The sequence below is a fragment of the Clostridium sp. 'deep sea' genome, from assembly GCF_014931565.1.
Classification (GTDB): Bacteria; Bacillota; UBA994; order PWPR01; family PWPR01.
Genome location: NZ_CP063353.1, coordinates 2,191,514 through 2,306,856, shown reverse-complemented (window position 1 = coordinate 2,306,856; position 115,343 = coordinate 2,191,514). Strand labels below are relative to the sequence as shown.

121 protein-coding genes, 7 tRNA genes, 2 pseudogenes and 3 other annotated features (2 of these 133 running past the window's edge) are annotated in these 115,343 nt (G+C 31.8%); of the genes and pseudogenes, 91 read left to right on the top strand and 39 right to left on the bottom strand.

Going from position 1 to position 115,343, the window contains the following annotated elements; genetic code table 11:
* Positions 1 to 340: the 5' portion of an Mrp/NBP35 family ATP-binding protein gene (locus IMX26_RS10785; RefSeq protein WP_243259098.1), read on the bottom strand. Its footprint begins 449 nt before the window's first position; 340 of the gene's 789 nt are visible here — the first part of the coding sequence; it begins with the start codon at positions 338 to 340; the stop codon falls past the left edge of the window.
* 287 nt (positions 341 to 627) lie between these two features.
* On the opposite strand from IMX26_RS10785, the gene IMX26_RS10780 reads away from it, so the two are divergent.
* The 3 genes from IMX26_RS10780 to IMX26_RS10770 all read left to right on the top strand — a co-directional run bounded on the left by IMX26_RS10780 (position 628) and on the right by IMX26_RS10770 (position 3,177).
* Entirely contained in the window at positions 628 to 1,860 is a 1,233-nt protein-coding gene (locus IMX26_RS10780) for an MFS transporter (protein ID WP_195158394.1), read from the top strand.
* Between the two features lie 121 nt (positions 1,861 to 1,981).
* A complete protein-coding gene (locus tag IMX26_RS10775) occupies positions 1,982 to 2,782 on the top strand; it encodes a hypothetical protein (protein WP_195158393.1) in 801 nt (266 codons plus the stop codon).
* Positions 2,783 to 2,790: 8 nt separating this feature from the next.
* Complete coding sequence (locus tag IMX26_RS10770; RefSeq protein WP_195158392.1) at positions 2,791 to 3,177, top strand: Rid family detoxifying hydrolase; 387 nt, start codon at positions 2,791 to 2,793, stop codon at positions 3,175 to 3,177.
* Between the two features lie 76 nt (positions 3,178 to 3,253).
* Here IMX26_RS10770 and IMX26_RS10765 read toward each other — a convergent pair whose 3' ends face one another.
* The gene (locus IMX26_RS10765; RefSeq protein ID WP_195158391.1) at positions 3,254 to 4,267 is read right to left on the bottom strand and encodes a hypothetical protein; all 1,014 of its coding nucleotides are present in this window, start codon (positions 4,265 to 4,267) and stop codon (positions 3,254 to 3,256) included.
* 100 nt (positions 4,268 to 4,367) lie between these two features.
* On the opposite strand from IMX26_RS10765, the gene IMX26_RS10760 reads away from it, so the two are divergent.
* From IMX26_RS10760 to abc-f, 3 genes are all read left to right on the top strand, one after another.
* The gene (locus tag IMX26_RS10760; RefSeq protein WP_195158390.1) at positions 4,368 to 5,189 is read left to right on the top strand and encodes an aminotransferase class IV; all 822 of its coding nucleotides are present in this window, start codon (positions 4,368 to 4,370) and stop codon (positions 5,187 to 5,189) included.
* A 63-nt stretch (positions 5,190 to 5,252) separates the two neighbouring features.
* Positions 5,253 to 5,834, top strand: a complete 582-nt coding sequence (locus IMX26_RS10755) for a hypothetical protein (protein ID WP_195158389.1) — start codon at positions 5,253 to 5,255, stop codon at positions 5,832 to 5,834.
* Between the two features lie 20 nt (positions 5,835 to 5,854).
* The gene (abc-f, locus tag IMX26_RS10750; RefSeq protein ID WP_195158388.1) at positions 5,855 to 7,774 is read left to right on the top strand and encodes a ribosomal protection-like ABC-F family protein; all 1,920 of its coding nucleotides are present in this window, start codon (positions 5,855 to 5,857) and stop codon (positions 7,772 to 7,774) included.
* Between the two features lie 73 nt (positions 7,775 to 7,847).
* On the opposite strand, the gene pepV is transcribed toward abc-f, so the two are convergent.
* Positions 7,848 to 9,257 (bottom strand): dipeptidase PepV, encoded by a 1,410-nt coding sequence (pepV, locus tag IMX26_RS10745; RefSeq protein ID WP_195158387.1) that lies wholly within the window; start codon positions 9,255 to 9,257, stop codon positions 7,848 to 7,850.
* Between the two features lie 203 nt (positions 9,258 to 9,460).
* Between pepV and IMX26_RS10740 the strand changes: the two genes are divergently transcribed.
* The 7 genes and pseudogenes from IMX26_RS10740 (at position 9,461) to IMX26_RS10710 (ending at position 16,387) form a co-directional block, all read left to right on the top strand.
* A complete protein-coding gene (locus IMX26_RS10740; RefSeq protein ID WP_195158386.1) occupies positions 9,461 to 10,450 on the top strand; it encodes an ABC transporter substrate-binding protein in 990 nt (329 codons plus the stop codon).
* Between the two features lie 53 nt (positions 10,451 to 10,503).
* A pseudogene (locus IMX26_RS18300) lies at positions 10,504 to 11,265 on the top strand (ABC transporter transmembrane domain-containing protein).
* Between the two features lie 143 nt (positions 11,266 to 11,408).
* On the top strand, positions 11,409 to 12,188 hold the full coding sequence (locus IMX26_RS18295) for an ATP-binding cassette domain-containing protein (RefSeq protein ID WP_243259355.1): 780 nt from the start codon (positions 11,409 to 11,411) through the stop codon (positions 12,186 to 12,188).
* Entirely contained in the window at positions 12,175 to 13,899 is a 1,725-nt protein-coding gene (locus IMX26_RS10725; protein ID WP_195158383.1) for an ABC transporter ATP-binding protein, read from the top strand. Before IMX26_RS18295 ends, IMX26_RS10725 begins: the two co-directional genes overlap by 14 nt.
* Positions 13,900 to 13,903: 4 nt before the next feature.
* On the top strand, positions 13,904 to 14,938 hold the full coding sequence (locus IMX26_RS10720) for an iron ABC transporter permease (protein WP_195158382.1): 1,035 nt from the start codon (positions 13,904 to 13,906) through the stop codon (positions 14,936 to 14,938).
* Position 14,939: 1 nt separating this feature from the next.
* Positions 14,940 to 15,701 (top strand): ABC transporter ATP-binding protein, encoded by a 762-nt coding sequence (locus IMX26_RS10715; RefSeq protein ID WP_195158381.1) that lies wholly within the window; start codon positions 14,940 to 14,942, stop codon positions 15,699 to 15,701.
* Between the two features lie 107 nt (positions 15,702 to 15,808).
* On the top strand, positions 15,809 to 16,387 hold the full coding sequence (locus tag IMX26_RS10710) for a ribonuclease H-like YkuK family protein (RefSeq protein ID WP_195158380.1): 579 nt from the start codon (positions 15,809 to 15,811) through the stop codon (positions 16,385 to 16,387).
* Here the strand turns inward: IMX26_RS10710 and IMX26_RS10705 are convergent.
* Both IMX26_RS10705 and IMX26_RS10700 read right to left on the bottom strand, forming a co-directional pair.
* Positions 16,358 to 17,128: a class I SAM-dependent methyltransferase gene (locus IMX26_RS10705; protein ID WP_195158379.1), complete on the bottom strand. Its 771-nt coding sequence runs from the start codon at positions 17,126 to 17,128 to the stop codon at positions 16,358 to 16,360. The genes IMX26_RS10710 and IMX26_RS10705 overlap by 30 nt on opposite strands.
* A 12-nt stretch (positions 17,129 to 17,140) precedes the next feature.
* Complete coding sequence (locus tag IMX26_RS10700; RefSeq protein ID WP_195158378.1) at positions 17,141 to 17,704, bottom strand: 3'-5' exonuclease; 564 nt, start codon at positions 17,702 to 17,704, stop codon at positions 17,141 to 17,143.
* Between the two features lie 284 nt (positions 17,705 to 17,988).
* Between IMX26_RS10700 and IMX26_RS10695 the strand changes: the two genes are divergently transcribed.
* From IMX26_RS10695 to IMX26_RS10670, 6 genes are all read left to right on the top strand, one after another.
* Complete coding sequence (locus IMX26_RS10695) at positions 17,989 to 19,089, top strand: hypothetical protein (protein ID WP_207729277.1); 1,101 nt, start codon at positions 17,989 to 17,991, stop codon at positions 19,087 to 19,089.
* Positions 19,090 to 19,298: 209 nt separating this feature from the next.
* Positions 19,299 to 19,829 (top strand): hypothetical protein, encoded by a 531-nt coding sequence (locus tag IMX26_RS10690; RefSeq protein ID WP_195158376.1) that lies wholly within the window; start codon positions 19,299 to 19,301, stop codon positions 19,827 to 19,829.
* A 15-nt stretch (positions 19,830 to 19,844) separates the two neighbouring features.
* Complete coding sequence (locus tag IMX26_RS10685; protein WP_195158375.1) at positions 19,845 to 20,303, top strand: hypothetical protein; 459 nt, start codon at positions 19,845 to 19,847, stop codon at positions 20,301 to 20,303.
* 135 nt (positions 20,304 to 20,438) lie between these two features.
* On the top strand, positions 20,439 to 20,954 hold the full coding sequence (locus IMX26_RS10680) for a hypothetical protein (RefSeq protein ID WP_195158374.1): 516 nt from the start codon (positions 20,439 to 20,441) through the stop codon (positions 20,952 to 20,954).
* A 279-nt stretch (positions 20,955 to 21,233) separates the two neighbouring features.
* On the top strand, positions 21,234 to 21,776 hold the full coding sequence (locus IMX26_RS10675) for an ImmA/IrrE family metallo-endopeptidase (RefSeq protein WP_195158373.1): 543 nt from the start codon (positions 21,234 to 21,236) through the stop codon (positions 21,774 to 21,776).
* Complete coding sequence (locus IMX26_RS10670) at positions 21,769 to 22,212, top strand: hypothetical protein (protein WP_195158372.1); 444 nt, start codon at positions 21,769 to 21,771, stop codon at positions 22,210 to 22,212. The genes IMX26_RS10675 and IMX26_RS10670 overlap by 8 nt, the downstream gene beginning before the upstream one ends.
* Before the next feature lie 110 nt (positions 22,213 to 22,322).
* On the opposite strand, the gene IMX26_RS10665 is transcribed toward IMX26_RS10670, so the two are convergent.
* Entirely contained in the window at positions 22,323 to 22,673 is a 351-nt protein-coding gene (locus tag IMX26_RS10665; protein WP_195158371.1) for an ImmA/IrrE family metallo-endopeptidase, read from the bottom strand.
* Positions 22,666 to 23,097: a helix-turn-helix transcriptional regulator gene (locus IMX26_RS10660; protein ID WP_195158370.1), complete on the bottom strand. Its 432-nt coding sequence runs from the start codon at positions 23,095 to 23,097 to the stop codon at positions 22,666 to 22,668. The genes IMX26_RS10665 and IMX26_RS10660 overlap by 8 nt, the downstream gene beginning before the upstream one ends.
* 546 nt (positions 23,098 to 23,643) lie before the next feature.
* On the opposite strand from IMX26_RS10660, the gene IMX26_RS10655 reads away from it, so the two are divergent.
* The 30 genes from IMX26_RS10655 to IMX26_RS10510 all read left to right on the top strand — a co-directional run bounded on the left by IMX26_RS10655 (position 23,644) and on the right by IMX26_RS10510 (position 45,188).
* Positions 23,644 to 24,246, top strand: coding sequence for a hypothetical protein (locus IMX26_RS10655; protein WP_195158369.1), 603 nt, complete (start codon positions 23,644 to 23,646; stop codon positions 24,244 to 24,246).
* 15 nt (positions 24,247 to 24,261) lie between these two features.
* Complete coding sequence (locus IMX26_RS10650; protein WP_195158368.1) at positions 24,262 to 24,705, top strand: sigma-70 family RNA polymerase sigma factor; 444 nt, start codon at positions 24,262 to 24,264, stop codon at positions 24,703 to 24,705.
* 315 nt (positions 24,706 to 25,020) lie between these two features.
* Positions 25,021 to 25,683 (top strand): N-acetylneuraminate synthase family protein, encoded by a 663-nt coding sequence (locus IMX26_RS10645; RefSeq protein WP_195158367.1) that lies wholly within the window; start codon positions 25,021 to 25,023, stop codon positions 25,681 to 25,683.
* Positions 25,684 to 25,838: 155 nt separating this feature from the next.
* On the top strand, positions 25,839 to 26,249 hold the full coding sequence (locus tag IMX26_RS10640) for a DUF6838 family protein (RefSeq protein WP_195158366.1): 411 nt from the start codon (positions 25,839 to 25,841) through the stop codon (positions 26,247 to 26,249).
* Between the two features lie 146 nt (positions 26,250 to 26,395).
* Positions 26,396 to 27,730 (top strand): phage tail sheath family protein, encoded by a 1,335-nt coding sequence (locus IMX26_RS10635; protein ID WP_195158365.1) that lies wholly within the window; start codon positions 26,396 to 26,398, stop codon positions 27,728 to 27,730.
* A 1-nt stretch (position 27,731) separates the two neighbouring features.
* A complete protein-coding gene (locus tag IMX26_RS10630) occupies positions 27,732 to 28,193 on the top strand; it encodes a phage tail tube protein (protein WP_195158364.1) in 462 nt (153 codons plus the stop codon).
* A 2-nt stretch (positions 28,194 to 28,195) separates the two neighbouring features.
* Positions 28,196 to 28,591, top strand: coding sequence for an XkdN-like protein (locus IMX26_RS10625; RefSeq protein ID WP_195158363.1), 396 nt, complete (start codon positions 28,196 to 28,198; stop codon positions 28,589 to 28,591).
* A gap of 17 nt (positions 28,592 to 28,608) precedes the next feature.
* The gene (locus IMX26_RS10620) at positions 28,609 to 28,767 is read left to right on the top strand and encodes a hypothetical protein (protein WP_195158362.1); all 159 of its coding nucleotides are present in this window, start codon (positions 28,609 to 28,611) and stop codon (positions 28,765 to 28,767) included.
* Between the two features lie 4 nt (positions 28,768 to 28,771).
* A complete protein-coding gene (locus IMX26_RS10615) occupies positions 28,772 to 30,319 on the top strand; it encodes a hypothetical protein (protein WP_195158361.1) in 1,548 nt (515 codons plus the stop codon).
* Positions 30,316 to 30,993, top strand: coding sequence for a LysM peptidoglycan-binding domain-containing protein (locus IMX26_RS10610; protein WP_195158360.1), 678 nt, complete (start codon positions 30,316 to 30,318; stop codon positions 30,991 to 30,993). Before IMX26_RS10615 ends, IMX26_RS10610 begins: the two co-directional genes overlap by 4 nt.
* Positions 30,990 to 31,946, top strand: coding sequence for a hypothetical protein (locus IMX26_RS10605; RefSeq protein ID WP_195158359.1), 957 nt, complete (start codon positions 30,990 to 30,992; stop codon positions 31,944 to 31,946). Before IMX26_RS10610 ends, IMX26_RS10605 begins: the two co-directional genes overlap by 4 nt.
* The gene (locus tag IMX26_RS10600; protein WP_195158358.1) at positions 31,947 to 32,330 is read left to right on the top strand and encodes a DUF2577 domain-containing protein; all 384 of its coding nucleotides are present in this window, start codon (positions 31,947 to 31,949) and stop codon (positions 32,328 to 32,330) included.
* A 2-nt stretch (positions 32,331 to 32,332) separates the two neighbouring features.
* Positions 32,333 to 32,740, top strand: coding sequence for a DUF2634 domain-containing protein (locus IMX26_RS10595; RefSeq protein WP_195158357.1), 408 nt, complete (start codon positions 32,333 to 32,335; stop codon positions 32,738 to 32,740).
* A complete protein-coding gene (locus IMX26_RS10590; RefSeq protein WP_195158356.1) occupies positions 32,733 to 33,785 on the top strand; it encodes a baseplate J/gp47 family protein in 1,053 nt (350 codons plus the stop codon). The genes IMX26_RS10595 and IMX26_RS10590 overlap by 8 nt, the downstream gene beginning before the upstream one ends.
* Positions 33,775 to 34,356, top strand: coding sequence for a putative phage tail protein (locus IMX26_RS10585; RefSeq protein ID WP_195158355.1), 582 nt, complete (start codon positions 33,775 to 33,777; stop codon positions 34,354 to 34,356). The genes IMX26_RS10590 and IMX26_RS10585 overlap by 11 nt, the downstream gene beginning before the upstream one ends.
* On the top strand, positions 34,349 to 34,630 hold the full coding sequence (locus IMX26_RS10580; RefSeq protein ID WP_195158354.1) for a hypothetical protein: 282 nt from the start codon (positions 34,349 to 34,351) through the stop codon (positions 34,628 to 34,630). The genes IMX26_RS10585 and IMX26_RS10580 overlap by 8 nt, the downstream gene beginning before the upstream one ends.
* Position 34,631: 1 nt before the next feature.
* A complete protein-coding gene (locus IMX26_RS10575) occupies positions 34,632 to 34,880 on the top strand; it encodes a hypothetical protein (RefSeq protein ID WP_195158353.1) in 249 nt (82 codons plus the stop codon).
* A gap of 16 nt (positions 34,881 to 34,896) precedes the next feature.
* Positions 34,897 to 35,799: a S8 family serine peptidase gene (locus tag IMX26_RS10570; RefSeq protein WP_195158352.1), complete on the top strand. Its 903-nt coding sequence runs from the start codon at positions 34,897 to 34,899 to the stop codon at positions 35,797 to 35,799.
* A gap of 9 nt (positions 35,800 to 35,808) precedes the next feature.
* Positions 35,809 to 36,780: a radical SAM protein gene (locus tag IMX26_RS10565; protein WP_195158351.1), complete on the top strand. Its 972-nt coding sequence runs from the start codon at positions 35,809 to 35,811 to the stop codon at positions 36,778 to 36,780.
* Positions 36,781 to 37,065, top strand: a complete 285-nt coding sequence (locus IMX26_RS10560; RefSeq protein ID WP_195158350.1) for a hypothetical protein — start codon at positions 36,781 to 36,783, stop codon at positions 37,063 to 37,065. It abuts the gene before it with no gap.
* Positions 37,066 to 37,076: 11 nt separating this feature from the next.
* Complete coding sequence (locus IMX26_RS10555; protein WP_195158349.1) at positions 37,077 to 38,225, top strand: hypothetical protein; 1,149 nt, start codon at positions 37,077 to 37,079, stop codon at positions 38,223 to 38,225.
* A 75-nt stretch (positions 38,226 to 38,300) separates the two neighbouring features.
* A complete protein-coding gene (locus tag IMX26_RS10550) occupies positions 38,301 to 39,431 on the top strand; it encodes a radical SAM protein (RefSeq protein WP_195158348.1) in 1,131 nt (376 codons plus the stop codon).
* Between the two features lie 35 nt (positions 39,432 to 39,466).
* Positions 39,467 to 39,670 carry a hypothetical protein gene (locus tag IMX26_RS10545; protein WP_195158347.1) on the top strand — a complete coding sequence of 68 codons (204 nt, stop codon included), beginning with the start codon at positions 39,467 to 39,469 and terminating at the stop codon, positions 39,668 to 39,670.
* Entirely contained in the window at positions 39,654 to 40,823 is a 1,170-nt protein-coding gene (locus IMX26_RS10540) for a radical SAM protein (protein WP_195158346.1), read from the top strand. The genes IMX26_RS10545 and IMX26_RS10540 overlap by 17 nt, the downstream gene beginning before the upstream one ends.
* Positions 40,820 to 41,854, top strand: a complete 1,035-nt coding sequence (locus IMX26_RS10535) for a radical SAM protein (protein WP_195158345.1) — start codon at positions 40,820 to 40,822, stop codon at positions 41,852 to 41,854. Before IMX26_RS10540 ends, IMX26_RS10535 begins: the two co-directional genes overlap by 4 nt.
* Positions 41,855 to 41,869: 15 nt before the next feature.
* The gene (locus IMX26_RS10530; RefSeq protein WP_195158344.1) at positions 41,870 to 42,295 is read left to right on the top strand and encodes a phage holin family protein; all 426 of its coding nucleotides are present in this window, start codon (positions 41,870 to 41,872) and stop codon (positions 42,293 to 42,295) included.
* A complete protein-coding gene (locus IMX26_RS10525; protein ID WP_195158343.1) occupies positions 42,279 to 43,019 on the top strand; it encodes an N-acetylmuramoyl-L-alanine amidase in 741 nt (246 codons plus the stop codon). Before IMX26_RS10530 ends, IMX26_RS10525 begins: the two co-directional genes overlap by 17 nt.
* 164 nt (positions 43,020 to 43,183) lie before the next feature.
* The gene (locus tag IMX26_RS10520; protein WP_195158342.1) at positions 43,184 to 43,807 is read left to right on the top strand and encodes a hypothetical protein; all 624 of its coding nucleotides are present in this window, start codon (positions 43,184 to 43,186) and stop codon (positions 43,805 to 43,807) included.
* Positions 43,800 to 44,453, top strand: a complete 654-nt coding sequence (locus IMX26_RS10515; RefSeq protein WP_195158341.1) for a hypothetical protein — start codon at positions 43,800 to 43,802, stop codon at positions 44,451 to 44,453. Before IMX26_RS10520 ends, IMX26_RS10515 begins: the two co-directional genes overlap by 8 nt.
* Positions 44,454 to 44,609: 156 nt before the next feature.
* Positions 44,610 to 45,188 (top strand): TetR/AcrR family transcriptional regulator, encoded by a 579-nt coding sequence (locus IMX26_RS10510; protein WP_195158340.1) that lies wholly within the window; start codon positions 44,610 to 44,612, stop codon positions 45,186 to 45,188.
* Positions 45,189 to 45,419: 231 nt separating this feature from the next.
* Here IMX26_RS10510 and IMX26_RS10505 read toward each other — a convergent pair whose 3' ends face one another.
* Positions 45,420 to 47,516, bottom strand: a complete 2,097-nt coding sequence (locus tag IMX26_RS10505; RefSeq protein WP_195158339.1) for a PBP1A family penicillin-binding protein — start codon at positions 47,514 to 47,516, stop codon at positions 45,420 to 45,422.
* A gap of 197 nt (positions 47,517 to 47,713) precedes the next feature.
* Here IMX26_RS10505 and IMX26_RS10500 point away from each other — a divergent pair, with 197 nt between their 5' ends.
* Complete coding sequence (locus tag IMX26_RS10500; protein ID WP_195158338.1) at positions 47,714 to 48,964, top strand: hypothetical protein; 1,251 nt, start codon at positions 47,714 to 47,716, stop codon at positions 48,962 to 48,964.
* A gap of 312 nt (positions 48,965 to 49,276) precedes the next feature.
* Here the strand turns inward: IMX26_RS10500 and IMX26_RS10495 are convergent, their stop codons facing one another.
* Positions 49,277 to 50,422 (bottom strand): pyridoxal phosphate-dependent aminotransferase, encoded by a 1,146-nt coding sequence (locus IMX26_RS10495; protein ID WP_195161384.1) that lies wholly within the window; start codon positions 50,420 to 50,422, stop codon positions 49,277 to 49,279.
* Between the two features lie 195 nt (positions 50,423 to 50,617).
* Positions 50,618 to 50,826 (top strand) — a binding site (T-box leader).
* Positions 50,827 to 50,886: 60 nt separating this feature from the next.
* On the opposite strand from IMX26_RS10495, the gene serS reads away from it, so the two are divergent.
* On the top strand, positions 50,887 to 52,164 hold the full coding sequence (serS, locus tag IMX26_RS10490; RefSeq protein ID WP_195158337.1) for a serine--tRNA ligase: 1,278 nt from the start codon (positions 50,887 to 50,889) through the stop codon (positions 52,162 to 52,164).
* A 71-nt stretch (positions 52,165 to 52,235) separates the two neighbouring features.
* On the opposite strand, the gene IMX26_RS10485 is transcribed toward serS, so the two are convergent.
* The 11 genes and pseudogenes from IMX26_RS10485 to IMX26_RS10435 form a co-directional block, all read right to left on the bottom strand.
* On the bottom strand, positions 52,236 to 52,901 hold the full coding sequence (locus tag IMX26_RS10485) for a DUF1361 domain-containing protein (RefSeq protein ID WP_195158336.1): 666 nt from the start codon (positions 52,899 to 52,901) through the stop codon (positions 52,236 to 52,238).
* An 18-nt stretch (positions 52,902 to 52,919) separates the two neighbouring features.
* Complete coding sequence (locus IMX26_RS10480) at positions 52,920 to 53,789, bottom strand: GNAT family N-acetyltransferase (RefSeq protein ID WP_195158335.1); 870 nt, start codon at positions 53,787 to 53,789, stop codon at positions 52,920 to 52,922.
* A gap of 392 nt (positions 53,790 to 54,181) precedes the next feature.
* Complete coding sequence (locus tag IMX26_RS10475) at positions 54,182 to 55,021, bottom strand: DegV family protein (protein WP_195158334.1); 840 nt, start codon at positions 55,019 to 55,021, stop codon at positions 54,182 to 54,184.
* A gap of 89 nt (positions 55,022 to 55,110) precedes the next feature.
* Positions 55,111 to 55,518: pseudogene (gene msrA, locus IMX26_RS10470) on the bottom strand (peptide-methionine (S)-S-oxide reductase MsrA); the annotation flags it as partial.
* 56 nt (positions 55,519 to 55,574) lie between these two features.
* Positions 55,575 to 56,909 carry a metallopeptidase TldD-related protein gene (locus IMX26_RS10465; protein WP_195158332.1) on the bottom strand — a complete coding sequence of 445 codons (1,335 nt, stop codon included), beginning with the start codon at positions 56,907 to 56,909 and terminating at the stop codon, positions 55,575 to 55,577.
* On the bottom strand, positions 56,899 to 58,344 hold the full coding sequence (locus IMX26_RS10460) for a TldD/PmbA family protein (protein WP_195158331.1): 1,446 nt from the start codon (positions 58,342 to 58,344) through the stop codon (positions 56,899 to 56,901). Before IMX26_RS10460 ends, IMX26_RS10465 begins: the two co-directional genes overlap by 11 nt.
* A 114-nt stretch (positions 58,345 to 58,458) precedes the next feature.
* Positions 58,459 to 58,647, bottom strand: coding sequence for a hypothetical protein (locus tag IMX26_RS10455; RefSeq protein ID WP_207729276.1), 189 nt, complete (start codon positions 58,645 to 58,647; stop codon positions 58,459 to 58,461).
* A 45-nt stretch (positions 58,648 to 58,692) separates the two neighbouring features.
* Positions 58,693 to 58,863 (bottom strand): hypothetical protein, encoded by a 171-nt coding sequence (locus IMX26_RS10450; protein WP_195158329.1) that lies wholly within the window; start codon positions 58,861 to 58,863, stop codon positions 58,693 to 58,695.
* Positions 58,864 to 59,140: 277 nt separating this feature from the next.
* On the bottom strand, positions 59,141 to 59,779 hold the full coding sequence (locus tag IMX26_RS10445) for a cyclase family protein (RefSeq protein WP_279324854.1): 639 nt from the start codon (positions 59,777 to 59,779) through the stop codon (positions 59,141 to 59,143).
* A 3-nt stretch (positions 59,780 to 59,782) separates the two neighbouring features.
* Positions 59,783 to 61,177: an asparagine--tRNA ligase gene (gene asnS, locus IMX26_RS10440; RefSeq protein WP_195158327.1), complete on the bottom strand. Its 1,395-nt coding sequence runs from the start codon at positions 61,175 to 61,177 to the stop codon at positions 59,783 to 59,785.
* Between the two features lie 46 nt (positions 61,178 to 61,223).
* Positions 61,224 to 61,463: a binding site (T-box leader), on the bottom strand.
* Between the two features lie 100 nt (positions 61,464 to 61,563).
* Positions 61,564 to 62,310, bottom strand: a complete 747-nt coding sequence (locus IMX26_RS10435) for an A24 family peptidase (protein WP_195158326.1) — start codon at positions 62,308 to 62,310, stop codon at positions 61,564 to 61,566.
* 304 nt (positions 62,311 to 62,614) lie between these two features.
* Here IMX26_RS10435 and IMX26_RS10430 point away from each other — a divergent pair, with 304 nt between their 5' ends.
* From IMX26_RS10430 to IMX26_RS10420, 3 genes are all read left to right on the top strand, one after another.
* Complete coding sequence (locus IMX26_RS10430) at positions 62,615 to 63,598, top strand: asparaginase (RefSeq protein WP_195158325.1); 984 nt, start codon at positions 62,615 to 62,617, stop codon at positions 63,596 to 63,598.
* Between the two features lie 104 nt (positions 63,599 to 63,702).
* Complete coding sequence (locus IMX26_RS10425; RefSeq protein WP_195158324.1) at positions 63,703 to 64,887, top strand: ParM/StbA family protein; 1,185 nt, start codon at positions 63,703 to 63,705, stop codon at positions 64,885 to 64,887.
* Positions 64,888 to 64,915: 28 nt separating this feature from the next.
* A complete protein-coding gene (locus IMX26_RS10420) occupies positions 64,916 to 65,530 on the top strand; it encodes a hypothetical protein (protein WP_195158323.1) in 615 nt (204 codons plus the stop codon).
* On the opposite strand, the gene IMX26_RS10415 is transcribed toward IMX26_RS10420, so the two are convergent.
* The 5 genes from IMX26_RS10415 to IMX26_RS10395 all read right to left on the bottom strand — a co-directional run bounded on the left by IMX26_RS10415 (position 65,511) and on the right by IMX26_RS10395 (position 70,235).
* Positions 65,511 to 66,131: an SOS response-associated peptidase gene (locus IMX26_RS10415; protein ID WP_195158322.1), complete on the bottom strand. Its 621-nt coding sequence runs from the start codon at positions 66,129 to 66,131 to the stop codon at positions 65,511 to 65,513. The two genes, IMX26_RS10420 and IMX26_RS10415, sit on opposite strands and share 20 nt — an antisense overlap.
* 14 nt (positions 66,132 to 66,145) lie before the next feature.
* Positions 66,146 to 67,564, bottom strand: coding sequence for a HAMP domain-containing sensor histidine kinase (locus tag IMX26_RS10410; RefSeq protein WP_195158321.1), 1,419 nt, complete (start codon positions 67,562 to 67,564; stop codon positions 66,146 to 66,148).
* A complete protein-coding gene (locus IMX26_RS10405) occupies positions 67,564 to 68,241 on the bottom strand; it encodes a response regulator transcription factor (RefSeq protein ID WP_195158320.1) in 678 nt (225 codons plus the stop codon). The genes IMX26_RS10410 and IMX26_RS10405 overlap by 1 nt, the downstream gene beginning before the upstream one ends.
* 151 nt (positions 68,242 to 68,392) lie before the next feature.
* Positions 68,393 to 69,508 carry a DUF2680 domain-containing protein gene (locus tag IMX26_RS10400; RefSeq protein ID WP_195158319.1) on the bottom strand — a complete coding sequence of 372 codons (1,116 nt, stop codon included), beginning with the start codon at positions 69,506 to 69,508 and terminating at the stop codon, positions 68,393 to 68,395.
* Positions 69,509 to 69,764: 256 nt separating this feature from the next.
* Complete coding sequence (locus IMX26_RS10395) at positions 69,765 to 70,235, bottom strand: hypothetical protein (RefSeq protein WP_195158318.1); 471 nt, start codon at positions 70,233 to 70,235, stop codon at positions 69,765 to 69,767.
* 240 nt (positions 70,236 to 70,475) lie between these two features.
* On the opposite strand from IMX26_RS10395, the gene IMX26_RS10390 reads away from it, so the two are divergent.
* The 8 genes from IMX26_RS10390 (at position 70,476) to IMX26_RS10355 (ending at position 81,328) form a co-directional block, all read left to right on the top strand.
* Positions 70,476 to 71,351 carry a DegV family protein gene (locus tag IMX26_RS10390; RefSeq protein WP_195158317.1) on the top strand — a complete coding sequence of 292 codons (876 nt, stop codon included), beginning with the start codon at positions 70,476 to 70,478 and terminating at the stop codon, positions 71,349 to 71,351.
* A 290-nt stretch (positions 71,352 to 71,641) separates the two neighbouring features.
* Positions 71,642 to 72,964 carry a hypothetical protein gene (locus IMX26_RS10385; RefSeq protein ID WP_195158316.1) on the top strand — a complete coding sequence of 441 codons (1,323 nt, stop codon included), beginning with the start codon at positions 71,642 to 71,644 and terminating at the stop codon, positions 72,962 to 72,964.
* A gap of 175 nt (positions 72,965 to 73,139) precedes the next feature.
* Positions 73,140 to 74,471, top strand: a complete 1,332-nt coding sequence (locus IMX26_RS10380; RefSeq protein WP_195158315.1) for a hypothetical protein — start codon at positions 73,140 to 73,142, stop codon at positions 74,469 to 74,471.
* A gap of 97 nt (positions 74,472 to 74,568) precedes the next feature.
* Positions 74,569 to 74,810: a binding site (T-box leader), on the top strand.
* A 121-nt stretch (positions 74,811 to 74,931) separates the two neighbouring features.
* Positions 74,932 to 76,554: a methionine--tRNA ligase gene (metG, locus tag IMX26_RS10375; RefSeq protein WP_195158314.1), complete on the top strand. Its 1,623-nt coding sequence runs from the start codon at positions 74,932 to 74,934 to the stop codon at positions 76,552 to 76,554.
* 374 nt (positions 76,555 to 76,928) lie between these two features.
* A complete protein-coding gene (locus IMX26_RS10370; protein WP_195158313.1) occupies positions 76,929 to 78,590 on the top strand; it encodes a GGDEF domain-containing protein in 1,662 nt (553 codons plus the stop codon).
* Between the two features lie 77 nt (positions 78,591 to 78,667).
* Entirely contained in the window at positions 78,668 to 79,129 is a 462-nt protein-coding gene (locus tag IMX26_RS10365) for a hypothetical protein (RefSeq protein ID WP_195158312.1), read from the top strand.
* A gap of 46 nt (positions 79,130 to 79,175) precedes the next feature.
* Positions 79,176 to 79,733 carry a hypothetical protein gene (locus IMX26_RS10360; protein WP_195158311.1) on the top strand — a complete coding sequence of 186 codons (558 nt, stop codon included), beginning with the start codon at positions 79,176 to 79,178 and terminating at the stop codon, positions 79,731 to 79,733.
* A 119-nt stretch (positions 79,734 to 79,852) separates the two neighbouring features.
* The gene (locus tag IMX26_RS10355; RefSeq protein WP_195158310.1) at positions 79,853 to 81,328 is read left to right on the top strand and encodes a leucyl aminopeptidase; all 1,476 of its coding nucleotides are present in this window, start codon (positions 79,853 to 79,855) and stop codon (positions 81,326 to 81,328) included.
* A gap of 47 nt (positions 81,329 to 81,375) precedes the next feature.
* Here IMX26_RS10355 and IMX26_RS10350 read toward each other — a convergent pair whose 3' ends face one another.
* From IMX26_RS10350 to IMX26_RS10340, 3 genes are read right to left on the bottom strand one after another with little or no spacing between them, the layout of a single operon-like run.
* Positions 81,376 to 81,555: a DUF4177 domain-containing protein gene (locus IMX26_RS10350; protein ID WP_195158309.1), complete on the bottom strand. Its 180-nt coding sequence runs from the start codon at positions 81,553 to 81,555 to the stop codon at positions 81,376 to 81,378.
* A gap of 13 nt (positions 81,556 to 81,568) precedes the next feature.
* Complete coding sequence (locus tag IMX26_RS10345; RefSeq protein WP_195158308.1) at positions 81,569 to 82,687, bottom strand: alanine racemase; 1,119 nt, start codon at positions 82,685 to 82,687, stop codon at positions 81,569 to 81,571.
* Positions 82,688 to 82,707: 20 nt separating this feature from the next.
* Entirely contained in the window at positions 82,708 to 83,400 is a 693-nt protein-coding gene (locus IMX26_RS10340; protein ID WP_195158307.1) for a tRNA threonylcarbamoyladenosine dehydratase, read from the bottom strand.
* 271 nt (positions 83,401 to 83,671) lie between these two features.
* Between IMX26_RS10340 and IMX26_RS10335 the strand changes: the two genes are divergently transcribed.
* Positions 83,672 to 84,517, top strand: coding sequence for an SDR family NAD(P)-dependent oxidoreductase (locus tag IMX26_RS10335; RefSeq protein ID WP_195158306.1), 846 nt, complete (start codon positions 83,672 to 83,674; stop codon positions 84,515 to 84,517).
* Positions 84,518 to 84,562: 45 nt separating this feature from the next.
* Here IMX26_RS10335 and IMX26_RS10330 read toward each other — a convergent pair whose 3' ends face one another.
* Genes IMX26_RS10330 through IMX26_RS10320 form a run of 3 tightly spaced genes read right to left on the bottom strand, consistent with a single transcriptional unit; the run spans position 84,563 to position 86,306 of the window.
* Positions 84,563 to 85,393 carry a DUF4097 family beta strand repeat-containing protein gene (locus IMX26_RS10330; protein WP_195158305.1) on the bottom strand — a complete coding sequence of 277 codons (831 nt, stop codon included), beginning with the start codon at positions 85,391 to 85,393 and terminating at the stop codon, positions 84,563 to 84,565.
* Positions 85,390 to 85,989, bottom strand: coding sequence for a DUF1700 domain-containing protein (locus IMX26_RS10325; RefSeq protein WP_195158304.1), 600 nt, complete (start codon positions 85,987 to 85,989; stop codon positions 85,390 to 85,392). The genes IMX26_RS10330 and IMX26_RS10325 overlap by 4 nt, the downstream gene beginning before the upstream one ends.
* The gene (locus tag IMX26_RS10320) at positions 85,986 to 86,306 is read right to left on the bottom strand and encodes a PadR family transcriptional regulator (RefSeq protein WP_195158303.1); all 321 of its coding nucleotides are present in this window, start codon (positions 86,304 to 86,306) and stop codon (positions 85,986 to 85,988) included. The genes IMX26_RS10325 and IMX26_RS10320 overlap by 4 nt, the downstream gene beginning before the upstream one ends.
* 155 nt (positions 86,307 to 86,461) lie before the next feature.
* On the opposite strand from IMX26_RS10320, the gene IMX26_RS10315 reads away from it, so the two are divergent.
* The 3 genes from IMX26_RS10315 to IMX26_RS10305 are packed head-to-tail and all read left to right on the top strand — an operon-like array spanning position 86,462 to position 88,697.
* Entirely contained in the window at positions 86,462 to 87,184 is a 723-nt protein-coding gene (locus IMX26_RS10315) for a hypothetical protein (RefSeq protein WP_195158302.1), read from the top strand.
* A 57-nt stretch (positions 87,185 to 87,241) separates the two neighbouring features.
* A complete protein-coding gene (locus tag IMX26_RS10310; RefSeq protein WP_195158301.1) occupies positions 87,242 to 87,940 on the top strand; it encodes a hypothetical protein in 699 nt (232 codons plus the stop codon).
* A 19-nt stretch (positions 87,941 to 87,959) separates the two neighbouring features.
* On the top strand, positions 87,960 to 88,697 hold the full coding sequence (locus tag IMX26_RS10305; RefSeq protein ID WP_195158300.1) for a hypothetical protein: 738 nt from the start codon (positions 87,960 to 87,962) through the stop codon (positions 88,695 to 88,697).
* Positions 88,698 to 89,232: 535 nt separating this feature from the next.
* Here the strand turns inward: IMX26_RS10305 and IMX26_RS10295 are convergent.
* Positions 89,233 to 89,739: a gamma carbonic anhydrase family protein gene (locus tag IMX26_RS10295; RefSeq protein WP_195158298.1), complete on the bottom strand. Its 507-nt coding sequence runs from the start codon at positions 89,737 to 89,739 to the stop codon at positions 89,233 to 89,235.
* Between the two features lie 229 nt (positions 89,740 to 89,968).
* On the opposite strand from IMX26_RS10295, the gene rpsF reads away from it, so the two are divergent.
* From rpsF to IMX26_RS10230, 13 genes are all read left to right on the top strand, one after another.
* Positions 89,969 to 90,256: a 30S ribosomal protein S6 gene (gene rpsF / locus IMX26_RS10290; protein ID WP_195158297.1), complete on the top strand. Its 288-nt coding sequence runs from the start codon at positions 89,969 to 89,971 to the stop codon at positions 90,254 to 90,256.
* Positions 90,257 to 90,267: 11 nt separating this feature from the next.
* Positions 90,268 to 90,765 (top strand): single-stranded DNA-binding protein, encoded by a 498-nt coding sequence (ssb, locus tag IMX26_RS10285; protein ID WP_195158296.1) that lies wholly within the window; start codon positions 90,268 to 90,270, stop codon positions 90,763 to 90,765.
* Between the two features lie 14 nt (positions 90,766 to 90,779).
* On the top strand, positions 90,780 to 91,013 hold the full coding sequence (rpsR, locus tag IMX26_RS10280) for a 30S ribosomal protein S18 (RefSeq protein ID WP_195158295.1): 234 nt from the start codon (positions 90,780 to 90,782) through the stop codon (positions 91,011 to 91,013).
* A gap of 406 nt (positions 91,014 to 91,419) precedes the next feature.
* Positions 91,420 to 91,740: a MazG-like family protein gene (locus IMX26_RS10275; RefSeq protein ID WP_195158294.1), complete on the top strand. Its 321-nt coding sequence runs from the start codon at positions 91,420 to 91,422 to the stop codon at positions 91,738 to 91,740.
* Between the two features lie 4 nt (positions 91,741 to 91,744).
* Positions 91,745 to 92,686, top strand: a complete 942-nt coding sequence (locus tag IMX26_RS10270; protein ID WP_195158293.1) for a DUF2232 domain-containing protein — start codon at positions 91,745 to 91,747, stop codon at positions 92,684 to 92,686.
* Positions 92,683 to 93,129: a 50S ribosomal protein L9 gene (gene rplI, locus IMX26_RS10265; RefSeq protein ID WP_195158292.1), complete on the top strand. Its 447-nt coding sequence runs from the start codon at positions 92,683 to 92,685 to the stop codon at positions 93,127 to 93,129. The genes IMX26_RS10270 and rplI overlap by 4 nt, the downstream gene beginning before the upstream one ends.
* Before the next feature lie 101 nt (positions 93,130 to 93,230).
* Positions 93,231 to 95,150 (top strand): Lon family ATP-dependent protease, encoded by a 1,920-nt coding sequence (gene lonC / locus IMX26_RS10260; protein ID WP_195158291.1) that lies wholly within the window; start codon positions 93,231 to 93,233, stop codon positions 95,148 to 95,150.
* Positions 95,151 to 95,153: 3 nt separating this feature from the next.
* Positions 95,154 to 96,485 carry a replicative DNA helicase gene (gene dnaB / locus IMX26_RS10255; protein WP_195158290.1) on the top strand — a complete coding sequence of 444 codons (1,332 nt, stop codon included), beginning with the start codon at positions 95,154 to 95,156 and terminating at the stop codon, positions 96,483 to 96,485.
* 100 nt (positions 96,486 to 96,585) lie between these two features.
* Entirely contained in the window at positions 96,586 to 97,962 is a 1,377-nt protein-coding gene (locus tag IMX26_RS10250) for an NAD(P)/FAD-dependent oxidoreductase (RefSeq protein WP_195158289.1), read from the top strand.
* A 336-nt stretch (positions 97,963 to 98,298) separates the two neighbouring features.
* Positions 98,299 to 98,374: transfer RNA gene (locus IMX26_RS10245), tRNA-Lys, on the top strand.
* 23 nt (positions 98,375 to 98,397) lie between these two features.
* Positions 98,398 to 98,472: transfer RNA gene (locus IMX26_RS10240), tRNA-Glu, on the top strand.
* A 3-nt stretch (positions 98,473 to 98,475) separates the two neighbouring features.
* Positions 98,476 to 98,551 (top strand) — tRNA-Val (locus IMX26_RS10235).
* Positions 98,552 to 98,558: 7 nt separating this feature from the next.
* A tRNA-Asp gene (locus IMX26_RS10230) sits at positions 98,559 to 98,636 on the top strand.
* A 274-nt stretch (positions 98,637 to 98,910) separates the two neighbouring features.
* Here the strand turns inward: IMX26_RS10230 and IMX26_RS10225 are convergent.
* Positions 98,911 to 99,354 (bottom strand): DUF134 domain-containing protein, encoded by a 444-nt coding sequence (locus IMX26_RS10225; RefSeq protein WP_195158288.1) that lies wholly within the window; start codon positions 99,352 to 99,354, stop codon positions 98,911 to 98,913.
* 213 nt (positions 99,355 to 99,567) lie between these two features.
* Between IMX26_RS10225 and IMX26_RS10220 the strand changes: the two genes are divergently transcribed.
* Genes IMX26_RS10220 through IMX26_RS10210 form a run of 3 tightly spaced genes read left to right on the top strand, consistent with a single transcriptional unit; the run spans position 99,568 to position 102,494 of the window.
* Complete coding sequence (locus IMX26_RS10220) at positions 99,568 to 100,446, top strand: RNA methyltransferase (RefSeq protein WP_195158287.1); 879 nt, start codon at positions 99,568 to 99,570, stop codon at positions 100,444 to 100,446.
* Positions 100,447 to 100,488: 42 nt separating this feature from the next.
* Positions 100,489 to 101,223 carry a LytTR family DNA-binding domain-containing protein gene (locus tag IMX26_RS10215; RefSeq protein WP_195158286.1) on the top strand — a complete coding sequence of 245 codons (735 nt, stop codon included), beginning with the start codon at positions 100,489 to 100,491 and terminating at the stop codon, positions 101,221 to 101,223.
* Positions 101,205 to 102,494 (top strand): GHKL domain-containing protein, encoded by a 1,290-nt coding sequence (locus tag IMX26_RS10210; protein WP_195158285.1) that lies wholly within the window; start codon positions 101,205 to 101,207, stop codon positions 102,492 to 102,494. Before IMX26_RS10215 ends, IMX26_RS10210 begins: the two co-directional genes overlap by 19 nt.
* 48 nt (positions 102,495 to 102,542) lie before the next feature.
* Here IMX26_RS10210 and IMX26_RS10205 read toward each other — a convergent pair whose 3' ends face one another.
* Complete coding sequence (locus IMX26_RS10205) at positions 102,543 to 102,686, bottom strand: hypothetical protein (RefSeq protein ID WP_195158284.1); 144 nt, start codon at positions 102,684 to 102,686, stop codon at positions 102,543 to 102,545.
* Positions 102,670 to 103,272: an accessory gene regulator B family protein gene (locus tag IMX26_RS10200; protein ID WP_195158283.1), complete on the bottom strand. Its 603-nt coding sequence runs from the start codon at positions 103,270 to 103,272 to the stop codon at positions 102,670 to 102,672. The genes IMX26_RS10205 and IMX26_RS10200 overlap by 17 nt, the downstream gene beginning before the upstream one ends.
* A 669-nt stretch (positions 103,273 to 103,941) precedes the next feature.
* On the opposite strand from IMX26_RS10200, the gene IMX26_RS10195 reads away from it, so the two are divergent.
* From IMX26_RS10195 to IMX26_RS10185, 3 genes are all read left to right on the top strand, one after another.
* Positions 103,942 to 104,030 (top strand) — tRNA-Ser (locus IMX26_RS10195).
* Positions 104,031 to 104,038: 8 nt separating this feature from the next.
* Positions 104,039 to 104,132 (top strand) — tRNA-Ser (locus IMX26_RS10190).
* 7 nt (positions 104,133 to 104,139) lie between these two features.
* Positions 104,140 to 104,217: transfer RNA gene (locus tag IMX26_RS10185), tRNA-Arg, on the top strand.
* A 741-nt stretch (positions 104,218 to 104,958) separates the two neighbouring features.
* Here IMX26_RS10185 and IMX26_RS10180 read toward each other — a convergent pair.
* Complete coding sequence (locus IMX26_RS10180; RefSeq protein WP_195158282.1) at positions 104,959 to 105,201, bottom strand: helix-turn-helix transcriptional regulator; 243 nt, start codon at positions 105,199 to 105,201, stop codon at positions 104,959 to 104,961.
* 312 nt (positions 105,202 to 105,513) lie between these two features.
* On the opposite strand from IMX26_RS10180, the gene IMX26_RS10175 reads away from it, so the two are divergent.
* The 4 genes from IMX26_RS10175 (at position 105,514) to IMX26_RS10160 (ending at position 109,071) form a co-directional block, all read left to right on the top strand.
* Positions 105,514 to 106,989, top strand: coding sequence for a kelch repeat-containing protein (locus IMX26_RS10175; RefSeq protein ID WP_195158281.1), 1,476 nt, complete (start codon positions 105,514 to 105,516; stop codon positions 106,987 to 106,989).
* A gap of 420 nt (positions 106,990 to 107,409) precedes the next feature.
* Entirely contained in the window at positions 107,410 to 107,571 is a 162-nt protein-coding gene (locus IMX26_RS10170; RefSeq protein WP_195158280.1) for a hypothetical protein, read from the top strand.
* A gap of 75 nt (positions 107,572 to 107,646) precedes the next feature.
* The gene (locus tag IMX26_RS10165) at positions 107,647 to 108,774 is read left to right on the top strand and encodes a DUF4238 domain-containing protein (RefSeq protein WP_195158279.1); all 1,128 of its coding nucleotides are present in this window, start codon (positions 107,647 to 107,649) and stop codon (positions 108,772 to 108,774) included.
* Between the two features lie 33 nt (positions 108,775 to 108,807).
* Positions 108,808 to 109,071 carry a hypothetical protein gene (locus IMX26_RS10160; protein ID WP_195158278.1) on the top strand — a complete coding sequence of 88 codons (264 nt, stop codon included), beginning with the start codon at positions 108,808 to 108,810 and terminating at the stop codon, positions 109,069 to 109,071.
* Positions 109,072 to 109,577: 506 nt separating this feature from the next.
* Here IMX26_RS10160 and IMX26_RS10155 read toward each other — a convergent pair.
* The 3 genes from IMX26_RS10155 to IMX26_RS10145 are packed head-to-tail and all read right to left on the bottom strand — an operon-like array spanning position 109,578 to position 113,813.
* Positions 109,578 to 112,031: an N-6 DNA methylase gene (locus IMX26_RS10155; protein ID WP_195158277.1), complete on the bottom strand. Its 2,454-nt coding sequence runs from the start codon at positions 112,029 to 112,031 to the stop codon at positions 109,578 to 109,580.
* A gap of 32 nt (positions 112,032 to 112,063) precedes the next feature.
* Positions 112,064 to 112,672 carry a hypothetical protein gene (locus IMX26_RS10150; protein ID WP_195158276.1) on the bottom strand — a complete coding sequence of 203 codons (609 nt, stop codon included), beginning with the start codon at positions 112,670 to 112,672 and terminating at the stop codon, positions 112,064 to 112,066.
* The gene (locus tag IMX26_RS10145; protein ID WP_195158275.1) at positions 112,665 to 113,813 is read right to left on the bottom strand and encodes a DUF262 domain-containing protein; all 1,149 of its coding nucleotides are present in this window, start codon (positions 113,811 to 113,813) and stop codon (positions 112,665 to 112,667) included. The genes IMX26_RS10150 and IMX26_RS10145 overlap by 8 nt, the downstream gene beginning before the upstream one ends.
* A gap of 316 nt (positions 113,814 to 114,129) precedes the next feature.
* On the opposite strand from IMX26_RS10145, the gene IMX26_RS10140 reads away from it, so the two are divergent.
* Both IMX26_RS10140 and IMX26_RS10130 read left to right on the top strand, forming a co-directional pair.
* Positions 114,130 to 114,333, top strand: coding sequence for a galactose oxidase (locus IMX26_RS10140; RefSeq protein WP_195158274.1), 204 nt, complete (start codon positions 114,130 to 114,132; stop codon positions 114,331 to 114,333).
* Positions 114,334 to 114,868: 535 nt separating this feature from the next.
* A protein-coding gene (locus IMX26_RS10130) for a hypothetical protein (RefSeq protein ID WP_195158273.1) crosses the window boundary here: on the top strand, positions 114,869 to 115,343 show its 5' portion. It continues 137 nt past the right edge of the window; the window shows 475 of its 612 coding nt (coding positions 1–475); it begins with the start codon at positions 114,869 to 114,871; the stop codon falls past the right edge of the window.

The window sequence follows — 115,343 nt, the reverse complement described above, 5'->3', positions numbered from 1 at the left end:
GTTTTACAGCATTGGCAACTAAAGGACCACGCCATACTACAGGAGCGTCTTCTTTATCTATTAATAAGTTTAATGAAATAACTTTAATACCTTTTTTAGTAGTAACAGGTTCAATAGATTCTCCGTCGCTCATAGCTCTCATAGTATTAACCCCAAAAATTTTAGGAATACTTGGTCCGGTAATATCTGCATCCATAATGCCAACTTTATAACCCTGTTCATTTAGCGTAGTGGCAATTAAAGATGTCATAGAAGATTTACCAACTCCACCTTTACCACTCATAACTGCAATTACTTTTTTTATATTGGAATTTCCATTGGTAGTTTCTTTTTGAATCATAGTTATTTTCTCCATTCAAAAAAGTTATAGACATATGTCAAATATGATTATACTCTTATTATAACATTAATCAATATATACATAAAAAAAATATTTAAATTAACATATTTAGCATACTTATTATTCCTTAAATTCCCTAAAATAATTATAATTAATAATTTTATTTGTGTATAAACAAGTTTATTTTTATTATCTTTTGTAATACTAAAATTTAGCTTGCCAAATTAATTTTAGGTGTATATTATGGTTGTATGCTTATAGGCTAATGGGGGAAGGAGCAATAGATTATGCCACTATGGAAAAGAAACCTTTATGTTCTTTGGTTAGGCTGTGTAATAGGCGGTATAGCGTTTTCATTGGTATCTCCATTTTTACCAATGTTATTACAAGAGGTTGGAACAACAGATAATATAGAGTTTTTGTCTGGGTTAGCATTTGGTGTAACCTTTATTACGGGAGCTATTATGGGACCTATATGGGGTACCCTAGCTGATAAGTATGGGAGAAAACCTCAAATTTTTAGAGCAGGATTAGGAATTGGCTTGGTTTATATTTTAATGGCGTTTTCTCAAAATGCGGTGCATATAATTTTGGCTCGTTTATTACTAGGGGTATTTAATGGTTTTATACCATCAGCAATTGCTATGGTAGCTACCAATACACCCGAAGAAGAGTTAGGTGGAGCTTTAGGAATAATAAATACAGGTTACTCATTTGGTGCAATAGCTGGTCCAATGGTGGGCGGTTATATGAGCCATTACTTTGGATTAAAGCAGACTTTAATTATTGCAGGGTTAGTACTTTTTGCCGCCACATTTGTAATAATATTTGGCACAAAAGAGGAAAATAAAGGAGATAGAACAGTACAGTTTAATGTAGTAAGAGATATAAAAGAAAGTTTTTCATATAAAATTTTAGCAATGATGTTTGTTGTAATGATGATTTATAACCTATCATTAATGATAGTTCAGCCAATACTGCCCTTAATGGTGCAAAAATTAGCAATATCAGGTAATAGTGATCCTAAAGTTATGACAGGCTTAATATTTTCTTTAGCAGGATTTGCTACCGTAATGGGCGCACCATATTGGGGTAAGTATGGGCAAAAACATGGCTATAAAAAGGCTATGACTATAGGATTAATAGGTGGTATAGTTATAAGTATAGCAATTGCATTTTCATTTAATATTGCTTATTTAGCAGTAACTAGATTTGCTTTTGGCTTGTTTTTGGCTGCTGTAGGTCCCTCTGCAACTGCTATTTTATCTAAATCTGTGCCAAATAACTTTAGGAGTAGAGTTTTAAGTATAAACTCTAGTTTTAGTCAATTAGGGGCAGCCATAGGACCTATGTTAGGCGGAGCAATTGCGGGTTTTTGGGGTTTAAATATAGTATTTATTTTTACCGCTGTAGGCTTACTTGCTGTGATTTTTTGGCTGAGAACTGTAACTATAGATTTAAGCAAACCACTACCTATAGGTCAAAAAGTAGCAGTATTGAAAGAAAATAAAAGTAGATAGAGTATAGCTAATTAAGGTGTAAAGTTAGTAGTAACTTACACCTTTTTTGACTTTAGGTTTTAATTGATTTATATTTTAATAGTAATAGAAAACTGCTAACTATAAAATAGAGGAGATAAATATGGCCAAAATTACAGTATTAACACCAACTGTCTGCGAATTAATGCAGGTAGTGACTCCAAAAACTACTCAAGCTCATGCTTTACCTCAAGTATTAGGAGAAGCTAAAAATCTATTTAAAGAAAACCCTGTAGAAAAGTGTTTAATTTATGCACCTGATGCGTTAGGTTCCTTTTTACTAAATAACTACACAGCTGAGTTTAATAAAGTAAAAGAAATTGCACCAATTACAGCAGATTTAGAGGCTGTAATGAAAACATATACACCAGTTTGTTTTGCCTCTATGTTTAGTGGAGCATTGCCAGAGACAACTGGAATTAAAAAATATGAAAAGCCTGTATTAACAGTAGAAACGATGTTTGATGTTTTAGCAAAGGCAGGTAAAAAAGTGGCCTTAGTTGCAGTTAAGGATTGCAGTATAGATATAATATTTAGAGGAAGAGATATTGAATACTATTCTGAGCCATACGATTTAGAGGTAACTAATAGAACAATAGAGTTGTTAAAACAAAATGAGCTAGATGTGATAGTTGCATATAATCAAGAGTACGATGACTTGTTACATAGAACTAAACCGTTTAGTACTGAATGTATTAATGCCATGCATAATCACTTAAAAACCTTTAACATTTTGGCACAAGCGTTTAATAAATACTGGGCTAAATATAATAGAGTTATTGCCTTTACTCCAGATCATGGAGCTCATTTAGATACAATTAAAAATAAAGGCAATCATGGTACAGATATGCCTGAAGATCTAAATGTAAGACACTACTGGGGTCTATATAAAAAACAAGAATAGGAGATATAATGCCTAAAAAAATAATTAAAACAAAAAATGCTCCCAGTGCTAATGGTTGTTATTCACAGGGTATTTTAGCTAATGGATTTTTATTTATTTCAGGACAACTACCCATTGAGCCTGAAAGTAAACATAAGTTAGTAAATAAAGATATAACAGACCAAACCCATAGGGTATTAAATAATATTAAGGCTATAGTTGAAGAGGCTGGTGGTAGCCTACAGGATATAGTTAAAGTAACTATTTATTTAAGTAATATTAATAATTGGAGTAAAGTAAATGCTGTTTACGAGCAATTCTTTAATTATGAACCACCAGCTAGATGTGTACTTGAAATAGCAAATATCCACTATGGGTTTAAAATAGAGGCAGAAGCTATTGCCTCTATTGAATAAACATAAGTAAAAATCATGATTGATTTTCAGCATAAAATTCATTTCACTAAGATGACACTCTGGGCATTATTAAATGTTAAATAAAGCGTGTTACTTGTTTACATTGGTTTGGTAAATCTCTTATAACATAATCAAACCATTTAGGTAATTGAGTATTAGTTGGAAATAAGCTTGCATAGCTTGCCATAACCCATACCATATACAAAGAAGATAATAACTCATTAATGGTTAATAATTGAGTAAGATTAAAAGAGCTAGTGTTTTTAAACTTAACTGCCTCTAAATACCGTAGTTGCAGGTCTTTCTTACTGTCTGCAAAGGCCTTATTACCAAAGGCATTTAACATGTTATTAAGAGAATTGCCCCAACCTATGGCTTGAAAATCAAATAATATAGCTTTGTCTATATTTAAGGATATAGCAATATTTCCAGGATAAAAATCGTTATAGCTTAATACAGGGCTAAGCTTTTTATATTCTTGGTATATCGTATTCAGCTTGTTAATTATAGAGTCTATATTTGGTTTAATATATGCTACTAACATTTTTGTAGGTTCCCAATTATCTAATTTGTGAACAGCCTCTACAATATCCACTGGAGTCACATGAGTAAATTCTGGTTTTGCTAAATATGAGGTATTAAGTTTTAAATGTTTAAGTTGTTTAGATAATGACTCGAGTTGCAGGTAAGTTTGAAAAATTACCCCTTGCTCAGCTTTGTTAAATATATGGTTAGGCTTAGGTAAATAATATTTATGCACTAAGTCTTCAATAATAAGTAAACTTTGTTTATTAACTTCATCAATTTCAAAATGATATAATTTGGCTGTATCTAGTACTTTAAGCTGAGAAGCCTGTTTATAAAAAAGCACCTCTCTCTTCCAACTATTTGTATCCAAAGATAGTATTGAACGTTTTTTTGGAATAAAGGTCTGTTTTATAATTACAGATTTAGGGATATTTTTACCCTTTAGCTCGGCTCTATATACATAACTACCACTATTACCTTCGTGCAGAGTAGTTAGCTTTATATCTTCTACATTCCAGTGTAATTTAGTATTCCAAAAGTCTATCTCTTGCCAGTATTTCATCTAAATCACTCCAATGCGTTATATTATAACGCATAGTTATTACCTTGTCGTTAGTTTATATGGTAAAATGCTAGTAGTTTCATAAAAGGAAGGCGAAAACATGAACAATGAAGCAATATTTCAATACTTAATACATGATGGTGAAGTTTATAGTACCGCTGATGAAAGTATTGTAAAGAGTATGAATAAGAAATCTGTTTATGAGGTAATTAGAGCTATAGATGCAGTGCCTTTGTTTTTTGAAGAACATATAGATAGATTATATAAGTCAGCAGAAATTATAAATATAAAATTATGTTTAACCAAACAAAAAATAAAACAACTAATGGCAAAGTTGATGAGTGTTAATAATGAGTTCAACAGTAATATAAAACTATTGTTTAGTGAAGATGGTGCAAGCTATTTTCTTTACTTTATGCACACTTTTTATCCCTCACAGGAGATGTATAAAAAAGGCATTCATACTGTTTTATATGATGTTGTTAGGTATAACCCTAATGCAAAAGTTAACGATTACCAACTACGTAAACATATCAAAGAATATAGACTAGAGCGAGCTGCGTTTGAGGCACTTTTAGTAAATAAACATAAAAACGTTACTGAGGGTAGTAGGTCAAATATTTTTTTTGTAAAAGATAAAACACTATATACGGCTCCAAATAGAAAAGTGTTAATTGGAATAACTAGAAATAAAGTAATAGAGCATGCCAAAAAACTCAATATTAAGGTAATAGAGAGAGATATAAGTACCAGAGAACTAATGAGTTTTGAGGGAGTATTTATGACCTCGACCTCTAATGACATTTTACCTATCACTAGTATTGATGATTTATTATTTGAGTCTGTACAAAACACCACAATAGAGTTATTGCAAAATGCCTATCTAAACGGTATTAAAGAATATGTTAAGGGTAATAAATAAGGTGTTTTAATAACTAAATTAAGTTATAATTATAGTATAAAAACCAAGCTATAGGAGCGTATTATGGTAGAAAAAAATAGTAATCACTTTTCACTAAAATCATTTTTTACTCTATGGAGATTTGTGTTATGCCTGTTATTAGGAGCTGTAAGTGTGAGGTTTTCAATGGCTCAAAATTATAATGAAATGGCAATAGCCTTAGCTGGAGCTTTATTTGGACCAGCTCAGTGGGTATATTTAAGAGATAAGTATAAAGAGAGTGAAGCAGAAGAGTTTGATGTTGTAAACGCAAATAGATGGTTAATTTTTGCACTGTGTTTAACAGGCTCAGCATTAGCTTATCTTTTTAACTCCTACCTAATAGCTTCATTAACCATTGTAGCAGGGCTTGGACAGTTTTGGTTTAAATTTGATGTAAACTCAGGTGAAAGAACGTGGCATGGTTTTACAGCTACATTATTAGCAATTATAGGCTACTTTAAATATCGCCCTTTAATGTATATCTGTTTACCACTTAGTGTTATGTTTTTAATTCATCAACTATACTTAGTGAAAAAAGAAAAAGCAGCCAGAAAAGCTGATAAAGAAAAAGATATAGCAAAAAAAAGAGGAACAAAGAAAAAGAAAAAGCGTAAAAAGAAATAAGCTAATTGAGGTATAAATAAATGGCATTATGTGCAGTTAGCAATTTAGCAAAATATTATGGAGCAGATTTAGTGTTTCAAAATATAACCTTTGAGATAGATAAGGGGCAAAGAATTGGCTTAATAGGTCCTAATGGAGTAGGTAAAACTACTCTACTTAAAATATTAATGGAGCAAGAGGATTATCAAGAAGGAACTATATTTAAACGTTCAAATATAAGGTTAGATTACTTAGATCAAATACCGGTTTATCCAGATAGCTTAAAAACCATAGATGTTTTATTTGAGGCATTTTCTAGTATTTTAAAAATTGAAAAACAACTAGAAAATATGCAACAAAAAATGTCTTTATGTAAGGGTGAAGAGTTAAACAAAATAGTTAAATTATATGGAGAATTAGAGCATAGCTATGAGCAAATGGGTGGCTATGACATGCATGAACGGTTAAACAGAATAGTAATAGGTTTAAACATTAATGAAAACATGCAACAACGAGCATTTGAAATGCTTAGTGGTGGAGAAAAATCACGAGTTATACTTGGTAAGATTCTGTTAGAAGAGCCAGATATATTGTTACTAGATGAGCCCTCAAACCACTTAGATTTAAGTTTTATGGCTTGGTTAGAGGCATATTTACAAGACTACAAAGGTGCTGTTGTAATAGTTTCTCATGACCGTTGGTTTTTAGATAGAGCTGTAAATAAAATTGTAGAAATAGAGCAGGATTGTGCTGAAATTTATAATGGAAATTATAGCTACTACCAAGTAGAAAGCCAAAGAAGACTAGAAGAGAAATTTAATATGTGGCAGGCAAAACAAAGGCAAGTAGACAAGCTAGAAGAACAGATTGAGCAATTCTTAATTTGGGGCAGAGCTCGTGATAGTGAAAAAATGTTTAAACGGGCTAAAGAGTTAAAAAAAAGGCTGGCTAAAATAGTTGTGCCTGATAAACCCCGTATGGAAAATAAAAAAATAAGAATCTTAAAAAACAATGTGACCAGAACAGCTAAAGAAGTACTTAGAGTAAAAAGTCTGGGTCATCAATTTGAAAATAAAAGGCTTTTTAGCAACTTTGATTTAACAGTTTTTTATCAAGAAAAAATAGGAATACTGGGCTCAAACGGTACTGGTAAATCTACTTTGCTCAAGATAATAATGGGATTAATTGAACCCAGTTATGGCAAAGTAGAAATCGGTTCAAGAGTAAAAATTGGCTATTTACCTCAAGAGGTTGAGTTTGACAACCCCAATAGTAATCTAATAGAGGTATTTCAAAGTCAGTATCAAATAACGGCTACAGAGGTAAGACATGAGCTTGCCAGAGTGTTATTTACAGGTGATGATGTATTTAAAAGTGTTAATACCTTATCGGGTGGGGAGCGTAGTAGATTAAAGCTTTGTTTATTGATGTATGGAGGAGCTAATGTACTAATACTTGATGAGCCTACTAATCATTTGGATATAGATTCACGTGAAGAGCTAGAGAACAGCTTGCAAAAGTATGAAGGTACAGTAATATTTGTATCACATGATAGATACTTTATAGACACTATGGCTGGTAAAATTTTAGAAATTAAAAATAGTAAAATAGATATATACAAAGGTAACTATCAGTACTACTTAAAACAACTTGAAAAAAAACAAGCTAAAACTGTAGGTAAAAGTGAGCATAATAAACTGTCACAAAGTAAACAAGATTATCAATCACATAAAGCTTTGCAAAGCGAAATGCGAAAACAAGACAAACAGCTTAAAAGCTATACACAGCAAATAAAAGAGGCTGAAAATAGATTATTAGAGATTGAGAACTTAATGAAAAGCAGTGTTAGTAATGTGCAGAAGTTACAAGAACTATATAAGAATCAAAATGAAACCGAAGAACTGTTAATGGATTTAATAGAGAAACATGAAGATCTTGAAAAGATAATAAAAAATAGATAAGTATAATAATACCATAGGTGGCTCCAAAATTGTTTTGGAGCCACCTATTTTTTAAACCTCTCAACCCTTTTACTTATTTATCTTGAGCTAACTTATATAATGCCTTAGCATAAATTTTTGTTGCTTTTATCATATCATCAATAATATATTGTTCATTTGGTTGATGAGCATTAGATTTTGCGCCCGGAAAACCAGGTCCAAAAGCAACAGCGTTAGGTAGCTTGCGAGCATATGTTCCGCCACCAATTACCTTTGGTTTAGCATCTAGGTCACCGGTCTGCTCCCTGTAAATACTCATTAAATTTACAACGAGGGGACTGTCTGGCTCTACATACATAGGCGCGCTATCGCTACCCCTAATTAAGGTTACAACAGTGTTCTCAATATTTTTTTCAATACTAGAGAAAACCTGCTCACCTGTAAATGTAACAGGATAACGAATATTAACCTTAACCTCAATACCCTCTGCAGTAATAGCAAAAATACCCGGGTTAAAGGCTAAATCACCAGACTTTTCGTCTTTAAAGAAACAGCCTATATCTTCACCATAGTGTTTAAAAGCAATACGATTATTATAAAGCTTAATAAATTCAGCTATAGGTGTATGAGAGTCTTTAGCAAACTCACCTAAAATATTAAACATATAACTAACTGCATTTCTGCCATTTTGAGGCAAACTTCCGTGGTAAGATACACCGTAAGTTGTTATGGAAATGTTGTCAGCTTGCTCTTCCCAAACAAAATCAAAATTAGGTTGCTCTTTAAACTCTTCTAAGAGCTTAATTAAATCCTGTTTCTCTTCTGTTTTAATCACTACTTTACAAATATCAGGAACAGAGTTTACTGCATTACCACCATTTCCTGATACAAGATAAGTACCTTTTTTTAGCTCGTGATTTTCACTTTTAGTTACTAATGTAAAGGTCATAATACCTTTTTCTCCATGAATTAATGGAAAACCAGCATCTGGGGTTATGGCCATGGTTGGCGCACCTTTTTTATCAACATAATATTTAACGTCTGTCATGCCAGACTCTTCATCTGTACCGAATATAACCTTTAACTCTTTAGCTATGGGTAGTTTAGAATCCATAATTGCTTTAATTGCATATAAACTCATTACCGCAGGTCCTTTATTATCACTAACACCCCTACCATAAATAACTCCATCATGAACCTCAGCAGCATATGGAGGGTAGGTCCAATCGTTTCCTTCAGGAACAACATCTAAATGTCCAAGCATAGCAATACTCTCATTACCCTCACCGTAACTAACCTCACCAGCATAATTATCAATGTTCTCTGTTTTAAATCCCATACGTTCGGCAATTTCTAAGGCCTTTTCAAGGCTTAATTGAATACCTTTACCAAATGGCATATCTCCTTGTGGAGCCTCTTTTACACTCTTTATTCTAACTAAAGATTGAATATCTTTTATCATAACATCTCTATAGCTATCAATAAGTTTATCAAAAATTTGCACTTATAAAACCTCCCTTTAAAACTCAATTCGGTACTTTGTAATAAAATCCTTCCATTACCGAAAAAAAATAATTAAAAATGACACCTTTAGTATTATCATATATAAGCTAAAAATAAGGTAAAGCAAATTGTATTGACATGAGTAAGACCGAATAGTATAATCTCAATGATATTAATAATCATTATCATAAAAGGAGGATTTAAATGAGTAATAAAAAGAAAATTATGTGTTTATTATTAATAAGTGTATTAACAATAAGCTTATTCGGCTGTAATAATGGGGCACAAGTAAACAATCAAAAAAATAACAATGAAGATAATAACCAATACGAGGTTACCATAAATAACTTTAATAAAGACACAATCTATAAAAAAGTACCAGAAAAAATAGTTACATTAAGCATTGGTGAATTAGAGATATGTTTAGAATTAGGCCTTGAGGATAAAATAGTGGGCATTGTAATAGCCGAGGGTTATGCTAAGGACTACGATGAAAAAATTCAAAAACTACCAGTATTGGCTGAGGGATATGGAACATCTTGTGTACCTACCCTAGAAACAATTATTGAAGTAGAGCCTGATTTTGTATATGGCACTGCCTTTGCGTTTAATGCTAATTATGGTATTGCATCACAAAAGGATTTTGATGAATTAAATATTAATACCTATGTAACAAAAGGTACCTATGAAACTGAAGTTACGATAGACGACGTATATGAAGACATAGAGAATATAGGAAAAATATTTAATAAAGAAGAAAAAGCTACTACAGTTATTGAAAAAATGAAAAATGAAATAACAAAATATAAAAAAGAATATGACCAACCAAAAACAGTATTTGTATATGATAATGGAACAGAAAAGCCAAGTACAGCAGGTAAATGTGCTTTAATAACCTCTTTAATAGAAACAGTTGGCGGAAAAAACATTTTTGATGATATCGATAAACAATTTACCCAAGTTAATTGGGAAGCAATAGCAGAAGCAAATCCATCTTACATAGTAATTAACGACTACGAGGGTACTACTGCTGAGCAAAAAATTGAGGTCTTAAAAAATCATGCAGCACTAAAAGAAGTAGATGCAGTTAAAGACAATAACTTTATTATAGTACCACTTGATTATTCATTTCCTGGAATGAAGAATATTGATGCAATTAAAATATTAAGTGAGGCAATTAATAAAGAAAAATAAAAATATGACGACTGTTAAGCAGAGTCCTAAAGCTGATTTAATAGAGGTGAAACATGTTAATAAATATAAAAATGCTGTATTTAGTATCGGGTAGTTATTACTATATTGCTAAAAAAACTTTGTTACAGTTTTTTATGTGGTTAGTAAACGCAGGTCAGTTTTTAGGAATAGCTTTTTTTCTCAACTCATTTTTTAACGATAATATTACTTACCAAAAAACTGCATATTATATTTTAGGTATATTTTTATTAATTATATTAAATGCCTTATTAACTAAACTAGATAATTATTACGATGCTAAAGTGGGTTCAATAGTAAAAACTAACTTGAGAGTAAAGCTGTTTAATAAAATTTATGCTATTGGACCTTCTTATTTTGATGATGGTAAAACAGGACATGTAGCAACAGTTTTGAGCTCCTATGTAGAGGCATTAGCTCCTTATTTTGCTACCTACCTGCCACACTTAATAGCAACAGTTTTGGGATCTTTATTGCTAATAATTTAGGAGTATTACTGTTACCAAATTTTTGGATGAAGCTAATGAAAAAAAGAGGAACTGATGATTGGAAAATGTTTTCGGAGCTATCTGCATACTTACTTGATGTTTTTCAGGGAATGGAAACAATTAAATCCTTTAACGCTACTGAAAATATCAAAAAAGAGGTGAAAAAGAAATCATATGACATTCATCGTGGTACTATGAAACACTTAGCGGTATCACAAGTTGAATCTGGATTTTTACAGTTTTCAGCAGCAATAGGAGCAAGCTTGGCAATTGCTGTAGCAGCCTATTTGGCTGGAAAAAGCATTATAAGTAGTGAATACCTATTTATAATTTTGTTTTTAGTTTCTAGCTGTTTTTCACCAATTTATACCCTAATAAATACCTGGCATTTAGGTTTTAGGGGTGTGTCTGCCTCAAACTTTTTATTAGAAATATTAAATGTACAAGAAAAAATGAATATCTTTAATAATAAAAAATCATTAAGCCAGGTAGAAAGCATTCAATTAAAAAACATCTCATTTTCTTATGGTAATGATAAGCAGGTCTTAAAAAATATTAACCTGAGTTTAAAATCAGGATCAATAACCGCCATTGTTGGTAAATCTGGCGAAGGTAAATCCACAATTGTTAATCTTATTTTAGGGTTTATTACTACACAATGTGGTGAGGTATTAATAAATAACATAGCTATAACAGATTTTGAAAAAGAATCTTATCGAAACAGTATTTCTGTAATGTGGCAAGATCCTTATATGTTTTATGGAACTATTTTAGAAAATATTATGGTAGGAAAACCTAGCGCCACAATAGCAGAAGTTGTGCAGGCTGCTAAAAGAGTTAATATACATGATTATATTATGAGTTTACCGCAGCAGTATAACTCTTTTGTGGGTGAAAGAGGAATGACATTATCTGGTGGACAAAAACAAAGAATTTCTTTAGCAAGATGTTTATTAAGAGATTCTCCTGTAATTATTTTGGATGAACCATCATCAGCTTTAGATGGAGAAAATGAAATTATTATTCAAAAAACTCTTAAAGAGTTAGCAAAAAGTAAAATTATCTTAATTATAAGTCACAGATTACAAACCATTAACTTTGCTGATAATATTGCAATATTAAAAAATGGAGTTATAAATACTCAAGGTAGTCATAATGAGCTACTTAAAAATAGCGAATTATATAACCAATTAATGAATATAAAAGAGAGTATAAACTATGAAAACAAGTAGTAGGTTGTATTATGTTATAAAATTATTAACATATATTAAAGAATTTATTTGGCAAATGATATTATACCTATTTTGTGGGGGAGTATTTAGAGTACTACCAATTGTAACTAGTGGACTAACAGCCTATATGGTTGGCCACGTTTTTGCAGGTGGTAAAATAGAAATATACCTAGTAGCTTTTATTATAGTTTTGGCCGCATTAAGAGGATTATTTAGCTACCTTGATTGCATAATATCGCATGATATAGCCTATAAAATTTTATCAAAATTTAGGGTTATGTTATATGAAGCAATAGCAAGGCTGTCACCCTCATATTTATCAACAAAAAGAACTGGTAAATTAATAAATACAGCTATGAATGATGTAGAGCTACTAGAGTGGTTTTATGCCCATGTAGTAGGGGTATTCTTATTGGCTATTATCATTCCAGGTACTACTTTTGTGGTACTTTACAATATAAATCCGCTTATTGCAGCTGTGATAGTTCCTTGGATTATAGCAGTGGTTAGTATTCCTCGTATATTTAAGAAACAGGCCAATGAGCAGGGCGCTAAAGTAAGAGAAAAAAATTCCACCATAATAGCAGTAGTTATAGATGGAATTCAAGGATTAAAAGATATTATATCTTATAATTGGCAAAAAAATTACATAAATAAATTTAAGCTTGTGGCAACAGATTATGAAAAAGCAAATATTCAATACTGTACCAGAAAAGGTACAGAATCTTTGTTAATAAAAGTCTTTATGTCTATGGCTATGTTATCGGTTGTATTGGTTTCTGCCTACCTTTATAAGAGCAATTTAATTACAATAGAATGGTATATGGTGGCTGTGGTGTTATCTGGTGCTATTTTTGCACCTATCTCTGAGATAATGAGTATGTCATCACAATTCGGAATGATTTTTTCAGCAGCTAAAAGGGTTTACGATATTCTTGAAGCAAAACCCTATGTAAATGATAATGGCCAACTACTAACAGCTGCTTTAGAACCAACTATAGAGTTTAAAAATGTATATTTTAAATACCCAAATGCAAAAAGAAATGCACTTAATAATGTTTCCTTTAAGATTAATGCGGGTGAGAAGATTGCCATTGTAGGCTCTTCGGGTGCTGGTAAAAGTACCTGTAGTAAATTACTAATGAAATTTTGGCAGCCAGATAAAGGTGAAATTTTGATTGGTGGTAAAGATATAGCCACTATTTCTGGTGATAGTATTAGAAAAAATATCTCTTTGGTATCTCAAGATGTTTATTTATTTAGCAGGAGTATAACTGAAAATATTAAGCTTTTGCATGACTATAGTGATACAGAAGTATATAACTCGGCAAAAAAAGCCTCTATTCATGATTTTATAATAAATTTACCTGAGGGTTATGACACAGAAGTTGGTGAACGTGGTGCTAAGCTTTCGGGCGGTGAAAAACAAAGAATATCAATTGCCAGAACTTTTATGAAAAACAGCTCAATACTTATACTAGATGAGTCTTCTTCTAATTTAGATTCCATTAATGAAGAAAAAATCAATGCTAGTTTAGAAGATTTAATGAAAAATAAAACAACAATTATTATAGCTCATAAATTATCAACTATTAAATTATGTGATAAAATTATTGTTTTAAACAATGGATGCCTTGACAATCAGGGAACCTTAACCGAATTAATGGATAGCTCACAAATGTTTAATAAGATAATAAATGAAGGAAGATAGAGTTATGTTTAAGAATACTAAATTATCATTAATTATTACAATTTTAATTGTACTTATAATAATATCTATACCACTATGTATTATACTAGGATCTGTACCCTTACCTGCGAATGAAACAATTAAAATAATAACTAGTAAAATATTTATGAAACCGATACCTCCAGAAATAAAGTTGGGTAGAGTACATATAGTTTGGAATTTAAGGCTACCACGTGTACTTTTAGCTATAGCAGTAGGTGGTGGACTTGCAGTTTGTGGAGTAGCAATACAAGCTCTTACAAGAAGCCCCCTAGCTAATCCCTATATACTTGGAGTTTCATCGGGGGCATCTACTGCAGCCACAATTATAATTATATTGGGTTTGAATTTTTTTGGTACCTATAGCTTAACAATAGGTGCTTTTATAGGAGCATTTTTATCATTGATTTTAGTCTATTCTATGTCCATAGTAAGAGGTAGAACGTCATCAACCCGCTTATTATTATCTGGTATAGCGGTATCTATGGTGTTATCTGCCTTAACTAATTTTGTTGTTATGTTGGCTCCTCAAAGTGAGTCGATTAGAACGGCAATGTTTTGGATGATGGGTGGTTTAGGATATGCCAGATGGCAGGTTATTATTGTACCTATAATAGTAGTTATTGCAGGAACAGCTTTAATATATATCCTCTCAAGAGTACTCAATGCTTTAAGTTTAGGGGATGAATCAGCAATAGTATTAGGCATTAATGTTCATAAAACCAGAAAAAGACTATTAATTATAGTTTCAGTTATAGCCGGAACACTTGTTGCTGTAAGTGGGTCAATTGGTTTTATTGGTTTAGTTATTCCTCATATGACTCGTATGATGTTTAACACTAATCATAAACGAGTAACACCTATCAGCTTCTTATTAGGGGCTCTATTTTTAATGTGGATGGATGTATTAGCCAGAATTTTATTAGCCCCTCGTGAAATACCCATAGGTATTCTTACTTCATTGTGTGGTGGTCCGTTTTTTATATATCTATTACGTAACAGCAAAGAAAAGGATTTTTAACATGAAATTACAGGTGGAAAATTTAAGCTACTCAATTAATGAACATCTAATTGTAGATGACGTTAGTTTTTGCATAAATAAAGGAGCTTTTGTAGGACTAGTGGGTCCTAATGGTAGTGGTAAAAGTACTTTGCTAAAAAATATTTACAGATTGTATAATCCGAATAAAGGAGATATCTTGCTAAATAATGTTTCACTTCATAGTATGAGTTATAAACAATCTGCTAAAGTTATGTCTGTTTTAGGACAAGAGTCATCAGGGGCATTTGATTTTTTAGTAAAAGAAATGGTTTTTATGGGTCGTTCGCCCCATAAAAAATTATTAGAACCAGATAGCAAAGCAGATGAAGAAATAGTTAATAATGCTTTACAACAGGTTGGTATGTATGACTATAAAGATAGAAAATTTTTAACACTGTCTGGTGGAGAAAAACAGAGAGTATTAATTGCACGTTCATTAGCTCAAAAAGCTAGAATACTAATTTTAGATGAGCCTACAAATCATTTAGATATATACTACAAACTACAAATAATGAATTTAGTAAAAACACTCAATATAACAGTTTTTTCAGCCATACATGACCTAAACATAGCTGCATTTTATTGTGACTATTTAATTATCATGAAAAAAGGAAAGGTGTATAATATAGGTAAAACAAAAGATGTATTAACACAGGAAATGTTTAAAGAAGTCTTTAATGTTAACGCTGTAGTTAAAGATAATTTAGAAACTGGGTATTTGGATATTTCTTATATACCATAACATGTACAAAAATATGATATATTTAAAACACATCACTCATAAACTTAAATGTATTCTAGTTAAACCATAAGGGGATAATTAAAATATGGTAAAGGAAAGGTGATACTGTGGAAGCTCAGAATATAAATAATTATAAAAAAAGATTTAGTAGCATTAATACTAGTAACCAAAGCTTTAAACAAGTAATTTCAAAAATAATAAAGTTTATTAATGAAGCCCCTGAGTATCACTACAAATTATCAATAGGATCAGACTCTCAATCACGTATGAATAAGTCGCTTTTAGTAACTGCAATTCACGTACACAGAATTGGTAAAGGCGCAATAGGTTTTATTACAAATCAAAAAATTAACAGAAACTTTAATAGCCTTAGAGAAAAAATATATCGAGAAACAATTGCCACCCTAGAGCTAGCTAATATGTTTACAGCTGAAGTAATGCAAGCATTACTAACCCCTTTTATAACAAGTATTAAGGGAGATATTAATTTTGAGTTTCATTTAGATATAGGTAAAAAAGGAGCAACAAGAAGCCTTATTAGTGAAATGATATCAATTGTTAAAGCAACTCCCTTTAAACCGACCATCAAACCAGATAGTTATACAGCGAGTGCCTATGCGAATAAACATACAAAGGGTAATTATAAAGCACCTAAATTAGAGTTTAAGCGCTCTAAACACAATTAAGGACTTTAAATAATCATCCATTAAATCTTCACCGTCAAAATCATCCTCGAATAAATTAGCTATAACAAAACCAACATCACATACACCACCTAGTTGTTGCTCAAGTGTATGACCAAACTCAAGGGGAATATTTTTCTTTTTATAATACTGTAACCTTTTAGGTGGTAAATCTCGCAAGTCGGAATAAGGCAATTTATTTCTAACAATAAAACGCCCCTTATCTAACTGCTCTTGGTCAAAAATATATAAAATAGGATTGGCTATGCCTGCTATCATAACCCCACCCTTTTTTAACACCCTATAGGCCTCAAGCCATAGAGGTCTTACATTATCAATAAATACGTTGGCAACAGGATGTATTATGTAGTCAAAATACTTATCGTTAAAACAACTAAGGTCTTTCATATCACCCTCAACAATTTTAATTTGTAAATCATGTTTACGGGCAATTTCAGCATCTTGAGCTAATTGCAAAGGGGAGCTATCAAAAACAGTAACAATAGCACCTGCAGCTGCCATAATTGGAGCCTGTAAACCTCCACCGGCTGCCAAACATAAAACTTGCTTGCCAGCAATATCAGCTAACCAACTTTTGGGTATGATTCTATTACCTGTTATGGTTAAAGGGATATAGCCATTACGGGCATCTTCTATTTCAGCCGGGGTAGCAGGCAGAGTAAAGTAATCTTTTCTCTCTACACTAGCGTCCCAAGCTCGCTTATTATAATTATACAAATCCATATAATCTATTCCTTACTTTTTTGGTTTAAGTGTGCCATATTTATGACCAATAGTTTTATAAAGCTCATCTAAGCTCTTAACATGCAGTGCTTTAGCTGCCTCAATCAGTATATAAGCAGATGCATAAGCGTCTTCTTTAGCATCATGGTGAGTAAAATCGAGCTTTAAAAAATTAGCTACATAATTAAGTTTATGTCGTTCAAGTTTGGGCCATACTTTACGAGATACTTTTAAAGAACAAGCATATTTAAAAGGTGGCGGTGTTATGCCATGTGTTTGTAAACTGCTCCTTAAAACACTCATGTCAAAAGAGGCGCTATGAGCTACTAATATACTGTCTTGTAAATATAAATAAACCTCTGGCCAAATTTCAGAAAATGTTGGAGCATCAAAAACATCTGCTGGTTTTATACCATGTATTAACATATTTCTTTCAGCAAACTCAAACGGCTCAGGCTTTATTAACCACGATACATTATCAACAATTTTTCCATTAGCAACAATAGCAAGCCCTAACGAACAAGCACTAGTATAGTTACTAGTAGCTGTTTCAAAATCTATAGCTATAAACTGCATTTTCATCCTCCACCCATCTCTAAGTATCTAAATCTCTAATTCTAATAAAGATTATACATCAAAAAGTAAAATAAAGTTATGTAATAAAATGTAAATTAAGCATTAAATTAAAATAAAAAACAATATAAAAAAAATAAAAAAATTAGGCATTACTTAAACATAAAGCACATATAACTTAAGATAGCTGTAAAAAAAGCTGTTTATTGATAATTATTATCAATAAACAGCACATATTCTTAGTTTTTGCATATATTTTTAAAGAGTAATAAATGGGAGGTTTTATAGTGGACGGTAGTATGATTAAATTATATCCAGGTGGAAACACATCACTCGGATTTTACTCTTTTTACGACTATATTATTAATGAACATGAAGCAAATAAAATCTATGTAATTAAAGGGGGACCAGGAACAGGTAAATCAACCTTTATGAAAAAAATTGCCTCAGATCTAATGGCAAAAGGTTACGATGTAGAGCTACATTACTGTTCCTCAGATAATAACTCACTAGACGGATTAGTTATACCTAAACTACGAGTAGCAATGTTAGATGGAACATCACCGCACGTAGTCGATCCTAAAAACCCTGGGGCTGTAGACACAATACTGCATATGGGTGACTACTGGAACGAAAAAGCCATGCGTAAAAACAGAGAAGATATTTTCTGTGCCACATTTGCTTACAAACGCTGCTTTAGAAGAGCATACGATTACTTTAAGGTAGCATCAGTATATTGGCATACCCTTAATGCTTATTATGCAGATTTTGAGGCAATTGACATAGTAACTTTAAGAAGACATGTAAACAAAATACTAGCTAAAGTATTTAATGATGTTAAGGTGCAAATGAATGTAAGTAAAGTAAGAAACCTGTTTGCTAGTGCGATTACCCCTAAAGGTTGTGTAAATGCCTTACCTATTATAGCTGAAAAAGTTAGCAATAGAATAGTAATAAATGAGCAAATTGCAATGGGTCAAAATATGCTTGTAAATCAAATGATTAATGAGCTACAAATGCGTGGTATAGATTATACAGCATTCCATTGTGCTTTACACCCCAATAAAATAGAACATTTATTAGTGCCAGCACTCAATTTAATGGTTATAACCAGCAATAGCTACCATACTTATCAGCCAGAAACAAACGACATAATCCTAGAAATGAAACGCTTTACTAACTTCGATTTATTAGGTGAGGTAGAAAGTGAGCGTGAAGAATTAGCTAAACTATTAAATAAAAGCATAGAAAAAGGGGCATCATTTATAGCTATGGCCAAGGTAAATCACGATATCTTAGAAGCAAGTTATGTTCCTCACATGGATTTTGATAAGATTGAAGAGCTAAGGCTTAAGGTTGTAGAAGAGATATTGAGTTTTGAGTATTAGAGATAAATAAAATATTAATTTATAAAAACCACCATTAATTTGGTGGTTTTGCTTTTAATTGAAGCTTAGGACTAGAAGAAACTCACTAATCAACAAACCCATATTTCAACCCTAAAGTAATTAATGCTATTGTTGAAATTTAAATAATTTTAATAGTACTATCCATTTTAGTGATATAATAGAAAAAAATCAATTGAAGCGAGGTATTTATGTCATTAAGAAGTCTTATAATTAGTAATCACAGATTTTTAATAATATCACTATCAGTACTTATTATGTTTAGTACACTAATATATATAAATCATAAAATTAATAGTCCAGCTTTTAGTAAAGTAATTGATGTTAAGGACATTAATAGTCAAGTTTATGAAGATTTAAAAAGAATAGATAATGAAACAGGTCTCCAGAGAAAGGTATACTTTTATGTTCACGGAAACAATAAAGATGAAGTAAGTTATGTAGTTTTTTGTGGTGGTAATAAGTATAAAAATGGCTATGATGTTGATATTATTAGTCTTAAAGATTCTAAAGTGATTGATATAGGTAGAAATAGTGTTTTAAAATTTGCCTTTGGAATTAAAGAATCAGATATAACCGATGTTAAATATTTAGAAGAATTTTCAAGTCCAATAGTTGTTTTTAAAGCTAAAAAAATCTATTATCAGGGTGGAGAACTAGTAAGGTATACAGTTAATCAAAAAGGTGAAGAGATAGAACGAGATTTAAGATGGGTATATTAATAGGGTTATATGCAGATGTCTAAGAAAAAAGAAATGTTAGTTAATTTAACGCTTTTTTTGTTGATTATTATTTTAATCTTTACATTTATAATTGAGAGAAGATATAAAAATAATTTAATAGATATTTACAATTTTTTTACGAATACCGATAAGATTGAAGCCATAGTTGTATATGACAATAAAAATGATAAAGAAGTTATCTATAATGATAAAGATAAAATACAAGATTTAGTAAACTCGTATAGGTTTGAATATCAGTTATGTTCAGCTAGGAGACTAGTGAAACATAAAGTAGAATTGTTGTATGATATTAAAGTTTATTTATCTCAAGATTGGGTAGAAAAAATGGAAGTTTATTATGTAGACAAGGAAATATATATTGATTCTTCAAAAGTATCTTTTAAGCTAAATAATAAAAATTGTGTACTGTTTTTTAGAGGTAATGTTTGTTATCTTGATGTGAATATTAATTAATCATTTTTGCAATACCATCCACTAATGATTGATAGTACATATGATAGTATTGCTTATAGAAAGTTTGCAACACAAATATTTGCATTTATTGAAAAATAATATTATATATTTTAATGACTCAGTAAGAGGTACTCTATGGCAAATAACTTTAAAATTAAGAACTATAAATTGTTAATATTTTTTACTGCTTTTTTTGTATTTTGTGTTTTATTAGGAGTAAATTATTATCTTAATACCCCTGCCTTTACCAAAGTTATAAAAACTCAAGATATTTCACCTCAGGTATATAAAGACTTAAAGCAAATAGATGAAGACGAAGGTTTACAGAGAATGGTATACTTCTTTGAACACGGTAATAAGAAAAATGAAGTTAGTTATGTAGCATTTTGTGGTGGAGAGTATTATAAAAAAGGTTATGATGTTAATATAGTAAGTCTAAAAGGCACAAAAGTGGATTACAAGGAGGTTTTGTTTTTTGTTTTTAATATTAAAGAATCCACTATATCTCAAGTTGAATATGTAAGTGAGTTTTCAAGGCCAATAGTTATTTTTAAAGCTAACAAAATATATAACAAAGTTGGTGAGCTTGTAAATATTACAATTAATCAAAATAATGAAGAGATAGAACGAGAGATAAGATGGGTATATTAATAAGATTATTAACCCTAACATAATTTTAATATTATTGGTCATTAATAAAAATACATATAAATTCAGATTTTAGTATGGTAAAAACTTAAAAAACAGAAAGAAGAACAGGGTGTGTAAAAATATGCCCTGTTCTTTTTACATAAAAAGACTTAATTAACACTAAAAATATGTGGAAAATCTCTTAAATCGGTAATTAAGCAAAAGTGTATATGTTTTTATATTTCTATAAATTTACAAATTGACTTTATTATACTATAATAAAAGAAAGGGAGGAGCAAAATGGTAAACATTAAAGATGATATAGAAACAGCTGCAAGTTCTATCCTAACTACATATGGTTTTGCAAATCAAATCCCTTTACAAATAGTAGCTTTAGCCGAATCAATTGGTTTAAGAGTTTTGTTTGCTTGCTTTAATAACAATAACATATTTGGGGCAATAACAACTAAACAATTTCCACCTACTATTTATGTAAACACTAATGATAATAGGCAAAGACAGCGTTTTACTGTGGCACATGAAATTGGCCATTATCTTTTACACATGAGAAATAAAAATATTCAGGAAATGGTTGATATGTACAGGGGTAATGAACATACCCGAATAGAGAGAGAAGCTAATATATTTGCTTCCGCTTTATTAATGGATGAGCATAAAATATCTTATGATTATCGGGTCTTTTCAGCTAGTCCTAACAATATTTTAGGCTTATGTGATATTTATGATAGGACTATAGTAGAATCTTTAGCTAATAAATATGATGTTTCCATATCTGCAATGCAAATAAGATTAGATGTATTGGGGTTGATACGAAGTGTCTAGCGAGCTTAATAGCAAAACTACTCATACTGCAGTTAAAATTGACTTTGATAACATACCTGTAGATAATGCAAAAGATCCTAAAGAACTAGATAAACAAACATTTAGTAAAGTTCATACAAATAAAGCTTTAACAAGTGCTATTCAAGAGTCCAGAGAAGAGCTAAATCTAAAGAAAAGCATAGCTAAATGGACTATTCGCATTATTATAGCTGAACTTATATTTTTTGCTATAATAACATTTGCAAGAGGACTAAATTATTTACAATATTCAGATGAATTTCTAAAAGTATATATAGTGAGTATAATTGGACAAGTCTTGGCTACATTTTATGTAATGGTTAAATACTTGTTTGACCCAAAAAGGCCAAGCACAATGATGATTGTACAAGACCTTATTTCACAAGATGAAGAAGAAGATAAAGGACTATATACCTAAAGAATAAAGTTTATCTTTAGTGTTCCTTTAGAGTTCTTTTTATTTTATTAATAATCAAAACAAGCCTAGTTCAAATGAGCTAGGCTTAAAATATGTATTATTTTATGTAGTTAATAATTATTATATTGACGTGCAGATAACTCATAAGCAGTTACAGCCTCATTATCTGCAACTAGTTCAGCTTGAGTATGTTTAATACTTAGTAAATAAGTGCTTTTAGGTGCATCTAATATAATATGAGCTAGTTCATGAAAAAAAACAAATCTTTGCTCAGCTTGTTCTAATATTTGATTAGCAATTATGTAGTAGGTTCCATTTGTCGACCGATATACCATACCCGCTAAGTTTTTACCTAGCGGGGCTATTCTTGTAATAATATTGTGTAATCGTAAAATTTCTTGGGCAGATTCAGGCTCACTCATAAGTTGTTTAAAAATAGTACTATCTATTATTTTAGTCATGCCTATTGCCAGCTTCCTCTTCGTCTTCAATAGCTTTAATTATTCGTATTACCCGTTTAATATCATCTTTATCTAAGCCACGTACTTGTTTAAACAACAAAAATAAATCTTCTCTTTCTTTAAGAGTATTCCAAAATTCTAGGAGTTCTTGATCATCGTTTTTTAGCATATCAGTAATTTGCTGTTTGCTATTGCTATTAGCATTTTCATAAGAATACAACTCGTTAGTTTTTCCAAACAAATAGTCAAGAGAAACGTTATACAAGTCAGCTAATCTACTTAAGGTGTTTGTGTCGGGTTCTGTTCTACCAACTTCCCAATTTGCCAATGTTGCTCGATTAATGCTAGTTTTAAGGGATACTTCATTTTGTGTTAATTTAGCATGTTTACGAGCCTGCTTCAATCTAACAGATAATGTGCTCATATACAACACTCCTCCTTATTATTATAACGAAAATGAAATATCAGTGCAAGAAAATGTTTAAATTTAACACATTGACCCTTGACTTTAAAAGAATTGATTAGTACAATAGTGCTATAAAAGCACTTTTTACATAATTTAGGTTTTAAATATTACTTTATTTGTTTATTTATACTATATTTTTTTGTTTTTTAATGTGCTTAATTAGCACATATAGAGGAGGTTAATTATGAAAGGAAAAAAATATGCAATTTAAAAAATAATTGCGAAATAAATTTAGTTAAAATAATTAAAGCTAGTTTACTAGATAACGATGTTGTAGCAATATGTGGATTACATCCATGGAAAGGTACTAAGTCTGTTTATAATGAAAAATTAGGTAATAATAATATTTTTATTCACAATAACTTATTACTATCTACCGATAGAATTCATAAAAATAGAAGAATAGCACACCTATTTGCCTTAAAAACAGGCAAAAAAACAAAAGGTGTATATAGCATAATTCAACACCGTAAATATCCATGGTTACATAGCCTTATTAATAGAGTGGTAGTAGCAGAAGATGCTTTTTTTGAGTATAAAGAGGTTAAACACTTTACCAGTAATGAAGATATTTTATCAGCTAGTCTACTATTGCAATTGCAGTACAAAATGCTTGTTAGTGGCTTAAGCTTTTGCTATTTTGCAATAGTTACAAACAATAAGATTATAGATATCATAAAAATTAATCAATCACAACAGATAAGAGATAATTTATTGATAAAGTGCAATAGCTTTTGGAATTGTGTAAAAAATAAAAGACTACCTTATCCAGATGGAAAAGCAGAAACAAGCCAGCTAATTAATAATTTATTTCCCATAGCAAGAGATAATGACCATAGAAATTTACCAAATTGTTATGAGTTACTTAAAGTTTATGATGAATTAGTTAAAGAAAAAAACAAACTAGAAGTAGAGCTAAGAGTAATAGAGCAAAAATTAAAGCTAATGTTAGGACAGGCTACCAGTGCTTATGTATGGAATCGTAAAATAGAATGGTCAAATGAATTAAGTTCAAGCTTTAACTACTTAGAATTTAAAAAGAAATATCCTAATATATATGAAAAATTTATTGAGTTAAGTAATACACGTATTTTTAAGATTTACTAAATTGAGGTGAGTGGCTTGACAGGATTTTTAACAAAAGAAGAGCGGATAGATAAGGCTATTAAAATAACAAAAAAATGGTTAAGAGAGTTGTTACAACTTGAGCAGGCTATTAAGTCTTTAGAGGAGCTGTATAACAATACAGATGGTATGCGAGCTGTTCAATACAAAGCCGTATCTGTTCCTACAACTAAAAACTCAGATATATCTTCGGCTGTAGCAATTGAAAGAGCTGAAATTGCAGAACGGTTAAAAATTACCAAAATTCGGGTAAAAATAATTAAGGCAGCTTTATTAACTTTGGACGATGTTGAATATCAATCGGTTTATAATAGGTATGTGTTAGGACTTTCATGGACAAAAGTAGCGGACAGATTATTCTTTAGTGAGAGATGGGTCAAGAAACTCTCGAGTAGAGGAGTTGAGAAAGTCGCTCGATCTATTTTTGGGTTACCAGTATAATATTAGTTCATTTATTGTTCATTGAATAACCTTAAAAAGCATGTTAATATCATATTATCTAAAAGTATCCTTAGTTTCCTATGAATCTAAAGGGTATTTTTTTAAAATAATATAAAATTAACTGTGTTATTAATGTTTACTACGCCATATACCTAAAAAATAGTGATAAAATGATGTCGTTCGAGGCAGTGAGAGACAACTTAAATAGAGTCTTTAAATTAAAAAAAGGGGGTAAAAAAACTATGTAATTTGAATGATTTTAAGATAAATTACATAGTGTTTGAAAAATTATTTAAACAAAAGGGAGCTAGGAATATGGTTTGTAATATTGAGGTTATAACAAATATTGATATCCAAGATACTTGTACAAATAATGAAATTGATTATTTAATTAAGACTTTTTCAAACATAAAACTTAATACTATTCTAATAAATAATATAAAAATAATGAATAGTATAAAAGACTTAAAATTCGAGAATGAAAATATAAAGTACATAACTGAAGTAGATAATTTAGATTCACTTCCGTTATGTTCAAAAGTAAATTCTCCTATAATTAAGATGTCGAAAGGTAGTTGTAGTAATAAGCTATTAACAGAGGCTTCGAATCTAAAAACATCAGTAATAATACCAATAGGCAGTGAGAGCTTAGGTAATATAAACAAGCTTATATCAATGTATAGTAGCAATATAAAAATCACTTTTATTTATTATGAAACAGCTCAAGATGTAAAAAGTGGTATTAGCTTTAAAAATCTAAAAAAGCTTAAACAAAGCTGTAAGTGTCGAGATAATACTTATGTAGGTTATAAAAGTGCTTTTAATAATTACCTATATTCAGTTATCGCAATAGCATTAGGGGCAACTACCATTGAATACAATATAGTTGTAGCTAATAAAGCGAATTTAACTAATGAAATAGATAAATATAAGAGACTACTTAATTACATAAATAAATTACCAAGTTGGCAAATCTAATAAATATTAGTGTTAGTAATGTGTTTAGAATGAACTTCACATTTAGTTCATTGTTTTTCTATAAATATGATGATACTATGTTAATGTAAATAAATAGCCTCAGACCAAACATAAAGGTCTGGGGCTTTACTTTTATAAAAATTAGGAGGTAAATTATGATAAATAATATTATTGAAAGAGTTAAAGAAATATTAAAAGAGTTATATCCAACTTTTAATATATATACTATGGAAGCTGCTGAAATAACTGAGCCTGCCTTTATTATTAAAATAACAGAATGCAAAAGAGATAAAAAATTAGGACGTAGAGGTATTATTACCATTAAAATTCAGATTGAATGTAAACAAGCTAGCACAAACCAATTAAGCTACTATGACATTGCAAATAATTTGGATAATAAATTTCAGATTATGAAAATAGGGAATGACAGCTTTTATAGTAACAATCAAAGCTCTACATATGAAAGCAATCTAAAATACACATTTTCAATAAAAATTCCTTATTTTAATGTTATTGAAGAGGTAGCGCTAATTAATAACTTAAGCAAAAAAATAAAACTAAGCTAATTTAGTTGTAAAACTCGCATATAGCGAGTTTTTTTATATTGGTAATCTATGAGGTAACGTTTTATCTTTAGTAGATTGCTTAATTATGCGAATCAAGCCTAAAGGCTTTGATTTATATATTAAATTTATTTAAGGAGCGTGAAGTAATGGGACAGAACTATGTACAACAAAGTGCAGTTCGACCAGGAGTTTATGTTAAGTTTTCACAACTTGCTGGTATTAAGAACAAGGATCAACGTGGTGAGGTAACAATGCCTTTAAACCTTGAGTGGGGTCCAGAACAGCGAGTTCTTGAAGTAACTAATGACATGAACTCAAGTGATTTTTTAGCATTATTTGGTGATGAGAAACAAAACATCACTGCAGTTAGTGAAGCTTTAAAAAGAGCTTCAAAACTGTATGTTTATCGATTAAATGGTGTTGCTGAAGGAGTAAAGGCTACTGCTACAAGTAATGAACTGACTGTTACAGCATTGTATACAGGTACTAAAGGTAATGATTTATCTTTTACAATTGAAACAAGTGATACTAAAAAGAAATTTACATTATTCTTAGGTACTCATATTGTTTTGGAGCAAGATCAAGTAGAAAAAATTGAAGATTTAAAAGAGAATGTTTGGGTTTCATTTGCTGGTACTTCCACAGCAGATTTAGTTGTAACAGGAACAACTGTTAAATTAGCAGGTGGTGTATCTGCAACAGCTACTACAGCAGACCATGAAACATACAGAACAACAATGGAAACCTATCAATGGAATGTTATGGGTTTATATAACATTGCTGATACAGCTATTAAAGAAACCTATAAAACTTACATTACTCGTTTAAGAGATGAAGAGGGGCTAAAACGTCAATTAGTAGTAGAAGCATATACCTCTGGTGGTGCGGATTATGAAGGCGTTATTGAGGTGCAAAATGGCGTTGTACTAAGTAATAACACCATAGTACCTGCTACAAAAGCAGTAGCTTGGGTTGCAGGTGCAACAGCTGCCTCATTAAGCACCGAGTCATTAACCTATAGTTACTATGATAATGCTGTAGATGTTGATGTTAAGTACACTAATAGTCAGATTGAAGGCTTTATTGAGGCTGGTAAATTTCTATTTACATCTACCAGTAATGGAGCACGTGTTGAATATGATATTAACAGTTTAACTACATTTACGTTAACAAAAGGTGATGTATTTAAAAAGAATCGTGTCATTAGAGTCTTAGATACAATTAATAATACTCTAATTCAAATTGGTGAAGCTTACTTTATTGGTAAAGTTAGTAATAACGATGATGGCAGAAACTTATTAAGAAGTGAAATTATTAAGTACCTACAAAGCTTGCAAAACAAAGGTGCAATTCAAAACTTAGATACAAGTGCAGATATTGAGGTTGTTGCAGGAGAAGCTACTGATGCAGTAGTTGTTAATGTTGCTGTTCAACCTGTAGACAGTATTGAAAAAATTTATATTGCAGTTGAGGTGAAGTAATATGGCAATTATTAAAGCTAATGATGTTGTTAGTGGTAAAGAAGGCATTGCATTTGTAGTTAAAGAAGGCAATGTCAGAGAGCTAGCTGAACTTCGTAATATTGAAGCTACAGTGGAATTAACAAAAGAAGATATTATGTTAATTGGTAATCGTGGTACAGGCAAAAAAATTGCTGGCTGGACAGGCTCTGGCTCAATGACAATTTATTATATGACAAGTTATTTTCGTAACATGGTTAAAGACTATATTAAAAAAGGTTCAGTACCTTATTTTGATATTCAAATTAAAAATGAAGACCCAGCAAGTAGCTCTGGTAAACAAACTATAGTACTTAAGAACTGCTTACCAGATTCAGTTATTATGGCAAAGCTAGATGGAGATGCTGGTTACTTAGAAGAAGAAGTACCATTTACTTTTGAAGATTTAGAGATTTTAGACCAATTTAATGAGGTAAGCAAATAATTATGAATTTACAACAGTTTTTAAATGCTCGTGATCTTAATGAAACTAAAAATATTGTTATATCTGAAAGAATAGTAATTGATGACAAACCTGCTGAATTCACTATAAAAGCATTAACCGAAAATGAAGCAGAAGATGTTTTACAGCGCTGTACAAAACGTAGTAAGAGTGGTACTAAATTAAACAACTCTCGCTACTTGCGTTTAGTTGCAGTTGCCGGAACTGTAAACCCTAACTTTAGTGATAGCAAAAGCTTAAGTGAGTTAGGGTGTCGTACTTCAGAGGAATATATTAAAAAAGTATTGCTTCCTGGTGAAATAGCTGTTTTAGCTGAGCAGATACTAGATATCTCTGGTTATAGTGATTTAGAAAATTTAAAGGAACAAGCAAAAAACTAATCAAGGAGGGCGATGGCATGGCAAATTATTGCCATTACGCCCTCCACAAACTCAAAATACTGCCTAGTCAGTTTATGAACTTATCACGTGCTGAACAAGCCTTTATTATGGCAAGCATAGATGAGTATTTAAGGGCAGAAAAAATAAGAGCGATGAAAATTCGCAGTAGGCGGTGATAGAATGAATAGAGATATTTTAGACTCTAATATTGGTACTATAAATAAGTTTGATAAATTCATACGTAACATCAATAATAAACTATCCTTAAGCCTTAAATTAAGTGGTCAGATTGAGAAAAACATTAATAAAACATATAACACTACTGAAAATATAACTAATAATATAACAAATAATTATAACTTTTCATTAGATGTGGAATCTGTTATTAGGCAATCTATAAGTGATTCTATTAGTAAAATTAAAGAAAAAGTAAAAGCAACAGAGAAAAAAGCACTTGGTAAAGTATCAATTAATAGATATCACAGACCAGGTAATTCTATTGGACCTGTAGGTAATTTTGTTTCAAGAATATTTAATACTGGAAAATCTGTAATAGGATCTGCAGCAAATGTGCTTTCTAAATTTAGCAAAGTAGTAGCAGTTGCAAAGTCAGTATTTGAGTTAGGTAAAAAAATCTGGAATGCAGTACTTTTACCTGCTGCTAAAACTCAAAAAGCTGAAAAACTAATAAGATATAAATCCGGAAATAAGGAAAATGAAATTGTTGAATCAATCTATAAGTCTGCATTTCACTCTACTTTTGAGCTAGAAGATTTTATGAAGGCAGGAGAAAGCCTAGCCCCTAAGCTTAGTGGCTCAGCTAATGCTGGTAATAATATGGAAAAGGTTTTAGCTATGTCAGAGAGATTAGCTATGGCTAGCTCAAGTGATGTATCTAGCGTAGCAAATGCTTTTAAGAGTGCCTTAAGTGGAGACTTTTCGGCTTTAATTAGTAGTGGTATATCAGAAGAATCAATTAACTCAGCTGGCTTAGCAGATTTAGCTAATGCTGGTAATGTTGATGGTGTGGTGCAAGGTTTAGATAAGGTGCTAACAGAATTGGGCTATACTGATAGATTTCTAACTGATATGGAAGATACCACTTTGGGTAAGGTGCAAATAATCCAAAACTCTTTGCGAAGTCTAAAGTCTACCTTTGGTACAGATTTATTGGCACCCATAAAACCAATCTTAGATGATGTAATTCAATTATTGGAGGGCCCTGTATTTCAGCTTTTCTTAAAAACACTAAAAGAATCTTTGGCATATATTATTCCAATAGTTTCTGTTATAATGAAAATTTTAATAATTGTAGGTAAGTTTATTATGTCAGTAGCTACTATAATACTACATTTAGTTAATTTTTTTGCTGATCTTGTTGCCAAGTTTGGTAGATGGCTTGGTATTAATAAAAAAACCAAAAAAATAGATGACCTTGCATCAACAACTGGGCTAAACGCTACTAATAATGCTGACAAACATATTAAAGTAGTAGAAGAGGTTGGAAAAATTAATAACGATGTTAATATTGCTGATGAAGATATTAAGCTTATGCGTGATGTTGCAGAACGAGAAGCTATTAAGAACTTTGTAACACTTACTCCAACAGTAAGCTTTGGCAGTACAACAATAAATGAAAATGCTGACGCTAATAAGTTATTAGGTGTAATAACAAGTGCTCTTGAAAAAGAGATAGCTAATTCAGCGAGAGGGGTGTATGCTGTATGACCTATCGTATGTATATAGGGTTAAAAGATAACTCCGAAGTTATCGAGCTACCTGTTTTACCTAAAAGCTTACCTATATCTCATGATGGTAACAGTAAAACACATAATATCGTAAACTTTGGCGAAATAATAGTTCCTGAAGACAGAAAGCTATTATCTCTTAGTATAGAAAGCTTTTTCCCAAAGTATGCTGGCCCATATGTAACAGCAGAGTCTCATTTCGAGCCAAAATACTATGTAGAAAAGCTATTGCAATGGAAAACAGCAAAAAAAATATTAAGAATAGTAATATGTGGTAGTGCTACTCCAATTAATATTTTATGTTTACTTGAACAGTTTGAGTTTGAGGAAAAAGCAGGCCAACCAGGCGATATTTTTTATAAAATGAATATCAAAGAATATCGTGAGTTTAGTGCTCAAGAGGTTTCGGTAATTTCTAGTAAAAAATCTAGTAAAGTAGTAATAAAGAATAAAGCTAAAAAAAGAACTCAAACCAAAGAAGTAGCCAAAAAATACATTGCCAAAAAAGGAGATACATTATTTTCTATTGCTAAAAAAGAGCTAAACGATGGTAACAAGGCTAAAAATATTCAAAAAGAAAACAATATTTATAGCTATACGGATATCTATGCCGGTCAAGTTATAAAGTTACCAGATGGAGATGTAAGAGGATGATAGAGCTTTATTTACAAAACTCCAAAAGCGGCAAGGTATATAATATCTCAAATATTGTTGAAGATATAAAATGGCAAACACTTCGAGTTGGCAAAGCAAGTACCCTAACTTTTTCAATGATAAGTGAAAATATTAGTTTGCTTGAAAACGGGAGTATTATAAGGTTTAAGTACAATAATAAAAATATTTTTTATGGGTACATTTTTAGTATACAGTACAATCAAGATAATAAGGCCTCTATAACAGCTTATGACCAAGTGAGATATCTTTTAAATAAAGAAACATATGTGTTTAAGGCAAAAAGAGCTGATCAAATAATAAAAAGAATAACATCAGATTTTCAACTTAAAGTTGGTAATTTAGCTAACACTAAGTACTTAATTCCTGCTATGGTTGAAGATAGCCAATCTCTAATAGATATTATTTATAAAGCCCTTGATTTAACCTTAATTAATACCGGAAAATTATTTGTTTTTTACGATGATTTTGGCAAGTTAGTTTTACGAGATATTGAAGATATGAGACTACCAGTTATTATAGGAGATAGCTCTTTAATGACAGGTTATAACTATGAGCAAAATATAGATAAAGATAGCTTTAATAAAATAAAACTAGTTAAAGATAACGAAAAAACCGGTAAAAGAGAGGCCTATATTGTTCAAGATAAATCAAATATTATAAGTTGGGGAACTCTACAGTACTACGAAAAGGTTTCAGAAAAGTTAAATGAAGCTCAAATTCAAGAGAGAGCAAAACAACTATTATCAAATAAAAATAGATCAGCTCTAAGCTTACAACTAGACGCTGTAGGAGACTTACGAATTAGAGCTGGTAATGCCATATATATTAACATAAAAGATCTTAATAGAAAGCAACTATTAATAACAGATGATTGTAGCCATAATTTTAATGGTGGACAACATACTATGAGTTTAACTTTGAAGGTGATATAAATGAGTGCAAGTAAATTAGTTAACATGATAAAAACAATAAACACGAATGTTTCTGAATCACAGCAAGGTATTGCTGTGATGTTTGGTTTAGTAATAGATGCTAATCCTTTACAAATAAAAGTTGATCAGAGATTCATTATAGACAAAGATTTCTTAATACTAACTCATAGATTACAATCAAAAAGTCTAAACCTTAATCATACCCATCAATACGAAGATAATGACGGTTCAAATTCAATTAATAAAGACACCGAACCACCAAAAGCTAATAGTAGTGATTTAAGTAATATAGAGGTTTCGAGTGCCTTAGCTGTAAATGATAGAGTTATTCTATTACGTATTCAAGGTGGACAAAAATATATTGTATTAGATAAGGTGGTGTGATTATGGCTTTAATACCAAGTAATAATGCATTAAGCGTAAATATAGATGATAGTAGATTCCCAAGCAAAACCTATAAACTAGATTTTAGTAATAAAAGAATAGTTGGCAATGTAGATGGAATTCATGCTATTAGTCAAACAGTTATAAAAATACTAAACACAGAAAGGTATCGTTTTTTAATTTACGATTGGGATTATGGTCACGAAATAAATAGCCTAGTAGGAAAAAATAGTGACTATATTAAAGCAGAGTTAAGAAGAATTATTAAAGATGCCCTAATAGTAGATGACAGGATTTTGGATGTAACTAACTTTGTTTTTAACGATAACTTAACTGGCAAAGTACCAATTAAATTTACAGTATTAAGTATTGAAGGCGATATAGATATGGAGGTGATTGTAAGTGTATGAGCATAAAACATATGAGTCTATTTTGCAATCAATGTTAAATGAAGTTCCTAGTAATATAGATAAACGCCAAGGCAGTATTATTTACGATGCCTTAGCACCTGCAGCTATAGAATTAACTGAGGCTTATTTAAACCTAGAGAATGTTTTACAACTAACCTTTGCGGATACTGCTAGTGGTAGTTATTTAACACGTCGTTGTGCAGAGTTTGGAGTTAATAGATTAGCTGCCACAAAGGCAAAACGAAAAGTAGTATTTGAGGGAGCCACTCCAGCTATTGGTGACAGATACAGTTTAAATGAACTTACTTATATTGTGGCAGATATTTCAGCAGGTCAAGATAATGTAATTGTTGAGTGTGAAATAAGTGGTGAGATTGGTAATAGAGATGTAGGTAAACTAATACCAATCACTGAGTTGCCAGATTTAGTTTCAGCTAATTTAACAGACATTGTTATACCTGGTGAAAATGAAGAAAGCGACGATGCTCTTTATCAGCGTTATTTGCGAATAATCAATGAACCCACTTATGGTGGTAATGTAAATCAATACCGTGATTGGGTTTTAAAAATTGATGGTGTTGGAGATGCAAAAATTTTTCCTTTATGGAACGGTGCTGGAACCGTAAAAGCTGTAATAGTTGACACTTTAATGGGTGTACCTAGTGCTGAATTAATTCAAAAAGTACAGAATGAACTTGATCCAGATAAAAACGGAAAAGGTTATGGATTAGTTCCAATAGGTCATGTATTTACAGCTGAACCAGTTACGGCAGCACAAATTAATATAGAGACAACCTTAGAACTAGCAGAGGGTTATTCTGAGGCAGATGTAAAACCTGAGGTAGAAAATGAAATAAAAAAATACTTTAAATCAATTTCTTTCAGTAAAACTACGGTAAGAGTTTCTTACGTTAATTCAGCCATATTAGGAATTAAAGGAATTAATGACATCACTAGTTTATTATTAAATAGTAATACTTCTAATCTAACTATAAGTGAAACTGAGGTTCCTGTATTAGGGACGGTGACTATCAATGTCTCATAAATTATTAAAATACTTACCAAACTACTATAAACAGTTTCCTGAAATTCAAGCATTAATGAATTCAGAGGGAAATGAAATAGATAAGCTAAAGACAGCATTAAAATGGATTTTAGATAACCAGTTTGTAGCTACCTCTACCGAAACTCTAAAAAAACGTGAGAATGAACTAGGGATAGATAGTTTAGGGGGAGAGAGTTTAGACTTTAGACGTTTACGTATAATTAACCGTTATAGCACTCGTCCTCCGTTTACTATGAAATTTTTAGAAGAGCAAATTAGTGCTATGGCCGAAGGTCGACAGGTAACAATTAAACCTGTAGTAGCAGAGTACAAAGTAAAGGTTAACATGCCAGCTAAAGATGCAGATATTATTAATGAAATGGATCGTACTGTTAATGTATATTTACCAGCTAATATGGTATGTGAAATTGGGGTGGCTGATGAAAATAGAATTTTATTTGATGAAAAAGCCATGATTAAAGAGTATGATCGATACACTAAGCTAGGCTTGTGGTCTTTAGGTAATTCAAAATTTGGTGAGTTAGTAAACGAGGTGACAATTATTGATTAATAGTATTTATTTAAATTCAGTTACTAATAGGTTGAATACAGATATGCACGATATACTACTGAATGACACTGAAGTCATCAGTAGTTTTTTGTATAAACAAGTAACTGAAAATGTTGTTGAACTTGAGTTAAAAATACCAAGTAGTATTAAAAATTTAACAAACTTTAAGTGTCGCTTAAGTGATGGAACTATAATATCAAACAACAATGTTAATATTCCTATTATTAGAGCAGAAACAACACTTATATACCGTATTACAGTGAGGGGTGAATAATATGCCACTTGACTATACTTCAAAAACTAATTGGCAAAAAAATGATATTGTTACAGAACATGATTTTAATAGAATTGAAAAAGGTGTATCTGATGTAGTAGGAATATTTAATAATCTAAGTCCTGTTTATGAGGGAGCAGTAGAGCCAGACACATCAATTTATAAAATGTGGATAGATACTTCAAACACACCTTATGTAAAGAAGTTTTGGGATGGATCAACATGGGTTGTAGAAGGTACCTATGCATAGAATGTAGGTGTAAGCTATGTCAGCAATTTATAAAAATATAAATAAACTTAATACTTTAAACGATTTAAAAAAATTTTACAAAGAATCATATGTTTATCCTTTAAACACTATTGCTAAAGGTGAGTTACTTAAAATAGCGATAATGGATTCTGGTGTTGACCATAAACATGCCAATTTGGTTAATAGATTAAATGGTACATTTAATGTACTAACTAATTCTCAAGTTAATACAGTTGATAGAGTAGGGCATGGCACATATATAGCTGGTTTAATAGCAGGAAAAGAAATTGGGGTATTGCAAAATGCAAATTTATACTCAGTAAAAATAACTGATGATGATGGTGTTATGTCACATGATACTGTTATTGATGGTATAAAATGGTGCATTAAAAATGAAATAGATATTGTTTGTATGGCTTTTGGCTCTACAGAGTATTCTATAGAGCTACATAAAATAATAAAGAATGCCGTAAATAAAGGAATTATTTTAGTAGCCTCTGCCGGAAATAACCCACAAGAAATAGAGTATCCTGCTAAATTAAAAGAGGTAATATGTGTTGGTGGAATAGATTATTCATTAAAAAGGGCAAAATTTAGTGCTACTGGTGATGAGCTAGATATCGTTTGTCCTAGTGTAAATATACCTTCACTATACTCATTCGGTAGATTTGCTATTTTAAGTGGATCTTCTCCAGCGACTGCTATAGCAGTTAATATTATAGGAGTACTTGTACACCTAAGGCTTAAATATTTTGGGACTAAGTATAATGTATTTCAATTAAGAAAATGGTTTACTAAAAATACAATAGACCTAGGCGAGATAGGTTTTGATAACGAATATGGTTTAGGTGTACCAACATTAAAGTATGTTTTTGAATCGTTAAAAGAAAGTAATTACAAACCAAAAATGGTATTTTAGGAGAGTATAATGAACATCTTACTTAATAATTATTGTAATTTAAACTGTAGTTATTGCTTTGCCAATGATGTTATGGGTAAACAAAAAATAAATATGAACAGAGAAAACTTCGAAGTAATAGTAAATTGGTTAAAGCAAGCTGGTGAAAATAATATTAGATTTATAGGTGGAGAGCCAACTTTGCATCCTAATTTTGCTTATTTTGTGTGCAAAATTGCGAACGATCCACATTTTAAAGCAATGCACATTTTCTCTAATGCAGTTTTTAATGAAAATATTCTGCAAACAATTTTGTTAGCATCTAGTTCTAAAAGAGTTACCTTATTGCCAAATTGTAATGAACAAGAGATTATTGGCAAAAAAAATTATAACACTTTACTTTACAATATAGAGAATTTAGCTAAAAAGAGAATAGTAGAAGTAGTAGGAATAAATATCTATAAGCCAAACATGAACTATAAATATATATTTGATATAGCCAATAGATTTAATATTCCTAGTATACGTTGGAGCATTGCTGTTCCTAATGTAGAAATAGCAAATGAGTTTGATATTAAAGAATACTATAAAAGCTTTATACCTCTACTAAAGAACTTCTTTAAAGATAGTGTAAAGTATAGAAAAAACATACGGTTAGATTGCAATAGTATTCCTTTATGTTTATTAGAAGATACAGATTTAAGAGAAATGGTATACTGTAGTGCTATAAATTTAGTAAATAGATCTTGTGGTACTGTACTAGATGTTTCTCCTAATTTAGATGTAGTAAGATGTTTTGGTCTCTCCAGAGAGTATTCTACTAAACTTACAAACTTTAAGAATGTACAAGAGTTATCAAATCATATGCACGATAAATTCAAAGATTTATATACAGTAAAGCTGTTTGAAGAATGCAAAGACTGCACAATTTACAAAAGAAATAATAACCAGAGTTGTGGATGTCATGCATATAAATTACACAAATATCAAGGAGTGAAATAAATGATTAAGCAAATAATCATAGATGATGTTTTACACAATTTTAAAGCTGAAGGATTGCACTTTAATTTTGATGGAGTTAATGCTGAAATTAACATAAATCAAAACTTTGAAGATATAGATTTTAATGCAGTGGAGCTATTTAAGAGCTCTAATAAGATTGTGTTTAAATTTACAGAAACTGAAATTATTACAGTAACAAATATCACAGATGCCAAATTAATGATTGATGACTCATCATCGGGAGCTAAAGGGACACTTACTATTACTGGAGATATCATTAGATAGAGGTGATACAAATGACTAATTCTAATGTTCAGTATTTAGATTCAACCCTAACAGAAAATAACATTGGAACAGACTCTTATAACCCTGTATTATCACCTAATACCTATGATGAGTATCGACTAAATAACCTTCATACAAATACAGGATATAGTAATCATTATAATTCAGGATATGATGATCACTATGATTGTGGTTATGATAATAGATCTTCTAATGGGTATGATAACCATTATTCTGAAGGTTGTAATAATTACAGTGAAAGTGGTTGTGATAATTACTATCAATATCATAATAATAATGCCAAGTATTGTAATTGTAGTGTAGGGTGTTATACTGCCCATGCAGATAAAAACTCTGGCTGCCATGATCATACAAACTCTGGTTGTAGTACTCATTCAGATACAGGCTGTAATACCCACTCTAATACTGGTTGTAATACGCATAGTGATAGTGGTTGTAATACTCATAGTAATTCTGGCTGTAGTACCCATACCAACTATACAGATAATTATAATCCTGTAATATCAGGGGTTATTAGTCCACCAGCTAATACCTTTAATACTTTAATTTCATTAGCTTGGCCTGTTGCAACAGATGCAGATAATAATACTATTTATTATGAATTACAGTATGCTTATCGACAGTCTGAGAGTGATATCTGGGAAAATTGGGTAATGTTAGTTAATACTTCAGCCAATCATACTAGTAATGAGTACGATTGGGATACAAGTAAGCTTACTGCTGGAGAGTATAAAGTACAGGTAAGAGCATGGGATAAAAAAGAGTTTAGCCCTGCTATTGAATCGGAAGTCCTTACTATATGTCATTATAAAGCGCCATCATGGGCTACTGTTATAGATGATAATGCAAAGAGATTACGTAAAGCAGATATAGATGAATTAAGAACAGAGTTAAACACTGCCATAACCTCTGCAAATCTAACTGCCCCAACCTGGGCAGAAGGACCAATAACAGCTAATGTAACCAAGATGAAAGTTGCACATATAACTGAGCTTAGAACCGAAGCTTTAAAGGCTCAGCAAGCGTTAAATGGTGAATCAACATATCCATTTAGCAGAGAAACATTACAGACAAATAACACAGGTGTTGCAGGAATTGATTTAAAAGAAATAAGAAATATATTAGATAATATAGGTTAAAAGAATATAAAGTGATAGGCATTGCCTATCACTTTTACTTTTAAACCAACTATATTTACAAAAAGAGGTATAGTAATGTTTGAAAAAAATCAAAACAAATACATAACTGTTATAGCTAAAGTAACTAACGACTGCAATCTACAATGCCCATACTGTTATAACAGAGATAAAAACATTAAAGATAATGTAACCGTAATGTCTCTGGAAATATTAGAAAAAATAATCTATAACGTTGCTAGGTACTACGAAGGGGGTTCAATAGTACTACATGGAGGTGAACCCTTGCTTGTAGGTGTTGAGTGGATTAAAGAATTAGGGCAGCTTTTAAGAGTATATAATTCTTCTTACAGATGTAATATTGAGGCAGCAATACAAACCAATGCAACATTATTAAGTGAAGAGATTTTAGAGGTTGCAAATACATATGGAATTTCATTTGGTTTTAGTTTTGATGGTTTAACTAACGAATTAACTAGGGGTTCTACTAAAAAAATCCTAAAGAATATGCAACTTACAAGAAAAAGCTCGGGTTCTTTAGGCTGTATATGCTTAGTTAGTAAAAATAATTATCAGCAGTTAATTAAAGAGTTTGAGTACTTTAATATGTTAAATATTAATGTTCAGTTTGCCCCTATGTTTAAAACAAAACATATGGATAAAGACTTATACGATGATATGAACATAAATCAATATATAAATTATATGTGTGAGTTATTTAATCACTATATTACAAAAATGGATTGTAGATCATCTATAACAAATTTTGATAGATTAATAAAACTTGCCATAGGTCAAAAAAAGGGCATGGTCTGTAATAATATGATCTGCAATTATAAATGGATTAGTGTAGATCCTAGGGGTAATTATTATCCATGTGGTAGAGATTGGACAGAAGAATACCAAATGGGTAATATTAATGAATTAACTTTTCAAGAAGCATTTCTAAGCACTAGTTATGAAAACTATGTAAACCAAGTTAGTAAAAAACTAACACGCTGCAGAGACGAGATAAAATGTAATCTCTTTCATATTTGTCACGGTGCTTGTCCAGCAACAGCTTTAAGTGATAATGGAGATGTAGCAAGCCATGCTACTAGAGATTGTACAATATTTAAAAAAACATTTACTCATGTATATAACTATATAAACAACACTAATAAACCAATTTTAAATCCTATAGTAAAAAAATTACTAAACAGAAGATAATTTTATTTTAAATACTCTTTAGTTGAGGTGAAGACATGAAAGATTATAAAGTAGCTAATTTTAATATAAATGAATTAAGGCTTTTTAAAAAATTTAATAATGTTGAAGAGCGAGGTTTCAGGCATACAGATGTTCATTTTGCTGCCAATAAAGCTGAAATAAACCAACAGAAACTTTTAGAAGATTCATATAAACAGTTAAAAATAATGAAAGGCTCTTATTATGCAACTCTTAGATAGAATAGGTATTATGGTTAAACCTACCCATAGATGTAATTTAAATTGTATTTACTGTTATGATAAAAAATATAGAGATGAAATAAAAAATGATATGTCATTAGATACGGTTGAGGAAATATCAAAAAAATTAGGCAACTTTGCTAAATCTGTTAATTGGATCTGGCATGGTGGCGAAGCCCTGTTAATGGGTAAAGAGTGGTTAACTGAGGCTTGTGAAATCGTAGAAAAATATATAGATACAGTAGATTTTAAACTACAAACAAATGGAACATTACTAGATGATGATATGATAGAAACTATGATTAAACTTAAAATAAATGTAGGAGTATCATATGATGGAACTGCTCATGATGTTTCGAGAGGCAGTGGTAACAAAGTATTTAGTAATTTTAAAAAATATTTTAATAAAACAGGAAACTGTGGATTAATAACAGTAATTGGCTACCATAATGTAGATAAATTAATAGACACATATAATTTATATAAAGAAAATGGTATAAAATCATTTTCTTATAATATAGCCACTCCTTATGATATGAACGGTACCATTGTTCGTCCTTTAGAAAACCCAGACGAGTTTTTAGATAAATATCTTAAGTTTTTTGATTATTGGTTAAGTGACAAAGATGGTGTGAGTGAAAGAACTTTTATGACTTTTATAGACCTTATTTTAGGTTCAAAAAGTTTACCCTGTTATTATGATACTTGCGTTGGTAAGTGGTTAGCATTTAACCCAAATGGGGATATTTATCCCTGTGACAGGTGGTATCCTTATAACTTAGGTAATATTAGTGACTATAAGAATATTGCTAATGTATTTTATCATAAAAATTTTTTAATGCTAAAACAGCAACAGGCAGATAAAAGGCTGAACTGTTTAAAAACCTGTGATTTTTCTGAATATTGCTTTGGAGGCTGTAACGGATCTTCACTTACTCTATATGGTGATGCGACTAAGCCAGATCCAAATTTTTGTTATATTTTTAAGGCAATGATTAAACATGTTTTTGTGAAAATCAAAGATTTAAGTATAGAAGAGTTAGACAATATTAATCCAGCTGTATCTAAAAAACTAAAAAAATCTGCATATAGAGGGCTTTCAACTATTAAACAAATTATTGATTATAACTGGGAAGGCAGGATAGGGCTATGAGAAATTTAAGTATCTTTTTAAAACTAACACACAGATGTAATTTAAAATGCAAGTATTGTTATGATGCCCAACTCATTAAAAAAACAGGACAAGACATAGATATTAACAATGTTAAGAAGATAATTAAATTAGCTAGTAAATATTTTAAAAATATTTCTCTTTTTTTTCATGGTGGAGAGCCTTTAATTATGCCAGTTTCTTTTTATGAAGAAATTAATCAATATGCTAAAAGCCTAAATATAGGAGTTAGGTATTCAATGACTTCTAATGGAACATTGGTTAATGAAGAATGGATAGATTTGATTAAAAGGCTTAAGCTAAGCTATGCTGTATCTTATGATGGACTTTCATCAGACCATTATAGGTGCGACCATGAAATAATAGCAGATAAAATAAAACTGTTATTAAGTAAAAACATTAATGTAGGGCTTGTTAGTGTTGGCAATGAAATCTTTTTAGATAATATAATAAATGAATACGAGCATATTAAATCTTTAGGAGTAAAACACTTTAGAATTAATGAACTGTTTGGTGATGGTATAGATAATGAATATACTCAAAAATATATAAAATCCATGTGTAAGCTATTTGATTATTGGATTAAAGATCAAAATAGAATAGAAATTTTTCAGTTTAAACAAATTTTAAAAATGTTAACAGGACAATCAGCCTCGGGTGCATTGTGTACCAATTGCCATGACCACTGGATAGGTATGGATAATGATGGTTTATTAGGATTATGTGATTTTGGTGCTTTCCCAAGAGAACTAAACTTTGGCTATTTAGATGATTATGATGATTTTGGAGATATATTATATTGCAAAGAAAGATTAGAATTGCTTAAACAAGTCTCTAAGAGATTAGAGCAATGTTATTTAAGCGGCTGTGAGTTAGCAGGTAAGTGCTCTGGCGGTTGTAATGCTCATTTTTATAGAGAGTTTAAATCATTAGATAAAATTAACGGACAGCATTGTGAGATATACAGAAAGCTTATAGTTTACATCTCTAATAAATTCCAAAAAAATAAATAAAAAGGAGCATATTACATGCAAACCTCAAATATTATAAAAGCCTCTTTGGCTTTTATTGCAGCAAAAATAGCTGCAGTGTTTGGTGGGTGGTCGGACCTACTCACTGTATTAGTAATTATAATCTCAATAGATATCATCACGGGAATATTGGCAGCCTTTGTTGAAAAACAATTATCTAGTAAAATAGGTAGAAGAGGCATAGCTGGCAAAGTGATGATTTTTTTGTTAGTGTCAGCAGGTCATTTTGGTGATGTAGCTTTGGGTACTGCCAAAACTAATTTAATCATGAACGCAGTTATATTTTTCTACTTAGGAACAGAATTATTATCCATAATAGAAAACGCAGGTAGAATTGGTTTACCAGTTCCTAATGCATTAAAACAGGCCATAAAAATTTTTCAAAATAAATCGGAGATGACTCAAGATGATAATCGCTCTTGATGCAGGTCACGGAATAGAAACGTACCCCTTAACCAAAAGTAAAGGGGTACCAGAAATGGCAGAGTTCGAGTTTAACTCTGCCGTAGCAGGTTACGCTAAAAAAAATCTGCAAGAAGCAGGATTTCAAGTAATTTTAACCCAGCCTTTGCAAGGTAATAGTAATAGTCTACAACAAAGATTAAAAATATCTAAAAATAATAAAGCAGATTTTTTAATAAGCATTCATGCCGATTATAATAGCGACCCCAAACCGAGAGGTTATTGGATATTTTATTGGCATGAAAATGAAACAGCCAAGCAATTTTGTGAACATTGGCTTAATCAAGCTCAAAAAAACTTTACGCATCCTTCAAGAGGAATGAGAGCCGGTAATCTTAATGAATGGTGTAATTTCTTTATGAACCGAGAGACCCATAAAGCTGGTATTCCTGCAGTTTTAATTGAGCATGGTTTTATGTCTAATAAAGCTGATCTAAAATTACTTAAAAGTGATAAGTTTAGAAAACAAGCTGCTCAGGTACTCACCGATTCTATCATAAAGATGTTTGGTAGGCCTAAGCCTGAATGGCGAACTGAAATTGGTAAACATGCTATAAATGAATTAACAAAAGCTGGTTACTTAAACAACCCCGAGCAGTGGAAAAAAGACTTACTAAAACCATTACCAGCTTGGGTTGTTTGGGAGATGTTTAGAAGAATACTTAAGAATAATAAAGTTGAGTAAAGGTATAAATAAGTATTCTAAAGTTAAGTCGGTTTAATAAAGTAAATAGTATTAAAAGAGCAGATTAATCTGCTCTTTTTTATATTTAAGTAGTATTTTTCTTATTACTTAGGTTGTTTATAACTGTACTGTTTTACAAAAAAATGAATTGGATAGGTGGAAAAATGAGTAGAAACTTTGTATCAAAAACAAATTGGGAAATGAATGATGTAGTAACAGAACATGATTTAAACCGTATTGAACAAGGTATTGCAGATTCTTATGTACATACCGATACAATGGTAACTGGTTCATTAACTGTTGATAATAGTTTAAAACTTACAAAAGAAAATAGAGATAATAATTCTTCTGGGGTTATTATTAATAACACTCAAGATACTATGCAACAGCGACTTATATTAAAAGATTCAAATGTAGAGGGTGAAGTAGGTTTATGTATGGACTATACTACAGATAATGGGTCAACCTGGAACCCTATTTTAGATGTAACAAAAGATAAAATAGAATGGAATGGTGGTTTATTATCACTTGATAGACTTAAGTTTGAGGTAACCGAAACAGACTCAAATGAAAACCCTATTACGGTAGAATATAAACGTAAAGATAACACCCTTTATTTACGTAAAACAGCCAGTAATCCAGATGATAATGGCTTTTATCAAACAATAACAGAGCAATACTTTAGAGTTGATGGAGTAAGCATAAGAAGAATAATAAAATTCAACCTGAAATACAACTCTAAGGGTTTAATAATATCTAGTGATGGGGGAGTTGAGATTAATGAGTAATTTTATAGATATGGGAATTGGTATGATTCAAAAAGCAACGAAATTAGATATTAATAATGGAAGTGATAATAATAAATACATGACCGCTTTAGGAGTTCAGCAAAGTATAAGTAATCTATCAACTGTAGCTGCCGAACCTAACAAAAATGTAAAAACAGATGAAAATGGTCATATTGTCACCAATAAAGTAATCAATTTTTTAAATGGTTATCTTAGACTTAATAATGGAAAACTAGAAATTAGCACAAATGGAATTAATTGGAGAGGAGTTGGGGATGTGCCAAGGTTAACAAAAATGGGTCAAATCTGTGGAACTACATCTGGAGGGTTTTCGTTTTGTAATGTTGGATCATTTAATGGGAAAGGTAAAATTAAAAGAATATCTATAGTTTACTATGATACTGGTACTTTAAGAGCAAACAATAAATGGGGAGATATATTATATACAATAGATAACAATCCTGAAAGAAGATTGCAGCGACCATCTATTGCTAATTCAGCAGTTGGATTTACGCACTTTGGTAATCAATCATATAACTCAGTTATAGATGTATTTCCTGATTTAGATTTCAACAGTAGATTTGCCATAAAGATAGAGCACAAAGGTATAATACTTCATTATGTAGTTCAATATTCGTACCAATAATAGTAAGAAATTAGTTTATACACACCCCCACATTGACCGCTAAGGTCAGTAAAACTAAACTATTTTGGGGTATTGACCTTTATGGTCAGCGATGATAAGCTAAAATTGTTTAATTAACCAATTTGGTTTGTTTTTAAAAAACTGAGGGTGATGTGTTTGCTACAGTCAAATTATACTAGGCTACATGATAAAAAAGATAGAATAATTACTGCCTGTATAAAGGAGTTTGCAACTAGAGGATATGATAAATGCTCAACCAGTTTAATTGCTGAAAAGGCAGGGGTCTCTAAGGCCTTAATTTTTCATTACTTTGGCAATAAGCAAAAGCTTTATTGGGCAGTTGTTAACCATGCAATTGTTTATTACATAAAAGAGATTGAAAAAAATGTTAAGTTAATACCCGGAGATATTATTCATAATTTACGGGAAACAGCCTTTCTAAAATCCCGAATTAATTATCAGTACCCGTTAATGACGGAGTTTATTATGAAGTGTTTTAAAGAAGAACGCCGTATTGCTGGTAAAAGATTTATAGAAGAAAACTATGAATATGCCAAAAAAATGTATGAAAGTGTATACGGCAATATTAATTTAAACATGTTTTTAAAGGGGCTAAACATAAAAATGGCGATAAAAGTAGTAAGCAATACCTTTGATGGTTATGGCTACAACTATGTATACAGCCAAGGAGAAAGCGAAACCCCCTACAACTGGAAAAAATCGCCACTGATTTAGACGAATTAGCCGACTTTTTTAGAAAAAGCTATTACAAAGATGAATTTCATAAAATAGCCCAAAATGAATAAGAAGCTAGCGCTCCGTGTGGTACTCTCTATAAGCATCGCTTAAAGTTACCGCGAAGCCCAATCCGCGAACACAGTGAGTCCACCCCGTATTTACACCGTAAATACCCAAACCGCAATGCGAAAGCGAGCCCAAACCAAAGGTCGCCTTTAAAGCGACCTTTTAATCTCCTGTATTACTCTTCTTATCTTTATTTTTATTAAACAACCAATCCCAAAAATTAAAATCATTTTGACCATCTCCATCGTTATCTACAATAGGTGGAAACAGGGTATCTGGGTGTAATTCACAGGTTTGAGTTGGCTCTGTTCCTGCAATAAATACTTCAGTATAAAAGTTTTCACATCTACTTGTTGCTAACTGACCACTTTCGGGGTCAATTACAGCAGTTCGCAGGTTATTAGTTGCAGGAAAATCTTTTACTGGTACATCTGCTAAACCATTTTTAACAAAGTAAGACCATGTGTAGCCCGAGGTTCTTCCACCACTGGCAATTTTTTTTGAGTTATCGTCGGCTCCCGACCATACTGCACAGGCTATTTCTGGAGTATATCCTACAAACCAAGCATCGAATTTGTTTTCACTTGTACCAGTTTTAGCGGCAGCAGGCCGACCTATTTTAGACTTTAAATAGCTAGCTGTGCCACCCGGTTCTAATACCGATTTCATCATGCTAGTCATTATGTAGGCTACATTTTCATCTAAAACTTTTTCTTTATAGGGACGGTTTTCAAATAAAATATTACCGTGTTTGTCCTCTATTCTTTTAATAAAATATGGTTCATTACGGTAACCGCCATTGGCAAAGGTAGCATAGGCATTAGCCATTTCTAAAGGCGAAACAGGGCTAACTCCCAGTGGTAAACTAAGCACTCTATCTAACTGAGACTTGATACCTAAACGTTTAGCTATATCAATTAAGTTGTCCGACCACGGCCCTTTAAACGGATCTGCAGTTAAGGCATAGTTAAGGGCTATGGCGGTAATATTGCTTGATTTTTGTATGGCCTTACGCATAGTTAAGTTACCGTAATATTCATCTCTGTTAGTTTCGTGAGGAATATAAGGCTCTTGATTATAAATTTCAAAGGTTAGTGGTTCGCTTGTTAAGATGCTTGCCGCTGTATACTGTTTGCTTTCAATTGCAGAGGCATATAAAAATGGTTTAAAGGTAGAGCCTGGAGGTCGTTTGGCAAATACTCTACTCCAAGTACTTTGGTTTAAATCTCTGCTACCTACCATGGCTTTAATTTCACCATTTTGGGGGTCTACTGCCACTAAAGCTGTTTGCAAACCATCGTGTTTTTCTTGGTCTCCCCAATTTTCCACAGCCTCTTCAGCGGCCTCTTGCATTTTGGTATTCATGGTGGTATAAATCTTTAAACCACCCTCTTTAAGTAACTCTTCGCCATTTATGCTACTAGGCATATTCGGTATATCATTGTTTAAAAACTTCATAACAGCATTGCGAAAATGGTCTATATTTTTTTTAGAGGTTTTTAAACCAATGGTTTTAATCTCTTGTTCTTTAGCTTCTTTATTCTCTGTCTCAGTAATGTAACCAAGCTCTAACATTCTATTTAGCACAATACTACGTCTTTTAGTGGCTTTTTCGAGTGACACATAGGGTGAGTTATAGCCCGGGCTTCTTACTATGCCAGCTAGGGTAGCGGCCTCACTTAGGTTTAAGTCTTTAGCCGATTTGCCAAAGTATAATTTAGAGGCAGATTCAATGCCATACACACCATGTCCCATATAAATTACATTACAATACATCTCTAGTATTTCATCTTTAGTGTAAATTGTCTCTAGTTTAATAGACACAATCATTTCTACTATTTTACGGGAGTATTTTTTTTCTTGTCCCAAAAACTCATAGGAGTTACGAGCCATTTGCTGAGTTATAGTGCTTCCACCGGGTCCATATAAAGTACCATTTCTTAGATTAGTATAAATAGCTCTGGCTATACCATATAAGTCAACACCATGGTGGCTATAAAAGCGGTGGTCTTCCATGGCCACTATTGCTTTTTGAAAGTTAACGGATATATCTTTAAGATTAACCTCAAAACGTTTAACCCCACCTAAAGTTGTAACCATGTTATCTTGGTCATCAAATATTTCACTAGCCGTTGTGACCTTGGGTGGGGGTAGAGGTTGCGAATAATAATATATAAATGTTATGGCGCCAAAAACAACCACGAATAAGGAAATTGAACCTATTGCAATTATTAAGGCTTTGCCGATTCGGCTTTTCATGCATTCGGCCTCCTCTTATATTTCTAATTATTAATATAGCCCAATAAAGTATGTTTTAAAAGCGAAATATGAAATATAAAATAAAGTTTACGATTAATCAATATATTAGCGTAACTTTTATTAATTATTTAAGTTGTTAAATATAGACAGCAAAATAAAAAAATGCTATTGTTGAAATATATGCAAAGGAGGTAAACATGAATAAAGGTAAAAGAGTTTTTGCTTTAGTAGCAATAATGTTACTGTCTTTGTTTTTTACATCATGTAAATTTAGTAAAGAACCAAGTAACATAGATACTCAGCCTGTTAAACAAGAGTATAATGAAATAAAAATTAGTAGTCCTGTAATACAAGCTGTAGCTGGTGAGGAATGTTCAATGGTTTTAACTGAAGCAAGTGAGATATATGCTTGGGGGTCAAGTAGTAGTGGATGTTTAGGTATAGGAGAAGAAGTGCCTAATATTAATCCATCTTTTATTGAAAGCAGTGAGTATTCCGATAGTAATTATTATTTAATTCCCCTAAAAGTTAAGCTGAATGAAAAAGTAGTTGAGATTGGTACAAAATCATATAGATCTTATGCACTACTAGACACTGGGGAACTGTATATGTGGGGTAATAATAGTAGAGGTCAATTAGGTATTGGTAATAATGATGATCAATATACACCTATAAAAATAGAGATTAATGAGGCCATTAAAAAGGTAGAGATGGGTAGTGCACATACCTTAGCTTTGTCAGTAAACAATAACTTATATGCTTGGGGAAGTAACAAGTATGGGGCTTTAGGTGACGGTACTACTGAGGATAAAAATAGACCTATTAAGATTGAGACTGCTGAGGCGATTATAGATATCTCTGCTGGTGGTGGTCATAATCTAGCTATAACAGAGTCCGGAAAACTGTTAGCTTGGGGAGATAACGATAATTGGCAAGTAGCAAATATAATGGATAATATTATTGAAAAGCCAGTGTATATTGACTTAAATGAAAATGCAATAGGTATAGAAGTTTCAAAAAGTTGCAGTTTTGTGATATTAGAGAGTGGAAAAGTTATGAGTTGGGGATCTTGTAGCTATGGAGAATTAGGTATTGCTAATACTGAACTATTAAAAGAACCAACTCATATACCTACATTAACAGATGTTAAACTAATTGAATCTGGCATGTCTCACATCGTAGCTATAGCTAATTCAGGGAATTTATGGTCATGGGGTTGGAATTTATTTGGTCAAACAGGGCGTAAAACTGAAGAAGAGTTTATTGATGAACCCTTATTATTAGAACATGACCAAGAGTTTAAACATATATCCTGTGGTAATGCCCACACCTTTGCTATAACAGTCTCTGGTGAAATCTATGGTTGGGGAGCCAATGGAGTAGCTCAGCTTAACTATTGGCCATCAAAAAATCAATATTCACCGGTTAAAATAGAGTTTATTTCCTAAATAAAAATAATAATGGAGAGAAAATATGTCGCTTTGCTTAGTAATTAATGTATAGTAGGGTGATTTTAAAGCACTAAAAAGAGACTATCATACAACAGTATAATAGTCTCCTTATATTATTTTTTATATAGCTACACGAAAAAGCTTATTTTCGGAAATTTTAAAAATTTCTTTAATTCCGCGCCAGCCCAAACCGTAACCCATAATTGGGTTACCCACACCGTAGTTGACTTGTCAGCTACCCACACCGCGATGCCAAAAGGCAAGTCCAAGCCCAAAATAAAGCTTAAATGTTAGCTCATTTATAAACTATTACTTAATAAAATCGGCAATTCTACGTAAACCCTCTGCAATATTTTCCATTGAGTTAGCATAGCTCATACGTACGTAACCTTCGGCACCAAAGGCTGAACCAGGAACTAAAGCTACGTATTTTTTCTCTAATAATGTTGTAGCAAAAGTCATGCTATCTTTAATTACTACACCATCAATTTCTTTACCAATAATATTTTTAATATTCATCATTACATAAAAAGCTCCGCCAGGCTTGTTGCAACTAATACCAGGAATATTATTAATTGTTTCTACCATAAAGTTACGACGCTTTTCAAACTCTTGACGCATAGCTTCAATTGACTCAGTTGGTCCTGTTAAAGCTTGAACAGCTGCCTTTTGTACAAATGATGTTGGGTTTGATGTACTGTGTCCTTGAATTTTATTCATGGCAGCAACAACTTGCTCTGGAGCAGCAGCATAACCCATACGCCAGCCGGTCATGGCATAGGCTTTAGAAACACCATTAATAACAACTGTACGTTTCTTTATTTCTTCACCAAATGAAGCAATAGAGGTATGTTTTCTTCCATCATAAACAAGCTTTTCATAAATTTCATCAGCTATTACATAAAAATCTTTTTCAACTGCTAAATCAGCAATAGCTTTCATTTCTTCTGCTGTATAAATAGCACCTGTAGGATTAACTGGGCTACTAAAAATAATTGCTTTTGTTTTATCTGTAACAGCAGCTCTTAAATCGTTAATATCTAATTTAAAATCATTTTCTTCCTTACATTCAACGTAAATTGGTGTAGCATCCGAAACCTTAACCATTTCGCTATAGCTAACCCAGTAAGGGGTAGGTACTATAACTTCGTCGCCAGCTTCACATAACGACAAAAAGGCATTAAATAAAGGCTGTTTTGCACCTGTACCAACGATAATGTTTTTATTTGTATAATCTAAACCATTATCTTGTTTTAATTTTTGGCAAATAGCTTCTTTAAGTTCAGGAATACCACTTGCTGGTGTATAGCGGGTAAAACCATCATTTATAGCTTTAATTGCAGCATCACATATATGTTGAGGAGTATTAAAATCTGGTTCACCAACACTAAAGTTAATAGCGTCTTTTCCTTCACGTACCATTGACTTAAACTTAGCACTTATAGCTAAAGTCATAGATGGTGATAAACGATTAGTTCTTGCAGATAATTTTTTCAAGGTAAGCACCTCCTGCTGATATTTACATTATTAGAGTATCACAAAAAAATCGAATTGTATACAGTATTCTTTATAAATATTAGCACTTAAAGCAAATTGCATAGTTTGCTTGCAAAATGGTAAAAATAGTCGTATAATACAAAAAAATATATTGTGAAAACTTTGATAGGAACATGACATAACAATAAATTTTAAGAGAGTCAGTGGTTGCTGTGAGCTGATAGTTAGGAACTTATGTTAGCCTCCTTGAGTTAATGGCAGAACTAAGTATGCTGTTACGGTACAGAGCCGTTATAATTTAAATTAAGCCGGGCTAAAAATTAGCCAAAAAGGGTGGTATCGCGGGTAATCTCGTCCCTTATATTTATTTGTTGGGGACTGAGTTTTTTGTTTTAAAAAATCTTTTAGTGAGGAGCTTTGTTATGTTAGATATTAAGTATATCAGAAATAATTTTCAAGAAGTTAAACGCCGTTTAGAAACCCGTCATGAAAACCTACAGCTTGATGATTTATTGCTTTTAGATAATAATCGTAGAGCAATTTTACAAAAAGTTGAACAACTTAAAAAGCTTCGCAATGAGGTATCTAAATCGGTTCCTCGTTTAAAAAAAGAGGGCAGAGAAACCAGTGAAGTGTTTATACAAATGCGTGAGGTAGGGCAACAAATACAGCAGTATGATATTGAGTTAAAAAATATTGACAATAGCATTCAAAATATCCTCTTAATGACTCCTAACTTACCAGATGACGATGTGCCAATTGGGCCAAATGAGGAACACAATGTCGAGATTAAAAAATGGGGAACCCCTCAAAACTTTAGCTTTAATCCTAAGGCTCATTGGGATATTGGTACTGATTTAGGTATTTTAGATTTCGAAACAGCTTCAAAAATAACTGGCTCCAGATTCACCTTTTTTTATGGTTTAGGTGCCCGTTTAGTAAGGGGCTTGGCCGCCATGATGATTGAGTTACATGTGCAAATGCACGGATATACCGAGGTTTTACCACCATACTTAGTTAATAGTGCCAGTATGACAGGAACTGGTCAACTACCTAAGTTTGCCGAAGATGCATTTAAAATTGAGGGGCAGGACTATTATTTAATACCAACTGCCGAGGTGCCTGTAACCAACAGGTTTAGAGATGAAATTTTAGATGTAAAGCAATTACCTATTAAGTACTGTGCTTATAGTGCTTGTTTTAGAGCCGAGGCTGGAGCAGCAGGAAGAGACACCCGTGGTTTAATTCGTCAACACCAGTTCGATAAAGTAGAAATGGTAAACTTTACAACTCCCGAGGATTCTCCCGAGGCCTTAAATCAAATGGTAAAAGCCGCTGGCAATGTGTTAGAGGCTTTAGAGTTACCCTATCGTATAATTGAAATGTGTACTGGAGACCTTGGTATAAGTGCCGCTAAAAAGTTTGATTTAGAGGTGTGGATGCCTAGCTATGGTAGGTATGTTGAAATATCTTCATGTAGTAACTGTAGAACTTACCAATCACGAAGAGCCAATGTAAAGTTTAAAAGAGGTAAAAAAGCCAAAACAGAGTATGTACATACCCTAAATGGCTCTGGCTTAGCTATAGGACGATGTATTGCAGCCTTGTTAGAGAATCACCAGCAAGCAGATGGTAGTGTAAAATTACCAGAGTCTTTGGCATATTACCTGAATGGAGCAACCCATATAATTAAAAGCTAAAAAATCAGGAGTCATGAAAGGGCTGTGTATTAACATACACAGCCCTTTATATACAAACAAACTGTTTGTTTTTATCTTCTCTCTAATGAGTACAACGTGTTATAAATAATATAAATCAATAAACCAAATAATAACACAAATTTTAAGGTTACCATATTAAATGAATTTATTATTACAGTATAAAGAATTGAAGGTTTTTTAATTATGTCCCAGCTATTTAAGCGAGGAAATCTACCTAAATAAATTCCATAACTGCTTAATAAACAAATAGCTAAACTAAAGGCATGTCCTATTATTATTCCCACTTGGTTACAAATAGCTTGATGAACAGGGTATAAAGCATGAAAAGCTAATAATATGCCAGTCCAAACACTAAGCAAAATTAAAACAATATCATACCAAGCTAAAATATTAACTGATAACGCTGAGTAAGATACCATAATAGCATTACGTGGTACATGAATTATATCAGTAATTAGGTAAGGGGCATTAGGATAAAAAAGAATCCATACTAACCACAATAAAATTGATATTAAAAGCCTAAAGCCGTTTTTACCTCGAATAGTTAATAAAAATAAAGCCAACAAGGGTATCCATGCTAAAAATATATTCCATCCTAAAAACATTAAAAATATACTGTTTAATTGAAAGTACTTGTAAATAATCATAGCAACACAAATAGCAGTTAATATAATAAGTCGAACAAGTTGATTATGTTTAGGAAGATATGCTCTCATAGTATATGGGCCTCTTAATTATTTTTTGAGTTCAAATGCAAAAACATTGTTGATCTCTTTGTTGTAACTATAAAAGTTATTATTAATAAATAACTCTCTCATATCTGGTATATCGGAACACATAGCTACAACTTTATTTACTTTTAAACCTGCAACCTTGTTTTTAGCAAAGTTCAAAAGGCTTTTTGCGTATTTTTCATTATTATATTGTAGGTAGTTAATACAATAATCTGTTTCTTTACAATGATCCGAAGACAATATCATTAGCCCTTGTAGTTTGTTATTATCATATACTCCATAAACACTATTGTTTTTTACTAGCGAACTCAGCAATTGATTAGTAAGGGGCTTAAATACCCAATCAAAACCTAAAAAGTTGTTGCTAACTAATAATTGTTGTTTGTTAAGGTAACTACTAACAGTTGTTATATCAGTAATAACTTTTACATCAAAATTTATGGGCAGGCTTTCTTTTACCTCTGCTTCATAAATTGTAAACCTTGCTTTTTCTTCAAAACCACGCTTTTTTATAATGTGTAATGAAGCGTAGTTTTCAATAAAACTACTTAACCTTACATTTTCAAAATTTTCACGTTGATCTATAAAATGCTTTTGCAGAGCTTTACCTATACCTAAACCCTGTTTTGTGTTATCTACCCGTAAACCCTCTAGCCAAGCGATATTTGGTTTAAGACAGGTTAATTTTGCACAGCCAACAGGCTTACCATTTAACTCAGCAATTACAAACTGACCCTCTTTGTCGTTAACCCATTTATCAAAAACTAAAGGTATATAATCAAATTCTCCATCGTTACTATTCCAGGATCTTTTACTAAAATCTATTACAATATCTTTATCTTTTAAGGTTGCTGGTCGTATCTTAAGCATTTTCTTCCTCCCCCAAAATGTTTTAAACACCTATATTTTATCATTATCAAACACTTAAAAACAGAGATAAACATAAAAAAAGCAAACTAATGTTTACTTAAATAGTGGCTTTTAAATATTTAAGGTAATAAGGGAATCAGAAAAGAATTCTAAGAACACAAAGATGATTCAACTAAATATTAATTAAGTTTTTTAAATGAGTATCTGTTTAAGTAAATTAAATGGTTTTGAATCAGTTAGTATCAACTTAATTCAAATCTATCTCTTTGTGTTCTTGGTATTTTTTGTGGTAATAAAATAGCAAAGATATAGTGTTTATCTATAAATTATCATTTTAAAACCATTAGGTGTGATACTTAAATCAATTATCTTTAATGCAACAGTTTCTTAATTTAATAGGATATAAGTATGCCTTTTATATTAGCAAAGGTACTAATAGTTGGTTTCATTTCAACTGTAAATGCATCTTTAAAGTTATATAAATCGGTAGCTTTTTGGGCAAAATGTTTGGCAATATTGGCTGCTTTACAATAAGCTACTGCTAAAATTCTATTTTCAAAATTAATATTTTTTGTTTCACCAATTTTAACTAACATTCTATCTAATGCTTTACGGTAGCCTCTAATTTTTTCTTTCATAACAATATCACCATCATCATCACCAAATAAAGGCTTTATATTTAAAATAGATGCTACCACACTAGATAAGTGGCTTAATCTACCTGATTTTTTTATATTACTTAAATCATCAATTACAAATAGCGTATTGAGATTTTGCACATGTTGTTTAGTTTGCTGAGCAGCTTCGGCTGCTGGTATATTAAGTTGTAAAAGATTATGTAAGTACTGAACAACAAGTGAGCCACCAACAGAGGCACTTTTAGTATCAATAACCTCAATAAATTTATCGGGGTTTGTTTCGTGATATAGCTTTTTAGCTAACAAAGCATTATTATAAGTTGAACTAATTTTACTTGAAATTGTAATAATAAAAATTTTATCGGCTTTATTAAAGTGCTGAATATATAATGCTGGAGATGGGGCTGAAGATTTTGGAGATGTAGGGCAGGCCTTCATCTCAGCTAAAAAACTATCTAAATCCATATTTCCGTCGTCTGTGTAATTTTTGTTTTGTAATGTTAAAGTTATTGGTACACGCACTACGGGTATGTTACATAAAATGTTTTCACTCATGTCACAACCACTATCATACATTATTAAATATTCTTTCATAATTTTTAATCACTTCTTTACAAAAATTTTAAGAACTAGGGTAGTTATAAAAATAACTACCCTAGTAATGTTAATAACAGCCTTATGCTTTACTGTTTTTCATAATACTGTTGATGATACTCTTCAGCTTTGTAAAATTTAGTTGCTTGTTTTACAACAGTAACAATTGGTTTAGCGTATTTTTTACCTGTTGAGAGTTGTTTTATATACTCTTTAGCTAAATCTTGTTGTTTAATATTGTGGTAAAAAATAACTGACCTATACTGCTCACCATCATCACTATTCTGAGAGTCCCACGAAGTAGGATCATGGATTTCAAAGAATCTTTTCAGTAACTCATTATAACAAATAACTTCCTCATCATAAGTTACTTGCACTACTTCAATATGTCCAGTAGTATTACTACAAACCTCTTCGTAAGTAGGGTTCTTTGTGTTACCACCCATATAGCCAACGGTAGTGTCTACGACACCATCTAACTGAGCAAATTTAGCCTCAGTATTCCAAAATCAGCCGCCTCCAAAAGTAGCCTTAAATTTCATATTTAATACTCCTAATTAGTTTTACCAGTAAAGTGATAGTTATTAATTTTAAGTGCAGGAACATAAATATTGCCAAAGAAAGCCGGAACACCTTTACGATCACTAGAAATTTCAGCAATATTATTAAAGGCATCTAACATGCTTTCTGTAAAGCGCATATTTTTAATAGCCGAAACAATTTTACCATTTTTAATTTCAAATACACCATCACGCGTTAAACCAGTTAATTGAGCAGTTCTGGGATTAACAACATTCATATAGTGAAAGCGAGTAACTAAAATTGCCTTATCGCTTTGCTTAATTATATCATCTAAACACTTTTCTCCACCAGCCATAACAATATTAATAGCTATACCACCGTAAGAAGGCATATTAACTGAGTGTCCAGTTGTTTCAGCACCTTCATTAAGGGCACTTAAAGTATCATGGCTAAGGTCTTTTGCTACCCCATTCTCAATGATATTAAGTTTTTTTCTGGGATAACCTTCAAAGTCAAATGGCATAGACATAGTATTTTCATTTTGCCAATCATCAATAATAGAAATACGCTCATCAAATACCTTTGTATTTAGTTTACCAGTTAAAAAGCTCATTTGATTTTGAACACTTTTAGCTGTAAAGCTAGTATATGAAAGATATGAAATAATGTCTGCAACTGCTGCTGGCTCTAGTATTACAGTATATGCACCTGGCTCAATTTGTTTGGCATTAACATTAAGTTTAGCTTTTTCATAAACCCTAGCAAAGCTTTTATTAAAATCAATGTTGGTTGGGTTTTGATGAGATTCATCAATAAAGCTTGATCCACCATTTTTATCGGCTACTAAAATAGTGTAGTTAATTTTATTACCTCTTACAAAACGTTTAACACCTTGGCTATTACCATAAACAAGTTGCATATCACTATAAACATAAGTACCATAAGCTAAGTAAGTCTCTGGTAAGGTATCTAAAGCTTCTTTTAATTCTTTTGCTCTACTAAAAACAGTATAAGATTCAGCCAATTTTTTATTGTAGCTATCCTCTTCAATTAAAACAGGCTCAGTTACAGGAGCGGGTTGCTGACCACTGTTTGGTAAAAACTCTAAATTTGCAATAGCCTCAGAAACAGCACTTTCTAAACCCTCATGGCTATAGTCTGTTGTAGATTGCTCACTTCTTTTTTTGCCATCAATAACTGTAATAGATACATTTGTTACATCCTCAAATACATTTTGATGAATCATAGAGTTTGCATATCTAATTAAACTCTCAGCCTGACTATTTATTAACACCCGGGTATCATAACCCTTTGATTTTTCAACAACAAAATCAATAATGTTATAAAGTTCTTGTTTATTTAACATCCGAAACACCTACCTTTACTTTACGGAATCTTGCAGGAGAGCAACCATGACCCACATGGGCAACCTGACCTGGTTCACCTTTACCACAGTTAGGTGTGCCATAAAATACCCATAAATCTTCATTGCCAACACCGTCACAAGAACCCCAAAATTCTGGTGTAATACCAGTATAAATAGGATTTTTATAAATCTTACCTGTAAGTTTGCCATTTTTAATTTCAAAAGCTATTTCAGTTGCAAACTGAAAATTAAGTCTTCTGTCGTCAATACTCCAACTTTTATTAGTTTTTAGGTATAAACCATTTTCGATTCCAGCAAACAACTCGTCTAAAGTTTTATCTCCTGGTAATAGATTTATATTTGTCATTCTTACAATAGGAATACGACCCCAGCTTGAGGCACGAGAGGTGCCATTAGAAACCTGATTGATAACAGGGGCTGTATCACGAGAAGATAAAAATCCCTTAAAAATACCCTTGGTAATAATAGGGGTACATTGAGCTTTTATGCCCTCATCATCATAACCAAATGTACCTAAACCACCTGGAACTGTAGCATCTGCCACTACGTTTACATGTTCAGAGCCGTATTTTAAATTATCAATCATACTAGGATCTAAAAAGCTTGTACCAGCATAACCAGCCTCATAACCCAAAACTCTATCTAGCTCAATTGGGTGACCAATACTTTCATGAATTTGAAGGTAGAGTTGGGTACCATCAATAACTAAATCATAAATACCACTAGGGCACTCCTCAGCAATTAACAATGCCTCGGCTTCTTTAGCGATTTTAGGTGCTGTTTCTACTAATTGTAACGATTCAACATATTCATAACCAGCGGTGCTAAAGTTACCTCTAAATGAATTAGGATAACTTCTCATTTGCATATCTTTACCATCAGCAGCTGCAGCCTCAATTCCACCACCCGACTCAAGTAAATTTTGAGTTATGTATGATCCATCGGTGTCAGCAAAAATTTTACTCTCTTTTCTAAATCCTAAAAATCCCTTAGTTTTAAACAACTTAGCATTGTCTTGCATGGCTTTTTCAGCATTTAAAAGTAAATCTATTTTTTTCTTTTTAGAAATTGAAAATGGATCAATTTTAAAAGGTGTATTGTATTCATCAACAACAACTGGTTTTTTATCCAGTTTTAAAGGCTCTTTTTGAGCTATAGCACTTGCTTTGGCAATTTCAATAGCTTGTAAAGCAACCTGCTCCATTTTGTCAAATTCCTGAGAGCCAGCAAATCCCAAAGCTCCGTTTAAAAATACCCTTATACCATATCCTTTAGAGCGGTCAGTTTGCAATGTTAAAACATTTAGGTTTTCAGTGGCAATATCTTCGGTAACTACTTCTTGAACTCGTATATCCGCATAGTCAACATTTTTTGATTTCAAAAAATTTAAGATTTGTTCGATTTTCTTTTGCATAGCTTAACTCCTTTCGATTTTGTATAAAATTAGACATTTTACTGTATGAATCCTGCTATAAAATAAAAATCCGTTTCATGAATGAAACGGATTTGCCATTTTTACAGAATAATTTTAGACCAGCGTTGGAATTAAGGTCCAAGCTCCATTAGCTATTAATGGAGCATTACTTATAGATTGATAATTTTTATTTAATAAATATAAAGAGTGAGTTACTCCGTTAACTTGAACTTCAGTTTGGTAGTTAATTACCCACTGGTAGTATGGAAAACCGCTACGAACCTCTTCTACAATATTAATCATCTTATCATTTTCGAGTTCCATTTTATCTACTAATAAAATCCTAGTTCAGGTTTCTGGGGTATTAAATCCTGAATTTGGCGCACCATAAAGCTCTATAGATTCTATTGTTACGCTTGGCTCTCCCATAAATAAGGAAATTAATAATCCAAAGGCAAATTCTCCAACACGAACTGGTGGGTCAACATAAATAGGTCCTGTTGTAAATGAAGTAGTCAACTCTTCACCTCCCCCTCATTCATTATATGGTATGTACATATCTGGACAAAGGTGACAAGCTAGTCTTAAAATAATAAACATTTTGTCATAAAAGCTATCAAAAATATTATAATATTAATAAACACTAAAAACATAATAAACTAATAATAACAGCATATTTTATTATATTATTCGTTTTAAATTTAGTGACTAATAATAAAAAAAAGCATTAAATTGTAGAGCAAATTTCCTATAATTTAATGCTTTTTACCATATAACTAACTATAAAGAGCTTTACTTAACTATTAATAACAGCTATTGCCCTCACTGGAGAACCATCACCATTTTTAATTTTTAGCGGTAAAGCATAAAATTCAAAACACTTATTTATTAATTGTTCTAAGTTTGTTAGGTTTTCTACAATAATCTTGTTACTACCTAGAACTTTTTTATGATTTCTATAGTTAGTGTTTTTAACTGGGTCAATAGAAACAAGGTCAACACCTATGCCTTTTAGTTTAGAGTCAGCAATATAATTAGCTAAGTCAGCACTAAATACTGAAAACTCACTGAAATAACATTCTTTACCCCAATTTTTGTCAAAACCAGTGTAAAATAAAACATAATCATAATCAGCTATAGCTACATCTTTTAATACTGCTAACTGTATTTCATTGTTAAAAGTATATTTAGTACAGTCAACTACTGTTGCTTTACCACAAAAGTTTGTTAAAGCAACATTGTGGGTATAAAGCTGTTTATCAGTAAGATGCGCTGGGCAGTCAATATGGGTACCGGTATGACAAGTAAACTCAAACTGAGTATAGTTGATACCGTTATCTTCATAGTTAAATAGTTTATTAAAAACTGGTTTACTAGTGCCAGGATAATAGGGCATTGTTGAACTTAAAGTGTGGCTTAAGTCGTATACCTGCATAGCCTAAAATTGAGCGTTTCTGGGGGTGCGTGGGTATGGCAAAACGTCTCTAATATTAGACATACCAGTTAAATACATAATAGCTCTCTCAAATCCTAATCCGTAACCAGAGTGACGTGTAGAACCATATTTACGTAAATCTAAATAGAATGAATAATCTTCTTCGTTTAAATCCATTTCTTTAATACGTCTTAACAATACATCGTATCTGTTTTCACGCTCACTACCACCAATAATTTCACCAATTCCTGGTACCAACAAGTCCATAGCACCAACGGTTTTATTATCGTCATTTAAACGCATATAAAAGGCCTTAATCTCTTTGGGATAATTAATTACATAAACAGGCTTTTTAAACACCTTTTCAGTAATATAACGCTCATGTTCAGACTGTAAATCAATACCCCATTTAACAGGAAACTCAAACTTAACAGGGGCCTTTTCTAACAGCTCAATTGCCTCTGTGTAGGTTATGCAAGCAAAATCTGAATTAACAATATTCTCTAGTCTACTTAATAACCCCTTATCAACAAACTTATTAAAAAACTGCATTTCTTCAGGACATTTATTTATAATATCGGTAATTAAAGACTTCATCATGGCTTCACCAACACGCATATTATCATTGATATCTGCAAAAGCCATTTCGGGCTCAATCATCCAAAACTCAGAGGCATGACGTGAGGTATTTGAGTTCTCAGATCTAAAAGTAGGACCAAAGGTATATACGTTTCTTAAAGACTGAGCAAAGCCTTCAACATTTAATTGTCCACTAACAGTTAAAAATGTTTCTTTACCAAAAAAGTCTTTATTATAATCCACTTTGCCTTGTTCATCTTTGGGTATATCACTTAGGTTTAAAGTTGTAACCCTAAACATTTCACCAGCACCCTCACAGTCACTACCTGTAATAATAGGGGTATGAACATATACAAAGCCTCTATCATTAAAAAACTTATGAAGAGCAAAGGCCGCCTCGGAGCGTACCCTGTTTACTGCAGCAAAGGTATTTGTTCTGGGTCTTAAATGAGCAATAGATCTTAAATACTCAAAACTATGGCGCTTTTTTTGTAGCGGAAAATCGGGAGTAGACTCACCTTCAACTATAATTTCACTGGCCTTTAGTTCAAAAGGCTGTTTGGCATTAGGAGTTAAAACTAATTTGCCTTTAATTATTAAAGCAGTACCAATGTTAAATTTACAGGCATCTTTAAAATTGCTTAGTTCTTCCTCATAAACAACTTGTAAGGCGTTAAAAAAACTTCCATCATTAATAGCTAAAAATCCAAATTTGTTAGAAGCCCTATTACTTCTTACCCAACCTGTTACAATAATTTCTTTGTCACTAAACGATTCTGAGTTTCTAAATAATTGTTTAATTAGAGTAAAGTCTTGCATAGTAAAACCTCCTTTAAAATATAAAAAATCCCTCAATCCCTAATCTAAAAGGGACGAAAGATTACTTTCCGCGGTACCACCCAAATTGTCTTATAAAGACCACTCTACCAGCACTAACATGCCGTGACACAAATAACGGTGTGTTACCGGTCAGTTCTACTCTCCAAAAAAGATTTCTTCTGACAACTCCAGGATGTTTTTCAGGATACCAATCGTACTGGTTTTTCACCATCGCCAGCTCTCTTTATCGATTAAGCAAACTTACTCTTCCTATCTGTGTAATAAATATTTACAGTATTATAATATAGTATGCTTAATAAATCAAGTATTTACAACAAAAATTTAAAAAACAATTAATTCATAATCCATTATAGAAAAATGAGTTTCTATAAACTAACTCCATACCAAGTTAAAATTTCAGCTCCATACCATAATACTATTAAACCAGCAATAACCAAAAACGGACCAAAGGCTACCATCTCTTTGCCCTTTTTCTTTTTAGTAGCTAACATAAATATGCTATAAATTCCACCGATAATAAAAGATATCATTAAAAGTGTTAAGGTGTACTTAAACCCCAAAAAGAGACCAAACATGCCCCCTAACATAACGTCTCCACCACCCATGCCACCAAATAAAGCAATTATTCCAGGAACGCCAAAGCCAATAATAAAACCTAAGGTAATAGAGGTCCAAGATAAACTACTACTATAAAGCTGCCAGCCTAAAGCAATAAACATACCAGTAATAGTTAAAGAATGGGGTATTATTAGGTGGTCTAAATCAATAAAAGCTATTATTATTAACAAAGAAACAAGTAAAAGGTGCACAACTAAATTTATGTTTAAACCTGTTCTATAGTAGGTAATACAAAACAGTACTGCTGTTAAAAGCTCTATTAAAGGATACCTTAGGCTTATTTTACTTTTACAATACCTACATTTACCACCTAAAAAAATATAGCTTAATACTGGCACCATATCTAAAGCACCAAGACTTTTGCCACAGCTAAAGCATTTTGAGCGAGAAATAAAAATATCTTCGTTTAAGGGAATTCTATAAATACATACATTAAAAAAAGAACCAAAAATTAAACCTAAAATAAAAATAAATACATACATAAATAACTCCATATAATAACTCCATATAATAATTCCTTATAAATACAACATGTACCATAACATTATATAATTATTGCTATTACTTAATAAGCCATATATAAACATTGATTTTAACACATTTATAGTTTAAATTAATATTAAATATATCATAACATAAATCAAAAATCATTATGTAGCTGATATTAAAAGCAGTAATTTTCATAAAACAATAAAATAAGTGGCATTAAATGATAAATAACTTAATAATATTACAGATATTAAGTAATACAAATATGTTAAAATAATTATGAATCATTTAATAGAATGAGGTGCTTATATGCCAAAGGTTGCAATAATATTTACAGGTGGAACAATATCAATGAAAATTGATAATAAAATGGGGGCAGCTGTACCAGCACTTAAAGGTCAGGACATCTTAAAAGGTGTATCAAATGCAGAAGACTTAACAGATGTTGAAGTATATAACTTTGGAATGTTTCCAGGGCCTCATATGACACCAAATTTAATGCTAAAACTGTATAAAATAATTTACAAATATACGCAGCAAAAAGATATAACTGGAGTAATAGTTACCCACGGCACCGATTCTCTTGAAGAAACAGCCAGTTTTTTAGATGGCATTTATGATGGGCCAAAGCCTATAGTAATTATAGGAGCAATGAAAAATAGCTCTGAAATGGCTTATGATGGTCACCATAATTTACACGATGCTTTAAGAGTTGCCATAAACAAAAAGTCTTGTGGTAAAGGTGTAGTATTAGTAATGGCTAATGAAATACATGCAGCTAGAGATGTTACTAAAACCCATACAAATAAGCTTAATACATTTAAAAGCCCGGGGCTAGGACCAATAGGCTTAGTAGATACAGATAAAATAATATACTATCGAAATATCTCTCGCTTGCCTGTAGTTAAACCACAGGCCATAACAGTTAAGGTTTCATTAATAAAATCTGGGGTGGGTATGACTGGGGATTTAATAGACTTTTGCATTAGTAAAAAATATCATGGCATAGTAATAGAGGCTATGGGTAGAGGAAATCTGCCACCAAAAATGGCTGAGGCAGCTATAAGAGCTATTTCCCAGGGAATAGTTGTGATAATTTGTTCACGTTGTTTTGAGGGCAGAGTTTTAGATAGTTACGGATATGAAGGTGCAGCGTGGCACTTAAAACAGGCGGGTGCAATTTTTGCCAATAAATTTAATGGCCAAAAGGCTCGTATTAGAGCAATATTAGCTTTAAGTGCAGGTCTAAACAGAGATGCTATTGAATCACTGTTTTTAGCCGACGAAGATTAAATAGTTAAGTAGCGATGGGGTTATTTAACTTGTTAATTAACCCCTATACTTAATGATTATGATTTACCAGAAATTACTTTAGAGTTTAAGGAGTGGAGTGTTCAATGAACAGCAAACTACATAACAAAGTAATAAACAATGTTGACCTTAATAACCTCATTACAGAAACCAACTCGATACCAATAGGTGTAGATTATGGTAATGAAATACTTAAGGTAAAAACTACAAATCATGAAATAGGTATTGCTAATTTAATAGCCGCTGGAAGAAATCGCCGAAAACTTACAGCAGATAAGGCTCACCCAATAAATTTGCTTGATGTTGACATTGTAAGTAAAGGAAAGAACTTAGGTAGATGGTTTGTGGGAGGAATGGCATTTAAATATAGTCATAGCCGTTTATTAAATAGAGAAGAGGGGGGTAATAAAGCCGATTATCCATACCTTATTCATTCAATACTAACAGCAATCGCCTATTGCTTATATAACCCCAATAACCCCCAAAGTAGTCATAATATTATACTAGGAACAGGCTTGTCTGCTGAGGAGTTTTGGCAGCGTGAAGAGCACCGTACACTTTTATATAACAGATTAGTTGGTGAGCATACTATTAAGTTTCACAACCCAATTTTCAACAATGCTCAAACAAAAATTCATATTAAAGATATAGTAGTAATGCCCGAAAGCTCGGCAGCCGCTCTAAACTACATAACCACCGATACTGGCAAACAAAACGACTTTGCCTATTCCGAAATAAAAAACTCTTTAAACGTAATTGTAGATATTGGTGGATTTACTACTGATGTAGCAGTTTTATATGATGGAGATTTTGAAGATAGCTTTGGCTTTGATTCAGGGGTTGCTGAACCAATGAATTTAATCGCAGAATCATTGCTAAAAGACTATAATATTGATGTTAATAGGCAACAGGTAGGTATAGCCATAAGGAAGAGTAAAGGGGTAATTAGAACCCGACAAGGTGATGTTGTAGACATAAACCAAATAGTAGATGAGTATCTGCAAGAGTTTACTATAAATATTACTAGCAAACTATTTAAAACCCTAAGAATAAATGATATAAAAAAGAACCAAATTAATAAAGTATATTTTGTAGGTGGAGGGGCCTTGTCCTTACAAAAATATCTTATCCAAAATATTACTGATTTAGATTTTCAAGTCCTTAACGAGCCTTTAATGGCCAATGTACGTGGTTACTATATTGCAGCTAGAGACAAAGGTATTCAAATAGAAAAGCCTGCAGTTTACGATGAAGACGATATTTATATGTAATCAAGAGGTAAATTAAAGGAATGATGTAATGCAAAAAGTAATGAAAGCAATTTTATCTACTATTATGTTAGTAGGTGCAGTCATAGTTTTTATAGCAATTATTAGTCAAAGAATTAGTTTAATAATTGGCTTACCTTTAGTTGTAGTGCCTATAGCTTTAGCCTTAGTTAATTTTTTTCCAAAGCTTATTACTAGTAAAAAGACAAGTCCCGTATCAATAGAAATAAGTCAACCCAAACATAATAATCAAAATGAAGCTCATAACCCAAAGCAAGAGCCAGATAAAACTATAGCAGCCAGCTGCAATGACAGATTTAATTATTACCTTTCTAGTATATTAAAAACAAGAGCATATAAAATAAATATAAAAGAGCAGCTCAATAGCCTCTTAGTTTATAACCACAAAGACCCTAATTTTAGTGAAATATTTAATGTTAATATAGACTATGTAATAAGAGATTCTAAAACAGAAAAAGTTTTATTGGTTATTAATATATATGAAGTTTTTGTGAGTGATAAACAAAAAAAGCAAATAGCAAAATTATTTTCTAAAACAAAAATACCACTCTTAGTGTTACATAGTAATCAGCTATATAGCCAAAGTGGTTTAACACAAACAATCTTTAGTTCATTAAAGAATTAAATAAATTTAAGCTCATTTGTTTTTTAGTTTGGGGCTCAATGCAAGTTGGGGAGTTATTTCTAACATTATTAACCGCTTTATTAACCTCAATTATTTTGAGATTTGGGTATAATACGGGCGTAATATTATTTTGTAAAAAATCATTAAATTGATTGTCACTAGTTAAAATAATAGGCATACGTGAGTGATAAGGTTTAACTTGTTCATTGGCTTTACTTGTAAGAATAGTAAAACCAGCGTTTTCACCTAGTTGATATAGGCCTGCAAACATAAACCAGGCTGTATTAGTTTTAAAATAATAGGGCTGTTTAATACCTTTTTCTTTTCGCCATTCATAATAACCGTCTGCAGGTATTAAACAACGTTGCCATGTTTTAAGCTTTCTAAAGCCACCTTCATTTCTTACATTAATAACATAATGTTTTTTATATTCACAACCCCATTTAAGCATATTTAGCTTTTTGTGCTGATTTATTATTGGCATAAGTTTAGTAGGGGCAACATTATATTGAGGATTATGACCGCGATCTTCATATAAATCAATCCCAAAATGTGTTAATATATCAACAATATCTGTAATTAAAGTATATCTTCCACACATAAAATAAACTCTCCTTAATTATTTTTTGATATCGTAAACCAAAACTTCACACCACTAGTAGTATTTTCAGCGCCAAATAAACAATTATGTTTTAAAAATATATTCTTCACAATAGACAAACCTAGTCCAGTGCCATCTGAGGTAGCCTCACCTTTATCTGTGGTATAAAAACTGTCCCATATATGAGGTAAGCTTTCTTCATCAATGTAAGATCCACTATTTTCGATATTTATTGTTATACTATTTCCACTTTGTTCAGCACTAATGTTTATAGAACCCTGTTGTTCAGTATGCCTTAAGGCATTTCTAAAAATGTTACTAATTGCCTGTTCTATTCTTCTTGCGTCACCATTAATAACAAAGCTATTATTTAGATTACTGGTAGTAATACTAATATCTTTATTTATCTTAAGTTGTTTTTCTATTAAGCTGTTAATGAGTTTAACAATGTCAAAATCCTCTTTATTAATAGAAAATTCTGGATTCTCTAAACGTGTTAGCTCTAACATATCTTGAACTAAGCTATTTAGTTTAATAGATTCATTTTTAATAATATTGTAGTAGCGCTGTTTTTCAATATCGTTTTCGGCAATATTATCTTGTAAAGCCTCTGTATAACCACTGATTACTGCTAGGGGAGTACGAAGTTCATGAGAGGCACGAGCCACAAATGCTCTTCTTACTTTTTCACTATCTCTTTCTTTAACCAACTCTTGTTTTAGTCTACTAATAGTTGTTTGTAAACGTTGAGCCATATTATTTATAGTATTACCTAATTGACCAATTTCATCTTTTCTTTTTATTTTTGATCTGCTGCTAAAGTTTAGCTCACTTAAATCCTTTGCAACCGAATTTAGTTCTAATAAAGGTCTTGAAATATTTTTTGCCACTAAAAATGATGCACCTATAGCAATAAAAAATGCAATTAAAGTTATATAATTAAAGATAGTGCTAATAGCTTTTAAGGAGTCATCAATAGATGGAACAGATATTCTAGATAACACAACGAGGTTATCTGTTTCCAACTTATATGCCACCCACTCTGAGTCATCACTACTTTTTGTGTAATAAAGAGATTTTGCTAAAGCTGAATTAAATCGTTTTAACATTGCCTGATTATTACCACCGTGTCTCATGGTAGCAGATATATTTAAATTACTGTACAAAGTATTGCCACTTTTATCTGCAACTAAAATAGTGCCCCCTAATACATTTGCTTTTCTATAAATATATTTATTAATAAGGTTTACATTAGCAGTGTCATTTATAAACTCCACAACCTCCATAGAGGTTTCTTTCATCTTTTGCTCTTTAATTTTATAATAAAATTCGTCTGCAAAGTAATGTATGCCAATCCTGCTAATCAATAAAATAATAGTTAGTGCCAATAAAACAGTAAAGAATACTCGCCGAGACAAAGAGCTTTTTAACATTAAGAAATCTCCTCCAACCTGTAACCAATACCTCTTACGGTTTCTATAGCTACATCTGCATCTACAAGCTTTTTTCTTAACCTTTTAATTCTGGTATCAACCGTTCTGATATCTCCATCATAATCAAATCCCCATATTCTATCAAGAATTTGTTCTCGAGTTAAAGTCATATTTTTGTTAAGAACTAGGTAATATACTAGTTGTAGTTCTCCGGGAGTTAAGTCAACTACTTTGTCGTTAACAAATACACAATTATTCTCTGTATTCAAAGTAAAATTACCATACATATATTTTGAGCTAGCTAAAAGCTTTTTACTTCTTTTTAAAAGGACTTTAATACGGGCAAGTAACTCTCTAGGACTAAAAGGTTTGGTCATATAGTCGTCTGCTCCACTATCAAAACCAGCCAGTTTATCTTCTTCTTCTGACCGAGCTGTTAACATAATTATAGGAACCTCACTGTAACTTCTAATGCGAGTACCAATTTTATAACCACTTATATCAGGTAACATTAAATCTAAAACCACTAAATCTATTTCGTTATTTTCAAAAATTTTTAAGGCATCATAACCATTACTTGCAGTAAATACTTGATAACGTTCACGTACGAGATACTTTTTTGTAAGCTGTTGTAAGTTTATTTCATCTTCAACAATTAAAATTTTTATGTTATGCATGGTTTGCCTCCTATAATTATTACATATGTTTATTATACTATTACATAGTTAATGAAAAAAGTGAGCATAGCCTTTATTAGGCTATGCTCAAATAATAGGGATAATTTTCTACTTAGTTTTAAATTATTATCATAGAGGTAACTACTTTAAGTTATAAAGTTTTACCTTGTTTTTTAGCTGTTTTTTTGGCAGCAAAATGTCCTTTATTAAAACCACGTAGGCCAGATTTTGAATTTTCAAGTTTATCTTCAAAATTACTAATCATTTCATCAGCTTTTTCTGAAGTTATTTTACCTGCATCAACAGCTTTTTGTATTCGCTCAGTAAAACTTTCAACAGTGATTTGCTGCCACTCGTCAAATAAACCTTGGTCTTTTAAATAATCAACTATAGTTTTGCCTTCTTCTTTTAGCTCAGCGCATAAATCTTTTAACTCTTCTTTGTCTAACCCAGTTATATCTAAAATATTTTTACTGGCATTAAAGCTGTTATCTTTTTTATTAAGCTTAAAGTTGCCTCTATGAACACCTAAATTAAGTGCCTTGCCATCTTCAATACGCTGTTCTAGTTTTTCTTTTAACTCAGCAGCACGTTCTGCTGTAATTCGCTCATTTTCCACAGCTAAATCTAATTTGTTTTCATACTCACTAATTAAATTAGCTTTCCACTCTTCATAAAGGCCTTGGTCTTTTAAATAATCAACTAAAGTTTTGCCTTCTGCTTTCAGATCTTTGCATACCTGCACCAATTCTTCTTTGCTTAATCCAGTTAGCTCTAAAATATTATCTTTCATATTTATAAAGCCAGAAGATTTTATTCCGCCAAATAGCTTAAATTCCTCATCGTTAATTTTAGTAGTAATACTAGCTAACTTTTCTGATAGCTGGTCTTCGTTTATACGGCCTTCTTCTACTAGTTTGTTAAGACGTTCTTCAGCATTGCTAATTAATTTGGCTTTAACATCTTCAAGGAGGTTTTGCTCTTCTAAATAAGTAACTAATGTTTTACCATCTTCTTTTAGGCTTGCACATAATTCTTTAACTTCCTCTACAGATTTACCAGTAACCTCAGCAACTACTTCTAGGCTATTCATTGCTAAAGATTTATATTTAGAAGCCATATTACTAAACTTACTAACCGACATAACCTTCATACGATCTATTTTTGCATTATTATTGTTTTCAGAGTTTCCATTATAGGCAAATGCACTACCTGCAACTAACATTGTAGCTACACCTGCTATTGCTAAAGTTTTTAGAATTTTCATTAATATTTATTCCTTTCATCTATAATAATTTTATTTTATGCTATTTATATGGCAGAACTGTGACAGTATAATTGTAAATAATTATTATATAGGGTATCCCTCCTAAGTTTATAGTATCTTTAAAGTAGCTAAGCTATGTGTCAAAACTGTGTCAAAACTTGTTTGTAATTAAAATGTAAAATAACGAGGTAAAATATTTTATTGCTATAATAAAAAGGCTTACGTAAACTAAACGTAAGCCCTTTTACTATATTAACTAATTACAGCGTCTTCCTCTTCCTCTATTTCCCATTCCTTTGCCAGCTCTTGTTTTGAGATTTAAGCCTGATTTAGTACCATTACAGAATGTTCCATTATCTATTTTGTCTTTAACCTGATTTAATAACTCGTCAGCTCTTTCTTGAGTTATATTACCATTCTCTACAGCGTTACTAAATTTTTCTTCAAAATTACTAAAGGTTTCAGTTTTAAATTCTTCATATAAATTCTGTTCTTTTAAATAGTCAACAATAGTTTTACCCTCGTCCTGTAATTCACTGCATAATTCACGGACTTCATCTACAGTTTTACCTGTTAACTCAGCAACTACATTTGCTTGAGGATTTCTGTAAGTGTTTCCAGCAGCTAGCTGTTGAGAGTTCCCTCCTGGACCTCCCCATGCTAAAGCACTGCCAGCTACCAATAAACACAATACTGCAACTAAAACTGTTAATTTTGTAAGTTTCATAAGTTCATTCTCCTTTATAAGTTCGTAATACTATCCTAATGCTTTAATGTGGCACTTCTGTGTCAAAAAGAATAGTATATTAACTTGTAAAATAGAGCATTATGTAACTAACGGAATTAATAGTGTGTCAAATATTAAGAGTTGTAACATTTTTCTTGCATATTTTAAAGAGATGATGTATATTAAGTTTGAATTTAAAACTATTTGAATATCAAAGTATTTATTTGGAAGGAGATTATTTTGGTAAAAAAATCAATGGCTTTAGTACTAGATAGTTGTGTTGATTTACCTACAGAATATGTTCAACATGACTTTGTAAGAGTTATTCCACTTAACATTACATTTAAAAGTGGCAGCACTATTCAGGATGGAATAGATATAACGACTGAGCAATTTTATAAAAAAATGAGTCAAGAAAAAAAATTACCAGTTACATCTCAGCCATCTCCGGAGCAGTTTTACACAGTTTATGAGCAGTTATTAAAGCAATATAAAACCGTAGTATCATTTCACTTAGCTTCAGCTTTAAGTGGAACCTATAACTCCGCAATGTTAGCAAAGCAAATGGTAGCTGAAAAAGATCAACATAGAATAATTTTAATAGATTCTAAAGCAGTTTCTTTGGTAGAAGGATTTATGGCTATAGAAATAATAAAGTGTATAAAAAGTAAAAAAAGCTTAGAGCATATTCAATCAGTAGTAGTAGAGTTGCAAAAAAAATATACTTGTTTGATAATACCAGATACACTTGAAAACCTTAAAAAAGGTGGCAGAATCAGCCATTTAGGAGCGTTGTTAGGAGGCTTATTACAGATTAAGCCTATTTTAATTGTTGGTAATAAAAAAGACGGATATATGGATATTTATACAAAGGCTAGAGGAAAAAAGAAGGCATTTGCTACTATGTTAAACACAGCAAAGAATGATGCTTTTAATATAGAAAATCAAACTATTGGTGTTGTGCATAGTTGTGTAGATAACAATGAAGAATTAAATGAAAAGCTAAATATAGTAAAAAAAGAGTTAAACCCAAAAGAAATAATCGTCTCTTTAGTTGGTGCTACTGTAGGTACTCACTTAGGTCTTAATGGTTTTGGCATAATCTATAAAGAATAAATTATGTTACATTTAAAATTTTAATATTGCATGTTTGTAAGATAGATTCCCTGATATTTAGCTAATCGCTATAGCTATTCTCCGTTAGTATAAAGCTAAATAATATTATTAACCTCAATAAATTAATATCTTACAAATATTGCAAGCTAAGTACTTGACTGTTGATAAAAATCACTTTGTGAATTGTATCAACAGTCTTTTTTTAGACAAATACCAATCCCCCTTTGGGGGATTGGTATTTGTGTTACAATAGGATACGTTGGTTTTAGGTAGAGAAAAGAGGAGAGTAAATGCTTAAAGATGAAAACCGTCTTACAGAAAGAGAACTAGTTAAGTTTTTCTTGCCTATTGTTGCCATGACTATGCTTTTAGTATTATCCCAAAATGTTATAAGCTCAGCTTTAGCACAAACCTTGGCTCCAGCTATTGCCTTATCTGCATTTTCGGTAGGTAGAGGGGTGGCCGGTATTGTTCAAGCTCCCTGTTGGGCTTTAATGAAACTTACAACAGCTTCAGCCCGTTATAAAAAATCTGCTAAAAACTTACTAAAAGTTGCTGTTAAAGGTGGGGCATTAGTAATTGCTGTTATGTTATTTATTTCTTATACCTCGCTAAATAGATTTATATTTATAGATTTAATAGGTATTAAAGAAAATATATTAACCGAAACCCTTCAGGTTTTTAAAACACTAATGCTAATGCCAGTTATTCTTGTACTAAGAATAACTCATCAATCTTTTGTAGCATTACGTAAAAAAACAATATGGCTAACAGTTGGCACTATGGCCCGAGTTGTTATAATGTTAGGTTTAGCTTATCTAATTAGTAAAACTAAATTCTTAACTGGTGGTAAAATAGGCTCAATAATTTTGCTTACAGGGTTTGCTATAGAAGCAATAGTTGCCTTTTTTAAAGGAAGACCATGGCTAAAAGAAGCACCGGAAGAGAGTGAAACTAATCAACAGGTTTTATCAACTAAAAATATATGGAGAATTTTTTATCCACTAATATTTGCCCAGTTAATAATTTCAAGTATTAACTCTGTAATAAGTGCTGGACTATCTAGAGCATTAAATCCAACAATTGCTATCTCATCGTATTTTGTAGCACATACATTAGCATGGATATTTATTGGCATGGGCTTTAGGGTACACCAACTAGTAATTGTATATGTTAAAGATCAAAATTCATATAAGGTAGTAAAAAAATTTGTTTATAAAATTGCCATAACTATGGTAGTTTTATTGGCCATTTTATCTTTTACACCTTTAGGTAGTTGGGTGTTAACAAACATGTTAAACATTAATGCTGAAATAACAGCTCAGGCTGCTAAGGTATTAAAGTATTTTGTAATTATACCGTTTGCCCTATTTGTATCTGAGTTTTATCAAGGACTAATGCTAAAAGAGCGTAGTTCAACAGGCATTACCATATGTAAAATAGTTAATTTAACCTCTTTAGCTGTAGTTTTAACAACTTTAGTGGTTCTTTTTCCTAATCTAGGTAGCTCTATAGGTGGTATTAGCATTGCATGTAGTTATATTGCTGAGGCAGTTACAGCCTTTTTATTGTCGAAAAAATACTTAAAGATTAAAAGCATAAACTTATACTAAACAACTGTCTAATACTATCAATCACATTCATAAGTAGAGAATGTGATTTTTTTATTCTCTATAAAAGAATATAATTAAGTATTTTATAATTATAGTATTTTACTGTAAATCCCTTTTGTACTCGAAATAATTCTGTGCTATTATGAAGAGGCATTGAGTGAGGAGAATTATATAAATGTACAAAGAACTCAAAATGAAAGACTTAATTATATTTTTTATGCCTATGGCAGCTATGTCAATGATTATGAAAGCTTCGCATAATATAATTAACTATGCCTTAGGGCAAACACCTAACACAGCAATAGCACTATCTGCGTATTCCGTAGCAATGAGTGTCTCTATGATGATTATGGCTCCAATTTGGGTGCTTAGTAAGGTAACAACAGCTGTTGCCCAAGGTCGAAAATCTGCAAAAAATAGTATAAATGTAGCACTTCAAGCAACAATGTTAGTAAGTGCAATAATGATTTTAATAGCTTATACACCTCTCAATAAACTTGTATTTAAAACATTAATGGGGGTTAGTACAGAAACCTTTCCTGATGTACTAAAGGCATTTAAAGTATTTATTTTCATGCCAATTTTAGGAGCAATTAGAGCAACCCATCAAAGCTTTATTGCACTAAGGCGCAAAACAATTTGGTTAACAATAGGTACTATAATAAGAATAATAAGCATGTTTATATTAACTAAAATTTTAATAACACTAAACTTAATAAGGGGTAGTTATATAGGGGCTTTAATCCTGGTTATTGGTTTTGGAATAGAAGGTTTAGTATGGTTCATTAAGGGTCGACCGTGGCTCAAAGAAGCCAATGCTGCTAACACAGCTAATGTTGATGAGAATAGTACCTCAAAAATATGGCTACTTTTGCTTCCCTTGGTTATAGCCCAGCTGATAAATGGTTTTGTTGATACTAGTATTAGTGCAGGCCTAAATAGAGTTACAAATCCTGAGCTATCTTTATCATCATACTTTTTAGCCCGTACAATAGCATGGATTTTTTTAGCAGTTAGTTATAGTGCAAGCCAAATGGTTTTGGTATTTGTAAAAAAGCAAACTGACTTTAAATTTGTAAAGAAATTTGTTTATATATTATCTGTAATAATGGTTATTTTAGTTGGTTTGGTAGCCTTTACTCCACTAGGAAAATTCATGTATGTCAATATTCTTAATGTGGAAGTAGGCTTAGCTAAACTAGCTTTAAAATCTTTAGCAGTTTTTGCTTTTGCACCTCCAGCAATGTTTATTGTGGAAATGTATCAGGGAGTTTTAATTAAAAAGAGACAGTCTAAAAAAATAACGATCTGTAAAGTAGTTAATATTACGGTTCTTATAGCTACAATCTTTACTTTGGTAAAACTAGCACCACAGCTAGGAGGAATGATTGGTAGTTTTAGCTTTACATTGGCCTATTATTGTGAAGCACTTGTAACCTATTTATTGTCTTGTAAACATGTAACATCTTTTAATGAAGAACAACAACTATTAAATCAGGTAGTTTAATAATACGCTAACTACTAATATTTAAATTAAACTATATGTAATTCTTGAAAAAATATAAGAAATATTGTTATAATAATCAAAATAAAATATATACTAATAAAAAGCTATGAAAAGAAAAGTAGGTAACACAAGTTTGCACAGAGAGCCTCGTTGCTGAGAAGAGGTGAATCAAAGGTTACTGAAAATGGTCTTGGAGCTGTGCACCGAAATTTAAAAAGTAGGCTGCAACGGGCTGGCTTCGTTAATAAGCCAAAGTGCTGCTAGGCACTTATTAAGGTTTTTACTGTGAAGTGAAAACAAACAGGAGTGGTACCACGAGATATCACCTTCGTCTCCTGAAAAAAGGAGCGGAGGTGTTTTTTGTTTTTAAATAAAAGTAAAGTAAACAGTAATTTGCTTATTATGAAGTCTATTTACTAGGCAAAAATTTTAGGTTATTAAGCTATAAGGAGGAATTAATATGTCTATTTTTATTGGTGGAGCTTGGCCTTATGCCAACGGTTCACTGCATATAGGGCATGTAGCTGGTTTAATTTCTGGCGATATCTTAGCCCGCTATTATCGTTTAAAAGGAGAAAAGGTGCTTTATGTGTCGGGTAGTGATTGTCATGGTACTCCTATTGCTATCAAGGCACGTTTAGAGGGCATAAACGCCCAACAAATTACTAACAAATATCACAATGAAATGTTAGCTTGTTTCAGTAAGTTGGGTTTTAGTTATGATAATTTTAGTAGAACAGATAATGAATTTCACAAACAAGAAGTTCAAAAAATATTCAAACAGATCTGGAAAAACGATTATCTTTACTCAAAAAAAAGTAAGCAGTGTTATTGTAATTCTTGTAAGCAGTTTTTGCCTGATCGTTATGTAGAGGGTAAATGTCCTCATTGTGGCAGAGCTGCAAGAGGAGACCAATGTGATAATTGCACAACACTGTTAAATACAGTTGAGTTACATGATAAAAAGTGTAAACTATGTGGTGCTGAGCCAGTGGTCAAAGAAACAGAGCATTTGTACTTTAAACTAAGTAGTTTTCAAAAACAGCTAAATCAGCTAATAAATACTGCTAAAGGTTGGAGAGAAAATGCATTAAAATACACAAAAAGATATCTTGCTAAAGGTTTGCAAGACAGAGCTGTAACTAGAGATATAGATTTAGGAATTTTCACCCCCGTTCCAGGCTTCGAAAATAAAAGAATTTATGTTTGGATGGAGGCTGTTTGTGGTTATTTAACAGCTAGCAAAGAATGGGCCTTAAAAACAGGGGAAAATTGGCATGATTTTTGGACTAGTGACAATATAATTGCTTATTATGTACATGGCAAAGATAATGTTCCTTTTCACTCATTAATATGGCCAGCGCTCTTATTAGCTTATGGTGGTCTTCATTTGCCAAATAAAATTATCTCTAGTGAATATCTTACCCTAGAGAGAAAAAAAATCTCTACAAGCCAAAATTGGGCTGTGTGGTTACCCGATATAGTAAATAACTATAATCCAGATGCCATACGCTATTTTTTAATTATTAACGGGCCCGAAAAAAGAGATGCTGATTTCTCTTGGAGAGAGTTTTATAATAGCAATAATAGCGAGTTATTAGGTGCATTTGGTAACTTTGTTAACAGAAACTTAGTATTTATTAAAAAATCATTTGAGAATAAGGTTCCTAATGGAACAATGAATGAAGACATTAAAAAGCAAACAAAAGAGCTATACCATAAACTAGGCAAATTAATTGAGGCTGGAGAATTTAAAACAGCTCTCGAAAAAATATTTGATTTTGTTCGTAGCTCAAACAAGTATTTTGATGAGCAACAGCCATGGATTCAAATTAAAAACAATATAGATGATTGTAAAAATACTCTGTACACATGTGTGCAAATTATAGCTAACTTAGCTAACTTACTTGAGCCATTCATTCCATTTGCAGCTCAAAAAATAAAATCATTTTTGCAGATAGAACAACTTAAATGGCAGTATAGTGACTTTAAACAGGGTATATTTTTAGGTAAATTTCAGGTATTATTTGAAAGATTAGATAAAAAAATTATTAAAAACGAAATAGCAAAACTAGGAAAATAAGTAGCTATAAACACACCTTAACTTAAATATTATTGGTTAAGGTGTGTTTTTTAGCATTTTTGCTTAAAAAAACACTGTTTTATCACCTAAATTTATAAAAAGTTTAAAATAAATATACGATTTTATATCAATTTATAATAAAATAGATACGGAGAGCCATATAATAGAATATCAGCCTGTAATATTTGATTTCAGATTTTTTTGCTACAATTACATAACAAAATTATAAAAAAAATAATAAAGGTAAAAGCTTTCTTGTCGATATAATAAATATAAGTTACTTTTACCTAGTTATATAATTATAAAAATTACTATATAAAAGATGTAGATAATTATTTAAATAATTATAATTCACTTTTAACTGGGAGAAACAAATGAAAAAAAAAGTTATTATTGCCATTAACTTAATACTTTTAATTACCATAGTTGGTTCCATTGCTGCATATTTTTCATCGATAGATTACTTAAACAACAGTAATAAGTTATTATCTATAAGTGCAAGTAAGTTTACAGATGGTACTTATACGCTAAAGAGTCGACCACTAACAAGAGAACAATTTGGTATTTACAATTATTCAACTACCTTTAATAAAAGTAATCTTCCACCAAGTAATAAAGAGTATTCTGTAATAGTAACAAGGCTATGTGGCCAAAGCTTTAAGGTTTATTTAAACGGAGTGTACTTAGGCTGTGCTGGTGATTATGAGGCTGTTAATAGTAGTGTTTGGAATGGTATGTATAACTTTCAGTTTGATAAGCGAGTGTTAAAATCAGAAAACACGCTCACTCTTCAAATCGTAGGACTATATGAAATAGGGTTAAATGATTACCCAGTTGTCATAACCGATTATCAAAAGGCCAACTATATTCAAGCACTGTATAGTTTGTCGCATAGTGTTAGCAAAACAATTGGCTTTGGTGTATTAATTTCATGTAGCTTTATCATGTTAATGTTTTATTTCATTTTTAAAAAAAGCCCACGAAGAAAAACATTTTTATATATGAGTATGGCATTAATATGTTCAATAGTGTATTTAATAGATTTATTTTCTCTACAGTACATACCAGTTAATTTCTTATTGTATAAAAAATTAACTATTACATTTTTATACCTTACCTTGTTTTTTATAATTTTAGGATATAAAGAGTACTACAAAGTGGCGAGACTACGTATATATGCTTATATTACATTAATAATAAGCATCTTTGCTGCAGTTTTTTCTAAAGATATAGTTCAGTTTAAAAAATGGTATGACATATATATAGTATTAGTTCCATTAAACATAATTGCCTTAAAACTTGAAATAGGATTCAAAAAAAATAGACCATTTTCAGGTAAACTAATTAACATCTGTACTACATATGCCTTAATAATGATTTTACCTGTGGTGGGTAACAGAATTTTTAAGGTGCAGAGTAATTTATTTTATAGCATCATTCCAGTATTTTTAATTCCAGTATGCATATCTATAATAGTAATTATTATGGCAGAGTTAAACAGACTACAGTTTATGGCTTCAAGTCAAAACAAAAGATATAAGTATTTTTACAATAAATCCATTACAGATGGTTTAACAGGTTTATATAACTATAGTTTTATGTTAGATTATCTCGAAAAAATAGAGCCAATTTATACTGTATTTATTTTTGATATTGATAATTTAAAGGATATAAATGATACTTTAGGGCATTTAGCTGGTAATAGTGCCATATTAATGATAACAAATACCCTAAAAAACTTGTTACCCAAAAATGCAGTAGCTGGACGTTTTGGTGGTGATGAATTTATGGTTATTATTTTTGGAGATGAATTAAACACCCAGCAAATACTTGAAAATGTTAGAGTAAAAATAGCTGACACAAAACTTAAATCAACAAATCTTAGAGTTACATTGTCTATAGGTATGTATAAAGTGACCGAAAAAGAGTCTGCAGAGAGCATCATAGAAAAAGCAGATAAAGCGATGTATTATGCCAAAAAATCAGGAAAAAACTGTTTAGTTGATTACCAAAACATAATTGCAAAAATATTCTGAACACTTGTAAAGGAATAAGAAGGAATTACATTTTATATAAAGAAATAATAAAGAGCAAAACTAAGGAGGTGTTGTTAGTGTTTAAGAGTTTTACATTACTAAATACCCAGCTAACCTCTTTAAAGATTATTGTAAACAGCCGTGAGGATATATTTGTTTGGTGCAAAATTTCTTATTTTGTTTTTGTAAGTGTTTTCTATTTAATAAAAGCTATTAACAGTTTAGTAGATAGCTTGCATTACTTTAGTGTGCATCAATACTGCTTTTTGTTAAAGGTATATGATTCCATAATAAAATCAAACTTATACCATACAATAAATATGCCTTTTACTAAAGCCTGTGAATTTAACCCTGCACAACATTTCCTCACACTAACTAATAAATCTCACAAATCATTTAATTTAGCTAAATATCTTTACAACTATTTATTCATTCATACAACTAAACTTCCTATTTTTCAAAAATCATATTACTTTAATCATTTTTATTACCCATTACCTAATACAACTAACCTAATAGTGAACGCCTTAAACCTTTAGATACTTTTGGTATCTTTCAAAATATATTATAGAGCGGGGTGTTATTATGCAACATTTCTTCACCTGTAGAATATCATTCTACCCAGATAATAGTGCAGAGCAACAAAAGCTAAACAATATTTTTGAGCAAAGTAAATTAAATGTACAGGATCGCTCTAGTATTGCATTTAGTAACAACACAATGTCTTTAGCAGGTTACGGCAATAACTGGAGATGTAATGTTTGTCATGCTATAAGAGCTGCCGCTAAACAAGAACACATATTATTTTTAAGTAGATGTCCTTTTGAAAAAGATGATAGCTTTAGTTGGAGAATACAGGTGGGTCAATCTTATTTTGATATAAGTATTTTATATAGGGTTGAGCACTACCAAAAAATGAAACTAGATGATCCTAATAACCTTTTAGTAAGAACCCATTTGGCTGTAATTAACGAATACTATGGAAACTATGCAGCTGCACTTCAGGAGTATGCTTTTATTACAAAAAGAGACCCTGCAGATTCTTTTGCAGCAAGGCGCCTAAGAGCAGTAAGCAAACTTTTGTTGAATGAAAGAAAAAAAGAAAAAGAAAAGGAAAAAGCTAAGCTAGTAAGAATCGGATGAAAAACGAATATATCCTAATGTTAGCTAGTTATGGTATTATATATACTTGAGAATGAATATAAATCAGGTAATAAAATTAAAACACAGCGAAATTAACTAAATGCAATAAAGGAGCTAAAATGGATATTAAATTAATTACCCATGAAACTATGCCTAAATCTGTTGATACAACAGCGTTATTTTGGTTTAAAGACCAAAAGATTGAAACTTTACAGCAATGCGAAGCTACCAAGGTAGCAAAATACTTAATAGAACAAGAACAGTTTAGTGGAAAAAGTGGCGAGATATGTGCAACAATTTTACCTAATACAGCTAACACTATTAATAAAATAATACTAGTAGGCTTAGGTGAAAAAGAAAAAGTAACTAGAGAAAAAGTTAGAACTGCTACAGGAAAAATAATAAAAAAAGCAAAAGAGTTAAAAACAAAAGAACTAATGCTTTGTATGTTGCCTGACATACTAGATATTGATGAGGCTAATACAATAAAATTAATAGCTGAAACAATTAGTTTAGCTACATATAAATTTACTAAATTTAAAACAAAAAAGCAGGAGCCAAAAATTCAATCCATTTACATTAATAGCTCAGATAGTAACTTTGAAACAGCCTTAAACGAGGGTTTAATTTTAGCTGAAACAACAAATATTGCACGTGACTTAACAGCAGATCCAGCCAATGTTTTAACACCAGTAGAGTTAGCAAAAAGGGCTGAAAAGTATGGTAAAGAGTATGGATTTAAAACTGAAATTTTTGAAGAAAAGAAAATACAAGAGCTTGGTATGCAAGCCTATTATGCAGTTGCTAAAGGCTCGGATGACCCTCCTCGTTTTATAATTATGAGATATAATGGCAACCCTGCTAATAGTGAGGATATTACTGCCTTAGTAGGTAAGGGTTTATGTTATGATAGTGGCGGACTCTCTTTAAAACAAACTAAGGGCATGGCAATGATGAAAACAGACATGGCTGGTAGTGCTGCCGTTATTGGAGCCATGTGTGCAATAGCTAAACAAAAGCTTAAGGTTAATGTAGTGGGTATTGTTGCAGCCTGTGAAAACATCTTATCAGCCAAAAGCTATAAACCTGGCGATATAATTAACTCACTTGGTGGTAAAACAATTCATATTGGTAATACAGATGCTGAAGGTCGTTTAACCTTAATAGATGCAGTATATTATGCGGTAACTGCTGAAAAGGCTACCAGAGTCTTAGATATAGCTACCCTAACTGGTGCATGTGTAGCTGCCTTAGGTAGCAGAGTAAGTGGGGTATTAGCCTCAGACGATGATTTTTATAATCGTTTAGCTAAAGCCTCTGAAATAACCGGAGAATTAATTTGGAGATTACCAACCTTCGATAAATACAAAAAAGCTATAGAGCACCCAGAAGCTGATTTAAATAATATTGGTGAGGGTGGAGCAGGAACTATAACAGCTGGATTATTTATTGGTGAGTTTACAGAGGGCAAACCCTGGATACACATGGATATAGCTGGAGATGCTTATGCAAAAGCAGACTTAGGTTATATTGCCAAAGGGCCAACAGGAGTTGGTGTAAGAAACCTTTACTACTTAGTTAAAAGCTATTGTTAAAATATTATGGGGTGTGGCGATATAACGCTACACCCCTTATATATTAGTTATTCTTCTATCTCAAACACTAAATCAAAGCTTTTAATTTTACCAGACCCTGTGGAGTAGGTAGGAATTGCTGTTACAAATCTATAACCTCTTTTACCATACTCTTCAATAATTTCTCGATGATTGGTATGGGTAAACAAATCTCCGCCTTTACTCTCTTCAAAAATATATTTATACATGTATTTTACCTTTTTATTGTACCTTTCCTCTAGCTGTTACTTTAACAGGTTTAAATTTATCTTGGCCATACCAAAAATAAACCTCTTCTGTTAAATTAATAACGGTGCAGGCATGATTAGGAATTATTTCTAAGCGGTCGCCTATATTAATATTGCTGTCTTCGCTACACTCTATTACTCCATGTTCTTCGGATAACCGTGTTAAGGTTGCTTTAGGGTGATTTAGAATAATTCCAAAACCATTAACTATATTATTACCATGAGCTCCTTTATCTAAAGCAAAAACTTTACTTCCAGCATCAATTACAACTCTATTTTTAGTTGGTTTACTAATTACTGTTGTTATTACCCTGAGTGAACATTCATCTATGGTGGCAGCCCCTAAACCAACCTGAATGGCGTCATTTAGAACATAGTTTCCTGGTCTTATTTCTGTTACGCCTTTAACGGTACCTCCTAGTTTTACAGTAGGGGTTGAGCCAATGCTTACTATTTCAACATCAATATTAGCTTTATGCAGCATATCTTTACAAGCCACCATTTGAGTGCCTTCACTTAGTGCTATTCCCTCAACTTTGGCTCTATTTGTTGCCCCATAAACATGACCAGCATGGGTTAAAATACCTTTAAGTTTTAGGGCTTTTAAACCCTTAATATATTTTGCAAGTTGCAGTAAATCAGCACCTGGGGTTACCCCTAAACGGTTTAAACCTGTGTCTATCTTAATATAAACCTCTACCACCATATCATTATCTAAGGCAGCTTCATTTAATTTGTCTGCAACATAAGTATTGTCTACAATGGTTGATAACTTTGCTCTTTTAGCTAGGGAGATAAACTTTTTTATTTTTAGCTTGCCCACAACAGGGTAAGCTAAAATAATATCTTTAATACCTGCATCTAACATAACCTCAACTTCTCCAAGTTTACTTGCTGTAATGCCTTGTGCTCCATTTTTAAGTTGCTCTAAGGCTATAATAGGCATTTTATGGGCTTTTATATGGGGTCTTAATAATAGACCGTATTTATCTGCAAAATTTTGCATCGTTATTATATTTTTTATACCCTGATTATAGTTAAAAATAACAGCGGGTGTGGAAATGTTTTCACTGAAGCTTAAAAGGTCTCTCATAGTTTTCTCCTTAAATTTCTTTATTTAATAAGGTCATTAACTACCTCTGCTGCAATTGTTAATCCGCACACAGCGGGAGCAAACATCATGCTTCCTGGTGCAGATTCAGCTGTATAAAAATTAGTTAAAGGTAAATTGGTATTAAAAACAGTTTTAACACCTTTTTTTATACCATCTTTACGTAGTCTAAGCCTCACAGTTCGAGCTAATGGACAATTATAAGTTTTACTAATGTCAGCAACAATAAAACCAGCAGGTAAAATTCTATTACCCGCTCCCATAGATGAAATAACCTTTATGCCTAACTTAACACATTTTTCAATTAAAGCAATTTTGCAAGATACTAAGTCAATTGCATCAACAACATAGTCAGGCTGACATTTTAAAATGTCTTCAATATTATTTTTATCTAATTTAAGGGCTAGTTCGTTAACTATAATATCCTTATTTATACTTAACAATCGTTCTTTTACAACACGAGTTTTAACACAGCCTACAGTTGTTATAAGAGCTGGCATTTGTCTGTTAATATTAGATTCATCGACGGTATCAAAATCTATAATAGTTAGCTGTCCAACTCCACTACGAGCTAAGGATTCGGCAACCCATGAGCCAACTCCTCCTAAACCAGCAATTAAAATATGACTGTTTTTTAACTTATTTAAACAATTATAGCCAATAATTTTTGCTGTTCTACTCTGCCAATAATCCATATATAAATCCTCCTAAGAGTTTTAAGTGTATAAGCATTTATATCTATTCTATAACATAAATATCTAAATATCCAAAACTTAAATTTTAACTTGCTATTATTCTTGAAAAAATATTTTTGTTTGGTGTATATAGAGTTATAGTGGTGGGAGATAGGTACGGATTAAAACTTTGTTTAGTTGAGAATAGAGGAATATTTAAGGATGATTTAGAAGTGTAACATAGTTCTTTTTTTAATTTAATTAATAAAAAACTACAGAAGTAGGTATGAACATGCAAAATATAACAGCACTAATAACGGGTGCAACTAGTGGCATTGGCAAAGCCTGTGCTATAAAATTGGCTGATTTAAGAATAAACCTTATTTTAGCTTGTCGTAACTTGCATAAGGCAGAATTGGTGAAAAAAACTTTGCAGCGTAGCTCAAATGTAAAAATAGATTTAGTACCTATTGATTTGGCTAACTTAAAAACTGTACGTGAAGCTGCCTTTTCTATCATTAATAATTATAGTGTACCTGATATAATTATTAATAATGCAGGTGTATTTAACTCAAGTCGTAAAGAAACTGTAGATGGTTTAGAGCATACTATGGCAGTAAACTATTTCTCACACTTTTTGCTAACTCATTTGTTATTACCTAGCTTAAAAAATGCTAATAAACCTGTTCGCATTATTAATGTTTCCTCAAAGGCTGGCTTACATAGTAACCTGCCTTTAGACAAATTAAATTTCCAAAAAAGATACCATAGCTTTAAGGCCTATGGAGCATCAAAATTAGCGCAGCTATATTTTACGCGAGAATTAGCTGAGAGACTTTTAAATACAAAAATAACTATTAATGCTGTGCATCCAGGCAATGTTAACACAAATATTTGGAGCATAAAGACCAATTTTATAACAAATATAATAAAGAAATTTTCTAAAACACCAGCCGAAGCAGCAGAGACAATAGTTTATTTAGCAACAGCTAATAAGTTTACAAAAATGAGTGGTAAGTTTTTTAATAATAACAATAAACTAATAACCTATAATAAAAACAGTAGTGATGCATTAAAACAGCAACAGTTATGGAATTATAGCATGAATGTGGTGGAAAAGTTTTTAAATGAAAAATAACATAAAAGGCTGTAGTTGCAATTTCAACTACAGCCTTTAGTATACTTACTTATTTATTTTAACAACTAAATCTCCGGAGGTTGTATTAACTGTAATAGTTTGAGTACTATTATCGCTACCATTTGTACCTAAATCAGACTTTAAATCACCAGAAATAGAATTGTATTTAATAACTGGTTTACTGTTTTCAGTAACATAAACAGATACCTTGCCAGATACCGATGTAGCTTTAATATTACTCCATTCATCTAGGGCGTATATTTTAGCATTGCCAGATATAGTTGTTGAGCTAAAAGAATTAAAGCTGAAGTCTGTTACTTCAATGCTTCCTGAAACAGTTTTTATTCTAACTTCTTTACTAACAATATTAGTTAGGTCTATGTTGCCTGAAACAGAATTAATAATTAAATTATCACTTTTTAATTTACCAAATTCAATCTCACCCGAAACAGAATTTAGTTTTAAATCCTTATAAAAATCTTTAGGCACATAAATTATTAAACTACCACTGCCAGTAGAAAAAACATTTAAGCCCTTAAAAGATTCTACAACATTTAACTCATCATTATTAGTATTTACACTAAATTTACCTTTACCCGTATACATAATTTTTACATCTGAGCGATCTTCAACAATGAATTCAGTGTTTGCAGATACCACATTTATGTTTAAAGTTTCAAAATCAATTATATTATATGCGTTTTCAAAACTAACATCATCTAAATCATTATAATCTGTTTTTTCACTCGACCAAAAGTGCAAAAACCTAAGCTCCCCTGTATTAACCCCATTCATTGTTAATACGATAGCAGATACTACAAAACAACCTATAGCTACAACAGCTAAAATTAAGGCTAATCTTTTAATAATAATCAACTCCCTGTAATTACAGACCTATTCCAGCTTATATATCTATTTGCCACTTTAATTAAAAATTTAGTTAAGTAAAATAATCCTATAAAAACTAATACACCTACAGCTATAGACCCTATTCCAGTTACTACTGCTAAAACAGGATGCCCTAAGAAAAAATAAGTAGCATTTTTAGGTATGGCAATAAAAAGAAATGGATTTAAATTAGCAATAATAGAAAGAGCTAAACCAGCACCTCCAAATACAAGACCTAAACCTAAACCCCCAAAGCCAATAAGTATTCCTATAACACCCATAGCAGGGCCTAAAACAAAAACTAAATTAAAAAAGATTAAGGCAATTGCTGCTAAAATATTTATACCCTTACTTCTTGAATCATACTGATAATTAGTACTTTCATCTTTAAACTCAGATAAATATTGACTAGCAATTGAACCCGGTGAACCTAGCTTATGAATAATTTCTAAATCCGTTAAACCCTCTTCTTGTCCTGACCTAAAATGTTCTGTGTAGTCTGCAATAATTTCACTTCTTTCGTATGGAGGTAATGACCTTAAACGATCATTTAACTCCAACAAAAAATTGTCTCTAGTCATCATAAATACCTCCCAGAAGATACAATTTCGTTTATATTCTTTGTAAAAAGATCCCACTCTAGTTTTAAATTTTTACAGCTATCTAAGCCAATACTTGTTAAGCGATAATATTTTCTTGGAGGACCTTCTGTGGACTCTTTTAAATAGGTATCACAGTACTTATCTTTTGTTAATCTTCTTAACAGCGGATAGATAGTACCTTCAGAAATAATCATATGTTCGGATATAGACTTAACAAGCTCATAACCATAATGATCTCTTTCTGATAGTAGGGAGAGAACACATAATTCTAATACACCTTTTTTGAACTGAATGTTCATAAAATCCCCTCCTAAAATATTTACTACTATATTATATACACTACTGTTTATTAAAAGATACTGAGATTATAAAGGTAATGAATAATCTTGTCAAGCAGGATAAGTAAGTTTTGTGTATAATAATGCTATATATTAATATATCAGGAGATAAACATATGCCATTTAATGTAGTTAACAAACAAGGTAGCCATTTGGGAATAATTTTAAAAAAGCAAAACTTTGATGAAGATAATATTAAAATAAAAGATAAAGACTACTATTTAGTAGCTTTAACAGATATTAAAGTAGCTGATTTATGTGATATTAACAGCATTAAAAAGATTTGGGCTAAAAGGTGTAATATACTTAACTCTAACGGTTTATATAGTGATAGTAACTTACAAGAATACATAATGAAACAATCTATAAGATTCTTTGATAAACATGTTAGTTATGAAGAGGCGCTTAGATTAATGCATTTAAAATTTGAGTGGGATTACTCAGCAAAAAAAATACAGCAAGAAAATATAAATATTAAAGGCTATACTATAATTAAGTCTCAGCAGTCTATAGTTAAAGACAATAAGATTATAATAGATTTACCAAATCAAGAACCCATTAAAAGTAAATTTGGTAATAGTTGCATTGCAACAATAATAGAAGAGCCCTTAATTAGTAAATATACAAAGTCAACTTTGAACTCTTTAGGTATGGACCATACTGAATATGTACTTAAGTGTGGAGAAGTAGAAATGAAGCTAACTCTACCTTATTTAATTGATAAAGCCGTTATAGGAGATAATGTTCACCTTATTTTTAAAGGCTTAATCTTAAATTCAGTTTTAATTAAAGGTATTTATTACGAATTAAAAAAGACCTCCTTAAATTTTTTTGGGTAATGATTAACTTTTCTACTTAAAGGGTAAATATAACTAATAACCATTAGGAGGGTAGCTATGGCTTTTAATGTAGTTGATAAACAAGGCAATCATATTGGTATAATTTTAGGCAAGTGTAAGTTCTCAATAATTAACGAAGACAAACAAGAAAACACTTGGATTTGTGCCCTAACAAATTATAAAGTAGAGGATTTTATTTACGAATTAAATGATATAAAAAAAATATGGGCAGATCGATGGAATCTTGACATAAAAAGAAGTGCCGATGATATAAAAGTATTTAGCAGAAAAATAGATCAGCTTAGTAAAATGTATCAAGTAGAGCATTTACAAGAAGAAGAAAAACTAAGGTATATGCATACAAAAAGTAAATGGTTAATAACGGTTAATGAAATAAAACAGAAGCTTAAGGCAAAAAGCTTGCTTCTGATAGACCCTTTAAAAGCTGAAATAAAGAATAATAAATTAATAATAGCTACAACAAACATATTCAATGAGCCAACATTCCCTGATTTAACTACTGTTTACGCAGAGTTAATAGCTCCAGTTCAATCAGTGTCTTATTATAAAGATAATAGTAGTATAGGTGGTCGATATGAAGTTACATTGCAACTTAAAAGTGGCAATGTAAATTTTAATTATAAATTTCCGTTCCCTATTACTAATGTTAAAGTAGGAGATAATGTTCAATTATTATATGATAATGGCTATTTAGTAGCATTGTATATAAAAGATATCTTATACAAATTACTGTAATTAAATAGGAGAATAATATATGGCTTTTAATATAGTAGATCAAAACGATAATCACAGAGGCATAGTATTAGGTAGGTTTAGTTTCGACAGTGACCTAGTAGAAAAAGACTGTAATATATTGTGGGTTGCTGGTTTAACAAAGTATCGAGTAGAAGATTTTGGCTTAGATTTATATCACTTAGAGCAAATTTGGGCTGAAAAGTGGAAGTTAAAAGATGATTATGGTATTAATAGTAAAAGATTTAGTGAACGTATTAAAAACATGACAAAGGTTCATAAACGTGAGGAACTAAACTATGAAGAACAGTTGAGGTTTTTACATACTTGGCACAGCTGGAAAAAAATGAAGGAAGATATTGAGCAAAAAATAGCTCCCTACGGATATATATTAATAAACCCCATGTTAGCCACCATAAAAGATAATAAAATGGTGGTGGATATGCCACATGAATACCCTGAGCCAGTTAAAGACAAAGGTATTAGTCCGGTATACTTAAAAATATCAGAACATCCTGTTTTAAAAGTTAGCCTAATATATAATGATAGAATGCGTGAAAAAATACCTATATATTCAACTAAAGTTACCTCTAAAAGTGGCAACTCAATGTTCAGTTTAAGCCTACCATTTGCTATTACTAATGCTAGAAAAGGTGACTTTATTCAGCTATTTTGGCATGAAAAAGAATTGTCAGCTGTTTTTGTAAATGGATTATTTTATGAAGTGGAGAATAAAGCATTTAACTTTTTTGGATTTTAGGCTCATTAATTAGCAAGTTTATACTAAAAAAAATAAAATACACTTTTACTTATGCTATTATTAGGTTAAAATAATACCGACCTCAATAATCGAGAGGGGGGAAAAGGATGAAAATTACAAAGGACATGACAATTCAACAGGTACTAGAAGTTGACAGAAGAGCAGCAGCAGTGTTTATGCGTCATGGTATGTTTTGTATTGGTTGACCTGGCGCTGCTAGTGAAAATTTAGAGCAAGCTGCCATGGGTCATGGCATAGAATTAAATGCTTTATTACAAGACTTAAACGCTTTATTAGAAACAGAAGCGTAGAAATACTTAAAAGCTCGCCTTGGCGAGCTTTTTATACTGTGAAAGTAAAAAGTAAATATGTTAATCAAAAATAATTTTTTCGTATTTTATATTCCTCCTAATATTAACCTAAAACCGCAAGCAAAGCGCAGCCTACCCCGTAGCCTATAGGCTACCCACCCCGTTGGCAAAGCCAACCCAAACCATACCCAAAAAACTCCCCTAAGGGAGTGCATTTTGGGTATCTACTTATAGTTTTGCTGCCATAGCTCTCGATAATTTATAGCGTGTTTAATTAAATCTTCTACCTCTTCTTTACTAACTGTTTTAATCACCTTACCAGGTACCCCTACTACTAATGAGTTTGCAGGTATAACTTTGCCCTGTGGTATTAAAGCATTGGCGCCAACTATGCTGCCTTCGCCAATAACAGCTCCGTTTAACACTGTAGCATTCATGCCAATTAAAACATTATCTTCTATAGTGCAACCATGTATAACAGCCGAGTGCCCTATAGTAACATTATTACCAATAGTTGTTTTAAAATTAGTTTCTGAATGAACCACACTACAGTCTTGAATATTACTATTTTTTCCAACATAAATACTATTAACATCGCCTCTTAAAACTGCATTATGCCAAACGCTACTTCCCTCTTCCATAATTACATGCCCAATAACTAAAGCTCCGGGTGCTATAAATGTATTATCGTTAACCTTAGGTAAAATATCTTTGAAAAGTAAAATACTCATTCAGAATCCTCCCTTTATATTTGCCGTCATTATAACATTAAAATATAGTGAACACTAATCATAAATATTGCTAATTAAAAGCAATAAGGGAATAATTAATAATTGTTAAAGTTATAGTAATAAATAATACTGTTATAGGTTGTGAAGTTTAAAACAGTATGATATAATTCAAATTTGTAGACCCTGCTCTGTACAGCAGAGCCACAGTCCATAGGGAGGAGGAAAAAGAATGCGCAAATTCGAAATTATGATGGTATTAAGGCCAGACCTTGATGATGAGCAAATTCGTGCAGTTGTTGAGCGTTTTGTTAACATCATTACCGATCATGATGGTGAAGTTACAGCGATTGAACCATGGGGTAAGCGTCGTTTAGCTTATGAAATTAATGATTATAAAGATGGTTTTTATGTTCTTATCAATTATGAAGCAGATGGTAGCTTTAACAATGAGTTAGAGCGTAACTTCCGTATTGTTGATACTGTAATTCGTCATATAATTGTTCGTCAGGAAGCTTAGGGGTGAAATAAATGCTAAATACAGTAGTATTAATTGGTCGATTAACTAGAGACCCAGAGTTGAGATATACATCACAAGGTACTGCAGTCACTAACTTTGGTATTGCAGTTGATCGAGGTTACAAAACTCAAGGGGATCAACAAACCGCTGATTTTTTTAATATTGTATGCTGGAACCGCTTAGCTGAAATAGTTGCTCAATATATGGTTAAGGGTCGTTTAGTGGCAGTTCAAGGCCGACTTCAAAGTCGTACAGTTGATCGTGATGGTCAAAGACGTACTTATGTTGAGGTTGTGGCTAGTACTGTACGCTTCTTAGAGCGACCAACACAGTCAAATTTTGATGAGGGACATCATTCAGATTTTGCTACTAGTGAGCCACCAGCGGGTTATGGTCAATTTCAACCAAACCCACCACAAAAAAAACAACAGCCTTCGGGCGCGGCTCCTGAGCAAAAGCATTATAAAGAAATGAATTTCGAAGTTGAAGATGATGACCTACCATTCTAAAAGGGAGTGAAAACATGGTTCGAAGACATCGTGGTAAGCGTTCTCGCCGTCGTGTTTGCAGTTTCTGCGTAGACGGAGTTAAAGCTATTGATTATAAAAATGTAGATAAATTACGTAGATATTTATCAGACCGCGGTAAGATTCTACCAAGAAGAGTTACAGGTACTTGTGCTCATCATCAGCGTATGATGACAAGCGCAATTAAACGAGCTCGCATGGTAGCATTATTACCATACGTTATTGATTGATATATAGAATTAAAGGGTTATCTCATAGCAAAAGCTAATGAGATAACCCTTTTTAGTGCAAAAAACTACTCTCATGCATTTAGTGGTTTATAACATAGTATTAAAATTAATAATTAGTTGCTTAATAATTATCAATATTGTTTACATAACATAATCTTTACGTTAAAATTAATTACTTATTGGAATTTAGCATAAAAAACATTGCACTTTAACACTTAAAATCATAGTTATTTGCCAAAATTTAATAATTAACAGTATAATGTAATACAAAGATACATAGTGTCGATAGATTATACATATTGACATTATAAGTCACCCCTAATACTAGCGTATTAATTACAGGCAGGATTAACAAACTGCTAATGCGAAAAGTTCACTTACACAATAAACTAGGGGTGGTTACTGAATGTTAGAGAGTAAAAAGAAAATAAACATAGTTCGTGGTTTAAAAACAATTGAGTGGTTAAAAAATCAAATTCTCAACAGTGTTGCATCTGTTTTTGTGTCGTTAGCTGAGGGCTGTATAGAAAGCTCTATTAACGCGATTGCAGATATAATAATAAGCTGTTATTTACTTGCTAAAAAACTAAACATAAACTTTAATCAGCTAGAGTCTGTAATTGAAGAAAAAGTGCGTTACGGCAGAGAACATAGACATAAAATGGAGCAAAACTATGGAGATATAAGCGAACTATTATACTACTTACGTTCTCGACAAAAGGAGTGATAACTTGCAAACCAAAGCCTTAACAGAATCATCACTATTAACAGCTTTATTTGTTATATTGGCGATGGCAACAGTTTATATACCAGCTTTATCAGCGATATCTTTATTGTTACTATCATTGCCACATGCCTTTATATCATATAAACATGGTGTAAAAACAGGTATAATATCTTTGGTTGTAAGTAGTTTTTTATTAGTACTACTAATGGATATAGTAACAGCATTTACAACTGTAACTATGTTTGCATCAGTGGGGGTAGCCCTAGGTGCAGGGGTTAAAAAACTCTCTGCCGGAAAAACAATAATGTTGGGTGCAGTTGTTGGTGGAATATCTTTTGCAATTTTAATTACTGTAGTAGCTTATTTTTTAAAAATAGATATCTACGGGGATACAATTAAAATCTATGAGCAGTCTTTAAAAGCAATATCCGAGAATGGTTGGTTAGCTAAGGCATTAAAAGGTGTAGACTATAGCCAAATAGAAAACATGTTGCAATTAGCAAAAGGAGTATTAAAACCTAGCTTGGTATTAGGTGTAGGCTTTATGGTATCCTACATCAACTATAAAATGTTTCAAATAGTTGGGGCTCGGTTTAAAATAAAAGTTCCTCGCATGAAATCATTATTTGAGTGGACCTTTCCTGTGTGGGTGGGGGTAGTTTTTGTGTTAGGCAATATTTTAGTATTGTTTGGTGCAAACAATAACCTGCTTTACAGTATAGGTTTAAACATTCACATAGTTTTTCAGTGGCCTGTTATATTGCAAGGAATGTCCTTAATGATAATGTTTTTTTCAAAGTATATTAGGTCAAAGATCTTTTTTATACTTTTAATAATTTTAGTGTTTATGAACCCGTTATTACTAAAAATAGTAAGCTTTGTAGGTTTATTCGATATGTTATTTAATTATCGTAGTTTTGTATTAGAGAAAGGAGACAAAAAATGAAAATAATTTTACTTAAAGACGTTAAAGGTTTAGGCAAAGCTGGTGAGGTTAAATCAGCCTCAGATGGTTACGTTAGAAACTTCTTATTTCCCAAAAATTTAGCTATGGAAGCTACAAAAGCAAACTTAAAAAACCTTAAACGCAAACAGGAAAACGTAATTAAAAAAGAAGAACAAAAACATAAAGAAGCTCTTGAGTTAGGAAAAAGCTTGGAGCAAGCAAACATTGTTATAGCTGTTAAAGCAGGTGAAAACGGCAGATTATTTGGCTCTGTAAATAGCAAGGACATTGCAGATGCCTTAAAGGAAAAAGGTATAATTGTAGATAAACGAAAAATAGAGTTAACTGATAGTATAAGGCAATTAGGAGAATACAAAATACCAGTAAGAATTTATAAGGAAACCCTGGCTTCTGTTACATTAACAGTAAAGAGTCAGAAATAACAGTATTTAAATGGTATTTATAGATTAAAGTATATATTTCTAAATTACTAAAAAAAGAATAAAATAAGTTTAGGGATATATGAGCAAATGGGGGAGTTAATATGCAAAATTTGCGTAATAAAGTGCTAAAAATTTTTAGTGCTCAACCAAACAAACAAAAAAATAAAGATAATTCAAAATTACAACATAGAATAAATGCGTTGTATGCAATACTAAAAAATCTTTATGGACCGGAGCAACTAGTAGCTAAAGCACATCAGCTTAAAGCAATAGATTTAGTTAATTCAAAAAACCCTACTGAGCAAATTTTAGGGTTAGAACGATTAATATATAATAATGTAAACTTTAACAAAAAACGTCAAGCAAGCGAATACGATAAAGTACTTGGGGAACTAGAACAGGCACTAGCTGAAATTGTTGCTTACCGAAAGGTAGAAGAAACCATAGAACGCAGAGTGCAAGAGGTATTACAGGAGCGTCAAAAAAAATACGTTCAGGACATACGAAAAAAAGTACTTGCAGAAAAAGATGGACCCGAAACCGAATACACACGTACGCGTTTAGAGCAATTAGAAAAGCTAGAAGAGCGTAAATTGGCAAGGTCTGCTACCGAAATAGTTAGACCCCAAGCTGTAGAAGAAATAGTTGGTCAAGAGGCAGCTGTTAAGGCCTTAATGTCACGTTTATCTTCTCCGTTTCCACAGCATATGATTTTATATGGCCCACCTGGAGTAGGTAAAACAACAGCGGCACGTTTAGCTTTAGAGGCTGCTAAAAAACTAGAAATAACACCATTTGGTCAAGAAGCCCCATTTTTAGAGATAGATGGCACTACTCTACGTTGGGATCCGCGTGGCATAACAAACCCACTCTTGGGTTCTGTTCATGACCCTGTTTACCAAGGTGCGCGTCGTGACTTAGCCGAGGTAGGAATACCTGAGCCAAAGCCAGGCTTAGTTACAGAGGCTAGTGGTGGGGTGTTGTTTATTGATGAAATTGGCGAAATGGACCCTGTATTGCAAAATAAATTGCTAAAAGTACTAGAAGATAAAAGGGTGTTTTTTGAGTCATCATACTTCGATTCGGAAAACCCTAAAGTCCCAGAGTATATTAAAAAGCTATTTAAAGAGGGCGCGCCAGCAGACTTTGTATTAATCTCTGCTACAACCAGACGCCCTCATGAAATAAACCCCGCAATAAGATCAAGGGCTGCCGAAATATTCTTTAGCCCATTAGATAAAACAGATATTTGTCAAATAGTAAAAGATGCAGCTGACCGATTACAGGTAAGCTTAGAGGCTGGGGTAGCCGAGCTTATTAGTGAGTATACAATAGAAGGACGTAGGGCAGTTAACCTCCTGATAGATGCCTATAGTATGGTTGCTTATCAGGCTGGTAGACAAGAAAACCTAATAGTCACAAAGCAGCATATGCAAGACATTTTGCAGGCTGGCAGACATACCCATTATGTAAGATTTAAGGCCAGTGACAAACCCCGAATTGGTCAGGCTATTGGTTTAGGTGTTTATGGATACCTCGGCTCTGCAATGGAGATTGAGTGCGCTGTATTTAAGGCTGCTACTGCTGGTAAAGGGCAGGTGCGTTTTAATGAAACAGCTGGAAGCATGGCCAAAGATAGTGTATATAATGCCGCAGCTGTATTACGAAAATTAAATAATATTGATTTAGCTAATTACGATGTGCATGTAAACGTAATAGGTGGCGGTAATATTGACGGCCCTTCGGCAGGTGTTGCTATTGCCCTAGCACTGTATAGTGCTTTAACTGGTCAACCACTACGCCAAGATGTAGCAGTTACAGGTGAAATCTCTATTCAAGGACATGTGAAGCCAGTAGGTGGAGTTCAAGAAAAAATATATGGTGCTCGTCAGGCCGGCATAAAAAAAGTACTAATACCTGCTGATAACGAAATGGAAGTACCCACTACCCCTAGTGATGTAGAGGTTATATTTGTAAGTGACTTTGCACAAGCATTACCCGAAATTGTGGTGGAGGGATAAAACATGGCAGAGCCTGTTCAACGTATACCACCCCAAAACAGCGAGGCAGAGCAATCAGTACTTGCTGCAATGTTAGTAGATAAAGAATCGCTTTTAACAGGCATAGAAAAACTATTGCCTGAGTATTTTTATAAAGACAATCATCGCCTTATATTTAAGGCGATGATTGAGCTTGAAGAAAACAATCAAGCTGTTGACATAATTACCCTAATTGAGCAGTTGCGTAAAAAAAAGCAGCTTGATGATGCTGGGGGTATTATCTACTTAACAGAAATGAGCTCCTTAGCTCCATTAGTAGGTAATGTAACCGAGTACTGCAGAATAGTGCACGAAAAAGCCATGCTTAGGCATCTTATAACCATAGCTCGTGAACTAGCAGACGAAAGTTTTTCTAATAACGAATTTGATGACATATTAGATAATGCCGAAAAAAAACTATTTGAAATAAGCCAGCAACGAGATACCCGTAGTTATCAAGAAATAAAAGACGTAATTAAAGAGACATTTGCCAGCATTGAAGAAAGCTTTAGAAATAAAGGTAAAATGACTGGTTTAAGAACAGGCTTTACCGACTTTGATGACATGACAAATGGGCTACAGAAAGCAGCACTAATTATAATAGCAGCTCGCCCATCTATGGGTAAATCTGCCCTCATGTTAAATATGGCTCAAAACATAGCACTACGTGAAAAGACTGGCGTAATGATATTTAGCTTAGAGATGCCTAACAACCAATTAGTGCATCGTATGTTATGCTCTGAGGCTAAAATAAACTCCATGAGGGTTCAAAAAGGCTTTATTGAGGAGAATGAATGGGGTAAACTTAGTAAAGCTGTTGCTATGCTTGGAGATTCTCCTATCTATTTTGATGATACCCCTGGTATCTCAATTTTGGAACTGCGAAGCAAAGCCCGTAGGCTAAAATCCGAAAAAGATATTGGCTTAATAATTGTTGACTATTTACAGCTTATTACAACCCCCAATAAAAACGAGAGCCGTCAGCAGGAAATAGCTTATATTACTCGTCAAATAAAAGAGCTAGCTCGGGAGTTAGATATACCTATAATTGCCCTTGCTCAGCTTAGTCGTGCTGTAGAATCACGCCAAGATAAACGGCCCATGTTAAGTGACCTGCGTGAATCAGGAGAGATTGAGCAGACAGCCGACATAGTATCATTTATTTATCGTGATGACTACTACGACCCGGATAGTGAAAACGCTAATATAGCCGAAATAATAATTGGCAAAAACCGAAACGGTCCTACTGGCAGAGTTGAATTAATGTTTGCTAAACACCTAGGAAGATTCGAAAATCTCTCTAAAAGAGATGACTAAGAGCAAAATATGCTATAATGATTGATGGTACTGTTAGGTACCATTTTTTTATTTTAAACAAGCTAAAACAATTAAGAAACTAAAAATGGGAGTGGCTCAAATGAAAGAATACGATGTAATAATAGTTGGAGCAGGTCCTGCTGGTATGTTTGCTGCCCTAGAACTAATTCGTAAAGACCCTAGTAAAAAAATAATCATGCTCGAAAAAGGCAACGATATAAATAAACGTGTTTGCCCTGTAGCAGAATACGATAAAACATGTGCAAATTGTAAAAACTGCTCTATCACGTCTGGTTTTGGCGGAGCAGGAGCTTTTAGTGATGGTAAACTCACTTTAACTACTCGCTTTGGTGGTATGTTAGGAGAATATATTGGCGATAAAGAGCTTTCACAGCTAATAGAGTATGTTGACCAAATATACCTAGAGTTTGGTGCAACAGATGAGGTTTTTGGTGATGAAAATGATCCTCGAATCGAAAACATAAAAAGACAAGCCGCCGCCGCAGAGCTTTTGCTAGTACCAGCCCGTATAAGACACCTTGGTACAGAAGAGTGTTATAAAATAATACAAAAAATAAGAGTATGGTTGGGCAAACATATAGAGATAATTACCAACTGCGAGGTTAAACATATACTCGTTGAAGATAATAATTTTAGGGGCGTAGAAACAACCGATGGTACAGTTTACAGCTCTAATAACGGAATTATAGTTCCTGGCCGTGATGGTGCTGATTGGTTTGCGGGTGAGGCTAAAAGACTAGGCTTAAAGAGCATCGTAAACCCTGTAGATATTGGTGTAAGAGTAGAGGTGCCTGCCGAGGTGTTTAGCCATATTACAGATATAGTTTATGAATCTAAGTTTATATTTTACAGCCGCCAGTTTGATGATCGCATAAGAACATTTTGCATGAATCCTTACGGAGCAGTGGTTGTAGAGAACAATGACGGGCTTATGATAGTAAATGGTCATAGCTATCAAGAAAAACGCACTGCAAACACAAATTTCGCCCTTTTAGTAAGCAAAACTTTTACAGAGCCATTTAAAGAACCTTTAACCTATGGTAAATACGTGGCTAAGTTAGCAAATATGCTAGGCGGTGGCGTAATAGTACAAAGACTAGGTGACTTACAAGATGGCAGAAGAAGTACCAAGGCCCGTATAAAGCGGGGTTTAGTTCAGCCAACCCTAAGCGATGCCACCCCAGGTGACTTAAGCCTAGTATTGCCACATCGCCATGTAGTAAGTTTACTAGAGATGTTAGAGGCTTTAGATAAGGTTGCTCCAGGTGTAAACTCAAGGCATACCCTACTCTATGGTGTAGAGGTTAAATTCTACTCTAATAGAATACAGCTCGATAGCGAACTAAGAACTCAAATTAAAGGCATGTGGGCAGCGGGTGATGGCGCAGGCATAACCAGAGGTCTTGCTCAAGCCTCAGCGGCTGGTATAGTAGCAGCGAGATCAGTGTTAAAGTAAAACTTAACTTAAAACTAAAATAGTTAATTAAAGGGCAGATATTATACTCTGTCCTTTTGTAATACCTTTAACACACTTTAAGATAAAGTACAGCATTAAAATAGCAATTTAAAACAGTAATATAAGTGTTAAGAATAGCCCCCTAAACACGCCCAATTATTTCTTTTTATAAAATTTTAATTTAACCCTTGACAATTTGCTATTTAGTCACTAAAATAACAAGTGCACTTTTGAAAAACAGCATAAATTGCAACACAAATTTAGAAATAATAAAAAAAATATTTCAAAAAAAATGTTGACAAATTTAACTGCATGCTGTATCATTAGTTCTCGCGTGGGTCATTAGCTCAGTCGGTAGAGCATCCGCCTTTTAAGCGGGGTGTCGTTGGTTCGAATCCAACATGACCCACCATTTTTATTATTAAAGCCTATAAAGGCCCCATAGTGAAGCGGTTAACACAACAGCCTTTCACGCTGTAGACACGGGTTCGAATCCCGTTGGGGTCACCATGGGGGCGAATAGCTCAGTTGGGAGAGCACCTGCCTTACAAGCAGGGGGTCACAGGTTCGAGCCCTGTTTCGCCCACCAAAAATGTGGAGTCGTGGTCTAGATGGTTTAGGATGCCGGCCTGTCACGCCGGAGGTCGCGGGTTCGAGTCCCGTCGGCTCCGCCAAATAAAAAATCAGCAACCTGAGGGTTGTTTTTTTGTGTTTAAATAAACTTAATAATGGGGGGTAACACCCTTGTAGTGAACGACCTCAGTGTCGTTCAAGTTAAACAGCAAACGTATTCATAAAATAAGTTATTAAGTTACCTTATATACTAAAATTATGGCGAACAATTACGCGAAGCTCACCACGCGAATAAAATGAGCACACTACGTGGTTTGTAAACAAACCACACTGCACACGAAGAGCCAGGCTCAAGTACACAACAAAGGAACGCCTTTAGCGTTCCTCTCTATTTTTAAACCTTCTGCCTTGTCTTCTCTGTCTTCTACGTGGTAAATCCGAGTTAATATCTTCACTTCCACAGCTGGGGCAGTTGTTTCTATTGCTTTCTTGCCAATTATCATGACAATGATTACACCTTTTGCGTTGGGGTTCATGGGTGTAGTTGCCACCACTAATTTTAATTGGTAAGCCAAAACAAATTGCCTCTGCCACTTTTCCTCGTGCTTCTTTAATAATACGCTGTAACGTACCACGTGAAACCCGCATAAAGTCAGCACACTCTATTTGATCTAACCCTTCATAGTCTGCAAGCCTTAGAGCCTCAACTTCTTCTAATGAAAGCTCTATATAACTATTATCTTCTTGTATATTTTTAGGAAAAAACTCCTTATTTTCAGGAATATATCCAATACGCCTTGGCTTAGTTGGTCGTGGCATATAATCACCTCATACCTATTTTACCTTATAATAAAAAAAAATCATAGTTGGTGTTCTGCTAATTTTGTTAAAAAATGTAAACTAAAATTGATAATATTATGAAAAAAATAATTATCTTTAGCCTATAAAAAACTTTAATTTACAACACTTTATATTTCAAAAATACAATAACTGTGTTACTATAGGCTTACTATTTAATGTGAGGTGTAAATCATGCAAGGTGATTGGTCTCAATACACTGACGAGCAACGTTATCAAGCAATATTAAATAAATACGAAAATAAAGCTCACTTAGCAGGAAAAACTCATGATTCTATAAAATTTGTAAGGGCTTTACGTAAAAACAAAAAACAAAGTTCACCAAATTACTACCATGTAATACTAGAGGGCTTAAGTGTTTTAGAGGCAGCTCTGCGTTACCAAATAGAGCTTACAAACTTGTTTATTTGCCCTACTGATATATATTCTTCTTATGCCCGTAACACCCTAGAGCAGGCAGCAAATAAAGCTTTGAACTCATTTATTGTAACCAAAAAAGTATTTCAATTAATTAGTGCCAAAGATAACTCTAATGGTTTATTGGCAATTGCCAAAATACCTAAAAACCAGTTAACAGATATCCTAAAAAATAAACCTCAAATAGTAGTAGTGCTTGATGGTTTAGAAACCCCAGGTAACATTGGCTCTATTATAAGAACAGCTGACGCCATAAATGCGCAGGCTATTATAATTACAAATCGCAAAGCAAAACTGTATCACCCTATGATGGTTCGTAGTAGTAGAGGGGCTTGCTTTAAATACCCCATAATCGACACAACTGTCGAGCAGGCTAGCGAGTTTTTATTAAGCCATAATTATGAGCTAGTATTAGCAGATACTGATGCTACTGAGTATCACTATGAGCATCAATATAGCCAGCGTGTAGCGCTTATTATGGGTAGTGAAAGGTTTGGCATAGCTAATGATTGGTACAAGCCTCAGCACAGTAAAATTGCTATTCCTATGTATGGAGATTGTGATTCACTTAACGTAAGTGTGGCTACCTCAATACTTCTATATGAAATCCGTTTAAAGCTGAATAAATTAAAGTAAGCAACAGATAAAAATAGTGCAGCTACAACTAGGAGCAGGATTTTGATAAACATTTGTCGAAATTTGTACGCAGTGGTTATAGAGTTGGTATCTCTTCATGAATATCCAGCCAAGGTGGTATTAGCTACCTCCGAAACAACCGAAATAAAAGCATTTTTAGCAAGCGATATAATACACCGTAAAAAAGGTGAGGCAACAGTATATTTACTAGATATAGATTTAAATCAACAAGACACAGGGCTTGATTTAGCCCATAAAATTAGAACAGATGACCCCAATGCTTACATAATATTTGTAACTATAATGCAAAAGCATATGAGAGACGCCTTTAAGTATAAGGCCTTTGATTTTGTCATTAAATCACATACCGAGAGCATGAAAGAAGATTTACACACAGTATTTCAGCGTTTAGTTCATGACTACCAACAATGGAATGAAGATGGACATAGACCTAAAAGACTTAAATTTACGAGTTTAAGTCGCAACATTTCCATAGCAGTGAGTGAATTTATTGGTATAAAAAAAGATGGCAAAACGTATTCCACCTATACTACACAGGGTGTGTTTCGTTATTTTAAAACACTAAAAACCGTAATGGAGCAACTAGAGAATTACCCTAACATCGTAAGATGTCACGAAAGTGCTATAGTCAACCTCGACCATGTTTTAAATATAGATAGAGATAAAAAAATAATATATTGCAGAAATGGATCAGAGTTTCCCGTAGCTAGGAGAAGAATGAATGAGGTGTTGAAGCGATGGCAGTCAGAGTTATAGAAGCATTATTTTCTTGTATACTAGCAATTTTATATTTTAAAATTATAAATGTTATAACAGGGATTGTGATTAAAAAATCTACATATTGGTACTCAGTTTTTCTTCTATGGTTAATTAGTATTGTTATTACTATATCTACTAATCAATTTACTTTATTGAGAATACCATTAATATTTATATCATATTTAATTGTTAGTAATATTATTTTTTATAAAGCGCTATTTTCTATACTGTTTTTTTGTACTCTTGTGCAGTTTATTCCAAGTATTCTAGTAGACAATATCATTTACTATATTGTAACAGGTCTTAACTTATCAGTTAATAAAACAAATGTTATCATATTTAAATTATTATCAAACCTAAGTTTAGTTGGGATAATTTATTTAGCTCTAAGAATAGCACGGTATTTAATTAATAAATATGGTGGAGTTAAGAGAGCAGAAAACTTAACATCGTGGAACAAATATCTTTTTATTACTTATATATTATTAGCTTCAAACATTTATATGATTTCAATGTATCAAATAGATAAAGCTCAAATAGAAAAGTATATATGGTTAATACCATTAACTTTTTTAATAGTTGTTTCATTTTCTGCATATTCTCAGTACTTGGTGAAGGCAAAAGAATACAAAAATAGCCAGTTGCATTATTATTTAAATACAATGTCGAAACTCTCAAATGACATAAAACAGTTTAAACACGATTTTAATAATGTATTAATAAGTTTATATGGCTTAGCCGAAAAAGAAGAGTGGCAGGATTTAAAAGAAAGATTACAAGAACTTCAAGGATCTAAAATTACCCAGTATTCAAGTGAGATTGAGGCAATGGTCAATATTCGTGAGCCAAGCTTAATTAGTTTATTGGCAGCAAAAATGTTTTATGCTAATAACCATAAAATTAGCTTTTTTATTGAGGCTCCACATATTATTAATAAAATGCCTATTAAGGGCACAGATTTTATAAGGATTGTAGGTATATTATTAGATAATGCTATAGAAGCTGCTAAGCAATGTAGCGAGCCAGAGGTTGGGGCAATATTTTTATCATATAATGATTATTTTGAGTTAATAATCACCAATAGCATTAGCAATAATAACCTAGAGGTAGCGGCTATTGATAAAGATGGATATTCAACAAAAGGAATAGGTAGGGGAACTGGGTTAAGTAGTTTGGCTTCAATGTTAGAGAATTACATGCCAGTAGAGTGGAATACAGTAGTTAAAAATAATAAATTTATGCAGTGTATTGGCTTTAAAAGAAAGTAAGTTGGAGCAAGCTCCAACTTAAATATAAGGATGAAAGCAACTTAATTACTATTCTTCAATAATTAGTGATTTAGGAATCTTTGGTTGATCCCAAACCGAAATTAGTGTAGCTGCACTAGAAGAGGCAGCAAAAAGCACACAAAGTGCTGTTAAAGCTGATATAATTAATGATTTTTTAAACAATTTCTTCATAATGTTCTCCTCCTAAGGTATTAGTTAGCTTATAAGCCAAAGGGGTAACCATTATGCTTTCTACAAAAATAGATAGTAAAATTGCATTCTGTAAAACAGGTCTCATAAAAAATGCTATTGTAGTAAACACAATTGCAAATATAACAGATAGTGTTTTTAACTTACGCTTATGTTTTATTCCCCGAATTGGCTTATTTGCAACATCGGCTGGTGCAAAAATAGCGATTAAAACTATTGCAAATACAGCCATACTGATAAGTATCATAAATGGTATGTGGATATGTATAGCAGCAAAAGATACTCCAAAATATATAGCTGTAGTAGTTACCAAACAGGCTAAAGACGATTCTGCGTGTATGCCTCCAGCAAAAGATCTTACAAACAAAAAGGTAATAATAACCGTAAGTATCTCTGGAGTCATTTTAAGTATAATCGAGAGTATAATGATGAAAGAGATTTTGGTTATAAAAGTATAAAAACAATGAAAACCATACTCTAATTCAGCTACCCTAGTTTCACTTAAATCGGTATTTTGTGTTTTAATTTGTGCTATAACCCACTTACAAAGGTTTTCTCTCAACTTCATTGGTTTCATCCTTTACTTAATTTTCTATAAATTAAGTATACCATGAAGTATTAAAACACATTTAAAATCTATAATAAAAATTTTTTTCCTAACACATTTGTGCATTAAATCTATATTCATTTTATATTAAAAACACTGTAAATACATAAATAATTGCTAATTGGTCATTATAAAAGCCTAATCGGTATCATATGTCGAATTATTGTACATAACGAATAATAATTTAAACTATAAGGTTCTATTAGTAGAGTGAATCTTAATTTTTAAAACAAGCAGACTCTGATTCAAATTTGAGATTTGGCCAGCCAATCACTAAAGGCAGTGAGAGCGAATCAGAGTCTTTCTAGCTATACTATAATATATTTTTGACCGTTTGTGTAAATTATTTTGTAATTGGTCGTTTTAAAGACTTAATCGGTAAATGGCAAAAAAAACAGCCAGCTAAGCGCCGGCTAAATAGGAAGAAAGGAGAATGAGCTAATAAGAATGAGTTCCTTTACTGACTTAATAGTAGCACACACTAGTTAAAAACAAAGTCGAAGCATGTTGTAATAGCCAAAAAAATTACAAATAATACATAAATTTTACTAATGTGAATATGAGCAAATATTTTAGTCATTTTGTTTGACAATACTTAAAATTCATGTTATATTATAGTCCGTCAGATTTGGAGAGGTGTCCGAGTGGTTTAAGGAGCCAGTCTTGAAAATTGGTGACTCCGTAAGGGGCCGTGGGTTCGAATCCCACCTTCTCCGCCACATGACATGGAGAGATGGCCGAGTAGGTCGAAGGCGGTCGCCTGCTAAGCGATTATACGGGCAAAACTCGTATCGCGGGTTCGAATCCCGCTCTCTCCGCCATTTACATGTGCTTGTAGCTCAGTCCGGATAGAGTAACTGACTACGAATCAGGAGGTCGCAGGTTCGAATCCTGCCAGGCACGCCAAAAAAAGAGCATCCATTTAGGATGCTTTTTTTAATGAAGTTTACCTTAGGTAAGTGAAGTGTGTTTTCACACATGAAGTCGCTGCGCTAATGAAGTGTGCATTCGCACATTTGTGGTAAGCTTCACTTCATGCCGTAAGGCACTTCATATCGAAGATACTTCATGTCACAGGGTGACACTTCATTTGCTTTGTAGTATTTAAATGCCTAATTTTCAAGGGGTAAGGGCAACCTTTGGATATGCACTATCGTGCGTGGTATTACCTTTGGTAGTGATATACCCTGCAGGTGTCATATTCACCTTACGGTGAGAGAGAAGCATATCATATCACTTAATCACTTGTGATTAATCTCACTCATGTATGAATATTACAGTGCGAAGCACTATAACACTTTCCTCCCTTCAATTAACGCATCATAAACCTATATAATCTCTCTAAAAAATACTTATTAAAGGACATATTAATACTTATAATTGATAAAATCCACTCTATGTTATTATCTTCAAGGGGTAAGGGCAACTGTTTGAGTGATATGCACTTTTGTGCGTGGTTTTACCTTTAGTAGTGATATACCCTATGGGTGTGTTATTCACCTTACGGTGAAAAAGAAGCATTTAATCACTTGTGATTAACACTACCCAAATCCCAGGTACGAGCATATAATAAGCATACACAGCAATGAGAGGGCTGTAACTTAATAACAAGCAAAGAAAAAAGCACCTGTAAATAAGGTGCTTTTATTATTTTAGTATTGATTCTACAAACAAATCTCTGCCAAGTAAATAATCAGTAGATACATTAAAAACAACTGACATCTTAAGTAAGGTATGTAAATTAGGATTTCTTATACCTAGCTCATATCTTGAGATACAACCTTTTGATATTTGTAACTTATCAGCTAATTGTGTTTGCTTCATATTATTGGTTAGTCTAAGATGTTTAAGTCTTTTACCACAAAACATTAAATCACCCCTTTTACTCATTATAAACTCCATAAAGGAGATATGCAATAAAAAAACTCCTATATAACAATAAGTTAAAAAAATGATAGCCCTAAAGTATGATGTAACTTATTGATTTCATTAAAATAGATTGGAGAAACAATCCAGAGCAATGGATAGAGAATCTATCAGAGCCATTACCAGCATGGGTTACTTGGGAAATGTTTAATAGAATAACTGAAAAGTACGAGTCATCTTAATTGATGGCTCTATTTTTATTTTGAAGTATTTAAAGGAAATAAAGTTGATTTGTAGAATATATACCTGTAAATAAATATAAGGAGATTTGAAAAAATGAGAAAAAGAGTATTAAAAGGGATTACTGTTGTTAGTTTAATGGTACTAGTTGTATTAAGTAATCTGTTTGTTGGAGTAGCTGAGGAGACTTATACTTGGGAAAAGAAGGCTGGTTTGAGTTATGGTAGATATCGTCATTGTTTAGTCGCTACCGAAGATAGTATTTATATTATTGGTGGTTCACCTCAAGTAACAACGACAGTACTACAGTTCAAAAAATATAATCCAGTTTCAAACACATGGGAAACTAAAGCAAGTACAGATAAAAGATCTTTATTCGGTGCTGCTTATTATGATGGGAAAATATATATTTTCGGTGGAGGAATGTCAGCATCAGGAAGTAGTTATGTTGCAAATTCTGCTGAAGCATACGATATTGCTAATAATACATGGTCTTCTTTGCCTTCAATGCCTCGTAAAAGAGTTAATAATAGAGCTGTAGTTGTAAATGATAAGATCTATGTATTAGGTGGTGAAGATGCAAGGGGTACTGCAGATGAAGTTTTAAGCGAAGTTGATGTATTCGATCCTAATACTAATATTTGGGAGACAGTAACCAACTTACCTAATAATAGAAATCATGGTTTATTTGAAGTTATAGGCAGTAAGATATATGCTTTTGGTGGATTAAGTGATGGTAGTCACAAAAGCATTGTAGATGTCTACGACACTGAAACAAAAACATGGTCGACTGTAGCAAATATGTTAAACACTAAGCCGTATGGATACCATCAGTCAGCAGTAATAAATGGAAAAATATATTCTATATCTACTAAGCCAGATATTAGTACAGAAGTATATGACCCTAATACAAATGAGTGGAATTTAGTTAATAATTTTTATGAAACTGATAGAAATTATGCAGCAAGTACAGTCTTTAATAATAAAATATACATTAGTGGAGGTTCATACTCCCACAACTATTATAGTTATGGTGATTTAGTTGAAATAACTATACATAAGGATACAGTTCAATCACCAACCAACCTAACAGCAACCCCAGCTAACTCACAAGTAACCCTAAACTGGAACGCTGTAGATGGAGCTGAATCATATAACGTTAAAAGGTCAACAACACAAGGTGGACCATATACAGCTATAGCTGATAATGTAACATCAACTTCTTACATAGATACTAATGTAAATAACGGAACTACATACTATTATGTTGTTACTGCTGTAAATGCAGATGGTGAAAGTGAGAACTCTAATGAGGCATCTGCTACACCTTTTGCACCTATAGTTAACAGAGCATTATTAAATATCACAATGCAGAATAGTTTAATAAAAGAATATGATATGTCCATGACTGAGGTCGAGAGCTTTATTAGTTGGTACAATAGGAGTAGTGGAAGTAAGCTTTACACTATTAACAAATACAATAATATTGGCCCATTTTTAAACCGTAAAGACTATTTAGTTAAAGACAAGATTTTATGCTTTGAAGTAATGGAGTATGATAATAATAATTAAACTATTATGAGAGATGTCACCTTAGCGGGTGACTCTTTTTTTTTGATTTAAAGGCAGGATTTGGTAGTTAGGTGTGTAATAGATTGTGTAAGAAAAAAAATAAAGAGAGGATTTTGGTACGGTAGATATAAATTCCCATGATTTACTTGATTTAAAGAATAGACTTACTAATGATTTAATAACACCTAAAAAGGCCGCTGATATTATCTATTCAAAAAAGAATATTGAAAAAGAGTTTTTTCGTACTGACGAGTATATAGAAAAAGAGATAGAATTATAAAAGCTAGTTGTGAGCAATGTGGAAGTACTGAAGGTTTAAGACTACAGCAAACGCAGCCCATAAGAAATTATTCTTCTATTAAGTATGAGATTTCAAAAGGTAAAGACTTATGTCCTGTATGTTGTGAAGAATACAAAAAGATGAGATATGAAACGTGTTATAAATGCTATAAAAAATCACCTAAGTATAACCCTAAGCCTGTTTATAATCATCCCTTAATAGATTACACAGAAGAAGAGCTTGATAAATATGATTTTGGTAGTATTAATATTAGAGAATTGCGTGCTGAGATAAAAAATTAAATGTATGGTAGATAAACAGTAGCTTGCTTTGTTTTGGTATTGAATTAAATATAAGAAAATTTGAGGACTAAAGAAATGAAATGTCATATTGTGCCACAGGTATATTTGAAAAAATGGGAAATCGTAGGAGAACCAAACCATATTTATGCTTTTAATTCAGATAGTTTAAAAGATGTAGGTCAAAAAAAGGAAATAGAAGACATATGTTTTTTACCAGATGAATATATTTTTTCTCCCTATAATGTAGTGGAGTCTAATAAGTTTAGTGATGAGTATAATAAAATATTTGGATTTCTTATAGATGATTATATTTGTACATATAACGGTAAAGAGATTGAAGACACATATCAGTATGCTTTATTATTTAATAAAATATTTGACTGGAAAATAGTTAAGTCTTCGCAAGCTGTTTCAAACTTAGAAATCAAAAATAGAATCTTAGCTAATTGGGATAAATGCTTTAGTATGATATTTGAGATCTATATAAATACGAGCATCGAAAATAAATGGAATGGATTTCTTATATCTATTAATAATTATGTTACAAAAAAGAAAGGTGCTATAAGCAAAACGAAAAGCAAGTATCTAATGGAAGTAGTAGCAACACAAATACTTAGGATAAGATCAAATTATAAAGACTTGCAAGAGTTTAATAAATTAGACGATAAAATTAGAATTGTTAAAGAAGTTTTAGGGGTTAATGAGTTAGTTAATATGGATGAATACTATTCAAAAGACGATATTGTTAAACAGCTATGGTTCTATACTTTATACGATTATTCAAAAAAAAGGAATAATTTTATAACACGATACTATAAGTACTTACTAAACAGAACAATTTGTATTTTATACTCTAAAGTTAATTGCTTTATTACTAGTGACAATCCTTGCTTTTTTAATAGTAATAACGATAGTAGGGATTTTGCAAGCGGTATTTTTTATCCTATTACACCCAAAATATGTTTATTCCTAGCTGGAAATCAATCAACAAAAAAAATTGTTAAAATACACATTACTGATAAAATCTCTAAGTTTATAAATCACTTGATAGTTTGTAACTCAGATAATATTGTTTTAGTTTATGAAGATAAAATTGTAGATAAAATTATTGAATCTAGTTCAATAAATTATAAAGATATTAAAGAAGAATGGGATAGATTATTTTTCGAAAAGGGTCTTGTAATTAACCGTTCTAATTCTTAAGTATTAAATTGATAAATTATAAGAGGTATTTATATGAATGAATTAGAACAAGCTATAGCTAACATTGTTCAAAAAGCAGTCGATCAAGTAGTTGAAAACATAAAACCATATCCAAGTAATTGGCCTAAAATTATAAATCCCACTGAATTATCCGGGATACTTGGTATCTCTAGACCTAAGGCGGATGAGCTGATGGCTCGTAAAGATTTCCCTACTGTTTATATAACTCAATCATATAAAAGAGTAGGTGCTCAAGCGTTATGGAAATGGCTTAATAATGAACTATACGATATTTAAATTAACCACTTTTTAACCACTCAGTTTTGTATAAAAGCTTATTTGTTATTTTATGGAATGTATAAAAACGTTGTAGATACAATAAAATTAGAAATTATTGATACGCTCTAAAACGCCCTTAAAGATTCAGGAGGTCGCAGGTTCGAATCCTGCCAGGCACGCAACAAAAAAAAGTACTTTCTAACTATACTTTAACAGGAAGTTACTTTATTATTGAAATAATAGTTTCGAGGTTGTGTATTATGTTGCATCGTTTTTAGATTTGCTTCTGAATACTAACTTACAGATATATCGTTTTACTTTTTTTAAGTCAAAAAGCCCTAAATATCAATAAAACAAAAATTAGTTTTGCTTTATCTATAGAATGGGCTTTTTTGTGGATTTTAATTTATAGTGAAACTTTCATTTTTAATCAGAATTATAGTATTCAATAAAATTCTTTAGAATTTCAGTGAATATCATAATTTAATTCTTAGTATAATTTTAGACGGCTGTATAGTCAGAAATTAAACAGATCTCATATCTTTTATGCATTTATTTGACCCAAGCTTAATATGATTTTTAGTAAATCCTAATAAAAGTTTTTGGGATATACTCCAATATTCTCTTATTAATCTATAAGTACTATCGCTAATTTCTTTTTGCATTAATATCGGGGGTATTGGTAAATACACATTATTTAGTAAATCCTCTACTTGTACTCTTGCTCTTGAAGACGATGACCCAGTTGCCAATCGGATTATTTGATTCTTTACACGATCTGATTGTAAAAGCGCGACTAAAATAAACCGATTACTCTCGTCAATGAAGCCGTTATTTTTCTTAAGAGCAATTCTATAGACTTCTTTTGATATAACACCGATACCATTTATTGGTGGTGCAATTGTTACTCTGCTTTTTCTTGGGTTTATTCTAGTAATCAATATATCATCAGTGAAAAATCTATGAAGTGAATCAGCTTTAATCTTGCTACCTAAAACACATCTTACATTACTAACAGTACCAGTATTGGATGAAATATCGGGTACTTCTATATAATTATACTCAATATCCTGAACAATTTTAATACTAATATTATCGACATAACATACGTTCTTCAGTGGGACGAGATTGTCAAAATCCTTTTTGAGTTGACTTCTGTCAATCATGTTAAGCAAATAATTAGCATCAAGTCGATACGATGATATTTGGCTTTGCTCTATCCACCCACATTCACCTTTATTAGATGTCAATTTAACATTCTCAAAAACAGCTTTAGATTCATCAAGAATAACCGCTAAATCATTTTTCTCGCTATGCTTATAGTTCTTTTTACCAGTTTCATAACCTACTTCTTTTGCAGAACCCAAATATACATAGTTAGGGGTATTAAAATCAAGTTTAGCTTTGTCTTTCTTTCTAACTCCAATAATACACGTTTTTGAAACAGACCCACCAAAAGGAATAAATGCACCTTCTGGTAAACTAATAGAACAAATGAGATGGGTTTTCTTAAGTAGCCACTCTCTAAAATAACCATATGCTTTATTATTCAATAAACCTTCTGGTAAAACAATATATAGGTCGCCACCAGGTTTTAACAGATTTATACTCTTTTCAAAGAATAAAATATCTAACTCTTCACTTTCCTTTCCTAGCCCAAGTTCGTATTTTGAAAGTACACTATTAAAATCATATTTAATTGTAAAAGGTGGATTAGTAAATATAAAATCAAAATGATCATTCGGGAGCTTGTCCGATGTAAGGGTATCTCCTTGATGGATATTATTCCATCCATCTCCATGCATAATCATATTAATTTTAGCAAGTACATGTAAATCATAATCTGCTTCATGGCCCCAAATTGATTTATTAATTAAATCATTAAACTTTTTCTTGCTTTCAACTTCAGAAAAAGGCGAATTTACAATTTTTTGATTTACATAATTGAAAGCTTGAATAAGGAATCCTCCAGAACCGCATGCAGGATCTAAAAATACTTTTCCTGGCTCTGGATCGGCTATTCTAATTATAAAATCAACTATTTCACGCGGGGTGAAATACTGGTCAAAGTCCCCTCTTAAAGTAGATTTAAGAAATATTTCATATACAGCCCCTTTGATGTCGTCGCCAGTACCTAAGAAAGAAAATGGTTCTAAATTCTTTATTACTTCTAATAAACAATCATTATCAAATATCAATAAGTTCTCGTCTTCTTTTGTGTATATCTCTTTGTATTTTATCTTTGCACTATTAAATAACTTATTAAACACGCTTATGACATCAATTTTATTCTTTTTAGTATTTACATCAATGTAATCTAAAGTAAATCTATTTGATCCTTCCCCTACCTTTACTCTCCTCTCTTCATTCATTTTAACTAAGAGAATTTTAGTCATCTCTTTAAATGACTGATCGCTCCGAATTAAGCCTTTCTTTTCTATTACATCCTTACACCTCTTTATTACTCTATACAATTCTTCTGGTTCTAAAAGAGTGAAAAGAACGCTTTTAATTTCCCTCAATTCAACTTCTTTATAATTTATTTTTTTAGTATGCGCTATATCTCTTAATAACTGTGCCTTTGAGGGGATCTCATTAAACCTAGCTCCTGTAAATATATTACTAACAACGCAATCAACACCATTTGTTGTTGCAGAGTATAAAGCTGAAGGTGTTGACACTAGTTTTGCGTAACTAGCACTTTGTAAAATATCTTTCTCTGAAATAGACTTAGAAGGTTTTTTTGTATCAATTACAAGTTCTGTTTTTCCATTAATAAGTATTTCAATATCTGAAAATACCTTTGTTTTTCTTGATCCAATAATGACTTCTATTGGGTTTTCGTATCGTATATTATTCTCGTCATATCCCAAATATTTTAAATATGGAATTACAACCTTCAATTTTAAATCTTCTTCTGATTTGATTTTATCATTGAAATTTTCTACTTTTTTAATAATCCATTGTTTTATATCCATTGCAAAAAAAGCTCCCATCTAAGACGTTATTATTACGCTTCTCTATTTAGTGTATTTATAATAGACTTAATAAATATACAATTTGTTAAAATTGCCTCACAACCTTGATCAATGTTGCTAATATCTATATTTTCTAGAAATGGTAAACATTTTATCTGTATGTATGTACTATTTAATTGTTCAATATAACACTCTTCTTTAAACACAGCACAATTAATTTCATGCGCAAGTTTGTTTCTCATTCTTATGAATTTAATGCAACAGTCATGGAATTCATACTCAACCATTTTCCGAGTCAATGATTTAACAGTAAAGTTAAATTTGGGTATTACTTTTTCAGAACGATCAAACTTTACTATATTATTAAAAGTAAAGCCATTTCTAATTTTTTTTTCGCTGTACTTAACTAGAGGCTTCATTAAGCCTTTCTCCACATAGTCAAGATAGGTATTATTACTTTTTATTCCACCTATATAGAAACTAATTTTGCTATAGCGCTCTTTATCAATATTTCTTAAAGAGCGAGCAAATTCGTCTTTCACAACTCTCTCAAGTTCACTAAATAATATTAGAAAATTATAAATACTAAAAGATCTCAGTTGCTCGACATTTAACTTGCTTCTGACATTACTTCTATTCATTTAAAATACTCAGGATCCTAGATATTCTTTTATTAACGTTTGTTGTTGTAGTTGGGGAACGCTTGAATGTTTCCAAGATAATATTATCACTAGTGATTACATTGACTTTCTCAAAAAAAACTTCATCAGAGTTGACAGCAAAATATATACAAGAATCAATTAAATATTCAGTATTTGGTAAACTCATAAAAATTTCTTTTAGTTTTAGTGTTTTTTCTATTATCTTTAAAATGCTATTTTCATCAAGTAATGATGTATTATTCTGAAACTGTGCAAGGACAGAATTAATCATATCACGTGGTCTAGAATTATAATTCTTTACTACACCTGAAGCAACATCTACCTTTAAACAATATGCAATACTTTTAAAGAATCTTCCATAATCATCGTAACGTTTTATATCATTTGGCGTAAACAGTTTCTCATAGAAAGGCTTTTTAAAGTTTTGATTAACATATCCTTCAATAACTTCCAACGTTTTCGATCTATATATTGCTTTTCTAATTTCATTAACCTTAAGCTTTTCAGATCCTTTATTCAATCTAGCAAATATATCATACTTAGTAAACTCTGGTGAATTAGCTGTAATTACGTAAACATCTAAAACTGATGATAGAAATTCATTTACGTGCTCACCATAATGTTTTCTAATTTCATTAAAGACTTTAGTGCCATAAATATCACTATAATATTCTAGGTACTTTGCGTTTAGTTTTAGTTTGTTTTCCAAGAATGATGTTATTGTGGATAAACGCTGTTTGCCATCGACTACTTCATAATTATTTCCTTCTAAAACATTTTCATTTGGAATTTCAACTACATAAATTGGAGGGATAACGATTCCCATGAACAGTGATTCTATAAAGGCTACTTTCTTACTTGTGTTCCAGACAGAATTTCTTTGATATTGAGGATCTAGTATTAGTTTTTTACTCATAATTTTCTGATAAATCTCTACAATTGACCAGCTTTGCTTAACAATCTTAGTTTTATCTAATAGATTCCTTTTTTCTTCATAATCTATTGCTTTAATAGGATATTCTTCATTACTGAGTGTTGTATTCTCTGCAAACTGAAGATCTTCTGTTACCTCTTCTGGTGTACTCTGGGTATCTTTATCTAAACTATTTGTAAAATGCATAGGTTATTTCCTTTCGTAACATATTTTATTTTTGGATTAGAATCGTAAAATCTTTTGCTGTACTATTATTCAATAAACATGTTTTAAATCCTTTTAATCCTGATGATTCTGATAAGAACAATATAATTACTATCCAACACATACTAATAAAACGTGGCTAAAATAGTTTTTAATGAGGATATAAAATAGAATCAATATAGATGCTTTCCATCAATAATTTAAAAATATCCTTTTTATCCACTCATATAATTATATATTCTATTAAAATCTAAATGTGGGATAGTGTGTTGGATGACGATTTAGATTAAATATAACAATGCAGAACAGCTTAATAAAAGAATATGATATGGCTATGTCTGAGGTAGAGAGCTTTATTAGTTGGTACAATAGCAGTAATGGTAGTAAGCTTTATACCATTAACAAATACAATAATATTGGCCCATTTTTAAACCGTAAAGATTATTTAGTTAAAGATAAGATTTTATGTTTTGAAGTATTAGAGTATGATTCACAAGAATAATTAAATTACCGCAATTTGGTTTTTTCTACATAGTTAGTTTGTTGTAACAGCTAATAAAAAATATAAAAATAGAGTCAAGTTGATTGACTCCATTTTAGCAATATAGAGCTTATCTTATAAAAAATGAACTAGGAAGTAGTCCTAGTTCATTTTTTATTTTACATTACCTACTATGTATTACTTAACATTTTGGCTATTGGCTTAATATCTGTACCCTTAACAAATTGAAGTTCAAATTTACCAAGTCCTGAAACCCATACTTTTAATTCAGCATCTAAATCGAATGTACTAGTAGTTTACAATAATAAAAATCATTTAGATATTTATAGTTTACAGCTAATTACTTTTATGTTTCATCAGTTACTTTTTACCACAAAAAATTAAATTAGCTGTTTTATTAATTGTTATTTCCAGTATGGAGATGTATAATTTCATTTTTAGTGTATAACATTTGTTATTTATAAAAAAGAGTAGCATTAATTATGAACATATGATACTGTACCTTAGTATTACAAAATTGCTTAGGAGAGTTTAAATGAAAAAAATAGTGTTAATTATGCTGATGTTGGTAATTGCTGTTGGTGTATTAGGATGTAGTAAGGGAGCAACCCCATCTGGATCTGAGGATTATGTTTTAGGAACCAAATTAGAAGAAGATAAAATATCAATGGCCATTACAGCTGTAAGTGTGACAGATGTAATTGGAGACAGAACTCAAGACAATTATGGTAAAGAGAATGGGCAGTATTTTGCAATAGGTAGTGAAATTGTTAAAGCCTCAGATTATGAGCAAATAGAAATTAGTGTATCTATTGAAAACAAATCGGATAAAGCAATGTCATTTAGTTTTATGGGTTGGAGTGCTACATTACCAGATGGTTATAATTTAGAGAACCTTGAGGTAACTGGTAAACTTGATGAGCAAATACCCACAAATTATTCTTGTGAAGAGAAAATTATTATTATTAAAGAAAAAGCTATAAAAGCTGAAAAATTAAATCTTACATACA

Excerpts from the sequence above, each read along its gene's own strand:
- IMX26_RS10535 (WP_195158345.1), top strand. The coding sequence starts at position 40,820 with ATGAGAAATTTAAGTATCTTTTTAAAACTAACACACAGATGTAATTTA.
- IMX26_RS10495 (WP_195161384.1), bottom strand. The coding sequence starts at position 50,422 with ATGACTTTAGCTATAAGTGCTAAGTTTAAGTCAATGGTACGTGAAGGA.
- IMX26_RS10170 (WP_195158280.1), top strand. The coding sequence starts at position 107,410 with ATGAGATATGAAACGTGTTATAAATGCTATAAAAAATCACCTAAGTAT.
- IMX26_RS10585 (WP_195158355.1), top strand. The coding sequence starts at position 33,775 with ATGTCTCATAAATTATTAAAATACTTACCAAACTACTATAAACAGTTT.
- IMX26_RS10140 (WP_195158274.1), top strand. The coding sequence starts at position 114,130 with ATGCAGAACAGCTTAATAAAAGAATATGATATGGCTATGTCTGAGGTA.
- IMX26_RS10500 (WP_195158338.1), top strand. The coding sequence starts at position 47,714 with ATGAATAAAGGTAAAAGAGTTTTTGCTTTAGTAGCAATAATGTTACTG.
- IMX26_RS10395 (WP_195158318.1), bottom strand. The coding sequence starts at position 70,235 with ATGAAACTTACAAAATTAACAGTTTTAGTTGCAGTATTGTGTTTATTG.
- IMX26_RS10225 (WP_195158288.1), bottom strand. The coding sequence starts at position 99,354 with ATGCCACGACCAACTAAGCCAAGGCGTATTGGATATATTCCTGAAAAT.
- IMX26_RS10360 (WP_195158311.1), top strand. The coding sequence starts at position 79,176 with ATGCAACATTTCTTCACCTGTAGAATATCATTCTACCCAGATAATAGT.
- IMX26_RS10720 (WP_195158382.1), top strand. The coding sequence starts at position 13,904 with ATGTTTAAGAATACTAAATTATCATTAATTATTACAATTTTAATTGTA.
- IMX26_RS10570 (WP_195158352.1), top strand. The coding sequence starts at position 34,897 with ATGTCAGCAATTTATAAAAATATAAATAAACTTAATACTTTAAACGAT.
- IMX26_RS10385 (WP_195158316.1), top strand. The coding sequence starts at position 71,642 with ATGCTTAAAGATGAAAACCGTCTTACAGAAAGAGAACTAGTTAAGTTT.
- IMX26_RS10305 (WP_195158300.1), top strand. The coding sequence starts at position 87,960 with ATGGCTTTTAATATAGTAGATCAAAACGATAATCACAGAGGCATAGTA.
- IMX26_RS10145 (WP_195158275.1), bottom strand. The coding sequence starts at position 113,813 with ATGCATTTTACAAATAGTTTAGATAAAGATACCCAGAGTACACCAGAA.
- IMX26_RS10405 (WP_195158320.1), bottom strand. The coding sequence starts at position 68,241 with ATGCATAACATAAAAATTTTAATTGTTGAAGATGAAATAAACTTACAA.
- IMX26_RS10635 (WP_195158365.1), top strand. The coding sequence starts at position 26,396 with ATGGGACAGAACTATGTACAACAAAGTGCAGTTCGACCAGGAGTTTAT.
- IMX26_RS10465 (WP_195158332.1), bottom strand. The coding sequence starts at position 56,909 with ATGTTAAATAAACAAGAACTTTATAACATTATTGATTTTGTTGTTGAA.
- IMX26_RS10220 (WP_195158287.1), top strand. The coding sequence starts at position 99,568 with ATGCAAGGTGATTGGTCTCAATACACTGACGAGCAACGTTATCAAGCA.
- IMX26_RS10480 (WP_195158335.1), bottom strand. The coding sequence starts at position 53,789 with ATGCTTAAGATACGACCAGCAACCTTAAAAGATAAAGATATTGTAATA.
- serS (WP_195158337.1), top strand. The coding sequence starts at position 50,887 with ATGTTAGATATTAAGTATATCAGAAATAATTTTCAAGAAGTTAAACGC.
- IMX26_RS10770 (WP_195158392.1), top strand. The coding sequence starts at position 2,791 with ATGCCTAAAAAAATAATTAAAACAAAAAATGCTCCCAGTGCTAATGGT.
- IMX26_RS10205 (WP_195158284.1), bottom strand. The coding sequence starts at position 102,686 with ATGAAGAAATTGTTTAAAAAATCATTAATTATATCAGCTTTAACAGCA.
- IMX26_RS18295 (WP_243259355.1), top strand. The coding sequence starts at position 11,409 with ATGAATATCTTTAATAATAAAAAATCATTAAGCCAGGTAGAAAGCATT.
- IMX26_RS10715 (WP_195158381.1), top strand. The coding sequence starts at position 14,940 with ATGAAATTACAGGTGGAAAATTTAAGCTACTCAATTAATGAACATCTA.
- IMX26_RS10755 (WP_195158389.1), top strand. The coding sequence starts at position 5,253 with ATGGTAGAAAAAAATAGTAATCACTTTTCACTAAAATCATTTTTTACT.
- IMX26_RS10520 (WP_195158342.1), top strand. The coding sequence starts at position 43,184 with ATGAGTAGAAACTTTGTATCAAAAACAAATTGGGAAATGAATGATGTA.
- IMX26_RS10355 (WP_195158310.1), top strand. The coding sequence starts at position 79,853 with ATGGATATTAAATTAATTACCCATGAAACTATGCCTAAATCTGTTGAT.
- abc-f (WP_195158388.1), top strand. The coding sequence starts at position 5,855 with ATGGCATTATGTGCAGTTAGCAATTTAGCAAAATATTATGGAGCAGAT.
- IMX26_RS10425 (WP_195158324.1), top strand. The coding sequence starts at position 63,703 with ATGAACAGCAAACTACATAACAAAGTAATAAACAATGTTGACCTTAAT.
- IMX26_RS10740 (WP_195158386.1), top strand. The coding sequence starts at position 9,461 with ATGAGTAATAAAAAGAAAATTATGTGTTTATTATTAATAAGTGTATTA.
- IMX26_RS10530 (WP_195158344.1), top strand. The coding sequence starts at position 41,870 with ATGCAAACCTCAAATATTATAAAAGCCTCTTTGGCTTTTATTGCAGCA.
- IMX26_RS10315 (WP_195158302.1), top strand. The coding sequence starts at position 86,462 with ATGCCATTTAATGTAGTTAACAAACAAGGTAGCCATTTGGGAATAATT.
- IMX26_RS10250 (WP_195158289.1), top strand. The coding sequence starts at position 96,586 with ATGAAAGAATACGATGTAATAATAGTTGGAGCAGGTCCTGCTGGTATG.
- IMX26_RS10550 (WP_195158348.1), top strand. The coding sequence starts at position 38,301 with ATGTTTGAAAAAAATCAAAACAAATACATAACTGTTATAGCTAAAGTA.
- IMX26_RS10630 (WP_195158364.1), top strand. The coding sequence starts at position 27,732 with ATGGCAATTATTAAAGCTAATGATGTTGTTAGTGGTAAAGAAGGCATT.
- IMX26_RS10515 (WP_195158341.1), top strand. The coding sequence starts at position 43,800 with ATGAGTAATTTTATAGATATGGGAATTGGTATGATTCAAAAAGCAACG.
- IMX26_RS10705 (WP_195158379.1), bottom strand. The coding sequence starts at position 17,128 with ATGGATTTGTATAATTATAATAAGCGAGCTTGGGACGCTAGTGTAGAG.
- ssb (WP_195158296.1), top strand. The coding sequence starts at position 90,268 with ATGCTAAATACAGTAGTATTAATTGGTCGATTAACTAGAGACCCAGAG.
- IMX26_RS10475 (WP_195158334.1), bottom strand. The coding sequence starts at position 55,021 with ATGAAAGAATATTTAATAATGTATGATAGTGGTTGTGACATGAGTGAA.
- IMX26_RS10780 (WP_195158394.1), top strand. The coding sequence starts at position 628 with ATGCCACTATGGAAAAGAAACCTTTATGTTCTTTGGTTAGGCTGTGTA.
- IMX26_RS10150 (WP_195158276.1), bottom strand. The coding sequence starts at position 112,672 with ATGAATAGAAGTAATGTCAGAAGCAAGTTAAATGTCGAGCAACTGAGA.
- IMX26_RS10415 (WP_195158322.1), bottom strand. The coding sequence starts at position 66,131 with ATGTGTGGAAGATATACTTTAATTACAGATATTGTTGATATATTAACA.
- IMX26_RS10700 (WP_195158378.1), bottom strand. The coding sequence starts at position 17,704 with ATGCAGTTTATAGCTATAGATTTTGAAACAGCTACTAGTAACTATACT.
- IMX26_RS10165 (WP_195158279.1), top strand. The coding sequence starts at position 107,647 with ATGAAATGTCATATTGTGCCACAGGTATATTTGAAAAAATGGGAAATC.
- IMX26_RS10410 (WP_195158321.1), bottom strand. The coding sequence starts at position 67,564 with ATGTTAAAAAGCTCTTTGTCTCGGCGAGTATTCTTTACTGTTTTATTG.
- IMX26_RS10275 (WP_195158294.1), top strand. The coding sequence starts at position 91,420 with ATGTTAGAGAGTAAAAAGAAAATAAACATAGTTCGTGGTTTAAAAACA.
- IMX26_RS10545 (WP_195158347.1), top strand. The coding sequence starts at position 39,467 with ATGAAAGATTATAAAGTAGCTAATTTTAATATAAATGAATTAAGGCTT.
- IMX26_RS10155 (WP_195158277.1), bottom strand. The coding sequence starts at position 112,031 with ATGGATATAAAACAATGGATTATTAAAAAAGTAGAAAATTTCAATGAT.
- IMX26_RS10435 (WP_195158326.1), bottom strand. The coding sequence starts at position 62,310 with ATGGAGTTATTTATGTATGTATTTATTTTTATTTTAGGTTTAATTTTT.
- IMX26_RS10625 (WP_195158363.1), top strand. The coding sequence starts at position 28,196 with ATGAATTTACAACAGTTTTTAAATGCTCGTGATCTTAATGAAACTAAA.
- IMX26_RS10295 (WP_195158298.1), bottom strand. The coding sequence starts at position 89,739 with ATGAGTATTTTACTTTTCAAAGATATTTTACCTAAGGTTAACGATAAT.
- IMX26_RS10445 (WP_279324854.1), bottom strand. The coding sequence starts at position 59,779 with ATGCAGGTATACGACTTAAGCCACACTTTAAGTTCAACAATGCCCTAT.
- rpsR (WP_195158295.1), top strand. The coding sequence starts at position 90,780 with ATGGTTCGAAGACATCGTGGTAAGCGTTCTCGCCGTCGTGTTTGCAGT.
- IMX26_RS10505 (WP_195158339.1), bottom strand. The coding sequence starts at position 47,516 with ATGAAAAGCCGAATCGGCAAAGCCTTAATAATTGCAATAGGTTCAATT.
- IMX26_RS10690 (WP_195158376.1), top strand. The coding sequence starts at position 19,299 with ATGTCATTAAGAAGTCTTATAATTAGTAATCACAGATTTTTAATAATA.
- IMX26_RS10685 (WP_195158375.1), top strand. The coding sequence starts at position 19,845 with ATGTCTAAGAAAAAAGAAATGTTAGTTAATTTAACGCTTTTTTTGTTG.
- IMX26_RS10320 (WP_195158303.1), bottom strand. The coding sequence starts at position 86,306 with ATGAACATTCAGTTCAAAAAAGGTGTATTAGAATTATGTGTTCTCTCC.
- IMX26_RS10600 (WP_195158358.1), top strand. The coding sequence starts at position 31,947 with ATGAGTGCAAGTAAATTAGTTAACATGATAAAAACAATAAACACGAAT.
- IMX26_RS10640 (WP_195158366.1), top strand. The coding sequence starts at position 25,839 with ATGATAAATAATATTATTGAAAGAGTTAAAGAAATATTAAAAGAGTTA.
- IMX26_RS10760 (WP_195158390.1), top strand. The coding sequence starts at position 4,368 with ATGAACAATGAAGCAATATTTCAATACTTAATACATGATGGTGAAGTT.
- dnaB (WP_195158290.1), top strand. The coding sequence starts at position 95,154 with ATGGCAGAGCCTGTTCAACGTATACCACCCCAAAACAGCGAGGCAGAG.
- IMX26_RS10560 (WP_195158350.1), top strand. The coding sequence starts at position 36,781 with ATGATTAAGCAAATAATCATAGATGATGTTTTACACAATTTTAAAGCT.
- IMX26_RS10620 (WP_195158362.1), top strand. The coding sequence starts at position 28,609 with ATGGCAAATTATTGCCATTACGCCCTCCACAAACTCAAAATACTGCCT.
- IMX26_RS10765 (WP_195158391.1), bottom strand. The coding sequence starts at position 4,267 with ATGAAATACTGGCAAGAGATAGACTTTTGGAATACTAAATTACACTGG.
- rplI (WP_195158292.1), top strand. The coding sequence starts at position 92,683 with ATGAAAATAATTTTACTTAAAGACGTTAAAGGTTTAGGCAAAGCTGGT.
- IMX26_RS10525 (WP_195158343.1), top strand. The coding sequence starts at position 42,279 with ATGATAATCGCTCTTGATGCAGGTCACGGAATAGAAACGTACCCCTTA.
- IMX26_RS10645 (WP_195158367.1), top strand. The coding sequence starts at position 25,021 with ATGGTTTGTAATATTGAGGTTATAACAAATATTGATATCCAAGATACT.
- IMX26_RS10335 (WP_195158306.1), top strand. The coding sequence starts at position 83,672 with ATGCAAAATATAACAGCACTAATAACGGGTGCAACTAGTGGCATTGGC.
- IMX26_RS10460 (WP_195158331.1), bottom strand. The coding sequence starts at position 58,344 with ATGCAAAAGAAAATCGAACAAATCTTAAATTTTTTGAAATCAAAAAAT.
- IMX26_RS10595 (WP_195158357.1), top strand. The coding sequence starts at position 32,333 with ATGGCTTTAATACCAAGTAATAATGCATTAAGCGTAAATATAGATGAT.
- metG (WP_195158314.1), top strand. The coding sequence starts at position 74,932 with ATGTCTATTTTTATTGGTGGAGCTTGGCCTTATGCCAACGGTTCACTG.
- IMX26_RS10345 (WP_195158308.1), bottom strand. The coding sequence starts at position 82,687 with ATGAGAGACCTTTTAAGCTTCAGTGAAAACATTTCCACACCCGCTGTT.
- IMX26_RS10605 (WP_195158359.1), top strand. The coding sequence starts at position 30,990 with ATGATAGAGCTTTATTTACAAAACTCCAAAAGCGGCAAGGTATATAAT.
- IMX26_RS10610 (WP_195158360.1), top strand. The coding sequence starts at position 30,316 with ATGACCTATCGTATGTATATAGGGTTAAAAGATAACTCCGAAGTTATC.
- IMX26_RS10565 (WP_195158351.1), top strand. The coding sequence starts at position 35,809 with ATGAACATCTTACTTAATAATTATTGTAATTTAAACTGTAGTTATTGC.
- IMX26_RS10680 (WP_195158374.1), top strand. The coding sequence starts at position 20,439 with ATGGCAAATAACTTTAAAATTAAGAACTATAAATTGTTAATATTTTTT.
- IMX26_RS10310 (WP_195158301.1), top strand. The coding sequence starts at position 87,242 with ATGGCTTTTAATGTAGTTGATAAACAAGGCAATCATATTGGTATAATT.
- IMX26_RS10350 (WP_195158309.1), bottom strand. The coding sequence starts at position 81,555 with ATGTATAAATATATTTTTGAAGAGAGTAAAGGCGGAGATTTGTTTACC.
- IMX26_RS10210 (WP_195158285.1), top strand. The coding sequence starts at position 101,205 with ATGGCAGTCAGAGTTATAGAAGCATTATTTTCTTGTATACTAGCAATT.
- IMX26_RS10325 (WP_195158304.1), bottom strand. The coding sequence starts at position 85,989 with ATGATGACTAGAGACAATTTTTTGTTGGAGTTAAATGATCGTTTAAGG.
- IMX26_RS10575 (WP_195158353.1), top strand. The coding sequence starts at position 34,632 with ATGCCACTTGACTATACTTCAAAAACTAATTGGCAAAAAAATGATATT.
- IMX26_RS10175 (WP_195158281.1), top strand. The coding sequence starts at position 105,514 with ATGAGAAAAAGAGTATTAAAAGGGATTACTGTTGTTAGTTTAATGGTA.
- IMX26_RS10160 (WP_195158278.1), top strand. The coding sequence starts at position 108,808 with ATGAATGAATTAGAACAAGCTATAGCTAACATTGTTCAAAAAGCAGTC.
- IMX26_RS10380 (WP_195158315.1), top strand. The coding sequence starts at position 73,140 with ATGTACAAAGAACTCAAAATGAAAGACTTAATTATATTTTTTATGCCT.
- IMX26_RS10555 (WP_195158349.1), top strand. The coding sequence starts at position 37,077 with ATGACTAATTCTAATGTTCAGTATTTAGATTCAACCCTAACAGAAAAT.
- IMX26_RS10200 (WP_195158283.1), bottom strand. The coding sequence starts at position 103,272 with ATGAAGTTGAGAGAAAACCTTTGTAAGTGGGTTATAGCACAAATTAAA.
- asnS (WP_195158327.1), bottom strand. The coding sequence starts at position 61,177 with ATGCAAGACTTTACTCTAATTAAACAATTATTTAGAAACTCAGAATCG.
- IMX26_RS10455 (WP_207729276.1), bottom strand. The coding sequence starts at position 58,647 with ATGATTAATATTGTAGAAGAGGTTCGTAGCGGTTTTCCATACTACCAG.
- IMX26_RS10675 (WP_195158373.1), top strand. The coding sequence starts at position 21,234 with ATGGTAAACATTAAAGATGATATAGAAACAGCTGCAAGTTCTATCCTA.
- IMX26_RS10660 (WP_195158370.1), bottom strand. The coding sequence starts at position 23,097 with ATGAGCACATTATCTGTTAGATTGAAGCAGGCTCGTAAACATGCTAAA.
- IMX26_RS10180 (WP_195158282.1), bottom strand. The coding sequence starts at position 105,201 with ATGAGTAAAAGGGGTGATTTAATGTTTTGTGGTAAAAGACTTAAACAT.
- IMX26_RS10665 (WP_195158371.1), bottom strand. The coding sequence starts at position 22,673 with ATGACTAAAATAATAGATAGTACTATTTTTAAACAACTTATGAGTGAG.
- IMX26_RS10540 (WP_195158346.1), top strand. The coding sequence starts at position 39,654 with ATGCAACTCTTAGATAGAATAGGTATTATGGTTAAACCTACCCATAGA.
- IMX26_RS10420 (WP_195158323.1), top strand. The coding sequence starts at position 64,916 with ATGCAAAAAGTAATGAAAGCAATTTTATCTACTATTATGTTAGTAGGT.
- IMX26_RS10340 (WP_195158307.1), bottom strand. The coding sequence starts at position 83,400 with ATGGATTATTGGCAGAGTAGAACAGCAAAAATTATTGGCTATAATTGT.
- IMX26_RS10725 (WP_195158383.1), top strand. The coding sequence starts at position 12,175 with ATGAAAACAAGTAGTAGGTTGTATTATGTTATAAAATTATTAACATAT.
- IMX26_RS10430 (WP_195158325.1), top strand. The coding sequence starts at position 62,615 with ATGCCAAAGGTTGCAATAATATTTACAGGTGGAACAATATCAATGAAA.
- IMX26_RS10485 (WP_195158336.1), bottom strand. The coding sequence starts at position 52,901 with ATGAGAGCATATCTTCCTAAACATAATCAACTTGTTCGACTTATTATA.
- IMX26_RS10775 (WP_195158393.1), top strand. The coding sequence starts at position 1,982 with ATGGCCAAAATTACAGTATTAACACCAACTGTCTGCGAATTAATGCAG.
- IMX26_RS10615 (WP_195158361.1), top strand. The coding sequence starts at position 28,772 with ATGAATAGAGATATTTTAGACTCTAATATTGGTACTATAAATAAGTTT.
- IMX26_RS10400 (WP_195158319.1), bottom strand. The coding sequence starts at position 69,508 with ATGAAAATTCTAAAAACTTTAGCAATAGCAGGTGTAGCTACAATGTTA.
- rpsF (WP_195158297.1), top strand. The coding sequence starts at position 89,969 with ATGCGCAAATTCGAAATTATGATGGTATTAAGGCCAGACCTTGATGAT.
- IMX26_RS10370 (WP_195158313.1), top strand. The coding sequence starts at position 76,929 with ATGAAAAAAAAAGTTATTATTGCCATTAACTTAATACTTTTAATTACC.
- lonC (WP_195158291.1), top strand. The coding sequence starts at position 93,231 with ATGCAAAATTTGCGTAATAAAGTGCTAAAAATTTTTAGTGCTCAACCA.